The organism is Haloarcula regularis (assembly GCF_029338315.1).
GTDB lineage: Archaea > Halobacteriota > Halobacteria > Halobacteriales > Haloarculaceae > Haloarcula > Haloarcula regularis.
Genome location: NZ_CP119794.1, coordinates 3,083,707 through 3,194,791, shown reverse-complemented (window position 1 = coordinate 3,194,791; position 111,085 = coordinate 3,083,707). Strand labels below are relative to the sequence as shown.

104 protein-coding genes and 12 pseudogenes (2 of these 116 running past the window's edge) are annotated in these 111,085 nt (G+C 68.3%); 55 read left to right on the top strand and 61 right to left on the bottom strand.

Annotated features, from left to right (window positions below):
• Positions 1-1,560, bottom strand: the 5' portion of a protein-coding gene (gene hutU / locus P1N55_RS17225) for a urocanate hydratase (protein ID WP_276276716.1). It extends 183 nt beyond the left edge of the window; 1,560 of the gene's 1,743 nt are visible here — the first part of the coding sequence; the start codon lies at positions 1,558-1,560; its stop codon lies off the left edge, out of view.
• Between the two features lie 82 nt (positions 1,561-1,642).
• On the opposite strand from hutU, the gene P1N55_RS17220 reads away from it, so the two are divergent.
• A complete protein-coding gene (locus tag P1N55_RS17220) occupies positions 1,643-2,287 on the top strand; it encodes a helix-turn-helix domain-containing protein (RefSeq protein ID WP_276276715.1) in 645 nt (214 codons plus the stop codon).
• Here P1N55_RS17220 and P1N55_RS17215 read toward each other — a convergent pair.
• Complete coding sequence (locus tag P1N55_RS17215) at positions 2,282-3,703, bottom strand: YjiH family protein (protein WP_276276714.1); 1,422 nt, start codon at positions 3,701-3,703, stop codon at positions 2,282-2,284. The genes P1N55_RS17220 and P1N55_RS17215 overlap by 6 nt on opposite strands.
• A gap of 141 nt (positions 3,704-3,844) precedes the next feature.
• Here P1N55_RS17215 and P1N55_RS17210 point away from each other — a divergent pair.
• Both P1N55_RS17210 and P1N55_RS17205 read left to right on the top strand, forming a co-directional pair.
• A pseudogene (locus tag P1N55_RS17210) lies at positions 3,845-4,766 on the top strand (sulfide-dependent adenosine diphosphate thiazole synthase).
• Between the two features lie 108 nt (positions 4,767-4,874).
• Positions 4,875-5,396, top strand: a complete 522-nt coding sequence (locus tag P1N55_RS17205; protein ID WP_276276713.1) for an HTH domain-containing protein — start codon at positions 4,875-4,877, stop codon at positions 5,394-5,396.
• Between the two features lie 3 nt (positions 5,397-5,399).
• On the opposite strand, the gene P1N55_RS17200 is transcribed toward P1N55_RS17205, so the two are convergent.
• From P1N55_RS17200 to dcd, 3 genes are all read right to left on the bottom strand, one after another.
• On the bottom strand, positions 5,400-6,050 hold the full coding sequence (locus tag P1N55_RS17200) for a class I SAM-dependent methyltransferase (protein ID WP_276276712.1): 651 nt from the start codon (positions 6,048-6,050) through the stop codon (positions 5,400-5,402).
• Entirely contained in the window at positions 6,047-6,943 is an 897-nt protein-coding gene (locus P1N55_RS17195; protein ID WP_276278758.1) for a thiamine-phosphate synthase family protein, read from the bottom strand. The genes P1N55_RS17200 and P1N55_RS17195 overlap by 4 nt, the downstream gene beginning before the upstream one ends.
• 69 nt (positions 6,944-7,012) lie before the next feature.
• Complete coding sequence (gene dcd, locus P1N55_RS17190) at positions 7,013-7,600, bottom strand: dCTP deaminase (RefSeq protein WP_276276711.1); 588 nt, start codon at positions 7,598-7,600, stop codon at positions 7,013-7,015.
• A 201-nt stretch (positions 7,601-7,801) separates the two neighbouring features.
• Between dcd and P1N55_RS17185 the strand changes: the two genes are divergently transcribed.
• Positions 7,802-8,551 (top strand): BGTF surface domain-containing protein, encoded by a 750-nt coding sequence (locus P1N55_RS17185; protein WP_276276710.1) that lies wholly within the window; start codon positions 7,802-7,804, stop codon positions 8,549-8,551.
• A gap of 18 nt (positions 8,552-8,569) precedes the next feature.
• Here P1N55_RS17185 and P1N55_RS17180 read toward each other — a convergent pair whose 3' ends face one another.
• Positions 8,570-9,271: a Yip1 family protein gene (locus tag P1N55_RS17180; RefSeq protein WP_276276709.1), complete on the bottom strand. Its 702-nt coding sequence runs from the start codon at positions 9,269-9,271 to the stop codon at positions 8,570-8,572.
• A 107-nt stretch (positions 9,272-9,378) separates the two neighbouring features.
• On the opposite strand from P1N55_RS17180, the gene pth2 reads away from it, so the two are divergent.
• The 4 genes from pth2 to P1N55_RS17160 all read left to right on the top strand — a co-directional run bounded on the left by pth2 (position 9,379) and on the right by P1N55_RS17160 (position 11,503).
• On the top strand, positions 9,379-9,717 hold the full coding sequence (gene pth2 / locus P1N55_RS17175; protein WP_276276708.1) for a peptidyl-tRNA hydrolase Pth2: 339 nt from the start codon (positions 9,379-9,381) through the stop codon (positions 9,715-9,717).
• Positions 9,718-9,791: 74 nt separating this feature from the next.
• A complete protein-coding gene (gene psmA, locus P1N55_RS17170) occupies positions 9,792-10,526 on the top strand; it encodes an archaeal proteasome endopeptidase complex subunit alpha (RefSeq protein WP_276276707.1) in 735 nt (244 codons plus the stop codon).
• Positions 10,526-11,218 (top strand): archaeal proteasome endopeptidase complex subunit beta, encoded by a 693-nt coding sequence (gene psmB, locus P1N55_RS17165; protein WP_276276706.1) that lies wholly within the window; start codon positions 10,526-10,528, stop codon positions 11,216-11,218. Before psmA ends, psmB begins: the two co-directional genes overlap by 1 nt.
• Positions 11,219-11,311: 93 nt before the next feature.
• Positions 11,312-11,503, top strand: a complete 192-nt coding sequence (locus P1N55_RS17160) for a SprT family zinc-dependent metalloprotease (protein WP_276276705.1) — start codon at positions 11,312-11,314, stop codon at positions 11,501-11,503.
• A 119-nt stretch (positions 11,504-11,622) separates the two neighbouring features.
• Here the strand turns inward: P1N55_RS17160 and thsA are convergent, their stop codons facing one another.
• Positions 11,623-13,182: a thermosome subunit alpha gene (thsA, locus tag P1N55_RS17155; protein WP_276278757.1), complete on the bottom strand. Its 1,560-nt coding sequence runs from the start codon at positions 13,180-13,182 to the stop codon at positions 11,623-11,625.
• A gap of 197 nt (positions 13,183-13,379) precedes the next feature.
• Here thsA and P1N55_RS17150 point away from each other — a divergent pair, with 197 nt between their 5' ends.
• On the top strand, positions 13,380-14,189 hold the full coding sequence (locus P1N55_RS17150; RefSeq protein ID WP_276276704.1) for an amidohydrolase family protein: 810 nt from the start codon (positions 13,380-13,382) through the stop codon (positions 14,187-14,189).
• Here the strand turns inward: P1N55_RS17150 and P1N55_RS17145 are convergent, their stop codons facing one another.
• Together P1N55_RS17145 and P1N55_RS17140 are read right to left on the bottom strand one after the other, a co-directional pair.
• Positions 14,190-15,095 carry a glycosyltransferase family 2 protein gene (locus tag P1N55_RS17145; protein ID WP_276276703.1) on the bottom strand — a complete coding sequence of 302 codons (906 nt, stop codon included), beginning with the start codon at positions 15,093-15,095 and terminating at the stop codon, positions 14,190-14,192.
• 146 nt (positions 15,096-15,241) lie between these two features.
• Positions 15,242-15,946 (bottom strand): class I SAM-dependent methyltransferase, encoded by a 705-nt coding sequence (locus P1N55_RS17140; RefSeq protein WP_276276702.1) that lies wholly within the window; start codon positions 15,944-15,946, stop codon positions 15,242-15,244.
• A gap of 179 nt (positions 15,947-16,125) precedes the next feature.
• On the opposite strand from P1N55_RS17140, the gene P1N55_RS17135 reads away from it, so the two are divergent.
• Genes P1N55_RS17135 through P1N55_RS17125 form a run of 3 tightly spaced genes read left to right on the top strand, consistent with a single transcriptional unit; the run spans position 16,126 to position 17,998 of the window.
• Positions 16,126-16,395, top strand: a complete 270-nt coding sequence (locus P1N55_RS17135) for a MarR family transcriptional regulator (protein WP_276276701.1) — start codon at positions 16,126-16,128, stop codon at positions 16,393-16,395.
• A 55-nt stretch (positions 16,396-16,450) separates the two neighbouring features.
• Complete coding sequence (locus tag P1N55_RS17130) at positions 16,451-17,227, top strand: MBL fold metallo-hydrolase (RefSeq protein ID WP_276276700.1); 777 nt, start codon at positions 16,451-16,453, stop codon at positions 17,225-17,227.
• 51 nt (positions 17,228-17,278) lie between these two features.
• Positions 17,279-17,998, top strand: a complete 720-nt coding sequence (locus tag P1N55_RS17125) for a YkgJ family cysteine cluster protein (RefSeq protein ID WP_276276699.1) — start codon at positions 17,279-17,281, stop codon at positions 17,996-17,998.
• Positions 17,999-18,066: 68 nt separating this feature from the next.
• On the opposite strand, the gene P1N55_RS17120 is transcribed toward P1N55_RS17125, so the two are convergent.
• Positions 18,067-18,471: a TRAM domain-containing protein gene (locus P1N55_RS17120; protein ID WP_276276698.1), complete on the bottom strand. Its 405-nt coding sequence runs from the start codon at positions 18,469-18,471 to the stop codon at positions 18,067-18,069.
• Positions 18,472-18,688: 217 nt separating this feature from the next.
• On the opposite strand from P1N55_RS17120, the gene P1N55_RS17115 reads away from it, so the two are divergent.
• Positions 18,689-18,931, top strand: coding sequence for a DUF7123 family protein (locus tag P1N55_RS17115; protein WP_276276697.1), 243 nt, complete (start codon positions 18,689-18,691; stop codon positions 18,929-18,931).
• A gap of 119 nt (positions 18,932-19,050) precedes the next feature.
• On the opposite strand, the gene P1N55_RS17110 is transcribed toward P1N55_RS17115, so the two are convergent.
• The 6 genes and pseudogenes from P1N55_RS17110 to P1N55_RS17085 all read right to left on the bottom strand — a co-directional run bounded on the left by P1N55_RS17110 (position 19,051) and on the right by P1N55_RS17085 (position 24,502).
• Positions 19,051-19,656: a winged helix-turn-helix transcriptional regulator gene (locus tag P1N55_RS17110; protein ID WP_276276696.1), complete on the bottom strand. Its 606-nt coding sequence runs from the start codon at positions 19,654-19,656 to the stop codon at positions 19,051-19,053.
• Positions 19,657-19,701: 45 nt separating this feature from the next.
• The gene (locus P1N55_RS17105) at positions 19,702-20,850 is read right to left on the bottom strand and encodes an SPFH domain-containing protein (RefSeq protein ID WP_276276695.1); all 1,149 of its coding nucleotides are present in this window, start codon (positions 20,848-20,850) and stop codon (positions 19,702-19,704) included.
• A gap of 74 nt (positions 20,851-20,924) precedes the next feature.
• Entirely contained in the window at positions 20,925-21,521 is a 597-nt protein-coding gene (locus tag P1N55_RS17100; protein ID WP_276276694.1) for an NfeD family protein, read from the bottom strand.
• A gap of 24 nt (positions 21,522-21,545) precedes the next feature.
• Positions 21,546-21,773: a DUF7312 domain-containing protein gene (locus P1N55_RS17095; RefSeq protein WP_276276693.1), complete on the bottom strand. Its 228-nt coding sequence runs from the start codon at positions 21,771-21,773 to the stop codon at positions 21,546-21,548.
• Between the two features lie 228 nt (positions 21,774-22,001).
• Positions 22,002-24,175: pseudogene (gene metG, locus P1N55_RS17090) on the bottom strand (methionine--tRNA ligase).
• A 132-nt stretch (positions 24,176-24,307) separates the two neighbouring features.
• Positions 24,308-24,502 carry a hypothetical protein gene (locus P1N55_RS17085; protein ID WP_276276692.1) on the bottom strand — a complete coding sequence of 65 codons (195 nt, stop codon included), beginning with the start codon at positions 24,500-24,502 and terminating at the stop codon, positions 24,308-24,310.
• A gap of 223 nt (positions 24,503-24,725) precedes the next feature.
• Between P1N55_RS17085 and P1N55_RS17080 the strand changes: the two genes are divergently transcribed.
• Both P1N55_RS17080 and P1N55_RS17075 read left to right on the top strand, forming a co-directional pair.
• The gene (locus tag P1N55_RS17080; protein ID WP_276276691.1) at positions 24,726-25,400 is read left to right on the top strand and encodes a helix-turn-helix domain-containing protein; all 675 of its coding nucleotides are present in this window, start codon (positions 24,726-24,728) and stop codon (positions 25,398-25,400) included.
• 108 nt (positions 25,401-25,508) lie between these two features.
• The gene (locus tag P1N55_RS17075) at positions 25,509-25,862 is read left to right on the top strand and encodes a hypothetical protein (protein WP_276276690.1); all 354 of its coding nucleotides are present in this window, start codon (positions 25,509-25,511) and stop codon (positions 25,860-25,862) included.
• Between the two features lie 121 nt (positions 25,863-25,983).
• On the opposite strand, the gene P1N55_RS17070 is transcribed toward P1N55_RS17075, so the two are convergent.
• The 3 genes from P1N55_RS17070 to mfnA form a co-directional block, all read right to left on the bottom strand.
• Positions 25,984-26,661, bottom strand: a complete 678-nt coding sequence (locus P1N55_RS17070; RefSeq protein ID WP_276276689.1) for a LiaF transmembrane domain-containing protein — start codon at positions 26,659-26,661, stop codon at positions 25,984-25,986.
• A gap of 66 nt (positions 26,662-26,727) precedes the next feature.
• Positions 26,728-27,285 carry a YqaA family protein gene (locus P1N55_RS17065; protein ID WP_276278756.1) on the bottom strand — a complete coding sequence of 186 codons (558 nt, stop codon included), beginning with the start codon at positions 27,283-27,285 and terminating at the stop codon, positions 26,728-26,730.
• Between the two features lie 246 nt (positions 27,286-27,531).
• Positions 27,532-28,584, bottom strand: a complete 1,053-nt coding sequence (gene mfnA, locus P1N55_RS17060; RefSeq protein ID WP_276276688.1) for a tyrosine decarboxylase MfnA — start codon at positions 28,582-28,584, stop codon at positions 27,532-27,534.
• A gap of 119 nt (positions 28,585-28,703) precedes the next feature.
• On the opposite strand from mfnA, the gene P1N55_RS17055 reads away from it, so the two are divergent.
• Positions 28,704-29,744, top strand: coding sequence for a zinc-binding dehydrogenase (locus tag P1N55_RS17055; protein WP_276276687.1), 1,041 nt, complete (start codon positions 28,704-28,706; stop codon positions 29,742-29,744).
• 3 nt (positions 29,745-29,747) lie between these two features.
• Here the strand turns inward: P1N55_RS17055 and ppsA are convergent, their stop codons facing one another.
• Together ppsA and P1N55_RS17045 are read right to left on the bottom strand one after the other, a co-directional pair.
• Positions 29,748-32,048, bottom strand: coding sequence for a phosphoenolpyruvate synthase (ppsA, locus tag P1N55_RS17050; protein WP_276276686.1), 2,301 nt, complete (start codon positions 32,046-32,048; stop codon positions 29,748-29,750).
• Between the two features lie 86 nt (positions 32,049-32,134).
• Entirely contained in the window at positions 32,135-33,040 is a 906-nt protein-coding gene (locus tag P1N55_RS17045; RefSeq protein WP_276276685.1) for a PhzF family phenazine biosynthesis protein, read from the bottom strand.
• Between the two features lie 109 nt (positions 33,041-33,149).
• Here P1N55_RS17045 and P1N55_RS17040 point away from each other — a divergent pair, with 109 nt between their 5' ends.
• Complete coding sequence (locus tag P1N55_RS17040; RefSeq protein ID WP_276276684.1) at positions 33,150-33,842, top strand: phosphoribosyltransferase; 693 nt, start codon at positions 33,150-33,152, stop codon at positions 33,840-33,842.
• Between the two features lie 53 nt (positions 33,843-33,895).
• Positions 33,896-34,591, top strand: coding sequence for an SDR family NAD(P)-dependent oxidoreductase (locus P1N55_RS17035; RefSeq protein ID WP_276276683.1), 696 nt, complete (start codon positions 33,896-33,898; stop codon positions 34,589-34,591).
• Between the two features lies 1 nt (position 34,592).
• Here the strand turns inward: P1N55_RS17035 and P1N55_RS17030 are convergent, their stop codons facing one another.
• From P1N55_RS17030 to P1N55_RS17000, 7 genes and pseudogenes are all read right to left on the bottom strand, one after another.
• The gene (locus P1N55_RS17030; protein ID WP_276276682.1) at positions 34,593-34,868 is read right to left on the bottom strand and encodes a hypothetical protein; all 276 of its coding nucleotides are present in this window, start codon (positions 34,866-34,868) and stop codon (positions 34,593-34,595) included.
• A gap of 505 nt (positions 34,869-35,373) precedes the next feature.
• Positions 35,374-36,262: pseudogene (locus P1N55_RS17025) on the bottom strand (DMT family transporter).
• A 164-nt stretch (positions 36,263-36,426) separates the two neighbouring features.
• Positions 36,427-37,527: a site-2 protease family protein gene (locus tag P1N55_RS17020; protein ID WP_276276681.1), complete on the bottom strand. Its 1,101-nt coding sequence runs from the start codon at positions 37,525-37,527 to the stop codon at positions 36,427-36,429.
• 64 nt (positions 37,528-37,591) lie between these two features.
• The gene (locus tag P1N55_RS17015) at positions 37,592-38,587 is read right to left on the bottom strand and encodes a segregation and condensation protein A (protein ID WP_276276680.1); all 996 of its coding nucleotides are present in this window, start codon (positions 38,585-38,587) and stop codon (positions 37,592-37,594) included.
• 3 nt (positions 38,588-38,590) lie between these two features.
• On the bottom strand, positions 38,591-42,178 hold the full coding sequence (gene smc, locus P1N55_RS17010) for a chromosome segregation protein SMC (RefSeq protein WP_276276679.1): 3,588 nt from the start codon (positions 42,176-42,178) through the stop codon (positions 38,591-38,593).
• 20 nt (positions 42,179-42,198) lie between these two features.
• A complete protein-coding gene (locus P1N55_RS17005; RefSeq protein ID WP_276276678.1) occupies positions 42,199-42,507 on the bottom strand; it encodes a DUF7518 family protein in 309 nt (102 codons plus the stop codon).
• Positions 42,508-42,626: 119 nt separating this feature from the next.
• Positions 42,627-43,376, bottom strand: coding sequence for a DICT sensory domain-containing protein (locus tag P1N55_RS17000; RefSeq protein WP_276276677.1), 750 nt, complete (start codon positions 43,374-43,376; stop codon positions 42,627-42,629).
• Between the two features lie 122 nt (positions 43,377-43,498).
• Here P1N55_RS17000 and gatB point away from each other — a divergent pair.
• Positions 43,499-45,015 (top strand): annotated as a pseudogene (gatB, locus tag P1N55_RS16995) (Asp-tRNA(Asn)/Glu-tRNA(Gln) amidotransferase subunit GatB).
• Between the two features lie 87 nt (positions 45,016-45,102).
• Here the strand turns inward: gatB and P1N55_RS16990 are convergent.
• Positions 45,103-45,573 (bottom strand): hypothetical protein, encoded by a 471-nt coding sequence (locus P1N55_RS16990; RefSeq protein ID WP_276276676.1) that lies wholly within the window; start codon positions 45,571-45,573, stop codon positions 45,103-45,105.
• A gap of 190 nt (positions 45,574-45,763) precedes the next feature.
• On the opposite strand from P1N55_RS16990, the gene P1N55_RS16985 reads away from it, so the two are divergent.
• The 3 genes and pseudogenes from P1N55_RS16985 to P1N55_RS16975 all read left to right on the top strand — a co-directional run bounded on the left by P1N55_RS16985 (position 45,764) and on the right by P1N55_RS16975 (position 50,064).
• Positions 45,764-47,167, top strand: a complete 1,404-nt coding sequence (locus tag P1N55_RS16985) for an aryl-sulfate sulfotransferase (protein ID WP_276276675.1) — start codon at positions 45,764-45,766, stop codon at positions 47,165-47,167.
• 132 nt (positions 47,168-47,299) lie between these two features.
• A pseudogene (locus tag P1N55_RS16980) lies at positions 47,300-49,781 on the top strand (DNA topoisomerase I).
• A 40-nt stretch (positions 49,782-49,821) separates the two neighbouring features.
• Positions 49,822-50,064 carry a DUF2061 domain-containing protein gene (locus tag P1N55_RS16975; RefSeq protein ID WP_276276674.1) on the top strand — a complete coding sequence of 81 codons (243 nt, stop codon included), beginning with the start codon at positions 49,822-49,824 and terminating at the stop codon, positions 50,062-50,064.
• A gap of 10 nt (positions 50,065-50,074) precedes the next feature.
• Here P1N55_RS16975 and P1N55_RS16970 read toward each other — a convergent pair whose 3' ends face one another.
• Positions 50,075-50,476, bottom strand: coding sequence for a Rieske (2Fe-2S) protein (locus P1N55_RS16970; protein ID WP_276276673.1), 402 nt, complete (start codon positions 50,474-50,476; stop codon positions 50,075-50,077).
• Positions 50,477-50,595: 119 nt separating this feature from the next.
• Between P1N55_RS16970 and P1N55_RS16965 the strand changes: the two genes are divergently transcribed.
• From P1N55_RS16965 to P1N55_RS16950, 4 genes are all read left to right on the top strand, one after another.
• Positions 50,596-51,018, top strand: coding sequence for a nascent polypeptide-associated complex protein (locus P1N55_RS16965; RefSeq protein ID WP_276276672.1), 423 nt, complete (start codon positions 50,596-50,598; stop codon positions 51,016-51,018).
• 1 nt (position 51,019) lies between these two features.
• Complete coding sequence (locus P1N55_RS16960; RefSeq protein ID WP_276276671.1) at positions 51,020-51,742, top strand: methyltransferase domain-containing protein; 723 nt, start codon at positions 51,020-51,022, stop codon at positions 51,740-51,742.
• Between the two features lie 64 nt (positions 51,743-51,806).
• Entirely contained in the window at positions 51,807-52,016 is a 210-nt protein-coding gene (locus P1N55_RS16955) for a hypothetical protein (RefSeq protein WP_276276670.1), read from the top strand.
• A gap of 9 nt (positions 52,017-52,025) precedes the next feature.
• Positions 52,026-52,427: a hypothetical protein gene (locus tag P1N55_RS16950; RefSeq protein WP_276276669.1), complete on the top strand. Its 402-nt coding sequence runs from the start codon at positions 52,026-52,028 to the stop codon at positions 52,425-52,427.
• Here P1N55_RS16950 and P1N55_RS16945 read toward each other — a convergent pair.
• The 3 genes from P1N55_RS16945 to P1N55_RS16935 form a co-directional block, all read right to left on the bottom strand.
• Positions 52,408-53,019: a hypothetical protein gene (locus P1N55_RS16945; RefSeq protein WP_276276668.1), complete on the bottom strand. Its 612-nt coding sequence runs from the start codon at positions 53,017-53,019 to the stop codon at positions 52,408-52,410. The genes P1N55_RS16950 and P1N55_RS16945 overlap by 20 nt on opposite strands.
• A 9-nt stretch (positions 53,020-53,028) precedes the next feature.
• Positions 53,029-53,355: a transcription factor S gene (locus P1N55_RS16940; RefSeq protein ID WP_276276667.1), complete on the bottom strand. Its 327-nt coding sequence runs from the start codon at positions 53,353-53,355 to the stop codon at positions 53,029-53,031.
• A 62-nt stretch (positions 53,356-53,417) separates the two neighbouring features.
• Complete coding sequence (locus P1N55_RS16935) at positions 53,418-54,437, bottom strand: DUF7139 domain-containing protein (RefSeq protein ID WP_276276666.1); 1,020 nt, start codon at positions 54,435-54,437, stop codon at positions 53,418-53,420.
• Positions 54,438-54,549: 112 nt separating this feature from the next.
• Between P1N55_RS16935 and P1N55_RS16930 the strand changes: the two are divergent.
• A pseudogene (locus P1N55_RS16930) lies at positions 54,550-54,836 on the top strand (DUF5789 family protein).
• A gap of 177 nt (positions 54,837-55,013) precedes the next feature.
• On the opposite strand, the gene P1N55_RS16925 reads toward P1N55_RS16930, so the two are convergent.
• Positions 55,014-55,187 carry a hypothetical protein gene (locus P1N55_RS16925; RefSeq protein ID WP_276276665.1) on the bottom strand — a complete coding sequence of 58 codons (174 nt, stop codon included), beginning with the start codon at positions 55,185-55,187 and terminating at the stop codon, positions 55,014-55,016.
• Positions 55,188-55,322: 135 nt separating this feature from the next.
• On the opposite strand from P1N55_RS16925, the gene P1N55_RS16920 reads away from it, so the two are divergent.
• Both P1N55_RS16920 and P1N55_RS16915 read left to right on the top strand, forming a co-directional pair.
• Complete coding sequence (locus P1N55_RS16920) at positions 55,323-56,735, top strand: APC family permease (RefSeq protein ID WP_276276664.1); 1,413 nt, start codon at positions 55,323-55,325, stop codon at positions 56,733-56,735.
• Complete coding sequence (locus P1N55_RS16915) at positions 56,732-57,427, top strand: universal stress protein (protein ID WP_346430042.1); 696 nt, start codon at positions 56,732-56,734, stop codon at positions 57,425-57,427. The genes P1N55_RS16920 and P1N55_RS16915 overlap by 4 nt, the downstream gene beginning before the upstream one ends.
• Before the next feature lie 4 nt (positions 57,428-57,431).
• On the opposite strand, the gene P1N55_RS16910 is transcribed toward P1N55_RS16915, so the two are convergent.
• Positions 57,432-57,614: a hypothetical protein gene (locus P1N55_RS16910; protein ID WP_276276662.1), complete on the bottom strand. Its 183-nt coding sequence runs from the start codon at positions 57,612-57,614 to the stop codon at positions 57,432-57,434.
• 46 nt (positions 57,615-57,660) lie between these two features.
• Positions 57,661-58,949 (bottom strand): annotated as a pseudogene (gene nreA, locus P1N55_RS16905) (DNA repair protein NreA).
• A 105-nt stretch (positions 58,950-59,054) separates the two neighbouring features.
• Between nreA and P1N55_RS16900 the strand changes: the two are divergent.
• The 3 genes from P1N55_RS16900 (at position 59,055) to P1N55_RS16890 (ending at position 60,690) form a co-directional block, all read left to right on the top strand.
• Entirely contained in the window at positions 59,055-59,450 is a 396-nt protein-coding gene (locus tag P1N55_RS16900; RefSeq protein WP_276276661.1) for a hypothetical protein, read from the top strand.
• 96 nt (positions 59,451-59,546) lie between these two features.
• Entirely contained in the window at positions 59,547-60,143 is a 597-nt protein-coding gene (gene rnhA / locus P1N55_RS16895; RefSeq protein WP_276276660.1) for a ribonuclease HI, read from the top strand.
• Positions 60,136-60,690 carry a DUF7108 family protein gene (locus tag P1N55_RS16890; RefSeq protein WP_276276659.1) on the top strand — a complete coding sequence of 185 codons (555 nt, stop codon included), beginning with the start codon at positions 60,136-60,138 and terminating at the stop codon, positions 60,688-60,690. The genes rnhA and P1N55_RS16890 overlap by 8 nt, the downstream gene beginning before the upstream one ends.
• 17 nt (positions 60,691-60,707) lie before the next feature.
• Here P1N55_RS16890 and P1N55_RS16885 read toward each other — a convergent pair whose 3' ends face one another.
• Complete coding sequence (locus P1N55_RS16885) at positions 60,708-61,067, bottom strand: PadR family transcriptional regulator (RefSeq protein WP_276276658.1); 360 nt, start codon at positions 61,065-61,067, stop codon at positions 60,708-60,710.
• A 279-nt stretch (positions 61,068-61,346) separates the two neighbouring features.
• Between P1N55_RS16885 and P1N55_RS16880 the strand changes: the two genes are divergently transcribed.
• The 3 genes from P1N55_RS16880 to P1N55_RS16870 all read left to right on the top strand — a co-directional run bounded on the left by P1N55_RS16880 (position 61,347) and on the right by P1N55_RS16870 (position 63,548).
• Positions 61,347-61,880 (top strand): inorganic diphosphatase, encoded by a 534-nt coding sequence (locus P1N55_RS16880; protein WP_276276657.1) that lies wholly within the window; start codon positions 61,347-61,349, stop codon positions 61,878-61,880.
• Positions 61,881-61,997: 117 nt separating this feature from the next.
• A complete protein-coding gene (locus P1N55_RS16875; protein WP_276276656.1) occupies positions 61,998-62,120 on the top strand; it encodes a hypothetical protein in 123 nt (40 codons plus the stop codon).
• A gap of 81 nt (positions 62,121-62,201) precedes the next feature.
• Entirely contained in the window at positions 62,202-63,548 is a 1,347-nt protein-coding gene (locus tag P1N55_RS16870; RefSeq protein WP_276276655.1) for an alkaline phosphatase family protein, read from the top strand.
• Between the two features lie 35 nt (positions 63,549-63,583).
• Here the strand turns inward: P1N55_RS16870 and P1N55_RS16865 are convergent, their stop codons facing one another.
• Together P1N55_RS16865 and P1N55_RS16860 are read right to left on the bottom strand one after the other, a co-directional pair.
• Positions 63,584-64,657, bottom strand: a complete 1,074-nt coding sequence (locus P1N55_RS16865; RefSeq protein ID WP_276276654.1) for a tubulin/FtsZ family protein — start codon at positions 64,655-64,657, stop codon at positions 63,584-63,586.
• 74 nt (positions 64,658-64,731) lie between these two features.
• Positions 64,732-65,006: pseudogene (locus tag P1N55_RS16860) on the bottom strand (MarR family transcriptional regulator).
• Between the two features lie 132 nt (positions 65,007-65,138).
• Between P1N55_RS16860 and P1N55_RS16855 the strand changes: the two are divergent.
• Positions 65,139-65,669, top strand: a complete 531-nt coding sequence (locus tag P1N55_RS16855) for an SRPBCC family protein (RefSeq protein ID WP_276276653.1) — start codon at positions 65,139-65,141, stop codon at positions 65,667-65,669.
• A 1-nt stretch (position 65,670) separates the two neighbouring features.
• Here P1N55_RS16855 and P1N55_RS16850 read toward each other — a convergent pair.
• Positions 65,671-66,358: pseudogene (locus tag P1N55_RS16850) on the bottom strand (halocyanin domain-containing protein).
• Between the two features lie 148 nt (positions 66,359-66,506).
• On the opposite strand from P1N55_RS16850, the pseudogene P1N55_RS16845 reads away from it, so the two are divergent.
• Together P1N55_RS16845 and P1N55_RS16840 are read left to right on the top strand one after the other, a co-directional pair.
• Positions 66,507-67,297 (top strand): annotated as a pseudogene (locus tag P1N55_RS16845) (aldo/keto reductase).
• A 118-nt stretch (positions 67,298-67,415) separates the two neighbouring features.
• Positions 67,416-68,156, top strand: coding sequence for a hypothetical protein (locus tag P1N55_RS16840; RefSeq protein WP_276276652.1), 741 nt, complete (start codon positions 67,416-67,418; stop codon positions 68,154-68,156).
• Between the two features lie 64 nt (positions 68,157-68,220).
• Here P1N55_RS16840 and P1N55_RS16835 read toward each other — a convergent pair whose 3' ends face one another.
• From P1N55_RS16835 to dnaJ, 3 genes are all read right to left on the bottom strand, one after another.
• Entirely contained in the window at positions 68,221-68,406 is a 186-nt protein-coding gene (locus tag P1N55_RS16835) for a DUF7333 family protein (RefSeq protein ID WP_276276651.1), read from the bottom strand.
• A gap of 162 nt (positions 68,407-68,568) precedes the next feature.
• Positions 68,569-69,318, bottom strand: coding sequence for a hypothetical protein (locus P1N55_RS16830; RefSeq protein WP_276276650.1), 750 nt, complete (start codon positions 69,316-69,318; stop codon positions 68,569-68,571).
• Positions 69,319-69,609: 291 nt separating this feature from the next.
• The gene (gene dnaJ, locus P1N55_RS16825) at positions 69,610-70,764 is read right to left on the bottom strand and encodes a molecular chaperone DnaJ (RefSeq protein ID WP_276276649.1); all 1,155 of its coding nucleotides are present in this window, start codon (positions 70,762-70,764) and stop codon (positions 69,610-69,612) included.
• 153 nt (positions 70,765-70,917) lie between these two features.
• On the opposite strand from dnaJ, the gene P1N55_RS16820 reads away from it, so the two are divergent.
• Both P1N55_RS16820 and P1N55_RS16815 read left to right on the top strand, forming a co-directional pair.
• Positions 70,918-71,436 carry a hypothetical protein gene (locus P1N55_RS16820; RefSeq protein WP_276276648.1) on the top strand — a complete coding sequence of 173 codons (519 nt, stop codon included), beginning with the start codon at positions 70,918-70,920 and terminating at the stop codon, positions 71,434-71,436.
• Positions 71,437-71,478: 42 nt separating this feature from the next.
• Positions 71,479-73,221 carry a Rieske (2Fe-2S) protein gene (locus tag P1N55_RS16815; RefSeq protein WP_276276647.1) on the top strand — a complete coding sequence of 581 codons (1,743 nt, stop codon included), beginning with the start codon at positions 71,479-71,481 and terminating at the stop codon, positions 73,219-73,221.
• A gap of 173 nt (positions 73,222-73,394) precedes the next feature.
• On the opposite strand, the gene P1N55_RS16810 is transcribed toward P1N55_RS16815, so the two are convergent.
• From P1N55_RS16810 to P1N55_RS16800, 3 genes are all read right to left on the bottom strand, one after another.
• Positions 73,395-73,835, bottom strand: a complete 441-nt coding sequence (locus tag P1N55_RS16810; protein ID WP_276276646.1) for a hypothetical protein — start codon at positions 73,833-73,835, stop codon at positions 73,395-73,397.
• A gap of 204 nt (positions 73,836-74,039) precedes the next feature.
• Positions 74,040-74,510, bottom strand: coding sequence for a PUA domain-containing protein (locus P1N55_RS16805; protein ID WP_276276645.1), 471 nt, complete (start codon positions 74,508-74,510; stop codon positions 74,040-74,042).
• A gap of 398 nt (positions 74,511-74,908) precedes the next feature.
• Positions 74,909-75,406, bottom strand: coding sequence for a LabA-like NYN domain-containing protein (locus P1N55_RS16800; protein ID WP_276276644.1), 498 nt, complete (start codon positions 75,404-75,406; stop codon positions 74,909-74,911).
• A gap of 571 nt (positions 75,407-75,977) precedes the next feature.
• Between P1N55_RS16800 and dapA the strand changes: the two genes are divergently transcribed.
• The 5 genes from dapA to P1N55_RS16775 all read left to right on the top strand — a co-directional run bounded on the left by dapA (position 75,978) and on the right by P1N55_RS16775 (position 81,227).
• On the top strand, positions 75,978-76,904 hold the full coding sequence (gene dapA, locus P1N55_RS16795) for a 4-hydroxy-tetrahydrodipicolinate synthase (protein WP_276276643.1): 927 nt from the start codon (positions 75,978-75,980) through the stop codon (positions 76,902-76,904).
• Positions 76,901-77,653 (top strand): 4-hydroxy-tetrahydrodipicolinate reductase, encoded by a 753-nt coding sequence (gene dapB / locus P1N55_RS16790; RefSeq protein WP_276276642.1) that lies wholly within the window; start codon positions 76,901-76,903, stop codon positions 77,651-77,653. The genes dapA and dapB overlap by 4 nt, the downstream gene beginning before the upstream one ends.
• A gap of 146 nt (positions 77,654-77,799) precedes the next feature.
• Positions 77,800-78,639, top strand: a complete 840-nt coding sequence (locus P1N55_RS16785) for a 2,3,4,5-tetrahydropyridine-2,6-dicarboxylate N-succinyltransferase (protein WP_276276641.1) — start codon at positions 77,800-77,802, stop codon at positions 78,637-78,639.
• 219 nt (positions 78,640-78,858) lie between these two features.
• Positions 78,859-80,103 (top strand): diaminopimelate decarboxylase, encoded by a 1,245-nt coding sequence (gene lysA / locus P1N55_RS16780; RefSeq protein WP_276276640.1) that lies wholly within the window; start codon positions 78,859-78,861, stop codon positions 80,101-80,103.
• Positions 80,100-81,227 carry a M20 family metallopeptidase gene (locus P1N55_RS16775; RefSeq protein ID WP_276276639.1) on the top strand — a complete coding sequence of 376 codons (1,128 nt, stop codon included), beginning with the start codon at positions 80,100-80,102 and terminating at the stop codon, positions 81,225-81,227. The genes lysA and P1N55_RS16775 overlap by 4 nt, the downstream gene beginning before the upstream one ends.
• Here the strand turns inward: P1N55_RS16775 and P1N55_RS16770 are convergent.
• Positions 81,224-81,844: a phosphoribosyltransferase gene (locus P1N55_RS16770; RefSeq protein ID WP_276276638.1), complete on the bottom strand. Its 621-nt coding sequence runs from the start codon at positions 81,842-81,844 to the stop codon at positions 81,224-81,226. The two genes, P1N55_RS16775 and P1N55_RS16770, sit on opposite strands and share 4 nt — an antisense overlap.
• A 156-nt stretch (positions 81,845-82,000) precedes the next feature.
• Here P1N55_RS16770 and P1N55_RS16765 point away from each other — a divergent pair, with 156 nt between their 5' ends.
• On the top strand, positions 82,001-83,062 hold the full coding sequence (locus P1N55_RS16765; RefSeq protein WP_276276637.1) for a zinc-dependent alcohol dehydrogenase family protein: 1,062 nt from the start codon (positions 82,001-82,003) through the stop codon (positions 83,060-83,062).
• A gap of 3 nt (positions 83,063-83,065) precedes the next feature.
• Here P1N55_RS16765 and P1N55_RS16760 read toward each other — a convergent pair whose 3' ends face one another.
• Genes P1N55_RS16760 through P1N55_RS16740 form a run of 5 tightly spaced genes read right to left on the bottom strand, consistent with a single transcriptional unit; the run spans position 83,066 to position 87,850 of the window.
• On the bottom strand, positions 83,066-84,343 hold the full coding sequence (locus P1N55_RS16760; RefSeq protein WP_276276636.1) for an MFS transporter: 1,278 nt from the start codon (positions 84,341-84,343) through the stop codon (positions 83,066-83,068).
• Positions 84,344-84,394: 51 nt separating this feature from the next.
• Positions 84,395-85,777, bottom strand: a complete 1,383-nt coding sequence (gene purB / locus P1N55_RS16755; protein WP_276276635.1) for an adenylosuccinate lyase — start codon at positions 85,775-85,777, stop codon at positions 84,395-84,397.
• 37 nt (positions 85,778-85,814) lie between these two features.
• A complete protein-coding gene (locus tag P1N55_RS16750; protein ID WP_276276634.1) occupies positions 85,815-86,816 on the bottom strand; it encodes a PrsW family intramembrane metalloprotease in 1,002 nt (333 codons plus the stop codon).
• Between the two features lie 57 nt (positions 86,817-86,873).
• On the bottom strand, positions 86,874-87,422 hold the full coding sequence (locus P1N55_RS16745; RefSeq protein WP_276276633.1) for a hypothetical protein: 549 nt from the start codon (positions 87,420-87,422) through the stop codon (positions 86,874-86,876).
• 59 nt (positions 87,423-87,481) lie between these two features.
• Entirely contained in the window at positions 87,482-87,850 is a 369-nt protein-coding gene (locus P1N55_RS16740; RefSeq protein ID WP_276276632.1) for a hypothetical protein, read from the bottom strand.
• A gap of 126 nt (positions 87,851-87,976) precedes the next feature.
• Between P1N55_RS16740 and purH the strand changes: the two genes are divergently transcribed.
• The 4 genes and pseudogenes from purH (at position 87,977) to folP (ending at position 93,524) form a co-directional block, all read left to right on the top strand.
• The gene (purH, locus tag P1N55_RS16735) at positions 87,977-89,557 is read left to right on the top strand and encodes a bifunctional phosphoribosylaminoimidazolecarboxamide formyltransferase/IMP cyclohydrolase (protein ID WP_276276631.1); all 1,581 of its coding nucleotides are present in this window, start codon (positions 87,977-87,979) and stop codon (positions 89,555-89,557) included.
• A 337-nt stretch (positions 89,558-89,894) separates the two neighbouring features.
• The gene (locus P1N55_RS16730; RefSeq protein WP_276276630.1) at positions 89,895-90,257 is read left to right on the top strand and encodes a hypothetical protein; all 363 of its coding nucleotides are present in this window, start codon (positions 89,895-89,897) and stop codon (positions 90,255-90,257) included.
• Positions 90,258-90,288: 31 nt separating this feature from the next.
• Complete coding sequence (locus P1N55_RS16725; RefSeq protein ID WP_276276629.1) at positions 90,289-91,047, top strand: hypothetical protein; 759 nt, start codon at positions 90,289-90,291, stop codon at positions 91,045-91,047.
• Between the two features lie 40 nt (positions 91,048-91,087).
• A pseudogene (gene folP, locus P1N55_RS16720) lies at positions 91,088-93,524 on the top strand (dihydropteroate synthase).
• Positions 93,525-93,530: 6 nt separating this feature from the next.
• On the opposite strand, the gene P1N55_RS16715 reads toward folP, so the two are convergent.
• From P1N55_RS16715 to P1N55_RS16700, 4 genes and pseudogenes are all read right to left on the bottom strand, one after another.
• Complete coding sequence (locus tag P1N55_RS16715; protein ID WP_276276628.1) at positions 93,531-95,417, bottom strand: DEAD/DEAH box helicase family protein; 1,887 nt, start codon at positions 95,415-95,417, stop codon at positions 93,531-93,533.
• 165 nt (positions 95,418-95,582) lie between these two features.
• The gene (locus tag P1N55_RS16710; protein ID WP_276276627.1) at positions 95,583-96,635 is read right to left on the bottom strand and encodes an NAD(P)-dependent alcohol dehydrogenase; all 1,053 of its coding nucleotides are present in this window, start codon (positions 96,633-96,635) and stop codon (positions 95,583-95,585) included.
• Positions 96,636-96,678: 43 nt separating this feature from the next.
• Positions 96,679-97,008: a hypothetical protein gene (locus P1N55_RS16705; protein ID WP_276276626.1), complete on the bottom strand. Its 330-nt coding sequence runs from the start codon at positions 97,006-97,008 to the stop codon at positions 96,679-96,681.
• Positions 97,005-98,065 (bottom strand): annotated as a pseudogene (locus P1N55_RS16700) (glycosyltransferase family 4 protein). The gene P1N55_RS16705 and the pseudogene P1N55_RS16700 overlap by 4 nt, the downstream one beginning before the upstream one ends.
• Positions 98,066-98,144: 79 nt before the next feature.
• Between P1N55_RS16700 and P1N55_RS16695 the strand changes: the two are divergent.
• Both P1N55_RS16695 and P1N55_RS16690 read left to right on the top strand, forming a co-directional pair.
• Positions 98,145-99,944 carry a S9 family peptidase gene (locus P1N55_RS16695; RefSeq protein ID WP_276276625.1) on the top strand — a complete coding sequence of 600 codons (1,800 nt, stop codon included), beginning with the start codon at positions 98,145-98,147 and terminating at the stop codon, positions 99,942-99,944.
• Between the two features lie 168 nt (positions 99,945-100,112).
• Positions 100,113-100,604, top strand: a complete 492-nt coding sequence (locus P1N55_RS16690) for an NUDIX hydrolase (RefSeq protein ID WP_276276624.1) — start codon at positions 100,113-100,115, stop codon at positions 100,602-100,604.
• Here the strand turns inward: P1N55_RS16690 and P1N55_RS16685 are convergent.
• The 3 genes from P1N55_RS16685 to gltB form a co-directional block, all read right to left on the bottom strand.
• On the bottom strand, positions 100,597-101,655 hold the full coding sequence (locus P1N55_RS16685) for an NAD(P)-dependent glycerol-1-phosphate dehydrogenase (RefSeq protein ID WP_276276623.1): 1,059 nt from the start codon (positions 101,653-101,655) through the stop codon (positions 100,597-100,599). The two genes, P1N55_RS16690 and P1N55_RS16685, sit on opposite strands and share 8 nt — an antisense overlap.
• A gap of 59 nt (positions 101,656-101,714) precedes the next feature.
• A complete protein-coding gene (locus P1N55_RS16680) occupies positions 101,715-102,701 on the bottom strand; it encodes an NAD-dependent epimerase/dehydratase family protein (RefSeq protein WP_276276622.1) in 987 nt (328 codons plus the stop codon).
• 65 nt (positions 102,702-102,766) lie between these two features.
• Positions 102,767-107,314: a glutamate synthase large subunit gene (gene gltB / locus P1N55_RS16675; RefSeq protein WP_276276621.1), complete on the bottom strand. Its 4,548-nt coding sequence runs from the start codon at positions 107,312-107,314 to the stop codon at positions 102,767-102,769.
• 367 nt (positions 107,315-107,681) lie between these two features.
• Here gltB and P1N55_RS16670 point away from each other — a divergent pair, with 367 nt between their 5' ends.
• Positions 107,682-108,353: a helix-turn-helix domain-containing protein gene (locus tag P1N55_RS16670; protein WP_276276620.1), complete on the top strand. Its 672-nt coding sequence runs from the start codon at positions 107,682-107,684 to the stop codon at positions 108,351-108,353.
• Between the two features lie 95 nt (positions 108,354-108,448).
• Complete coding sequence (locus P1N55_RS16665; protein ID WP_276276619.1) at positions 108,449-108,790, top strand: HalOD1 output domain-containing protein; 342 nt, start codon at positions 108,449-108,451, stop codon at positions 108,788-108,790.
• Here the strand turns inward: P1N55_RS16665 and proS are convergent.
• Together proS and P1N55_RS16655 are read right to left on the bottom strand one after the other, a co-directional pair.
• A complete protein-coding gene (gene proS, locus P1N55_RS16660) occupies positions 108,784-110,238 on the bottom strand; it encodes a proline--tRNA ligase (protein WP_276276618.1) in 1,455 nt (484 codons plus the stop codon). The two genes, P1N55_RS16665 and proS, sit on opposite strands and share 7 nt — an antisense overlap.
• Positions 110,239-110,282: 44 nt before the next feature.
• Positions 110,283-110,993 carry an ATP-grasp domain-containing protein gene (locus tag P1N55_RS16655; protein ID WP_276276617.1) on the bottom strand — a complete coding sequence of 237 codons (711 nt, stop codon included), beginning with the start codon at positions 110,991-110,993 and terminating at the stop codon, positions 110,283-110,285.
• Between the two features lie 78 nt (positions 110,994-111,071).
• On the opposite strand from P1N55_RS16655, the gene P1N55_RS16650 reads away from it, so the two are divergent.
• On the top strand, positions 111,072-111,085 hold the start of the coding sequence (locus P1N55_RS16650; protein ID WP_276276616.1) for a DUF7471 family protein. Its footprint extends 322 nt past the window's final position; the window shows 14 of its 336 coding nt (coding positions 1-14); the start codon lies at positions 111,072-111,074; the stop codon falls past the right edge of the window.

Here is a 111,085-nt window from a genome sequence, read left to right as displayed (position 1 = left end):
GGCGTTCCCGATGCCGACGCCGCCGCCGTCGTGGACGCTGACGATGTCAGCGCCGGCCGCGCAGTTCAGCAGGGCGTTCAGGATGGGCCAGTCGGCGACGGCGTCGGAGCCGTCGCGCATCGCTTCGGTCTCCCGGTTGGGGGAGGCGACGCTCCCGGCGTCTAAGTGGTCGCGGGTGACGACGATGGGCGCCGAAATCTCGCCCTCGGCGACGAGTTCGTTGATTCGCAGCGCGAAGCGGGCGCGCTCAGTGAGGCCGTCCTCCGAGGCGTAGCCCAGCCAGCAGACCCGCGAGGGAAGGCCCTGGAAGGAGACCTGCTCCTGGGCGAGGTCGATCCAGCGGTGCAGGGACTCCTTCTCGGGGAACAGCTCCCGGACGGCGTCGTCGGTCCGGTAGATGTCCTCGGGGTCGCCAGAGAGCGCGGCCCACCGGAACGGGCCCTTGCCCTCGCAGAACAGCGGGCGGATGTACGCGGGGACGAACCCCGGGAAGTCGAAGGCGTCCGCCAGGCCGCGGTGGTCCTGGACCTGGCCGCGGATGTTGTTGCCGTACTCGAAGGCGATGGCGCCGCGGTCCTGCATCTCGAGGATACCCTCGACGTGGCGTGCCATCGTATCCATGCTCTCCTCGACGTAAGTCTCCGGGTCGCGCTCGCGCAGGGCGTCGGCCTCCGCGACGGTGTAGCCCGACGGGTAGTACCCCTCGAGTTCGTCGTGCGCGCTCGTCTGGTCGGTGACGACGTCGGGGACGAAGTCGCGTTCGAGCATCGCCTCGAGCATGTCGGCGGCGTTCACGTGGACGCCGACGCTGTAGGCCTCGCCGGCCTCGGCGGCCGCCCGTGCGCGTTCGATGGCCTCGTCTAAGTCGTCGGTCTTCTCCTGGCAGTAGCCGGTCTCGATGCGGCGGTCGATGCGGTCCTCGTCGACCTCCGCCGCGATGCAGACCCCGTGGTTCATCGTCACCGCGAGCGGCTGGGCGCCGCCCATCCCGCCGAGGCCACCGGTGACGACAATCTTCCCTCGCAGGCCATCGTTATCTGGGTAGTGTTCGCGCGCCAGCGCGGCCAGGGTCTCGTATGTCCCCTGGATGATGCCTTGGGTGCCGATGTAGGCCCACGACCCGGCAGTCATCTGGCCGTACATGATGAGTCCCTTCGCCTCGAGCTCGTGGAAGTGCTCCCAGTTGTCCCACTTGCCGACGAGGTTCGAGTTCGCGATGAGAACTCGGGGAGCCATCTCGTGAGTCTCGAAACGGCCCACGGGCTTGCCGCTCTGGACCAGCAGCGTCTCGGTGTCGCCCAGTTCGCGGAGTTCGGCCATGATAGCGTCGTAGGCGTCCCACGAGCGGGCCGCGCGGCCGGTGCCACCGTAGACGACGAGGTCCTCGGGCCGCTCGCCGACCTCGGGGTCGAGGTTGTTGTTCAGCATCCGGAGGGCGGCCTCCTGTCGCCAGCCCTCGCACTCGATGTCCGTGCCGGTCGGTGCGCCCTGGTAGTCGTACCACTGCTCGGAGGGGGTACCGACACCGCTGTCCGTGTCGGTCGACGGTTGCTGTGCCATACCGTAACATACGGCGTCGAATCGGATAGCAGATACTCTCCGTTCGGACATACTTTTAAATGCGGTGTGTGAATCCGTGCCCATGTACGAGGCCGTCTTCCGCATCTACGGCGACGGTGCCTACGAGCAGGCGACGGACGGCACCGGAACCATCGTCGAACTGTGGTGTAACGACCACAGCGACCTGCTCCACGTCAGCGGCCGCGACGTCGAGGACGTCATCGAGGAGGTCCGGCGGACCGTCGGTATCGGAGATCGACTGGAAAGCGGTGACGAGCAGGTGCTGGTCACCGAGGACTGTCTGAAGTCGCACTTAGACGACAACGTCGAGGGCTATCTGGCAGCGGAGGGGTGTCTGCTCGTCCCGCCGCTGAAGTACGCCGAGGGCGGGAAACTGGTCCGCGTGCTCGCGCTGACCGCGGACTCGCTGGCGGGGGTCTACCGGGCGCTGGCGGCGGACTTCGACGTCACCGTCGAGACGAAGCGCGAGGTCAGCTCGGTGACCCCCGATGCCCCGCTGCTGACGGTCGACGCCGTGTTGCCGGACCTCTCGGCCCGCCAGCGTGAGGTGTTCCTCACCGCCTACGACCACGGCTACTACGAGTTGCCACGGGAGACGACGACGGCGGCTGTCGCGGAGCGCGTGGGCGTGGAGCGCCGAACGGCGGAGGACCACTTGCGGCGGGCGGAGAAGAAGCTGGCCGACGCACTGGTCGAGTACCTATAGGAGGCCCAGCGCGGCGACGGCGTGGGTGATGCCGGCGATGAGCGGGACGAGGATGATCGTCCGCATCACGAACAGCGCGACGAGGTCGCGGAAACGGACCGGCACGTCGCTGAACATGTCCATGATCATCGGGCCGACGCTGGAAAAGAAGATGAGCTGTGACACCGAGAGGACGGCGATGAAGAACTTGGCCTTCGTCGCCGTCTCGGTGACCAGGAGGACCGGGACGTACATCTCGGTGATGCCGACGATGGTCGCCGGCGCGACGGTCTCGGCGTTGGGGATGCCGAGCGCGGCGATGATCGGCGTCAGCGGACGACCGAGGATGTCGAAGACGGGCGTGTTCGCGGAGAGGAGCGTCGCGGCCAGGCCGACCGCGAGGATGGTCCCCAGGATGAGGCTGGTGAGTTTCAGGCCGTCGACGAAGCCGCGTTTCGCGGCCTGGGCGAACGTCTCGCCCTCCTTTGCCTTCCCGACCGCCTCGCTGACGGCGAGCCGGACGTAGTCGGTGACGCCCCCGGAGAAGGCGACCTCGGGGTCGGGTTCGGCGATGTACTCGTCGGGCGTCGTCGAGATGGGCGGGAGGCGGACGAGGATCACGCCGGTGACGACGACACAGAGGAAGTACGCGCCGAAGATCAGCGGGAACTTCGGCAGCATCTCGAGGGTGGCGGCGACGACGCCGACGAACCCGATCGAGACCGTCGAGAAACACGTCGCGATGGTGAACACGTCGCGCTTGTGGTAGCCGCCCGCCTCGAAGACGTTGCGAGTGACATAGAGGCCGACGCTGTACGAGCCGACCCAGGAGGCGAGGCTGTCGAGGGCGGCCCGGCCGGGCACTCTGAACAGCGGTTTCATCACCGGTCGGGCGAGCGTCCCGACGAACTCCAGGCCGCCGAGTTCGACGAAGATGGTGATGAAGATGGCGCCGATAGGGATGATGACGCCGACGCTGTACACCAGCGTCCCCCACATCAGCCCGCCGGTCCCCGGCGTGTGGAGCCAGCCGGGACCGAGTTTGAAGAACATCACCGGCGCGAGCACGAGGCCGGCCACGCGCAGCGCCCAGAAGACCGTCGACGTCTCGAAGTACGAGAGGTCGTAGCCCGCCGCCTCCCCGTCGTTGAGCATCGCGGCCGTCGTCAGTACCCCGCCGGCGACGATGATGGCCAGCGAGTAGACGCCGACCGCGTCCGGGAACGTCTCGGTGACGGTGCTGACCACGATGTCGAAGGGCACCGTCACCTCCCCCTGGTAGGGAACCGGCAGGAGGAAGAAGACGCCGCCGATGAGGAAGGCGACGACGAACTTCAGGACGGGGCGCGGGTCGGTCTCGTGGAGGTCTACCTCCTCGATGCTCCTGGCAGTCGGTTCCGTGTCGACTGTGTACGTGGTTCCTGTCTCGGTAGACATTACCACACACTACTCGGATTCGACCGATAGTCCTGAAACCACCGAGTGGCATGGGTTTTAAGTGAAATTTCGTGCTCCCGGAGTATCCAGGTCCCAGTCACCAGAACGCCTTTGTACCACCCAGTGATATTATCACGTGGTATGCGTCAGTTCGACAAGTTCAGCGACGTGGACGAAGCGGACGTCACGCACGCGATCGGCCAGGAGTGGAGCGAGGAGTTCCTCGAGTTCTCCGACACGCAGGTCGTCGTCGTCGGCGGGGGGCCGTCCGGGTTGATGGCGGCGAAAGAACTCGCCGAGCGCGGCGTCGAGACGATGGTCGTCGAGAAGAACAACTACCTCGGCGGCGGGTTCTGGCTCGGCGGCTTCCTGATGAACAAGGTGACCGTGCGGGACCCGGCCCAGGAGGTCCTCATTGACCTCGACGTCGACTACGAGCCGGCCCGCGACACCGAGGGACTATACCTCGCGGACGGCCCCCAGGCCTGTTCGGGCCTCATCAAAGCGGCCTGTGACGCGGGCGAAGATACAGAACATGACGGAGTTTACCGACGTCGTCGTCCGCGAGAACCACCGCGTCGGCGGCGTCGTGATGAACTGGACGCCGGTCCACGCGCTGCCCCGCGAGATCACCTGCGTCGACCCCATCGCCGTCGAGTCGGAGCTGGTCGTCGACGCCACCGGACACGACGCGATGGCGGTGAAGAAACTCGACGAGCGAGGGGTCCTCGAGGGGATCGACGTCGAGGCCGGTGACGCGGGGATGGACCAGACCGACGCCGACACCTACGGCGCGCCCGGTCACGACTCGCCCGGCCACGACTCGATGTGGGTCAGCGAGAGCGAGGACGCCGTCGTCGAGGAGACCGGCCTCGTCCACGAGGGGTTGATAGCGACGGGAATGGCGACGGCGACGACCCATGGCCTCCCGCGGATGGGTCCCACCTTCGGCGCGATGCTCGTCTCGGGAAAGAAGGCCGCACAGGTCGCCCTCGACGAACTGGGTGTCGACGCCGACCGGGTCGAACTCTCACAGACGACGCCGGCCCCGGCCGACGACTGACTGGCGACCCCAGTTTTCCGCCATATTAGTCCTCGTACCAGCACTAATACCACAATTACCCAAACGATTAACTACTAGTATAAGATATATGTGTACGATTGACAACCGATGTCGAACGAAACAACCCGAAGTGAAACACCCGTCGAGGTCGACGGACGCGCGAACGACCTGGAGGTCGCGCTCTGGACGCGTCGGCCGGTGTGTGGCCCCCGGACGACCGTCATCGACCGCCTGAGCGGCCTGCGTTCGGCCGGTGTGCTCGCGGACTTCACGGTGACGACCTGGCCCGAGGAGATCGTCGTCGGTGGGCGGAACCGGCAGAGCGAACTGCTGGAGACCATCGAGGTCTTCGAGGAGTGGGCCGAGGACCACCAGCTGAGCCTCCGGCCGCCCTTCGAGACGCGGACCGCCTCGCTCCTAGTGGGCGGGAGCGAGACGGTGCTGACGACCCCGATGATGCTGGCCGCCGCCTACGAGGACGGCGACATCGTCGGCATCTACCCATGCACCGACGGGTCACGGACGTGGACGATTCCTGACCTCCTGGACGCGCTCGAAGCGCCCGGCGACGGGGCCGAGGCGCTGGCGACGTCGGCCGCCCTCCCGCCCACTGAGTCGGGAACGAGCTGAGGCCTACGGGACCCGGCCGGAGACCAGCCCCAGGAACCCCCCGGCTAACGTATCATAGCGGCGGGCCACCGTCCGCTGGGTGAGTCGCTCGCGGGCGCGGGCGACGCGCTGTTCGAAGGCGCTGGCGTGTGACTGCCGCGAGAGCCGCGTCCCCGGCGCGGAGAGGCGGACGAATCCCTCGAAGGCGACGTTCAGCGGCGCCGCGAGAGCGCGGTCGCTGCGCTGGAAGTTCAGTAGCGCGACGCGGCCCCCGGGTCGCACGCAGTCACACCAGGCGTCGACGGCCGCTGCCGGATCGGCAAAGATACCCGCGACGAACGTCGAGAGGACGGCGTCGGCACCCGCGATGGGGGGCCGGGCGGCGTCGGCCTGGACGTAGTCGACGCGGCCGTCCACCCGGTCGGGGTGGCGCCGCGCGCGCAGGAGCATCTCGCGAGTCAGGTCAAGCCCCACGACGTGGCCCTCCGGGCCGACGCGCCGGCGGAGGGCGGGCACGTTCGCACCGGACCCACATCCCATCTCGACGACGGTGTCGCCCGTCTCGAGGTCGAGCGCGTCGGCGGCCCGCTCGCGCCAGTCGCCGACGAGCGGCGCGCTCGCCAGTCGATCGTAGACGGACGCCCAGCGCCCGTAGAACGCCCGGGCGTCGGTCACAGGAGGTCCCGCGCCCACGCGGCGACGGTCGGGGCGTCCGCACCGAGCAGGTAGACGACGGGTTCGATGCCCATTCCACCAGTCTGGTAGAGCACGTCCGCGTCCGGGTGCTCCGCCAGCGCCCCTGCGACGGCTGTCTCCAGGTCGGCCTCGGCGTCGAACTCGACGGCCTCGTGGCCCGCCGCTTCCAGCGCCGCGACGACGTCCGGGTTGTACCTGACGTTGAGCGCGGCGCGGGCGTCGCTGTCGGCCCCACGGGCGGCCAGTACCACCGTCGCGACGTGTTCGCTCACCCCGAACTCGGGGTCGGCGGGGATCGTCGCGCGCCCCTTCACGTCCAGAATCCGGCCCGGGACCGCCGCCACGTCGTCGATACCGTCCCCGCCGGGCAGCACCTCGACGAGGTTCGACCCCACGGCCGGGATGAGCGAGGCGAACCCGCTGGCGTTCTCCAGCGCCGAGAGGCCCCGCCGGACCGACGAGAGCGTCCGCTCGGCGGCGCGCAGTTCCGAGTCCGGGTCGTGGACGGCAAAGCCCGTGTCGTACGCGGCCAGTTCCGGCACCGCCTCCTCGTGGAGCGTCGCGAGCAGGCCGCCCTGTTCGAGTTCGCGGATGAACACCTCCGTCTCGACGAGCGCCTGGACGGGCGTCATCTCGCCGCTCGCGAGGCCGTCGGCCAGTCGCTCGACCAGGTCGGCCAGGCCACGGTGATCCAGCAGCGCCGGGTTCCGCTCGACGTCGCCGTGGACGTACTTCGAGACGGCGCTCTGACTGATGCCCAGCAGGTCCGCCACCTCAGACTGTGTCAGCCCGCGCTCCCGGAGCGCGTCGGCCAACAGCGATCGGAACGTCGGGAGGAAGTCGTCGACGACGATCTCCTCGATGAAGCGCATGCTACTGGTCCCCACCGAACACACTCGTTCGCAGCCGAGACTCGAACAGGCAGCCGCGGGCGCCGGATCTCATTGGTCGCCTCCGAACTCCCTGTCGCCCTGTATCTTGCTCGCCTGTGGTCCCCGCTGGCCCTGGTACTTCGAGCCGCGTTCCTCCCCGTACGGGCGGTCTGCGGGGGTCTTCAGTTCCGTGAAGGTCAGCTGGGAGATGCGCATGCCGGGCGTGAGCGCGACCGGTGCGGTCCCGAGGTTCGAGAGTTCGAGCGTGATCTGGCCCTCGTAGCCGGGGTCACAGAGACCGGCAGTCGCGTGGACGACGATGGCGAGGCGGCCCAGCGACGACCGCCCTTCGACGTGGGCGATGAGGTCGTCGGGGATCTCGACGCGCTCGTGGGTCGTCCCCAGCACGAAGTCGCCGGGGTGGAGGATGTACTCCCCGCCCTCTTCTATCTCCGTCTCCTCGACGTACTCGCCGACCTCGGACTCGGAGTTCGGGTGGATACACGGGATGTTCGCGTGCTGGAACTCGAGGAACTGGCTGCCGAGCCGGAGGTCGATGCTCGCGGGCTGGATCTGGATATCCGGGTCGTCGAGCGGTTCGACGACCAGGTCGCCCGCCTCCAGGCGGCGGAGGATGTCGGCGTCCGAGAGTATCATTACCCGAGGTAGCGCCAGGCGGTACCTAAACCTCCCGCCTCGGCGTGGCCCTACCGGTTGCTTCAACTCGGCTTTGAGCCACGAGGAAGGTTATGTCCGACACGCGTCAGTTCCACCGTGTATGCAGTTCAGCCGCCCAGCCACTCCAGCGGACGACCAGTCGTATCGGACAACAGACCACAGACACCGGGAGGTGCGTCGATGAACAGTCACCGGGTCGCCGTCGTCGCGGGCCTGGGGCTCGTGGCGCTGGTCCTCGCCGGCGCCGCCGTCGGCGTCCCCCTTGTCACCGGCGACGAGGTCCACTCCGGCCAGCCAGCGCCGGCCGCGGCCCCGAACGAGACGGCGATCCAGCCGGGCGCCGAGTCCCTCGTCCTCCGGGCCACCGCGAACGAGACCGTCCGTGGCACGACCGGGGTCGCGGCGGGGACCGACCTGACGGTCCGGCTCAAGAGCACCGACAGCGCCTCGCCGTTCCTCTACACGGAGTCGGCGACCGTCCGCGAGAACGGGACCTTCGCGGCGAGCTTCGACCTCCGCGGCGTCGAGGAGAACGCCACTGCCACCGTCGTCGTCCGGAACGACACCGGCGCCCTGGCGAACCGCACCGCCCGGATAGACGCCTCGGTCAGCGCGGAATCGACCCCCGAGCCTACGCCGGCACCGGGGACCCACATCGTACACGAGGGCGACCGGCTCACCGTCGACGCGGCCGCCGACCAGACGATTCGTGGGACGACCGACGTCGGGGCCGGCAGCGAACTGACGGTCCGGGTGCGCAGCACCGACTCGGCCAACCCCTTCCTGCGACAGGAACCCGCCGTCGTCCAGGACGACGGGTCCTTCTCCGTGACGATGGACTTCGCGTCGGTCGAGGAGAACGCTACCTTCCAGGTCAGCGTCCGTCACAACGGGACGGCGCTCACCGAGGTGCCGGGCGAGGTCGCCTGAGCGTCGCCCTGTCGGGGGCTACAACAACACCACCGGGAGCGTCGCGACGATGACGGCCAGCGCGATGGCCCCGATGCGGTGGAGTCGATGGGCGACCCGGAGTCCGCCCGCCCAGACGTACGCCTGCCAGGCCGCGCCCGCGACTTGCACGAGCAGGAGCGTCAGTCCCTGCAGACCGGTCTGTATCGGCCGGAACGCGGCGGCCACCCGGTCCGGGTCGGCGACGGTGAGGTCGGTCTGCACGGCGAAGACGACGAGCAGGGCCCCGCCCACGACGACGGCGACGAACGTCGGCAGCAGTCCCCAGGCGGTAACCTCCACCGTCGCCCCGAATCCCGCGCTCCCCCGTGCGAGTTTCGCGCCGAAATAGAGGACGACCGCCAGGAGGAGCGCCCCGGCCACGAGGCCCACAAACAGCAGCGGCAGCGCGTCGACGGCGTTCCCCCAGACGAGCGCGCCGACGTCGACGGTGACCTCGGCGGGTTCGCGACAGGCCGCCGGCGGGGACTCGTCCGAGCAGACCGACGCTGCCGGCCGGTCGGGGTTCGGGACGGTCGTCGTCCCCTCGACAGCCCGCGTCAGTGCAAAGAGGACCACGGCGGCCACGGCGGTGGTAGCCACGGCGAACCCAAGCATCACGAGGCCGCCGGTCACGCCGTTGAGGTCGTCGCGCCGCCCCTCGAAGAACTCGGCGGGGCGAACCAGCAGTGTACGGAGCATCGGGTCTGTTCTCGGTGGGTCCACACCGACACCGTATGTACCCTGTGGTACGTGCAACCGGGTCGGTGCTCCGACGGTGCCTTAAGCGCGGCCGTCTATGAGCGGGTATGAAGCAGGCCATCGTCGCACGGGCCGACATCGGCATGGGCGAGGGGAAACTCGCCGCCCAGGTCGCACACGCGTCCCTGTCGGCCTACGAGGACACCGGACGGCAGGCCCGCACCGCCTGGAAGGGCGAGGGCCAGAAGAAGGTCGTCCTCAAGGCGACGAGCGAGTCCGAGCTGTTCGAACTCGCCGACCGCGCGGAGCGCGAGGGCCTGCCCCATGCGATAGTCAGGGATGCGGGCCACACCCAGCTGGAACCCGGTACCGTGACGGCACTCGCCGTCGGCCCGGCCGAGGACGACCTCGTCGACCGGGTCACCGGCGACCTCTCGCTGTACTGACGGCGAGAATTGCCAGCGTGGGGTGGCTTATATAACTGAAGCCCTAACCTCGGGTGAAACACAGAGTACACACAATGCAAGGAAACGAACAACAGGCCTACGACCGCGGGATAACCATCTTCTCCCCGGACGGCCGCCTCTACCAGGTCGAGTACGCCCGTGAAGCCGTCAAGCGTGGCACACCGAGCGTCGGCATCCGGACGGCCGACGGTGTGGTACTGGCGGCGGACCGGCACGCCCGCTCGCCACTCATCGAGCGCGACAGCATCGAGAAGATCCACGAGATAGACGACCACGTCGGCGTCGCCAGCGCCGGTCACGTCGCCGACGCCCGACAGCTCATCGACGTGGCCCGACGCCAGGCCCAGGTCAACCGCCTGCGCTACGACGAACCCGCCTCCGTCGAGGCGCTCACGAAGGAAGTCACCGACTACATCCAGCAGTACACCCAGACTGGCGGCGCACGCCCGTTCGGGGTCGCCCTGCTGGTCGGCGGCATCGAGGACGGCGAACCCCGCCTCTTCGAGACGGATCCCTCGGGGACGCCCTACGAGTGGCAGGCCGTCGCCATCGGCGGGTCGCGCGAGGACATCCAGCGGTTCCTCGAGGACGAGTACGCGGAGGGCCTGGACCTCGAGGGCGGCATCGAGCTCGCGCTCCGGGCGCTGGCCTCCATCAACGACGACGGCCTCGACCCGACGGGCGTCGATATCGCGACCATCGACGTCGAGAGCGAGCAGTTCAGCACGCTCCCCGAGGCCGAGGTTTCGGACCGTCTTGCCGAGTTCGAGCTCGGAGGTGAGGAGTGATGTACGACCCCGAGAACCGCCTGACCGACGCCTACGAGCCCGAGGTCGGGTCCATCCCGGCCGACGAGGGGACCGAGGACGACGAGGCCGTCGTCAAGACGGGGACGACCACCGTCGGTATCAGCACCGAGGCGGGCGTCGTCGTCGCGACGGACCGACGCGCCTCGCTGGGCGGGCGCTTCGTCTCGAACAAGCAGGTCACCAAGGTCGAGCAGATCCACCCGACGGCGGCGATGACCCTCGTCGGCAGCGTCGGCGGCGCACAGTCGTTCATCCGCTCGATGCGCGCCGAGGCGAACCTCTATGAGGTCCGCCGGGACGAGACGATGTCGATCCACGGTCTGGCGACCCTGGCCGGGAACTTCGCTCGTGGCGGCCCGTACTTCGCCATCAATCCCATCATCGGCGGCGTCGACGAGGAGGGCAGCCACGTCTACAGCATCGACCCCGCCGGCGGCGTCCTGCAGGACGACTACACTGTCACCGGCTCCGGGACGATGGTGGCCACGGGGACCATCGAGGGCGAGTACGACCCCGAGATGAGCATCGAGGACGCCCGCGCGCTCGCCATCCGTGCAGTCACCGCGGCCGCAGAGCGCGACACCGGGTCGGGCAACGGCGTCGTCGTCGCCGAGATCACCGCCGACGGCGTCGACATCGACGCCTTCGGCGACTACGCGTCGGCCGCCTGACGCGTCCGGCGCGACGGTACCGGTTCACAGCCGCTTACGTCCGTTTTTGTACCATTCGATACCTTGATAGTCTTGTCACTCGTATTATGTGTCATGCTCAGCCTGAAGAGTTACATCGGTGGGGCCTTCGGACGGCACGAGGATGTGCCGGAGGACGTGGAGGTGCCGCTGTCGGTGCCGAAAGCGCGACTGTACGAGTGTGCTGATTGCGGGACCGTCTTCATCGAGTCGACCCGCGTGCGCTGCTCGAAGTGTCGGACCGGGACGCTGTCGGTCGTCGAGTAACCGGACGGGATCCGGGTCGGCCGCCGACCCGGGTACGACTGTGTGGAGCGTGTTTTCGCGGCGAAAGAAGGGAGAGAGTGCCGGGTGTACGACGGACGGGTCGGGTGCGAGGAGCCGTCTTACGACGACGAGATGACGTCGTCGATGCGGACGATCATCGTCGCCGCCTCGGTGGCGGATTCGATGGCCTCGTGCTTGACGGCGGCGGGGTCGAGGATGCCGTACTCGACGGGGTCGCCGATGATGCCGGTCTGGCCTTCGCTGATGATGCCGGCGATGCCCTCGCTCTCGTGGCGGGCGCGCAGGTCGACGAGCGCGTCGATGGCGTCCAGGCCGGTGTTCTCGGCGAGCGTGCGGGGCAGCACGTCGATGGCGTCGGCGAACGCGTCGACGGCGAGCTGCTTGCGGCCCTCGATGGACGCCGCCTCGGAGCGGATGTGGTCCGCGATGGCGATCTCGGTCGCGCCGGCACCGGGGACGACGCCGCCGGCGTCCAGCGCGGCGACGGTGACCCCGAGGGCGTCCTCGAGCGCTCGCTCGATCTCGTCGACGACGTGGTCGGTCGAGCCGCGGGCGAAGATGGTGACGGCCTCGGCGGTCGCCCCGCCCGTGATGACCGTCGACTCCTCGTCACCGTGCTTCCGGACCTCGACGCTGTCGGCGTGGCCAAGGACGTCCTCGGAGAGGTCGTCGATGGAGCCGATGCGCTTGGCGCCGGTCGCGTTGACGACCTTCTTTGTCTGTTTCATCGGGAGACCCTCTTCGACGAGGACGCCCGCCTTCGCGAGGCTGGAGGCGACGCGGTCGGAGACGTCCTCGGTCGTGAAGACGACGTCGACGCCGGCGTCGACGATGGCCTGGGCGTAGCCCTGCAGTTCCTCTTCCTCGGCGTCCAGCGCGGCGGTGAGATCCTCGACGCTGGAGACGTTGTACTCGGCGTCGATGTTGCTCTCGCGGACGTCGAGCTCGAAGTCGAGGACGGCGATAGAGGCGTCCTCGACGGACCGGGGCATGTTGTCGTGGGCGGGCGTCTCGTCGATGATGACGCCCTCGACGAGTTCGGTGGCCGATGAGGCCGCGCCCGTCTGGGTGTGGATCTCGATGTTGTCGCGGTTGACGCCGTCCTCGGTCTTCGCGTGGCTGACGGCCTCGACGACGACTTCGGCGAGGCGGTGGGCCTCGACGTCGCCGGTGCCCTTGCCGGTCATGGCGGACTCGGCGACCTCGACGAGCCGCTCGTCGTCCAGGTCGGCGTCGAGGACGACCTCGTCGATGGCATCGTTTGCCAGCTGGGCCGCCGTGTGGTACCCCTCGACGATGGTCGTCGGGTGGACGTCGTCGTCCAGCAGGTCCTCGGCCTTCGCGAGCAGCTGGCCCGCGAGCACGGACGCCGTCGTCGTGCCGTCGCCGACCTCGTCTTCCTGGGTCTCGGCGACCTCGACGATCATCTGCGCGGCGGGGTGCTCGATGTCCATCTCCCCGAGGATCGTCGCGCCGTCGTTCGTGATGACGACGTCGCCGCTGTCGGAGACCAGCATCTTGTCCATGCCGCGGGGACCGAGGGTGGTCCGTACCGACTCGCTCACGGCCTTGCCGGCCGAGATGTTCGACGACTGTGCGTCCTTCCCGTGTGTACGCTGGGCGTCCTCACTGAGGATGAAAAGAGGCTGGCCGCCCATGCGTCGCTGGCCAGATGACATGTGTGTGTAACCTCACCTAAATCATCGTAAGCGGTTCTATATAAACCTTTCCGAACGGCCGAGCCCGGAACCCCCCGCCGTCTGTCAGATGAGTGCGGGGACGGGCCGCTCCGTGCCGCCCACAACGGCCGGGCGTCCGATGAATTAATACAGCGAAGGGTCCACAGTCGGGTAGAATGCTGGAGCTGGAGCACGACTTCCGGGTGGTCGACGTCCACGCCCGTCTCGAACCCGACGAGGAACGACGGCCCCGCGACGGGGTGGGGGACCCCGAGCAACTCGAGCGGGAGATGCACCAGGCGGGGGTCGTCAGGGCCGTCGTCTACCCGGGGCCGCGCGACGGCTCGTACCTGAAGGCCAACAACGGGGTCGCCAGGATGACCGTCGGCCGGCCGATGGTCGCGTTCGCGCGCATCAACGGGGTTCGCGGTCTCGACACCGGGCCGGGGACGACGCTGCGGAACCTCACGAGCCGCCGCGACGAGTCACACACCTCGCCGGCCGACGTCGAACAGTACGCCTACGACGACCGCTTCTTTGGGTTCAAGCTCGACCCGGCAACGGACGGCCTCCCGGACGAGGAGGTACTGGACGAACTCGCGTCGGTGTCTCTCCCCGTCCTCGTCCACGGCGGCGAGTCGTTCCCTCCGTCCCGGGTCGCCGAGACGCTGCTGGGCTACGACTTCCCCGTCATCCTCGCGCACTTCGGCGGCCACCCGCTCCGACGCGACCTGATGGACGACGCCATCGACCTGCTCGACACCCACGACCAGCTGTACCTCGACACGAGCGCCGTCCGTTACCGTGGCCAGCTCGAGCGAGCGGTGCTCGAACACCCCGACCGCGTCCTCTTCGGGAGCGGCGCCCCGGCGGTCCACCCGAACGTGGCAGTGATGGAGATTCTCACCCTGGACGTGCCAGAGGACGCGATGACGAAGGTGTTCTCGAACAATCCCGGGCGCGTCGTCGACGAGCTCGCGCCCTGACTACCGCCAGTCGTAGACCGCGACGGCCCGGTCGGCCCGCTTCGACCGCCCGTTGGGGTTGCGGCGAGTGGACCGGTCCCGGACCCGGGCGGTGACCCCGTCCTGGCCGCCGGTCTTGATGCCCTCGACGACGTCCCGGCCGTTCGCGAACCACTCCGAGGGGACCGTGTCGCCGCGAGCGACATCTTTCAGCGCCTCGACGGCGTCGCGGACCGCGTGACTCGTAATCCGACGAGCGACGGTCGGCCGGACGCCGTAGTTTTTCAGCAACCGGTACGACAGCGAGCGGTACTTCCACCGCCAGTCCGTCTCCGTGACGCCCCCGTCGGCCTCGAACTCGCGGCTGACGCTCATGTCGGTGTCCCACGTGACGTCGTACCCGGTGCCGGCCAGGCGGTGGGCGAAGTCCCGGGCCCCGCCGACGTCTAAGTACTCGTCGAACCCGTCGAGCGCCGCGAGGACGTCGGCCTCGATGGCGACGTTGCCGGGGTTGAAGTACGTCACCTCGCGACCCGCGATGGTCCGTGACTCCTTTGTCTCGGTGGTCATCCCGGCGCGCAACTGGTGGTGTGTCGGCCCGGTCAGGACGTGACAGCCGTCGGCGAAAGCGTCGCGGATCGCCCCGAGCCAGCCGTCCTCGACGGACAGTCCCTGGTTGACCATCGCGACGACGTCGCCCGTCGCCCGGTCGATGCCCGCGTTGCGGGCGACGGTGACCGATCGGTCCGCGATCTCGACCAGAACGGAGACGTCGTCCCGGTCCCGGACCATTCCGGTCGTGCCGTCGGCGGAGGGGCCGTTGACGACGACGACCTCCGCTGTGGGCACGTGCTCGGCGAGTGCGTCCAGACACCCGGCCAGCTCCTCGCGGCCGTTGAGCGTCGGGACCACTACCGAGAGTTCCATACCTCCGGCTACGTTTCCGGAAGCGCATAAAACTCGCGGGCCGGCACGAGGCGGTGTTTAGGTACGAGAGGATAGCCGCAAACAGCCAGAAAGCCCCGGCTGGCCGTTCACGACCGTACTCTCGTACCTAACCACTGCCGGCACGGCTAGACGTGGGTGTTCCAGTAGGAGACCGACGCGAGCGCCTCGCCGACCGGCGTCTCGCCGAGAGCGGTGTCGAGCGAGCGCAGCGAGGCGGCCAGTTCGTTCGGTATCTTCCGGTAGAATCCGTAGGGGAGGATCCAGTCGTGGTCCTCGCCGACCAGTTCCAGGCCCGCGCCGTCGAGGAGGCGGTCGACTTCCCAGCGCGAGTAGAGCCGCGACCCCATCGGGAGCGCCCAGTTGTAGATAGAGCGCGTCGAGAACCGGTTGAACGTGTCGAAGACCACCTGCTCTTTGGCCACCCGGCGCATCTCCGCGAGGAACGCCGCGGGGGTGTCCGCGAGGTGGAAAAAGCGCATCGCAATGACGGTGTCGAAGTGGTCGTCGGGGAACGGGAGGCGGGCGGCGTCGCCGCGCATGAACTCGACGTGGTCGTCGACGTCGGCGGCCCGTGCCTTCTCGCGGCCCTGCTGGAGCATCGGTCCCGAGATGTCCAGCCCGGTGATGTCGGCGCCGCGTTCGGCGAGCATGACGGTGAACCGTCCGGTCCCACAGGCGACCTCGAGGACGCTCTTGTCCTCGACGGGACTGATGGCCTCCAGCACGGCCTCTTTCTCCCGGCGGTCGATGAGACGGCCGCCCCGGGAGAACCGCTTGGCCTCGTACTCTTCGGCCACGGTGTCGGCCTGGTACCACTCCTGCCCTTTCACGCTTCGACTGTGGCTGCCCGGGGGATAAAACGATACTGGAATCCACGCTCCCCACCCACCGCCCTCGAACGACCGGTCCGTCGCAGAATATAAGGAGACATTATACACATCAAGGTATTCGTATTGTATGGTCATACATATAGCCAACTTTTACCAGTACCGTTGGAGTATCACCGAATATGAGCACTACCGTCGAAGATGCGCCGACCACGCCGTTCGCCGAAGCGGACTTCCGGGACCGCCTGCGCGAGCTCCCGCCGAGCGCGAAACTCGTCGCGAAAGTACTGGAGGACGAGGCCCCGCTGTCACAGGGGCAGCTGGCCGAGGCCTCCCTGCTCCCGGACCGGACCGTCCGATACGCGCTGAACCGCCTGCAGGACGCGGGCCTGGTGGACTCGCGGTACAGTTTCACCGACGCCCGCAAGCAGGTGTACTACCTGACTGCCTGAACGGTCCGTCAACAGACCGCCCCGTTCTTCCCCCTCGACCGCCTGCGTCTATCCGATGGACGTGACGAGAGTCGACCTGCCAGTGTCTACGCGGGCACCGACCGGGCAGACCGCCGCGTACGTGCTCGGGGGCAGCGACGCGGTGCTCGTCGATCCTGCGGCACGCACCGACACCCTCGACGAGACGCTCGCCGACCGATCCGTCGCGCACGTCGCCGTCACCCACCACCACCCGGACCACGTCGCCGCCGTCACCCACTACGCCGACGCCCACGACACCACCGTCTGGGCCAGGCGGGGCCGGACCGCCGCCTTCGAGCGAGCGACCGGCGCGACGCCCGACCGGACGTTCACCGGCGCCACCGCGATGCCGACCGGCGATGGGCCCGTACAGGTGCTCGAGACGCCCGGACACGCACCCGAACACGTCGCCTTCGCGGCCGGCGACACCGTCGTGAGCGGGGACCTGGCCGTCGCTGAGGGGAGCGTCGCCGTGGGAGCGCCCGAGGGCGACCTGCGGGCGTACCTGACCTCGTTGCGCCGCCTTCACGCGCTCGCTCCGGACCGACTGGCACCCAGTCACGGCCCGCCGGTCGACGCGCCACGGGCGACCTGCCGTCGCCTCGTCGCCCACCGACTCGACCGGGAACGACGCGTCCGGGCGGCCGTCGAGTCGGGGGCCGAGACGCCCGACGAGATACTCGCGGCGGCCTACGACAAGGACCTCTCGGGCGTCCGTGCCCTCGCCCGCGCGACGGTGGTCGCCCACCTCGAGAAACTCGCCGTCGAGGGCGACCTGGCGTGGGACGGGGAGCGGGCGACGCCCGCCTGAGACCGCCGCCGCGGTCGGGCCCCTTTTGTCCGTCCCGACGGTAGAGAGGGTGTGGAATCGCTCGAAGCGGAACTCGAACAGGCCCGGAACCTGGAGGTGGCGGCGCTGGCCGACGCCATCGAGGCCATCGGGTTCGAGTGTACGCGCTGTGGGGCCTGTTGCAAGGCCGGCGAGACGGCCTGTGGCGAGGACGGCGACGACGCGCCGGAGCCACACACCGCCACGGTGTTCCCCGACGAGATCCGGGACCTGCAGGCCGCCGGCGACTACGACTTCCGCGACGTCGCACGGCCGATGCCCTACGGCCTGCACGAGGGCGCCGACGGTCCCGAGGGCGAGACGTTCGAGTGGGCGCTCCAGACCGACGACTGCGGGGACTGCACCTTCTACGCCGAGGACGACGCGGGCGTGGGAGCGTGTACGGTCCATGCGGACCGCCCACTCATCTGCAAGACGTATCCGTTCAGCGTGGCGCTCGGTGGGACCAGTCAGCCGATGGGCGAAGCCGTCGACAGCGTCTCCCTGGACCCAGAGGCGGCCGGCGACGAGGCGGTGAGGCTCGACGCCCACGAGTGCGAGGGCCTGGGCCGGGACATCGACAGGGACCACGCCGAGGAGCTGGCGGGTGCGCTCAAGGAGCGCGCCGTCCGGGAACTCGAGGAGGCCATCGGCGTCCGCGACAACTACGCCCCGGCGAACCCGGAGGGCGAGGTCGTCGTCCACGACTCCGAAGGCGCCAAACGGCCCGACGGGACTGCCTACGAGGAGTAACCGCGGGACGGAGCGTGGCGGTCGCTCCGGGGCCGAGGTCCATAAACGTCGAGAACGGGAGAATCCGACTAGACGCCGTCGTCGATGATTTCGCCGACCGCGAAGTTCGATTTGACTTCCGTCACCTCGATCTTCACGCGCTCGCCGATGTCGGCGCCGGGGACGATGATGACGTAGCCGCGCTCGACGCGGGCGATGCCGTCACCCTGCTTCCCGATGTCCTCGATCTCGACGTAGCGTGTCTCGCCGGGTTCGACCGGCGGCTGGGGCTGGTCCGGCGGCGTCTCGGACGCGCCGTCCTCGTCGCCAGCCTCGGCCCCTGCCTCGGCCGAGATGAGCGCGACGCGGTACGTCCCGCCGGCCTCGACGGACCCGGTCTCGATCTCGCGGCGCGGTACCTCGACGACGTAGCGGTCACCCTCGTCGGTGACGTCAGCACTGAACAGACACAGGAGTTGATCCGAGATTTCCATACGTGATAGACCTCTGTTCGCCGTAATGTGTGGCCAGTATAAAAGAACTGCCGACGCCCGACAGGCGCGTGTTAACCGCCTGTACCAACCCGGGGTGGAAACGACCCCTGGCGGCCCGCCCGGAGCGGAACGTAACCGGAAAACCGCACGAGGGCGCGGCGTTAACCGTTCGTACCAAATCCGCTAAAGGGGATTCGTGTGTAGCAAGAGGTGTACAATGAGCGCGACAGCACAGGCGGCGGACACGCGACTCTCGGAGAAACAGCGCCGAATCCTCGAGTACCTGCGGACCCACGCCGGCGAGCAGACGTACTTCAAGTCACGGCTCATCGGCGAGGAACTCGGCCTGTCGGCCAAAGAAGTCGGGACGAACATGTCCGCCATCGCCGAGGGCGAGCACGGCCTCGACGTCGAGAAGTGGGGCTACTCCTCCTCGACGACGTGGATGGTCGAGGCCTGACTCGCGAGCGGTCACGTCGGTCGCCCCGTCACCTGGGCCTACCTGCCGTTCCCTGTTCTCACACGCCGTTGCACTGCCAGCCGCTCACGATTTTGTCGCCGGATGACGGTGCCCGTTCGCTACGGGTCGTAGCGGACGAGCGACCCCGCCTCGCTCGCGAGGGCCGCGGCGTCGTCGCCGAAGGAGTCGGCGTACCGGACCAGGAGCAGCAGAATCGTCTCCGGTTCGGTGACGGCGTAGCCGTCGTCCCGCGAGAGCAGGCCGGCGGCCTCGAGTTCGCCGGCGTAGTTGCTGATGGTGGGCCGGGAGACGCCCAGGTCGCTCGCCAGTTCCGAAGCCGTCGCGTCCGGGTCGCGAAGGAGTGCCACGAGCATCCCGCGGGGCGTCGCCCGGCGGAGGTAGCCAAGCGTTACCTGCTCGGTCTCGGAGAACTGGCCGGCCGGGAAGTACCGGCGGTAGTCGCCGTCCTTGCGCGAGGCGACGACGCCGTCGTTCTCCAGGCGGTGGAGGTGGTGCTGGGCCTCGCCGGTTCCCAGTCTGAGGTCGTCGCGGAGTTTCGAGAAGTGGGTGCCGGGGTGGGCGGAGACGTAGCCGGCGATGGCGTCGGGCGCGTCGCTGTCGCTCCCGCTGTCACCGAACCGGGCAAACGGGCTCGCGGCGCCCAGCGCCGCGAACCGGCGAAGCGTCGCTCGCTTCTCTTCGTCTACCTCACCCTCCCGGACCATCTACTCTAGATACGGTGAGTCAGGGTATAAAGACGTTCGGTCCAGTTAGTTACCAGCGTCCGAACCGTCGCCCGACTCGTCGATCTCGGCGTCCATCTCCTCGATGACCTCGTCGGCGCTGTCGACGCCGGCGTCCTCGCCGTGTTTGATCTTCTGGGCCTCCTGTTCCATCGCCTCGACGTCGACCTCGGCCTCCTGGTCGATCTGCCCGAGGATCTCCTCGATGTCGTCCAGCCCCAGCATCTCGCGGGTCTCCTCGTCGAAGTCGAGGGCGTCGAGCACGTGGCCGTTCTGCTTGACGTCGCTGCCCGAGAGGTGCTTGCCGTAGCGGCCCACGAGCGAGGTGAGCTCCTGGGGGAGGATGAACGTCGTGGACTCGCCCTGGCCGATCTCGGCGAGGGTCTCCATGCCCTTGTCGATGACGGCGCGTTCGCCCATCGACTCGGCGGATTTCGCACGCAGCACGGTCGAGATCGCGTCACCCTGGGCTTCCAGGATCTGGCTCTGCTTCTCACCCTGGGCGCGGATGATGTTGGACTGCTTGTCACCCTCGGCGGTCTCGATGGCGGAGCGCCGCTCACCCTGGGCTTCGAGAATCATGGCACGGCGTTTCCGCTCGGCGGAGGTCTGTTGCTCCATCGCCTGCTGGACGTCCTTCGAGGGGTTGACCTCGCGGACTTCCACACTCTCGACGCGGACGCCCCACTCGTCGGTGGGTTCGTCCAGTTCCTTGCGGATGCGGGCGTTGATCTCCTGGCGCTTGTTGAGCGTGTCGTCCAGTTCCATGTCGCCCAGGACGGCACGGAGGGTGGTCTGGGCGAGGTTCGAGACGGCGCGCTCGTAGTTGTCGACCTCGAGGAAGGCCTTCTTGGGGTCCATCACCTTGATGTAGACGACGGCGTCGGCGGTGACCGGCGAGTTGTCGCGGGTGATGGCTTCCTGTCGCGGGACGTCGAGCGTCTGGGTCCGCATGTCGAAGCGGGTGACGTCCGAGACGAAGGGGTAGATGAAGTGGATCCCCTGGTCGAGGATGCCACGGTACGTCCCGAGGACGGTGTAGGCCCCCTTCTGGTACGGGCGGATGATGACGACGCTGGAGTACACCAGCGCGATGGCCATGATGAGGAGGACGACGGTGACGAATCCGAGGAGCCCTCCTACGAGCGATTGCAGCGGTACTAACGCGGGGAACATTACGCTAGAGACTCGGACTCGCCGAAAGAAAAACCTTGGGTACCCGTGACAGGAATCTACGATTCGGAACCGCGTCAGGCGGTCTCGGACTCGAACTCCGAGTCGTCTTCGGTCGATCGGGACCGATCACGTTCCAGCGCCCGGTCGATGTCGTCGGTCCCTTCGACCGACTCGACCTCGAGTACGTTGCCGCCGCCGGGGTCGACGACCATCACCTCGGTGCCGACCTCGATGACGCCCTCGACACACCGGGCCTGGTAGTAGGGGTTGAAGCCGCCGTCTTCCAGTTTGACCTCGCCCTCGCTCTTGGTCACGCGCTCGGTGACGGTGCCAAACTGGCCGCGCAGGGAACTCGAGGAGAGGGTCTGGCCCCGCTCGCCGCCGGCGAAGTCGAGTTTCCGGTAGGCCCACAGCGTGGCGCCCGTCGAGAGCAGGACGACGGCCGCGAGGATGAGGGGTGCGAAGATGCCCAGGCCTGCGGGAATGAAGAGCCCGACCAGGCCCGCGGTCAGCAGCGCGACGCCGAGGACGAAGAAGTGCGTCCCCGGGGCGAACGCCTCCGCGACGATGAGCCCCGACCCGGCCAGGAACAGCAACAGGGAGAGCGAGAGACTGAACAGTGATTCTGCCTGGAGAGGGACGAGGGGGACGACGGACAGCGGGTCGACCATACCTACTGTAGTGTCGGCACGGGATTAAGTGTCCGGGTTGGTCCGGGTGAAAAACCCGTAGAGAAGCGCGGTACCGGCGACGACGCCGGCCGTGAGCGCCCCCAGCGTCTCCGGGGTGTACATCGACGCCCCGACGAACATCCGGCCGACGGCGAGGGCGGCGACGTAGACGCCCAGCGCGACGAAGACGACGTTCTCGAGGCGGGGCCGACCGGGGGTCACCTCCAGGTCCGGCGCGAACGACCCGGCCACGGCCCTCGTCGTCCTCGGCCTCCTGGACCATCTGGTCCGGCACGGCGTCGACCAGCCGCTCGGTGTCGATCGACCCGTTGCCCTGCTCGGGCCCGCCGGCTGCCTCCTCGCCGGCGGCCTGGCGGTCCTCGCGCTGGGCGACGTCGCGGTCCTCTTCTGACTGTCGCCACCCGCCGTCGTCTGCCATGTTCCCGGATACGTGACGAGGCTACAAAAGGTCTCGTGACCCTACCGGACGCGCGTCCCCAGCGGCGCGTCCTCGTGAGTGGTCAGCAGGTCGGCCGCCTCGCCGGCGGCGAGCACCATCCCGTTGGACTCGACGCCGAACAGTTCGGCTTTCTCCATGTTGGCCAGCAGGATAACGCGCGTCCCGGGCAAGTCCTCGTGGTCGTGGAGCTGGCGCAGGCCGGCGACGACCTGGCGGACCTCGTGGCCGATGTCGACCTCCAGTCTGAGGAGTTTGTCCGCTCCCTCGACCGGCTCTGCGGTGAGAATCTCGCCGACGCGCATGTCGACGCCCTCGAAGTCGTCGAAGCTGATGCGCTCCTCGACGAGCGGGTCGAGGTCGGCCGCGGCCTCGTCGGCGTCGCCCTCGTCGGTTTCGTCCGACTCGTCCTCGCTGGCGGCCGAGACTCGAGATGCCAGTTCCTCGTTCAGGGCCTCGACGTGGTCGTCCTCGACCTGCGCGAACAGTTCCTCGGGTTCGCCGAACGCGGCCGGCGGCGCCTCGAGCGCGGTGTCGAGGGGCACGTCGGCGACGGAGCCCTCCTCGTTCAGCTGGCCCCAGAGCCGTTCGGCCTTCCCCGGCAGGACCGGTTGCATGACGACGGCGACGGCCTTGGTCAGCTGGACGCAGTCGCGGATGACCTGCGCGGCCCGGTCGGGGTCCTCGCCGACGAGGTTCCAGGGCTCGTTGCGCTGGATGTACTCGTTGCCGTAGTTCGAGAGGTCGATGGCCACCTCGGCCAGCGAGCGGACGTCGTAGTCACGGACGGCGGCCTCGAACTCGTCGAGCGACTGTTCGATGCGCTCGCGGACGTCGTCACTGACGTCGGCCTCGGGCGTCCCGTCGTAGTTGCGCTCGGCAAAGAGCAGCGAGCGGTAGATGAAGTTCCCGACGTTGCCGACGAGTTCGCCGTTGACCCGCTCCTGGAAGCGGTCCCAGGAGAAATCCACGTCGGATTCGAGCCCGGCGCCGGTGGTGATGTAGTACCGGAACAGGTCGGGGTGGAAGCCGGCGTCGAGGTACTCGTCGGCCCACACCGCGCGGTTGCGAGAGGTCGAGAGGGCCTTACCGTCGATGCCGACGAAGCCAGTGGCGAGAATCGCCCGCGGTTCGTTGAAGCCCGCGCCCCGCAACATCGCCGGCCAGAAGACGGCGTGGTGCTGGATGATGTCGCGGCCGATGACGTGGATTATCTCGCCGCTCCCGTCGGTCCACTCGTCGTCCCACGCGGTGCCGTGGTGCTCCTCGCCCTCGACCAGCCAGACGTCTTCCCAGTCGTACTCGTCGGCGCCGACGCGCTCGGAGTACTGCTTCGTCGAGGAGACGTACTCGATGGGGGCGTCGACCCAGACGTAGAGCACGAGGTCCTCGCCGTCGGCGTCGGCGGTTTCACCGCCTCCGTTTCGTTGCTCCTCCGGAGCAACGCTATCCTCACCGGGGTAGTCGATCCCCCAATCCATGTCGCGGGTGATACAGAGGTCCTGGAGTTCCCCTTCGATCCACTCGCGAGGCTGGTTCTGGGCGTTGTCCGTGCCTTCGAGTCGGTCGAGGAAGTCCTGGAGGTACTCCTGGAAGTCCGCGAGGCGGAGGAACTTGTGCTCGCGGGTGCGGTACTCCGCGGGGTTGCCCGTGATGGTGCTGACGGGGTCCTCGATTTCGCCGGGTTCGAGGTGGCGCTGACAGCCCTCGTCACACTCGTCGCCGCGGGCGAGTCGCCGCAGTAGGGACAGGTGCCCTCGACGAATCGGTCGGGGAGGGGCTGGTCCTCCTGGGTGTCCCAGGCGACCTCGATCTCCTTCTCGTGGACGTGGCCGTTGTCGATCCAGGAGCGGACGAACCGCTGGGTCATCTCCGTGTTCGTCTCGTCGTCGGTGTGGCCGTAGTTGTCGAACTCGACGTTGAACTGCGGGAACGTCTCGGCGTAGGTCTCGTGGTACTGGAGCGCGAACTCGGCGGGTTCGACGCCCTCCTCGGCGGCGTTGACGGCGACCGGCGTCCCGTGCATGTCCGACCCGCAGACGAAGGCAGTCTGCTGGCCGATGCGGCGCAGGGCACGCGAGAGAGCGTCCCCGTCGACGTAGGTTCGGAGGTGGCCGACGTGCAGGTCGCCGTTGGCGTACGGCAGCCCGCAGGTCACCACCGCCGGCTCCTCGGTCGGGAACTCGTCGTGGCTCATACCATGACGTGTGCCACCCGTCGAACAAAAGGAGGGCGGTTTGCCCCCGTCAGAGTGAGTCCTGTGACTGTGTCCCGGGACGACCGCTCGTCGTCGTGCGGTCGATACCGGAACGACTCACAGTGGTCACTATCAGTCGTCGTCGAAGTCCTTGTCGAGCTCGATGATCTCGACTTCCCAGTCGTGCGTCGACCCGCGGGTCTGGAACTCCCACGAACCGCGGACGTCGACGTCGTTCTTGATGGCTTTCTCGACTACCGCTGCGAGTACGGCTTCGAAATCTGCCGCGGTGCTGAGTTCGACGTCGCCTAATCGGTCGCGTGTCATGGTTGGTCTGTGCCGAGGTCCTCATCCGAAGATGGGCGTCACACCGACCTTACACACGCCGACAAGGTCTGTTATCCGCGGAGGGTATTCGGTCTGTCACTCCCTACATCTGCAAGACAGATAGGCCTGCCGTTTACCATGGTACACCAGGTTGCAAATTCAAGCATGGTACACCAAGCCGCCCATATTTACACCCGTCGGGCCCGAATTCAGTACGAAGGAAATGAGCGTCATCGCGCAAGTACGTATTCCTGCCTCCTCGTTCGAACTGGGGCGCGTCCTCGAGATGCAGGGTGAAACTACCATCGAACTCGAAACCCTGGTTCCACTCGGTGAGCGGGCCGTCCCGTTCTTTACCGTCTTCGAGGAGTCGCGAGAGGCGTTCGAAGAGAACGTGCGCGACCATCCCTCGGTCCAGAGCATCAAGATCGTCACCAAACACGACGACAGGACGTTGTACGCGCTCAAGTGGACGGTGTCCCGTGACCTGTTATTCGAGGGACTGAAAAAGAGCCGGGCGCAGTTGCTGCGCGGCACTGGAATGGCGTCCACCTGGGAGTTCGAACTCAGATTCCGCGACCACGAAGGGCTCAGCGAGTTTCAGGAGTACTGTTCGGACGCTCACATCCCCCTCGAGGTGGGACGGATATACAATCCCACCAGGCCCGGTAGCGGGCCGTGGTACGGGCTCACGCCCACACAGCGCAACACGCTGAAGACTGCCGTCGAGGGCGGGTACTACTCGATTCCGCGGAAGATGTCGACACAGGACCTCGCAGACACCTTCGACATCTCCGACCAGGCGGTCACCGAACGCCTCCGGCGTGCCATCGTGACGCTCGTCGACAACACGCTCGTCGCAGCGATGGACGACGACGAGTTCGAGCCAGTCGACTAAGTGCTCGGGCCGTCGTGGAATGACATGGTGGTGCGCAGGTGACATAGGACGTGAATACCCTTGTGGACCAAGGTGAACGAGTATATTCGAAAAAGAACAAAGATACCTATGGATTTGGGGGACGCTTTCGACCGCGCTTTGGAGGCAATCGGTCACGAACATCGCCGACAGTTGCTCCTCGCGTTACTCGACGACCCGGAACCGGGCAGCGATACCCCCCTGAAGGCCGAGAGCGTCCTCGGCGGGACAGGTTCGCCGTCTGACGAACAATCTATGCAGGTGCTGCTGGCGCACGTGCACCTCCCGAAACTCGAATCGATGGGCTACATCGAGAGAGGGACCGAGCGAGACGCGATTCACAGAGGGCCGAACTGGGACGAAGTCGAACCGCTGCTCGTTTTGCTTCGTGACCACGGTGACACCCTCCCCAGCAACTGGGTCAGCCGCCGTGCATCGGACTGAGGCCGGTATCAAGCGGGACCGGAACAGTTCTGACTCCGGACCGCCGCGGTGACCTCGCTGCACGAAGATGATGCCAATCGTCGACTGATCTTCGGACGGCGAACGAACGTTCGTGGGTGGCTCAATCCAGCAGTTCCACGGCACCGAAGGCGACGAATCCCGTGAGCACGAGATCGACGTCCTCGTGGGACTCGTCGGCTCGCGGCCGGCTATCCTCGGTCGCGCCGAACAGCGGCAGGACGTCGATACGGACGTTCCACTCGCGCGGGACGCGGATCTCGGCACCCCCAAAGATGGTCGTGGCACTGACGTGGGCCGGCGGGTCGGCGATGGTCGCGTCCCGCAGGTCGAGTTCGACCCCGCCGAAGATGGCGGTCAGGTCGGCGTTGCGGAACGATTGGGATGTGACGCGGCGCTCGGCCCCGCCGAAGAACGCAAAGAGATTCGTGGCGTCGCTGGAGGCGGCCCGCGCCCGGGCCCGGTACTGCCCGAGGACGAGCGAGACGCCGAAAAGGATGACCAGCAGCGGCCAGAACTGCAGGACGTCGCCCGCGGCGAGCACGTCCAGCGCGACCAGTTGCCACGCGAGCGCGACCAGGACGACCAACAGCGGGCCGACGATGTTCCGGAGGCCACTCGATATCAGAGCGTAGAGCCCCAGAAGGATGAACAGCGACGGGACGAAGCGGAAGAGACTCCCGACGTCGAACAGTCCCGTCGACCGGGCGAGTAGTGCGAGTCCGATGAGGACGATGATACCACCGAGGAGGGTCTGGGCGGTGAGGCGGCGCGTTGCCATGGGCGAGAGTACTCAATCATATTACATAACGTTGCGCCCGCGGGCAGAACCCCCCGCCGCCGTCGCTTACAGCAACGCCAGCGTCCCGCTCGCCAGCCCGATGGTCACGAGCAGGCGGCCGGCGCTGCCCGCCCACGTCGCGGCGCCGAACTTGACGTAGTCCTCCTCTAACACCGTGAAAGCGTAGATGGACAGCGTGTCGGGGAAGAAGGGGACACAGAGGGCCAGCGCCAGGCCGACGTAGCCGAACTTCTTGGCCAGCTGGACGGTCTGGCGCTCGGACCACTCGATGACGTCGAACCGCGAGTTCTTGATGCGACGGACGAGCGGGCCGTACTCCTTTGCCTCCTGGCCGATGTGGAAGGCCACGAGGCTCCCCATCGCCTTGCCCGTCGCGCTGGCGATGATTATCATGGCGAGGTTGCCCGTCGTCGAGAGGCCGAGACGGAGCGTCTCGGCGGGGACGAGGACGACTTCGCTCGGCAGCGGCAGGATGAACGCGATGAGGAAGGAGTACACCGCGATGATGGCCAGCCCGGTCGGCCCCGTGGCGGTACAGACGGCCTCCTCAAGCAACGAGAGGCCCCCGCCGTGAGTCGTACACTCCCCGAGGAAGGCGAACATCGGAACGACCGAGCCAATCACGTCCACACCCCCCCTTGCAACCAGTGGGTTCTAAATCTTGGTATGTGCTCTCAGGAGACCGCTATATCGTTGACAGGTTCGCCCGGTCCACGGCCCAGGTGCCTCAGTACCAGTCCAGATCCGCGACCGACCACCTTTTGCTGCCTCGGGTGCGCTCCGCGCACCGCTCGTTGCAAAACCTGGGGGAAAACCGCCATCTCGCTTCGCTCGAGGCCGTGAACCGGCTCAATACCAGTCCAGATCCGCGACGAACGACCGCAGCATCGACCGGGTGACGTGGGGCATGCAGACGACGCGCATCTCGCCCGAACCCGTCTTCGAGACGCGCCAGCCCCGGTCGCGGAGTTCGTCGGTCATCGGCACCGAGAGGTCCGCCGCGACCAGCGGGAGTTCCGGGCCGACGACGTCGTGGCCCCGTGCGTCGAGCTGTTCGGCCAGCCACTCGGCGTTGGCCATCGAGCGCTCGTACTGCTCGCGGTACCCGTCGGGCCACAGCGCCTCCATCGCGGCGACGGCCGAGGCCACGCCGGCCCCGGACCGGGTCCCCGTCAGGGTCAGCTGGTCGGTCGACTCCAGATACGGCGTCTCGACGGCGAGGTCGTCGAGCAGGGAGCGCGAGCGCGCCAGCAGGCCGCCGGCCGGTACGACGGCCTGGCCCACCTTGTGCGGGTCGATGGTCATCGTGTCGACGTCGGCGTGCCCGAAGTGCCACGCGTGGTCGGTGAAGGGGAGGTAGAAGCCACCCCAGGCCGCGTCGATGTGACAGAGCGCGCCGGCGTCGGCCGCGAGGTCCGCGATCGCGGGGATGGGGTCCACGAAGCCGTACTCCGTCGAGCCGGCGACGCCGACGACACAGACGGTGTCCTCGTCGGCCAGCCGTTCCATGGCGTCCACGTCGACGCGGTGGTCACGGGCCGGTGCGGTGCGCAACTCGACGCCGAGCACGTCGGCGGCCTTCGTGAACGAGAAGTGGGCGTGGACCGGCGCGACCACGTTCGGGTCGTCGGTGTCGGCCCGGTTGCGGGCGAGTCGCAGTGCCTGGATGTTTGCCTCCGTCCCGCCGGAGGCGATGTAGCCAGCGGGGTCGTCGAGTCCGGCGAGCTCGCCCAGGTAGTCGACGGCCTCCCGCTCCTGGTCGGCGATGGTCTCGTAGGTGCCCGGGTCGCCGGGGTTGGTCGCGAGAAAGCGCTTGGCCGCCTCGTAGGCCGCAGGATGGGGGACGGTGCACATCGACGAGAGCACCCGGTCGAAATCCTGTGGCTCGGCCCGCTGGAGCATGCTGTCGGCAGTGACGGGGGGAACTGGTTTATCGGTTTTGTTCGACACCCTGCTGGTCGGACTGCTGCCGTGTCGCCGCCACACGAGGTTAAGTAGCACCCACGGCCATCATGCAAACGATGCAGGCAGTTCAGTTCGACACGCACGGCGACCGAGACGTGCTCACCTACGACGAGTTCCCGGACCCGGAGTGTGGCCGCGACGAGGTGCTCGTGGACGTGAAGGCGGCCTCGCTGAACCACCTCGACGTCCACACCCGGCGGGGGTTGCCGGGCGTCGACCTCGACATGCCCCACATCCCGGGCAGCGACGGCGCGGGCGTCGTCACGGCGGTCGGCGAGGACGTCACGCGGTTCGAAGAGGGTGACCGGGTCGCGCTACTGGCGGGCAAGAGCGGCGGCGACGACGAGTTCAGCCGGAAGGGCGACCCGACGCTGGCCCCCGACTTTCACATCATCGGCGAGCACGTCCGCGGCGTCCACAGCGAGCAGGCCGCGATTCCCGAGGCCAACCTCGCGCCGGTCCCCGAGGGCGTCGACTGGGAGACGGCCGCGGCCGCCCCGCTCGTGTTCATGACCGCGTGGCGGATGCTCCGGGACCGTGGCGACCTCAAGGTCGGCGAATCAGTGCTCGTCCTCGGGGCGTCGGGCGGCGTCGGCCACGCCGCCGTCCAGGTCGCCGCAGAGACCGGCTCGGAGGTGTTCGCGACGGCCAGCACCGACGAGAAGCTGGCCTACGCCGAGGAACTGGGCGCCGACCACACCATCAACTACGCCGAGGACGACTTCGCCGGCGAGATTCGGGACCTGACGGACTACCGCGGCGTCGACATGGTCGTCGACCACATCGGGGCCGACACCTGGCGCGACTCGCTGAAGAGTCTGGTGAAGGGCGGGCGAGTCGTCACCTGCGGCGCGACGACCGGCGGCCGACCGGAGACGGACCTCAACCGCATCTTCTGGAACCAGCTGCAGGTCATCGGCTCGACGATGGCCACGCCTGGACAGGCCGAGGAGGCTCTGGAACTCGTGTGGGACGGCACGTTCGAGCCGCGCATCCGCGAGACGCTGCCGATGAGCGAGATCCAGGAGGCCCACCGGCTCATCGAGGAGCGCGAGGGGTTCGGCAAGGTGGTCGTCGTCCCGGACAGCGAACTCTGAGGGTCAGCGGACCGATTCGAGCAGGAGGCGCTGTTCGACGCGCTTGACCTCGTGCTGGACGTCCCGGACCGCGTCGATGTTCGCCGAGATGGAGGTGACCCCCTCGTCGACGAGGAACTGGACCATCCGCGGCTTCGAGGCCGCCTGCCCGCAGATGCTCGTCGCGACGTCGTACTCCCGGCAGGTGCCGATGACCTTGCCGATGAGGTCCAGCACGGCGGGGTGGAGTTCGTCGAAGCGGTCGGCCACGTTGTTGTTGTTCCGGTCGACCGCCAGCGTGTACTGGGTGAGGTCGTTGGTCCCGAAGGAGACGAAGTCCAGGCCCGCCTCGCACAGCTGCTCGATGCCCAGTGCGCTGGCGGGGGTCTCTATCATCACGCCCCAGTCGCGTTTCTCGGGGTCGACGCCGACCTCCTCCATCAGCGCCTTCGCGCGCAGGACGTCCTCGGCGTCGGTCACCAGCGGGAGCATCAGCTCGACGTTGTCGTAGCCCAGGTCGTAGAGGCGCTCGAACGCTCGCAGTTCGAGTCTGAACTCGTCTGGCCGGTCGAGCGAGCGCCGGATGCCTCGGTAGCCCAGCATCGGGTTGTGCTCGCTGGGTTCGTCCTCGCCACCCTGGAGCTGGCGGAACTCGTCGGAGGGGGCGTCGAGCGTCCGGACCCGGACCGGCCGGGGGTAGAACGCTTCCGCGACGCTCCGGACGCCGTCGACGATCTCGTCGACGTAGGCGCGCTCGCCGTGGTCCTCGACGTATCGCGCGGGCGTCTTGTTCGTCGAGAGGATCATGTGCTCGATTCGGAGCAGGCCCACGCCGTCGGCGCCCGTCGCGGCCGCCCGTTCGGCCGCCTCCGGGATGGAGACGTTGACCTTCACCTCCGTGCCCGTCATCGGCTTGACTGGCGAGTGGGGCTCGACGCTCGGGACGTCCTCCTCCTCGGCGTCCTCGGAGATGTCCGTCCCCTGTTCGACGGTGCCCATATCGCCGTCGAGCGTGACCCGCTGGCCGTCGCGCAGGCGGTCGGTCGCGTCGTCGGTGCCGACGACCGCCGGTACGCCGAGTTCCCGCGAGACGATCGCCGCGTGGCTCGTCATCCCGCCCTGGTCGGTGACGAGGCCGGCCGCGCGCTTCATCGCCGGCACCATGTCCGGGGTGGTCATCTCGGTGACGATGATGTCGCCTTCCTCGACCTTGTCTAAGTTGTCGAGCTTGTCGACGATCTTGACGGTGCCGGTCACCCGCCCGGGGCTGGACCCGAGCCCGGAGAGGCGGACGTCGTCGCTCGGTGCCTGCATCGATCCACCGTCTGCGGCGCCGGCGCCCTCCGTCGGTTCGGCCCGCTCGGCACTGGCCGTCGGGGCGCTCGTGCCCTCGTCGATGGTCGTGATGGGGCGGGACTGCAGGAGGTACACCTCGTCCTCGAAGATGGCCCACTCGACGTCCTGTGGCGTGTCGTAGTGGGCCTCGACGCGCTCGCCGACCTCGACGAGGCGGTGTATCTCCTCGTCCGAGAGCACGCGCTCCTCGCGTTTCTCCTCGGGGACGGAGCGCTCGATGGTCTCGCCGTCGTCACCGCGAACGCACATCACCCGCTTGTCGGCGACGGTCACCTCCTCGATCTCGCCGGTGGTCCGGTCGACGACGTAGTTGTCGGGCGAGACGGCCCCCGAGACGACGGCCTCGCCGAGGCCCCAGGCGGCCTCGAGGATTGCCTTGGGCGCGCCCGTCGAGGGGTGGCTGGTGAACATGACGCCCGACTTCTCGGCGTCGACCATCTGCTGGACGACGACGGCGATGTTGACCACGTCGTGGTCGAAGCCGTTCTCCTTGCGGTAGTAGATCGCCCGCTGGGTGAAAAGCGAGGCCCAGCACTCCTTGACCCGCCGGAGCAGGTCCGCCCGCGAGACGTTGAGGTAGGTGTCCTGTTGCCCGGCGAACGAGGCGTCAGGCAGGTCCTCGGCCGTCGCCGAGGAGCGGACGGCGACGTCGGCGTCGCCCATCTCGTCGTAGGCCGCGAGCAGGTCCTCGCGGACCTCCGGGGGCAGGTCCGTCTCGAGGATCAGTTCCTGGGCACGCTCTGCCGCCTCCGCCAGCGCGTGCGAATCGTCGGTGTCGACGTCGACCGCCTCGAACAGCGGTTCGTCGATGCCGGTTGCTTCGATGAACGACCGATACGTGTCGGCAGTGACGACGAACGCCGACGGGACCGGGAGCCCCGCCGCGGTCAGTTCTCCGAGGGACGCCGCCTTGCCACCGACCGTCTCGAGGTCGTCGGCACCGATGTCGTCGAGCCACAATGTAGGCATTGACTCGTCTGGAAGATCACGAACATGAACTATGGGTCTTCCGGTCACGGCATCCGAGGCCGGTGGTTTACTCGGGGGCGAACAAATCAGACCTCGATGATGTCGTCGTCCGCGTCCGCCTCCGGGACCGCCAGCGATCCGTCGAGCGTCGTCACGGCCCGCCCGCCGATCCACACCTCGTGCCCGTCGGTGTCCACCTTCACGGTGCCAGGGCGGTCGAGGAAGTGCCCCTGCTCGACGACGACCTGGTCGACGGTGTCGTCGAGGGCGCCCTGCCGGCGGACGTGGGCCGCGCAGGCCCCCGCGGCCGTCCCGGTCACCGGGTCCTCGTCGACGCCGACAAGCGGCGCGAACGCCCGGCCGTGCAGGGTCGCCTCGCCACCGATCGTGTCGAACGTGAACGCGTACAGCCCCAGCGCGCCGACGTCCTCACAGAGCGCGGCGATGGCGTTGCGATCGGGATCGGCCCCGCTCAGGTGCTCGAAGTAGTTTACCGGCACCAGGAGCCACGGGAACCCTGTGTCGCCGACGGCGAGTGGCATGTCCGCGCCGACGTCCCGCAGCGTCGCGTCGTCGACGCCGAGCGCGTCGGCCACGGCGTCCAGCGGATAGTCGACGAGTTCGACGTCGGCCGTGCCCTGGTCGGTCCAGACCGTCCCGTCGAGCTTGCACTCGACGTCGAAGGTCCCCCGCTCGGTCGCCATCGTGTACTCGCCGGCCTCGAGCGCCCCGCGCTCGAACAGCGCGGCGTGAGCGGCGACCGTCGCGTGCCCGCAGTTGTCCACCTCCTGTTCGGGCGTGAAAAAGCGGAGGCGCCGGTCGGCGGCCTCGCTCGGCAGGACGAACGCCGTCTCGCTGGCGCCGAGTTCGTTCGCGATGGCCTGCAGCTGGTCGTCGGCCAATCCGTCGGCGTCCGGGACCACCCCGGCGGGGTTGCCCGCCATGGGTTCGTCAGCGAACGCGTCGACGAGCAGCGCCTGTCGCGTCTCCATGGCCTCCCGTTCGACCACGCCCGGGTTAGTTCTGCTGGTGGCCGCGGCCACCCGGGCGGTCCAGGGACGTTCTGAAACCGTTAAGGTCCCACGCGGACCGACTTCCCCCATGGGCGAGTTACCGGACGAGTTCCCGTGTACCATCACCAACTGGGAGTACATCTACGGCCTCTGTCGCGACGTGGCCGACGACGTCAAGGCCGCCGAGTTCGACCCCGACGTCGTCGTCGCGCTGGCCCGCGGCGGCTGGTTCGGGGGCCGCTGTCTGTGTGACTTCCTCGGCCTGGACGACCTGGCGAGCCTGAAGATCGAGCACTACGTCGGGACGGCCCAGACCGGCGAGGAAGCCGAAGTTCGGTATCCCCTCGCCGACGGCGCCGTCGCCGACAAGGACGTGCTCATCGTCGACGACATCGCCGACACGGGCAAGTCCATCGAGACGGCCGCGGAGACGGTCCGCGAGCGCGACCCGAACAGTGTCAGGACGGCGACGCTGCAGCTGCTCGACACCAGCGAGCACGAACCGGACTTCGTCGGGGAGTACTTAGAGGAGTGGACCTGGGTCGTCTACCCGTGGAACTTCGTCGAGGACATGTGCGAACTCCTCGCCGGCGTCATGGAGAAAAGCGACGCGACGGTCCACGACGAGGACGGCGTCCGGGAGTTGCTCCGGTCGTACCACGACGTCAGCCACACCGAACTGGAGATCGCCCAGCCCGGCCGCCTGGGGGAGGTCCTGACCGAGATGGAGCGACGTGACATCGTCACCGCGACCGGGGACGGCTGGCGACTGCGCGAGTGAGGGCTGGGCTACCCGCCCCGTAGTTTCTTGCGGGCGGCGCGCGTTGTCGGGCCATGCCCAGGACTGCCGTCGTCGCCGGCGTCGGCCCCGGTCTCGGCGCATCGCTCGCCCGCCGCTTCGTCGACGAGGGGTGTCGGGTCGCCCTGCTCGCCCGTTCGGAACAGTTCGTCTCGACGCTCGCCGCCGACCTCGGGGGCGACGCGCTGGCCGTGCCCACCGACATCAGCGACCCGGGCGCCGTCGCGGTCGCCTTCGAACACGTCCGCGAGCGGTTCGGGCCGGTCGACGTCCTGGTGAACAACGCCAGCGGTGCGGCCTGGGCTGGAATCCGAGACATCGACCACGACGCGTTCGCGGACGCGCTGGCCGTCGGCGTCGAGGGCGCGCTCTACTGCTCGCAGGAGGCCGTCGAGGACATGCTCGCCGACGACGGCGGGACGATCATCTTCACCGGCGCCACGTCGGCCGTGCGGGGGCGCGACGGCGCGGTCGGATTCAGCGCCGCGAAGTTCGGCGCCCGCGGGCTGGCCGAGTCGATGGCGCGCGAACTCGGGCCCGAGGGCGTCCACGTCGCCCACGTCGTCATCGACGGACAGATACGCCCCGCGGACCCCGAGGAGCGAGGGCGAGCCGACGAGACGTACCTCGACCCCGACGCAATCGCGGCGTCGTACTGGGACCTCGTCGAACAGGACCGCTCGGCCTGGACGCCGGAACTCGACCTCCGTCCACACGTCGAGGAGTTCTGACTCAGTCGACCGGCCCCTCCACCAGGCGGTCCTCGTGGAGTTCGATCCACTCGCGCAGAGGGGCCCGGATGCCGTCGACGGTGACCGTGACGCTGCCGTTCAGCCCCCACCTGGCCGTCGGCGCGTCCTCGCCGAACCGGAGGGGCACCGCCACCTCGAGGTCCTCGAGTTCCAGTTCGAAGGACTCGTCCCGGTCGACCGTCTCGTCGAGCAATCGCTCGATTGCGAGACGAACCTCCTCGGCGTCAGGTTCGAGCAGGGGCGCGTGGTTGCTCATAGCCGCCGGTACGTCGGCCACGTACGTCGTTGTTTCCCCTGTTTAGGACAGCAGTGTGTACTTCAGCAGCAATCGGTTCAGAGAGCCAGAAAGCCCCGGCTGTCATCGGGCGCGAAGCGCCCGATTGCCCACGAGACCTTCGGTCTCGCCCTGGCTGAACTCGGGGGTGGTTCGAGAGACCGGCGGTCTCTCGTCATCTGCTCACGGGCCGTTGGCCCGTTCGCAGGGTCGTGGGACTCAGTGAGTCCCACGCTCATCACGAAAATCTTCGATTTTCGAACGACAGCGAGCCGCGGGTCGCGTGGGACCGACGGTCCCACGTCTTGATGAGCGGGCCTTGCGCGGCGCTACGCGCCGCGAAGTCGAGGCGGCGAAGCCGCCTCGCTGCCTGCGAACCAAAGCCGATAGCGCGGGGGCTTTCTGGCTGGTTACGGCTATCGTCTCGTAACTAGCACTGCCGGCTGGACGGTGCGAAGCCATCGAACGGCCGGGACACACCCGCTGACTATTCCGCCCTGTTCACGAGAAAGACGCCCACCACGAGTAGCGCACCCCCACCGACCACACTGAGTCCGGTTCGCTCGTCCAGGAGGACGGCTCCGAGGGCGACGCCGACGACCGGCTGGGCGAAGAAGTACACCGCGACCGTGCTGGCGTCGGCGTACTCCATGCCCTTGTACCAGCAGTACCAGGCCGCCGCGGTGCTCAGGAGGCCGAGATAGAGCACGGCGCCGACGACGGGGAGCGTCATCGAGACGGCGCTGAGGGCGTCCGGGCGGACGTACAGTTCGACCGGGACCAGCGCACCGAACAGCGGCACCGACAGGACGGTGGCGTAGGTGGCCGTCTCGAGTGCGGAGTACCGTTCGATGAGCGGTTTCGCGTACACGGAGAACGCGGCGAAACTGAACGCCGAGAACAGGAGGAGGCCGCCACCGATACCGCTTCCGCTCGCCAGCGCACGCAGGTCGTACTGGCCCAGGAGGACGACGAGCGTGCCGACACAGGCGAGTCCGATACCGGCGAGCTTCCCGCCGGTGAGGCGCTCCCCGAGCGCGGCCACACCGAGTCCGACCATGAACACGGGCGTCAGGATGGTGAGCAGCGACCCCTGGCTCGCGTTCGTCAGGTCCGTGCCGACGAACTGGGTCGCGAGCGCCGCCGTGAGCCAGACCGCGAGCGCGGCGAACCGCCGCCACTCCGCCCGGGAGAACGACCGGGTCGGCGTCGTCAGCCAAACGACCAGATAGAGCACGCCCGCACCGAGTGCGACGCGGAGGAAGGCGAGCGTGAGCGGCGGGATCTCGCTGAACCCACTTGCTGACGACGTACATGCCGCCCCACACGACCGCCGCGAGAAGCGGCGCGGTCGCCAGGATCCGTTCGCGGTCCATCAACCGACTGTCTGTCCACGGGGATTAAGACCTCGTGGATTCGTCACCGGACGGGGTCTGTCTTTCAGACAGGGGCCCCGGGTCACCGAGGGAGCTCGAGCGCGTCGACAGCGGCCCCAGAGCGAATCCCCTCGGCCGGCTGAGCGTCGTCGGCCCCGTCGCCGTCAGCCCAACACCAGCGGGATTGGGACGAAACAGAGCGCGCCGAGCACGAGCGTCAGCAGGCCCACGGCCTTGCGTCTACCCCCGAGCGGCGACTCGTCGACGGGCGTCACCGTCCCGGCCTGGCTGAACACCAGCGTCAGGAAGCCCCAGAACGCCCACAGCGCCGCCGCACGGCCGCCCTCGAAGACGTAGAGGTAGCCGGCCAGGCCGAACAGCGCCAGGGGGACGGCCCGCTGGACGAGGCGCATCCGGTCGCCGACCAGCGCACGGGTGACGTGTGCGCCGTCGAGCTGCCCGACCGGGAGCAGGTTCAGGAAGGTCACGAAGGCGCCGACCCACCCGCCGATGACGACCGGGTTCGGCAGCAACGCCGGGTCGGTGTAGGTGAGTTGCTCGCCCATGAGCGCCGCGACGCCCTGGAGCAGGAGGGGGTAGCCGAGTTCGACGCGGGCGGCGATGCCGCTCGTGACCTCGACCGGCGGGAGCGTGACGCCGATCGCCGTGACGACCACCGTCGCCACCAGGCCGGCCAGCGGGCCAGCGACGCCGATGTCGAACAGGGCCCGGCGCGAGGGCATGTTGTCGCGCATCCGGATGACCGCCCCGAGCGTCCCCAGGAGGTTCGGAAGCGGGATGAAGTACGGGAGGCTCGCCTGCACCTCGTGGCGGCGTGACAGCGCGTAGTGGCCGAACTCGTGGACGGCCAGCACGCCCAGGACGGACGCCGCGAAGGGCCAGGCGGCCACCAGTGCGGTCGGGTCCTCGGTTACCGAAAGGCCGTACCACCGCGTCCCGGCCCACAGCGTCGAGAGGAGCGTCACCAGCGCCAGCGTGACGTTGACCCACGGGACCCCGTCGACGCCCAGCGACCGCTCGGTTGCGACCAGGACGTACTCGCCAGTCTCGCGGCGCAGCGAGACCCGATACCCCCGTTTGCGGAACCACGGCGCGACCCGCTGGACGACCTGTTCGGCCTCCGCCAGCGGTTCGCCGTAGTAGCGCACGCCGTCGCTGGGGGAGGTGTCCACCTCGTAGACGACGAACGTATCTGCCAGTCGCTCGGGGTCGGGGAGGCCCGCCGGCGACGACTGCTCTGCCATTAGGTTCCGTTAGGGCCGGAGCGGTTTAGACCTGTTTCCGCCGTGTGGCACCCCCAAACCGGGGTCAGTCCGCGATGGCCTCGCCCGATCCCGTCGCCGCGCTCGGGTCCTGGATCCAGAGGTCGCCGAAGAGATCGTCCTGTTCAAGGCGGACGCGGCCGCGATGCGCCAGAAAGAGCAGTCCGAGGAACGTCTCGACCCGGGACCCGCCGGCGGTCTCGATCTCGCGGTAGAGCACCTCGGTGCGCCCCTTGTCGTACTGTTCGCGAACGGCCGCGAACACGTCGTCGATGATGTCGTCGATGTGCTCGGCGTGGGCGGTGCCGGTGACGTCTTCCGCCGTCGGTTCGTCGTCGAGACGCATGTCGTCGGCCCCGCGGTAGTCCAGTTCCTGTGTCCCCCGGGCAAAGCCCTTGGGCGATCCCGAGGTGTCGTACTCGCGGGACTCCTTCCACCACGAGTCCCGTTCGGCGTCCCGGAGGTCGCGGACGAGCTCGTCCAGCGTCTGGGGCATCCCGCGGGCACGGCGGCGTTCGAGGCGCCGGTCCATCTCCGACTCCAGCGCGGCGAAGGGGTCGGGCTCTTCGATAGGCGTGCCCTCGGTCATCGCCTGTTCCCACGGCTCGGCGGGCTCGTCCTCCGGTTCGTCCTCGCCGAGCATGGCGTCGCTCTTCATGCGGACGAGCACCGACGCGTAGAACAGCGCCCGCCCGCCGGTCCGCAGGTCGCCCTCGTCGATGCGTTCGAGGAACTTGTCGGTGACCCGGACGACGTCGATGTCCCACGGGTCTATCTCGCCGTCGTCGGCGAGCTGGACGAGCACCTCGACCGGTTCGACGTCGTCCTCGTCACCGTCCGGCTGCTCGGCGTGCCCGTTCGTCCTGGAGTCCACGTCGTCGCCGGACTCGTCGTCGCCGAACAGCGAGTCGGCTGAGGAGGACTCGCCCGGCGGCTCGCGGTCGCGCGTGTCGTTGCCCTCCCCGCTCGACGTATTCGAGCGGCGTGGCCGCTCACGGTCGTCGTGCCCGGTGATGTCGAGGGGGATGTCGTCGTCAGTCATAGGTCAATCGTCCGCGGGCACCTCCTCGTCCTCCGGCCCGTCGCCGGAGAGGTCGATCCCGGTCACGGCGCTCACGTTGTCGCCCTGCATCATCACGCCGATGGCGCGCTCGGAGCGCTCCAGCAGGGCCGAACGGTGCGAGACGACGACGAACTGGGCGTCGCTGGCGAGTTCGTCGACCAGTTCGCCGACGAGGTCGGCGTTCTTCGCGTCGAGGAAGGCGTCGACCTCGTCTAACGCGTAGAACGGCGCGGGGTTGTGGCGCTGGATGGCGAAGATGAACGCCAGCGCGGTCAGTGACTTCTCGCCGCCGGACATCGCCGCGAGGCGCTGGATGGGCTTGTCGCCCGGCTGGGCCTTCATCGTCAGTCCGCCCTCGAAGGGGTCCTCCTCGTCTTCGAGGTGGAGGTGACCCGTGCCGTTCGAGAGGCGCTCGAAGATGTCCTGGAACTGCTCGTTGATGGCGTCGAACGACTCCATGAACGTCTCCTTCTTGCGGGCCTCGTAGGTCTCGATGCGGTCGCGGATGCCCTCGGCCTCCTCGACCAGCGTCTCCTTCTTGTCTTCCAGGTCGTCGAGGTCGTCGGCCACGCGATCGTACTCCTCGATGGCGCGCATGTTGACCGGTTCCAAGGCCTCCATCTCGCCGGCGAGGCGCTCGATCTCGGACTCGACGGTGTCGTGGTCGGGGACGTCCTCGGGGTCGTAGTCGCCGACCTGGGCTTCGAGCTCGTCGATCTCCCACTCGAGGCGGTCCTCGGTCTCGCGTTCGTCCTCGAGGTCGCGCTCGACCTCGGTGACGGCGGCCTGTTGCTCGTCGCGGGCCGCCTTGGCGTCCTGGAGGACCGACTTCAGGTCCTCGCGTTCGGACTTCAGGTCGGCGAGTTCGTCCTCGAGGGCCGCGACCTCGGCCTCTTTCTCGGCCTTTTCAGCCTGTTTCTCCTCGACCTTCGCCTCGAGGTCGACGATGCGCTCCTCGTGTTCGGCCTTGCGGTTCTGGGCGGCCTCGATGTCGTCGTGGAGATCCTCGACGGCGTCCTCGGCGTACTGTCTCTCCAGTTGCAGTTCGTTGAGCTCGGCGTCCCGGTCGTCCAGTCGGTCCTCCAGGGCGTCGATCTCGTCTTTGATCGTCTCGCGTTCGTCGGTCAGCGCGGGCAGCTCCGAGTCGGCGACCTCCGCTTCGAGGTCGTCGATGTCGGCCTGGAGCGTCGCAATCTCGTCGTTCTTGGCCTCGATGTCGGCCTCCAGCTCGTCCATCTCCTCGGCGACGGCCTCGCGCTGGCCCGCGATCTCCTCGAGATCGGCCTCGAGTTGCTCGATGCGCTCGCGGGTCTCTGCGACCTCGCGTTCGGTCTGTTCGATGCTGTTCTGGATGTCCCGGACCTGCTCGGTCGCGTCGGTCTCGCGGTCGCGGGCGTCGTCGAGGCGCTCCTCGACGTCCCGGAGGTCAGCGCGCACGTCGGCACGCTCGTCCTCGAGTTCGGTGATGCGCTGGGCGACGCGTTCGAGCTTGCCGGCCCCGCCCGAGAACGAGAAGCGCGTCCCCGAGGAGGAGCCCCCGGTCATCGCGCCGCTCTTCTCGACGAGGTCGCCGTCCAGCGTCACCATCCGGTAGTCGCCCATCAGCTCGCGGGCGGTGTCCATGTCGTCGACGATGACGGTGTCGCCCAAGACATAAGAGAAGATGCCCTGGTACTCGGGATCGAAGTCCACGAGGTTGTACGCGAAGTCGACGACGCCGTCGGCGCTGGGCAGGGACGGCAGGCTCCGCGGTTGCATCTGCGTGATGGGCAGGAAGGTCGCCCGCCCCGCGTTGCGCGATTTCAGGTACTCGATGCAGGACTGGCCGACGCCGTCGTCGTCGACGACGACATGGGCGAGTCGGCCGCCGGCCGCCGTCTCACAGGCGGTGGCGTACTCGGGGTCGACGCCGCCCAGCTGGCCCACCGTCCCGTGGACGCCCGCTCGGTCGGCGTTCAGGATGGCCGTCACCGCGCGGCCGTAGGAAGAGTCGCCGTCCTGGCCGGCCTTGGCCTCGAGTTCGGCGTACTCCTGCTGTTTCGCGCTGATCTCGTCCTCGAGGTCGTCTACGTCCGACTGCAGTTCCCGTTTCTCGGCGCGCAGGTCGTCGACCACCTCGCCGATGGTCGCTTTGTTCTTCTCTGCCTTCTCGAGTTCCGTCTCGAGATCCGCGATTTCGGCTTCGAGGTCCGGAATCTCGGCCTCCAGGTCTTCGATGGCGTCCCGCTTCTCGTCTTCCTCGTTCGAGCGGCGACGGGCCTCGTCCAGCAGGCGGTCTTGCTCGCGCTGGAGGTCGTTGCGCTCGCTTTTGAGCGTCTCTAAGCGCTCGCGCTTGTCCTCGAGCTCGTCTTTGACCTCCTCGAACTCCTCACCGACGGCGTCGATGCGCGACTGGACGTCCGCGAGCTCGCTCTCCTTGTCTGCGATGTCGGCCTTGACGTTGGATTTTGCGACCTTGGTCTCGCGGATGTCGCTCTCCAGGTCGTCGACCGTCTCCTGCTTGCGGTCGATCTTGACGAAGGCCTGGCGGCGCTCGTTCTCGGCGTCCTCGACAGCCGACTCGGCGGTCTCGATCTTGTCCTCGAGCCGCGAGATGTCGCCCTTGATCTCCTCGATCTCCCGTTTTATCGCGAGCTGTTCGTCCTCGCCCTTGCGCTCGATCTCGTTGTTGAGCTCGTGGAGTTCGTCCTCCAGGCGGATGACCTTCCCCTGGCGCTCGTCGAGTTCGGCCTGGAGCTCGGCGAGCTCCGACTCGAGGGCCTCGATGTCGTCGGTGACCGACTCGAGTTCCTCGCGCTTGTCCTCGAGTTCGGCGGCCTTCCGGTAGCCCTCGTACTCCTCTTTCTCCTCGCGCAGCGACTGGTACTCCAGGGCCGTCTCGCGCTCGTCCTCGAGCTGGTCGAGTCGGTCCTGTTTCTCCTCGATGCGCAGTTCGGCCTCGTCGATGCGGTCCTGGACCACCTCGAGTTCCTCGAAGGCGTCGGCCTTCTTCTGGTCGAACTGGGCGACCCCGGCGATCTCGTCGATGATCTCGCGGCGCGCGCCCGAGGTCATGTTGATTATCTCGGTGACGTCGCCCTGCATGACGACGTTGTACCCCTCCGGGGTGACCCCGGCCTGGGCCAGCAGGTCCTGGATGTCCCCGAGGTTGACCGAGCGGCCGTTGATGTAGTAGTAGGAGTAGTAGTTGTCCTCGGTCTCCTTGACCCGTCGCTTGATGGCGATCTCGTCGACGTCCCCGATGTCCTCCGTGCCGGCGGCGTTGACCACCTGCGCACGCTCCAGCGTCCGGTCGTCGTTGGCGAGGATGACCTCGACGCTGGCCTGGCGCTCGCCGCTGTACTCGGCGTCCTCGTCGGCGTGGCCGGGGTTGTAGATGAGGTCGGTCAGCTTCTCGGCGCGGATGCCCGACGTGCGGGCCAGGCCGAGCGCGAAGAGGACGGCGTCGATGATGTTGGACTTGCCCGAGCCGTTCGGGCCGCTGATGGTGGTGAAATCCTCGTAGAAGGGGATTCGGGTCTTGCGACCGAAGCTCTTGAAGTTGTCAAGGACGAGCTCTTTGATATGCATACGGTGGGCGGACCGTCTCCCTACGCGACGATGATGTCCGACTCCGAGTCCTCCGTAGACTCGGACTCTGCGTCGGCCTCGACGTCGCCGTCGGACCCGGCCGCGACTCCCTCCCTGTTGTCTGCCTCGTCGGTGCCCTCCGTGTTAGGTGTATCGGCCCGCTGGTGGCTCACCGTGCCGTCGTCGCCGAACCCGAGGTCCTCGTCGACGGCGCTTTCCAGTTCGCGGAGTCGGACCTTACACTCGACGAGTTCGTCTGTGAGCCCCTCGACGGACGCTTCCAGTTCCTTGACGTGCGCTTCGAGTTCCTCGACACGGTTGCCGCACATATGAGAACACCAACCGGTCCGGCCACTTATACCTACGTCAGACATTGACATATCTGTTGACAGGTCGGGCGCGCCACACAGGTGCCGGTTCGGCTCGAATCGGTCACGCGCCGGACCAGTCACGAACGGTACGTGTTCTCGACGTACGCGGTGACTGCATCGGTCATCTCGCAGTCGAAAGTCCAGCACCCGCGCCACTCGTTGTCGCCCGTCTCTTCGGCCACCAGCGCCGCCTTGGCCGGGTCCGGGCACCCGGTGTGGACGACGAACCAGGAGCGGCGGAGTTCCTCGGTCGGCGACGTGTAGACCGCGACGTCATCGCTCACCGAGGGGTCGCTGTCCGGGACGCCGTAGACCTGGACGTCGACGTCGCGTTCGACGAGTCGCTCGTAGACCCGGCGTGTCCCCCGTTCGTCGTCGATGCGGGAGAGGTACTGAAATCCCGCGTGGAGTGTTCCGTCGCCGTGCTGGAGCGCCAGCGACTCGATGTGGCGGGACATCTGGATGAGCAGCATCTTCTGTTTGCCCGAGACGGAGAAGGTCGTCTCCTCGAGGTTCGCGAGCACCTCCGGCGTCTCGACCTCGTCGACAGGGCGCGTCCCGGTGGTGTAGAGGTCGGAGTTGACCATCAGGACGCTTCTGGCGATGTCTTCGAGCGACGACGTACCGAGTTCCGCGCCGCTCTCGTCTTCTAGCGTGACCGTGTCCGCCACCACCCCGTCGTCGCTGGACCTCTCACGCACGTCGACCGCCGGTGTGTCGACCATCCGCCGGAGCATCCGCACCAGCGGGGCGGGTTCGGTCTCGTTGTACACGGTCAGCGTCTTCCCCCCGGCGCTGACCGCGTCGATGAACCGTGCGATTGTCACACAGTATCATAACGGGTCGCGGACATTAGGGTTTACTCTCGATCCTGTACCGCCGAGGACGCCCTCACGGGCCGGCGGTCGGGGTCGTTAGCCTTTAGCCACCGGACGCCGAACGGCGGGTAATGACTGCAAAAGCCGCCGAGTCCGGCGAACTCGCGGCCGTCATCGGGCTGGAGGTCCACGTCCAGCTCGAGACGGACACGAAGATCTTCTGTGGCTGTTCGACCGACGTCGCCGACGACGAGCCAAACACCCACACCTGTCCGGTGTGTCTCGGCCTGCCGGGTGCGCTCCCGGTGGTCAACGAGGGAGCCGTCGAGGCCGCCGTGAAGGTCGGCAAGGCCATCGACGCCGACATCCCCGAGGAGACCGACTTCCACCGGAAGAACTACTACTACCCCGACCTGCCCAAGAACTTCCAGATCACGCAGTACGACGCGCCCATCTGCCAGGACGGGACGTTGGAGTTCGGCGTCGAGGGCGAGCGCCGCTCGGTCGCCATCCGCCGAGCCCACTTAGAGGAGGACCCCGGCTCGATCAAGCACGTCCGCGAGGGCACCGGCCCGCTGGAGTCCCGAACCTGCTCCATCGACCGAGCCGACTACACGCTCGTCGACTACAACCGCGCCGGGACGCCCCTGATGGAGGTCGTCACCGAACCCGACTTCCGCGCCCCCAAAGAGGTCCGCTCGTTCCTCGAGAAGCCGAGGAAGTACTGGAGTACCTGGGTGTCTTCGACGCCACCCGCGACGGCAGCCTGCGCATCGACGCCAACCTCTCGATGGTCGATGCGAGCGAGGTGGGCGACGACGGTGCCATCGACGAAGCCGTGCTGGAGGACGCCAACCGCACCGAGGTCAAGAACATCTCCAGCCACAAGGGCGCCGAGCAGGCGCTGGCCTTCGAGGCCTCGCGCCAGCGGAAACTCATCGAGTCCGGCCGCGCCGTCGAACAGGAGACGCGCCACTTCAACGAGACCCACGGCAACACCGTCTCGATGCGCTCGAAGGAGGAGGAGAAGGACTACCGCTACTTCCGCGAGGCCGACCTGCCGCCGCTCCGGGTCAGCCACTGGAAGGAGGAGCTGTCGATTCCGGAACTCCCGACGGCCCGCCGCGAGCGCTTCGTCGCGGAGTACGGCCTCAGCGAGGAGGCCGCCTCGAAACTCACCTCGACGAAGCAGGTCGCGGACTTCTTCGAAGACGTCGCCGAGCAGTTCGACGCCGACCTCGCGGCCACCTGGGTCGCCGACAACCTGCTTGGCGAACTCAACTACCGCGACATGCAGATCACGGACGTCTCGGACCGCTTCGACGAGGTGACCCGCCTGGTCGAACTCGTGGCGACGGACGAGATTACCGCGAAGAACGCCCGCGAGACAGTCCTGCGGGAGATGCTCGACGAGGGCGAGGACCCCGACACCGTCGTCGAGCGGGAGGGGCTGGGCAAGACCTCCGGCGACGCGGTCCAGCAGGCCGTCGCGGAGGCCATCGAAGAGAACCCCGACGCCGTGCAGGACTACTACGACGGCGAGGGCGGCGCCATCAACTTCCTCGTCGGCCAGGTGATGCAAAAGACCGGGGGCAGCGCGGACCCCGGCGAAGTGAACGGATTGTTGCGCGAGGAGCTGGACGAGTAGCGTCCGACGCGCGCTGTTGCCGGTCCCGGGACCAGGTGAGGCGAGGGGACGACGGGACGAATCGGGGAGCGCGAATGCGACCCCGCGCTAACTGTCGGCGCCCTCGCCCGCGTCGGCCCGGGACCGGTCCCCCTCGGGGATGATGGCCGGATCCCGCCACAGGAGCGTGACGAAGATGGCGATGGCCGACAGCTCGATGATCTTGACGATGCCCTCGACGGGCTCGACGACGAAGTGGTCGAGGACGAGCGCGACGGTGCTCTGGTCGTGGTGGTGGCCCCCGCCACCGGTCGACGGGGCGCTGAAGCCGTCGACGAGGAAGGCACCGTGCCCGGTGGTGTGCCAGAACACCCAGGCGACGACGGAGGCCAGCAGGACGACGGTGCCGGCGATGTAGGCGTCACGCAGCCCGACGACCCTCCGCGTGACGAGGTACGGGCCCGCGAACAGCAGCGCCGCCATCGCGACGAAGAGGAACGGGCGCGGGTCCGGCGGCAGCCCCCGCCCCGTGAGACTCTCCAGGGCCTGCAGGTAGATGATGCTGCGCGGAGGCCCCACCAGAGGTGGAAGGCCGCCGTCGCGAAGACGAGCGTGGCGGCGGCGCCACGGAGGACGCGAGCGGTCCGGGAGTCCATATCGACGCTCTGGTCGGCAGCGTCATGAGCGCATCGGAAGTGCCCGCGGCAGACACGCCCGCCCCTCGGAACGACTCGAAGGGATTAATCCGTCCCGCCCCGCAGGCAGGAGTGTGCTCCCGAGCATCAGGTCGCGCCGCTGGGCCGTCCGCGGCGTCGTCGCCCTCCTCGTCCTGTCGCTGTTGACCCCGATGCTGGTCAGTGCAGCGACACACGATCCGTCGGACGCACAGACACTGCAACGTGGCACGCTGACAAGCCCCGCGAACGGGACGACGGTGGTCAGCGCACAGGGCTACACCTTCCAGGGGAACACCAACCGAAAGAAGCCCGCCCGCCTCGTCGCGGTGGACGAACGCGGCCGCCTGGAGTGGACCCACCAGAACCCCGAGGGGACCAACGGCTGGTTCTTCGACGTCGACCCGCTGCCCAACGGGAACCTGCTCGTGGTCTCGCCCCGCGAGGGCAAGACGCTCGTCTACGAGTACGACCCCGAGACCCAGGAGCGGGTGTGGAAGCGGCTACTCCCCTACAAGGACACCCACGACGTCGACATGCTGAACGACACCGCCATGGTGATCTCACACATGCGAGCGTGGGAGGAGTCCAACGAGACGTCGATGGACGAGATCGTCGTCTACAACCTCACGACCGACGAGGTGACGTGGTCGTGGGAGTACCGGAACCACTTCCCGCCCTCGACCGACGGCGGGATGGACGAGGACTGGACCCACAGCAACGACGTCGACGTCGTCGGCGACGACCACTTCCTGGTCTCGCCGCGCAACTTCGACCAGGTGCTGCTCATCGACCGGACGACAGGGGAGATCGACATGCGCCTCGGCGAGGACGGGAACCACAGCATCCTCAACGAGCAGCACAACCCCGACTTCTTCCGCGGCGAGGACGGGACGCCGACGATGCTGGTCGCCGACAGCGGCAACAACCGCGTCGTCGAGTACGCCTACACGAACGGGACCTGGACCCGGACCTGGTCCGTCGGGTCGAACACGCTGAACTGGCCCCGTGACGCCGACCGACTCCCGAACGGGAACACGCTCATCACGGACACGCTGAACCACCGCGTCATGGAGGTCACACCCACCGGCGAGGTGGTCTGGGAGTACTACGTGACCTGGGGCCCCTACGACGCCGAGCGCGTCGCCCACGGCGGCGGGTCCAACGGGCCGACCATCCGCGAGCAGAACGCCACCGGCACCTACGACATCACGGGCAGCGCCAACCTCTCGGCCGGCGGCGAGCAGAACGTCTCGGTCGGGACGTTCATCGAGGCCACGTTCGCCGGGACGCCGCTGGCCGGCGTCGCGAGCGAGGTGAGCACCGTCTGGGGCCACTACGCGCCGTGGCTCCGGCCGGTGTGGATGACCGGGTGGGCGCTGTTCTACGGCCTGCTGGCGGCCGCCCTGGCGCTCGCCTGGCTGCTGACGGAGGTGGGCTTGTTCGGCTATCGATACCTCAAGGCCCGTTCGGACGGCGCGCCGGAACCGGCGGACTAGACCTCTCGCGGGCGCGGGCCCGCAGCCGCCCGCAATCGCACGCACACCCGCGCTATCGGTCGATTCTCCCCGAAAGTCTTTAGACTCTCTCGCGGCGTATCGACCGCTAATGACAGCACAAGGTGGTGGGCCGTGGAGCTGATTATCACCGAGAAGGACAACGCCGCGCGCCGAATCGCGGAGATTCTCTCGGAGGGCAGCGCCTCGACCGAGCGACGCAACGGCGTGAACGTCTACCGCTGGGGCGACAAGCGGGTCGTCGGGCTCTCGGGCCACGTCGTCGGTGTGGACTTCCCACCCGAGTACAGCGACTGGCGCGACGTCGAGCCAAAGGAGCTCATCTACGCCGACGTCACGAAGGAACCGACCCAGGAGAACATCGTCACGACGCTCCAGCAGCTGGCCCGCCGGGCCGACGAGGCCGTCATCGCGACCGACTACGACCGCGAGGGTGAGCTCATCGGCAAGGAGGCCTACGAGCTCATCCGCGCCGAGACGGACATCCCCATCTCGCGGGTCCGCTTTTCCTCGATCACCGACCGGGAGGTCACCGAGGCCTTCGCAGACCCCGACGACGTGGACTTCGACCTGGCGGCGGCCGGCGAGGCCCGCCAGATCATCGACCTGGTGTGGGGCGCGGCGCTGACGCGCTTTCTCTCGCTGTCGGCGCGCCAGCTGGGCAACGACTTCATCTCGGTCGGCCGGGTGCAGTCGCCGACGCTGAAACTCATCGTCGACCGGGAGCGCGAGATACAGGCCTTCGAACCCGAGGCCTACTGGGAGCTGTTCGCCGACCTCGCGAAGAACGGGTCCAGTTTCGAGGCCCAGTACTTCTACGACGACGACGGCACCGAGGCCGAACGCGTCTGGGACGAGAGCGAGGCCGACGCTGCCTTCGCCGACCTGACGAGCGTCGACGCCGCCACCGTCACGAGCGTCCGTCGGCGAACCCGCGAGGACAGTCCGCCGACGCCGTTCAAGACCACCGCGTTCATCTCGGCGGCCAGCTCGCTGGGCTACTCGGCCCAGCGCGCGATGTCCATCGCCGAGGACCTCTACACCGCCGGCTACATCACCTACCCCCGGACCGACAACACGGTCTACCCGGAGGACCTGGAAGAGGACGCGCTACTCGACGCGTTCGTCGGGTCGCCGACGTTCGGCGAGGACGCCGAGTCGCTGCTCGAACAGGACGAGCTAGTGGCGACCGAGGGCGACGAGGAGACGACCGACCACCCGCCGATCCACCCGACCGGCGAGCTCCCCGCACGCAGCGAACTGTCGGACGCCGAGTGGGAGATATTCGAGCTCGTCGTCCGCCGGTTTCGCCACGGTCGCGGAGGCCGCCACCTGGGAGCACCTGCGCGTCGTCGCCGACGCCGCCGGCCGCTCGCTGAAGGCCAACGGCAAGCGCCTGGTCGAGCCCGGCTACCACGCCGTCTACCCCTACTCCAGTGCCAGCGAGAACCACGTCCCCGACGTCGAGGAGGGCGAGGAACTGGCCATCACCGAAGTCAGACTGGAGGACAAGGAGACCCAGCCACCCCGCAGATACGGCCAGTCGCGGCTCATCGAGACCATGGAGGGGCTTGGGGTAGGAACGAAGTCGACGAGACACAATACTATCGAGAAATTGTACGATAGAGGCTACATCGAGGGCGATCCGCCCCGCCCGACGAAACTCGCGATGGCCGTCGTCGAGGCCGCCGAGGAGTTCGCCAAGCACGTCACCAGCGAGGAGATGACCGCCCAGCTCGAGCGGGACATGACCGCCATCGCCGAGGGCGAGGCCACCTTAGACGAGGTGACCGACGAGTCCCGCGAGATGTTAGCGAAGGTCTTCGAGGAACTCGAGGACTCGCGCGAGGATATCGGGGAGTACCTCCAGGAGTCGCTGAAGGCCGACAAGACGCTCGGCCCGTGCCCGGAGTGTGGCGAGGACATGCTCGTCCGGCGCTCGCGCCAGGGCTCGTATTTCGTCGGCTGTGACGGCTTCCCCGAGTGTCGCAACACCCTGCCGCTGCCCTCCACCGGCAGCCCGCAGGTGTTAGACGAGGTCTGTGCGGACCACGACATGAAACACGTCAAGATGCTCGCCGGCCGTGACACCTTCGTCCACGGCTGTCCCCGCTGCGAGGCCGAGAAGGCCGAGGCCAGCGAGGACGAGATCATCGGGCCGTGTCCCGACTGCCACGAGCCCGACGGCGGCGAGCTCGCCATCAAGCACCTCCGTTCGGGGTCACGGCTCGTCGGGTGTACGCGCTACCCCGACTGTGACTACTCGCTGCCCCTGCCGCGCAACGGCGACATCGAGGTGACCGACGAGTACTGCGAGGAGCACGACCTGCCAGAACTCGTCGTCGACCCCGACAGCGACGACCCCTGGGAGCTGGGCTGTCCCATCTGTAACTACGAGGAGTACCGGGCCCGCAACGCCGTCGAGGACCTGGAGGACCTGAACGGCATCGGGAGCGCGACGGCCGAGAAGCTCGAGGCCGCCGGTATCGACTCGCTCGACGCCCTGCGGGAGGCCGACCCGGACCGCGTCGCCGCGGCGGTCCAGGGCGTGACCGCCGGCAAGGTCCGCGACTGGCAAGAACAGCTCGAGGCCTGAGCGCGACAACACCTACAACGACGGGCGACCAACCGTCCACATGGGCTCGCTGACCCAGCGCCTCCCCCGACCGGCCTACCAGGACCGGTCTCGCGCCCTCGTGAAGACGGTGCTCTACCGACTGCTGATGCTCGTCGTGACCGTCACCGTCGCGCTCGCTGTGACCGGGGACCCGGTGGCGGCGCTGAACATCGGAGTCGCCGCCAACCTCGTGAAGACGGTGACCTACTACGGCTACGAGCGCCTGTGGGACCGCATCGAGTGGGGCCTGGTCGCCGAGTGAGTGGCCCGCCTCACAGCGACAGGTGCGACGTCGAGTCCGGCCCCTCGTCGTCGTCGATGCCGCCCGCGTGTCGGAACGCGTAGTCGTCGTCGGTCAGGACGACCGTCCCCCGGTTCGTCGAGATATCGACCGCCGGCAGGGTGGTGCCGGCGGCCTCGCCGTTGTCGCAGTGGCCGTCGCAGGCGTCGAACAGCGAGCCGTGCTTCGGACAGACCAGCTGCCCGTTACGCATCGGCACCCCGCGACCGGTGTCGAAGCGCTGGGCCTCGTGTGTACAGCGGTTGACCCACGCTTCGACCCCGTCACCGCAGGGGACCAGTACCACCTCTTCGAGCGCGCCGTAGGCGTCCTCGGCCGTGAACAGCCACGACCCCCGCTCGTGAACCGTCTCGACGCTCACGAGTTCGTCCATACCGGGGCCTGGGCCGCCACCGTGGAATGGATACCGGTCGTGGGTCGTGGCGCCCCGCTGGCGGCGACGAGAACCGGTGGGTCGTGAGACTTTTCCCCTCGCACTGCGGATTCGGTGGTATGTTCGGCGGAGGCGGCGGGATGGACCCGCGCAAGCTACAGCAGATGATGGAACAGATGGGCATCGATATGGAGGATATCGACGCCGAGGAAGTGATTATCCGGACCCCCGAGGAGGAACTGGTCTTCACCGACGCGGAGGTCCAGCTGATGGCCGCCCAGGGGCAAAAGACCTACCAGGTCGTCGGCGAACCCGAGTCCCGGCCTCGGGACGGCACGAGCGGTGCGGCCGACGAGACCGAGAGCGAGGGGACTGCCGACGAGGCCGACGAGGCAGAGACAGAGTCGTCCGGCCCGGTCACCATCTCCGAGGGCGACATCGAACTGGTGGCGATGCGCGCCGGCGTCGACGAGGCGACCGCCCGGCAGGCGCTCGAGGACAACGACGGCGACCTCGCCGACGCCGTCGACCAGCTGGAGTAACGTGGCCTACCTCTTCGTCCACGAGGACCGCGAGTACCTGCTGGAACCCGGCGAGCGCTTCGAGTCCGACCTCGGCATCCTCGAGGTCCCCGAAGACGTCGCGGCCGGCGACGTCGTCGAGACGCATCTCGGGACGAGTTTCACCGTCCGCCGACTCCGCGGGCCGGACCTCTTTACCCACCTCGAACGGACCGGCGCGCCGATGATGCCCCGGGACGTCGGCCTCGTGGTCGGCAAGACCGGCGTCGCCGCGGGTGACCGGGTGCTCGACGCCGGGACCGGGACCGGCATCCTCAGCGCCTACATGGGCCGGCTGGGTGCGGACGTGGTGACCTACGAGCGCGACCCCGAGTTCGCCGCGGTGGCCCGCGAGAACATGGCGGTCGCCGACGCCGCCGATGCCGTCGAGGTGCGGACCGGTGACGTGACCGACGACCTGGACGAACTGTCCGGGTTCGACGTCCTCACCCTCGACACCGAGGACGCGCCGACCGTCGTCGAACGGACGCCGACGCTGCTGGACCGGGGTGGGTCGCTCGCAGTGTACTCGCCGTTCGTCGAGAACACGCGGGCGGTAGTCGAGGCGGCCAGAGCGGTGGGGCTCGAGGGCATCGAGACGCTCGACACCGTCCAGCGTGAGATGGACTTCGACGAGCGCGGGTCCCGCCCCTCGACGGCCGGGGTCGGCCACACCGGCTACCTCACGTTCGCCCGCCGGCCGTAACCGCCGTGCAGGAGTGGCGCGGGAGGCATACTTTCAAACGTCAGCGAACCGTATGGACGCCCGTATGAGCGACCCAGACGTGCCCGAGGAGACACAGACCTGGCCAGAGCTCGCGATCAGCCTCTACGACCGCCTGACCGGGCGCAACGCCGAGATAACGTACGAGTTCGAGGACATGGAGGTCGACGTCCCGAGCAAGACGGGGGACGACCCGGAGTACGCCCACTGGCGCGTCGACGGGACGCTCACGGTCAAGACACGCGAGCGGGAGTGAGTGGCGACAGTGACGGCGGCGCGCACGACCGACGAACCGATAACGACGGTGGCGGAACTGCTGGACCGCCTCGAACGGCGGCCGGACCTGTCCGTCGAGGCCGACCTCGAGGTGACGATAGACGGGACGACGGTCACGGTGCGTGGCTACGAGGACCTGGTGGCCGTCGACTGTCCGTCGCTCCCGAGCGCCGTCGACCTGGTCCGCCGGCACCGGTCGGAGTCGATGGACGCCGCCGCCGGCCTGGCCTCGACCGGCCTGACCGCCGAGGTGCGCGTCCGCGGCGTCCCGCTGGCCCGCCTCGGCGACGGAGCGACGCCGAGCGGGCTGGCAGGGATGCTCGGTCTCGGACCGGTCGAACTCGTCCCCGAGGGGCTCTTGCTGGCCGCGGTCACTCGACGGCGCGGATGAGCGAGAGCAGGTCGTCGCGGTACTCTCTGGCGGTCCGACAGAGCACGTCCGGCGGGTCCGCGAGGCCCAGCACGTCAGCGACCGGGTCGTCGGGATAGGCGCCCGCGGCGATGCGGAATCCATCGCCGTGCCAGACGCCGACCCAGCCCGTGACCGACAGCGTCTCGCCGACCTCCTCGAGGTCGACCGACGCCGAGTACGACCGGAGTCGCGCCCGGTCACCCGAGTCGACGCGGATCCGCTCGCGCCGCCCCCGGTCGACGTTGCTGAACCCGCGGTCACGCAGCTGGTCGGCGAACGCCGAGACGGCCTCGGAGCGGACCGTCGGCAACACCATCGGCGCGCCGATGCCCGGGGCGAGCGGTGGCTGGAACGTCAGTCGCGTCGCGAAGAAGAAGCGCCACTGCTGGTCGACGCCGACCGCCTCGCGGGCCGCCGCCCGCGTCCGGTCGTCGTCGTAGAGCCTGGTCGCGCCGACGACCCTCGCCGTCGGCATCTCGAAGACTGTCTCGACGGTCTCGTCGACGAGCGTCCACCCGCCCGCAGAGAGGCGGTCGGTCGGGAGCACCGGGAACGCGACGTCGTCAGACACGCTCTGGCCTCAGTGGTCGTCCTCTCGCCACTTGTGCTCGCACTCGGTGCAGGTGAAAAAGCGCGTCTCTGACTCGTCGGCCGCGCGGATCTGCTTCATCTCGTAGAAGGCCCGGTCGTTGCCACACTCCGGACACCGCGCGTTCGTCGTCGGCCCCATGTCGGCGGCGTCGACCTCCGAGGTGTCGACGACCTCCGAGGCCTCCTGGCCCTGCGTGGTGACGGCCGTCCGCTTCTCCGTCTCGGCATCACGCGGTTTCTCGTAGCCACAGCTGCCACAGACCCAGGTGTCGCCCTCTGTCTTCATCATCGAACCGCAGTCGTCGCAGAACTCCATTGGTGTCCCCCTGTATGCTCGGCGGGCGTGTTAAACGCCCGGGTTCGGAGTCGGGGGTGGTCTCAGTCGTTTCGAACCCACGCCGAACAGGGGTCCATGTCGTCCATGACCTCCTCGTGGTAGGTGCAGTAGGGCTGGATGTCGTCGCCCTCCATCACGTACTGGAAGTGCCGGCAGTTGCCACAGTACGTGTCCGGTTCGCCCCGGTGGACGGCGGTCTCGGTGATGGGGTCGTGGCCCGTCTCGGTCGTCGTCCCGCCGTCGGTGGAGGGAGAGGCCTCGGGGCCGGCGTTGGCGATGCGAGGGTCCAGCGAGTGTTCGGAGGGACCCATCGTCGACACGCCGCCGTCGGACGGGGACGACGTGTCGGTGGTCGACTGAGGGGACCGGCCGGCGTTGTGCGGTCGCTCGGGAGACTGGGACGACGACTGCTGTGCCGCCGGGTCGGACTGGGACCCGCCGTCGCGGACCGCGCCCGAGTCGACTCCAGGCCGGTTGGTCTGGGTCTCGACGGTGCCGTCGGGGTCCTGGCCGAAGAAGCCGATGCCGCCCAGGCCGGGAATCGAGCGTGCCTCCTCGACCAGTCTGATGGTCCCCGCCTCGGTGACCTCCATGTGTGCGGTGCCGCCGGGGTCGTTGCGCGTCTTGAACGTCGCGAGGGCGACGAACAGACACCAGAACGTCGTCACGACGCCGGCGAAGTAGACGAAGCCGGCGAGCGAGGCCAGCAGCGGCGCGCCCTCGAGCCAGCTGTACGGGTAGAGGTGCTGGAACAGGGCGACGCCGAAGACGGCCACGCCCAGGCCGAGGCCGGCCGTCGCCCGGGTCTGTCGCCCCGCAGGCAGGACGACGAACACGCCCAGGACCACCGCCGGGAGCCCCAGCCCAGCGACGATACCGGCGATTTCGCGCGCGGCGTACCCGTCCAGTCCCAGTGCCGACCCCAGCCCCGTCGTGGCGAGAGCGATGGCCCCGACGAGGCCGGCCGCCCCCGCGACGAACAGGGCCGTCCCGGCGACCTGGCGCCGGCGCGACGCGATGCGTCCGACGTCCCCCTCGTAGACGTCTGTCAAACTGGTCATGGCGAGCTGTACCACAGCCACCGACAAAACTACCCGTCAGACAGACGCAAGACGGGCGTACGGCCGGCACGTTTCCGAAAGCACTAATCGGGCCCGCGGGTACAGTCGGGGTATGAGCGACGACGAGAGCGAGGAAGAGGAGGCGCCGGCGGTCGAACTCGGCGAGGGGCCCGACGTCGAGGGCGCGCCGCTCGCGCGCGTCTCGGCGCGACTCACCTGGGGCATCGAACACAGCACTATCGTCGAGCGCGAGGGCGAGACGACCATCCGGACGCCCGACGGCCCCGGGAACTGGCCGACGTCCTCGAGGACGTCGACGTCCCGTACTTCGCGGACCGCAACGAGTTCGAGAACGCAGTTCGGGACGTCATCGGCACCGGGCCGGTCCCGACCGAGTGAAACGGTCCCCTGGGGCGGTCCCCTCCGTCGACGCACGTAGCCGAGCCACGGCACGACACTGATTGTGAGCGGGCCGAAGGGCCGACGACGCGTGACACGGCCGGTCGAGTCGGTGTCAGGAGAGGAAGGGTGCCGGGAGCGAACTCCCGGTGACCGCTCACTGGGAGGCGACGGCGCTCACCGCATGTTCTCGAGCGCACAGACCGTATCGGAGATCAGCCACTCGGTCTCGGGGTCGTCGCCCTCGATGCTCAGGGCACAGAAGTCGTCGCGGCCGTCGTCGACGGAGATGCGGAACGCGCGGCTGGAGAGTGGTTCGGCGGGTCCGGGCCCACGCCTGTCGGAGGTCATACGTTCCCCTCACGGATTGGCACCGATAAACGAGTCGATTCGGCCCCGGACGGGCACGAGACCTGCTAACACGGCCGTCTCGAGCCCCGGTAATCGACGGACAACTATACGTTCGAGCCCCGTCCAGGCTCGTGTATGGCCACCGAGGAGGCCGGACAGAACATCCGCGGCGAGACCCCCGACGTGGAACCGACCGTCGAGACGGACGAGGCGACCATCACCGACGACGCCGAGCTCGAGCGGACCATCGGGCTCACCGGCGGTCTCGCCATCGGCATCGGGACGATGATCGGGGCGGGAATCTTCGTCTTCCCGGGCCTCGCGGCCGGGGCGGCCGGACCAGCCGCCGCCGGGTCGTTCGCCATCGGCGGCGTCGTCGCGCTCCTGGTCGCGCTCCCGGCCGCAGAGCTGGCGACGGCGATGCCAAAGAGCGGCGGCGGGTACTACTTCATCTCCCGCGGCCTGGGGACGCTCCCCGGCACCGTCGTCGGCCTCTCGCTGTGGTTCGGCCTCGTCTTCGCGACGGCGTTTTACCTCGTCGGCTTCGGCTTCTACGCCGTCGACGCGCTCTCGCTCGCGGGCGTCCCCGTCGGCCGGGGCCTGGTCATCCCTCTGGCCCTCCTCCTCGGCGCCGGGTTCACGGCCCTCAACGTCACCGGCACCGAGAACGCGGCGAAGCTCCAGAACGGCGTGGTGGCGCTCTTGCTCTCCATCCTCGTGGTCTTCCTCGGCTTCGGCGTGCTCGACGCGCTGGGCATTGTGGGCGAGCCCACGGCACCGACGGCGCTTGCCCCGCGGGGGTACTTCCCGATACTGACGACGGCCGCGCTCGTGTTCACGTCGTACCTCGGGTTCGCCCAGGTGGCGACGGTGGCCGGGGAGATGAAACGGCCCGCACGCACCCTCCCGCTGGCGATGATCGGGTCGGTGCTCGTCGTGACCGTGCTCTACGTCGCGACCATCTTCGTCGCGACGAGTGCGTTCGGGTGGGAGCGTCTCGCCAGGGAGGGCGAGACGGCGATGGTCGCCGTCGGCCGCGACCTGCTGGGCCAGGCCGGCGCACTGGCGATTCTCGTCGGCGGCTTGCTTGCGACGATGTCGAGCGCCAACGCCTCCATCCTGAGCACCTCGCGGTCGATATACGCCGTCTCGAAGGACGCCATCCTCCCGGCCTGGGCGAGTCGCATCAACCTCCAGTACGGGACGCCACACGTCGCGCTGGGGCTGGCCGGCGGGCCGATTCTCCTCCTGACCGCGACGGGACGCGTACAGGTGCTGGCCGAGGTCGCCTCCTTCCTCCATCTGGTGATGTACGGGCTCCTGTGCGTGGCGCTGCTCGCACTGCGCCGCGACGAACCCGAGTGGTACGACCCGGATTTCCGGACGCCCGGCTACCCGGCCGTGCCGATCCTGGGAGCCCTGGCGAGTTTCGCGCTCATCGGGTTCATGGCGCGCCTCTCGAAGGTCGTCGGCCTCGCGATCATGCTCGCGACCGCGGGGTGGTACTACTATTACGCTCGCGACGTGAGGTTACGGGGGGTCCTCTGATGCGCGTCCTCGTTCCACTGGCGATACTCGAGGGCGAGTCCGTCTCGCCCGGCCTGATCGACCTGCTGGGCACGATGGACGTCACCGTGCTCGGCTACCAGCGCCTGCCAGAACAGACCCCGCCCGACCAGGCCCGCGCCCAGTTCGAGGAGCGCGCGACCAGCGCGCTCGAGGACGTCGCCGAGGAGTTCCGTGCGGCCGGCGGCGCCGCGGACCACCGCCTGGTGTTCACGCCGGACCGCCGCCAGTCGATCGAGCGGGTCGGGGCCGACGTCGGCGCGACGGCGTACGCCGTCAACGGCGCGACGGGGACCGTCGAGCGCCTGCTCGTCCCGCTGTCGGGTGACGTGGCAGTCGATCGAATCCTCGAGTTCGTCGCGGCACTGGTCGGCGACCGCGACATCGGCGTCACGCTGCTGGTCGTCGGTGACGACACGGCGACCTCGGAACGACTCGAGGACGCGGCCGCCCAGCTCGAGGCCGCGGGCGTCGACGTGGCCACCGAGCGCGGGACGGGCAATCCCTTCGACGCGCTGGTCGAGAGCGTCCCGGGCCACGACGCTATCGTCATGGGTCAGCGCGCCCCGTCGCTCGCCTCGCTCGTCTGGGGCGAGGAGGCCGATCGGGTGGCAGCGGCCTCTGTCGGGCCGGTGCTCGTCGTTCGTCGGGACGACGAGGCAGACACCGGATGACCGACTAGCGGTCCGTCGCCTCCGCGTCGCCGTCTCGCGTCGCTTCCTCGCGCCCGCGGCGCTTGCCGACGACGTACGCACCGGCGGCGAGCAAGAGCGGGAGCGGGATCAGGAACAGCCCGAGAATCAGGACGACAATGAGGAGTTCGGGGCCGCCAGGCAGTCCGGGGAACAGGAGGGCGAGCATACCCAACCTCTATCGCAACAGTGTAAAATTTTTGTCCCGTCTCGTCTCAGAAGTCCGACAGTGTCGACTGGAGGCCCGCGACGAGGTTGGACTTGCGGCGCAGCGCTCCCATCGGCACCGGCAACTGGTCGGCGACGGCCGAGACCGTCTCCGCGAACGTCTGGCCGACCCCCGGTTCGCCCTCGAACGCGTTGCGGACGCCCTCGCGGACCTGCCAGACGCCGACGGGCGCCCAGTAGTCGTCGGTCACCTCCCGCAGGACGAGACACTTCGCCTGGCGGCCCCGCTCCTGGAGGTGTTCGAGCACGCCCAGTCGGGCGGCGTAGTAGGCCCCCGCAGTCTCCTCGACGTACCCGGTACGGCCCTCGTACCCCTCGTGAGCGCTGGCCAGATAGTAGTCCGCGCCCGAGTTCGGGTTCCAGACGCTCTCGGGGCCTTCATCTCGACGAGCTCGAACTCCCAGCGCCCCGGCGAGAGCAGCACCCAGTAGCGGTTGCCCATGTACTCGTTGTACCACACCTCGGGCTTGTCGATGGTGTCGCTGTTGTGGACGGTCCCCCGCAGGTACTGGCCGACGGTGTCGTCGACGGCCGTGATTGACCACCGGGTCGGCACGAGCGATCGTTCGTGGGCCTGGCCCAGCGCGCCCGCCGAGAGGATGGTGTTGATGTCGTAGACGTCGAAGCCCCGCCGGTAGAGGTACGTCATCGCGCCCTCGGCCCGCCAGTCGTCGTCCGAGAGCGTCTTCTCCACCGGACGGGGAACGTGGGGGTTCTCGGTGAGGTCGGCGCGCTTCGCGCGGGCACGCGGCCCCGTCGGCGTCGAGACGTCGTCGAAGGCCACGTCGAGGTCCGGTTTCCCGTCGAGACCCACCTCGACACCGACGGCGTGGTCGGCGATGGCCACCTCGCGCTGGACGCCGACGAAGCCCGTCCAGACGTCGTGGACGCCCGACTGCCCGCGACCGCCGCCCGTGCGCACCGCGTCGACGGACGTGGGCTTCGCCGAGTTGACCATCCCGGTGCGGCGCTGGAGGACGTCCTCGATGCCCAGCCCCTGCTGGTACCACTCGCCGCTGGTCGCGAAGTCGTCGGCGGCGGCCCCGGTGTCCACGGGCGAGAGCAGTCCCGTCGAGACGTTCGGGTAGCCCGACCGGCCGACGAATATCTCGGGGGCCGTCGAGCCCACGAGCGTGTCGCCCTGGAGGGCCTGCTCGAACTGGCGCTCGACGTCCTCGAGGTGGTCCGTGATGGCGTAGGACTTCTCGGCGGCGAGGCGCCGCCGCTCGGCGGCCTCGTCGCGTTCGAACCCCTCGATGAACTCGTCGAGTTGCATCTACTTCCAGTTGCCCCCAGTCGGGCATCAATGTGTCCCCCAGCGACCGAAAGAGTATGAACAACTATTAGGCGGGCGCCGGAAGTAACGGGTAGTGAGACTGACATGGTAGACGCACTCAAGTGGCTCGGACTCGCGGGAACGATACTCAGCGCCGTCATCATCGTCCTCTCGGGCGTGTTCTCGATACCGTACACCCAGGCGCTCATCAACCTGCTCGTGGGGGAGTTCGTGGTCATCGCGGTGGCACACTCCACGTACCGCATCTCGTCGGGCAAGCAGGCGAGTTCGATGGCGGCGGGGCTGGCGATCGGCGGCGGCATCGTGCTGGCAGCGACGCCGTACCTGTTCGCGCGCTTCGACCCGTACCTGACCATCCAGCTGGTCTGTAGCCTGGTCGTCGTCGCGACGGGCGTCGGCGTCTTCGCCGACCGCGTCCTCGGCGGGGAGGAGGGGCGCCAGACCGGTGCCCAGCGCATCGCGGGCCGCTCGAGCAGCTGAGCGCGACGGGTCCTTTTTTTACTCATCGCGCCGTCAGCGCCTGCCGTCCCCGGCGGACCACAACGGCTTTGCCCGCCCGTCGGCCACCCTCGGACGATGCCGGTCATCGAGTGCGACCCGACTGCCGCCCGAGAGCGTCTGGAAGCCGACGGCGTCCCCGTCGAGTCGGGGAACACGCCCCACGAACGCTGGCGCGCCACGCACGCGGGCGCCACCGCCGTCGCCTACGACGGGAAGGTCGTCGTCCAGGGTGGCGACACCGCGCGCCTCGAAGCACTGTTGCGCGACGACGGCGGCGGCCGCGTCCACGTCTACTTCGACGGTGCCTCTCGCGGGAACCCCGGTCCGGCCGCCGTCGGCTACGTCCTCGTCGACGACAGCGGCATCGTCGCGGAGGGCGGCGAGACCATCGGCCGGGCGACCAACAACCAGGCCGAGTACGCCGCGCTCGTGCGGGCGCTGGAGGTCGCCACCGAGTACGGGTTCGACGAGGTCCGCGTCCGGGGCGACTCGGAGCTCATCGTCAAACAGGTCCGGGGCGAGTGGAACACGAACGACCCGGACCTGCGCGAACAGCGGGTCCGCGTCCGGGAGCTCCTGCTGGACTTCGACGACTGGCACATCGAGCACGTTCCGCGAGAGATAAACGACCGCGCGGACCAACTAGCCAACGACGCACTCGACGATGACTGACCTGCCACCAGAGGTACTGGAGGAAGCGGAACGGCTCACCCGACTCGCGCGCGAGGCCGTCGACGACGCGGCGGCGACGGCGTACGTCGACGAGCGGGACGCCCTGCTGGACAGCTACGGCTTCGCCGCGCGCGTCAGAGACGACGACACCGGCGACGTGCTGGTCTGTCACCCACAGGAGTGGGTGGACGACGGCGTCATCCGTCCCGAGCGAGTCGATGACGTCGACCGCGGCGTCGAGGTCCAGCTCAGCGGGCCCGGTGACCCGGAGGAGTGGGACGCCGTCGAGGAGCGCAACCGCGCGGTGGCCGCGGCCGTCGAGAAGGACCACGGCCCGGTCCACGGGGCCACCGCGTCGGCGCTGGCGGACTTCATGGGCAACCACTACGCCAAGCCTATCGCCGAGGCCACGCCCGACGAACTGGCGGAGTTCAAGACGGAGTACTTCCCGCGCAACGCCTGGCCGAGCGACGAGCAGCGGGCGCTGCTGGAGGAGTCTGTTCGGTTGACCGTCGAAAAATCTGGGAATCGAGTACTCGAGTCGTAACGCCGAGTAAACGGCGATTACTTCTGGCTCTCGACCAGGTTCTCGAGCATACCGGCGCGGTCGCCGTCCGTGACGAACTTCGAGAACTCCCAGCCAAGCTGGTCGAGGACCGCTTCCTTGCCGTCCTCCGTCAGTGCGTACTGGTTCGTGCGCTTGTCGAGTTCGCTCTTTTCGACCAGTCCCATCTCGACTAAGTCGTCGAGGTTCGGGTACAGGCGACCGTGGTTGACCTCGTCGTCGTAATACGACTCGAGCTCGCGTTTGATAGCGAGGCCGTACCGTGGCTCTTCGGCCAGGATGATGAGGATGTTCTGCTGGAAGGCCGTGAGGTCCTTCGCGATGCCGGGGCTTGTGTCGAGTGATTGTGCCTCTGACATAGTTAGTACGATGTCACCACAGTACTTAACACTTGTTAACTTCAGCCTAAGAGACAGGACAAATCAGGGGACTGCGGTCCTGTAACGGGGTATCGGCCGGTGTCTGAAGGGTCTCAATTACCACCGACCCATCCGGCGTCGATGCCGGTGTGTGTCGGGCCGTAGCCGCTGACTACTCCGTGCGTGAATATCTCGATAGCACCTAGAAATACCTTCCGGTCGTCCAGACCGAGAGACATTACGAAAGGACTTTTTGACGCCCCGGTCCACTCCGAGACGATGACGAACCTCTGGGAAGACCTGGAAACCGGACCGAACCCGCCCGAAGAGATCTACGCCGTCGTGGAGTGTCTCAAGGGCGAGCGCAACAAGTACGAGTACGAGAAGGACATCCCCGGCGTCGTCCTGGACCGGGTGCTCCACTCGAACGTCCACTACCCCTCGGACTACGGGTTCATCCCGCAGTCGTACTACGACGACGAGGACCCCTTCGACGTGCTGGTCCTCGTCGAGGATCAGACGTTCCCCGGCTGTGTCATCGAGGCCCGCCCGGTCGCCCTGATGAAGATGGATGACGACGGCGAGCAGGACGACAAGGTCATCGCCGTCCCGACCGAGGACCCGCGATACGACCACGTCGAGGACCTCGAGGACATCCCACAGCAGACGCTCGACGAGATAGACGAGTTCTTCTCGACCTACAAGAACCTAGAGGAGGGCAAGGAAGTCGAGACGCTGGGCTGGGAGGACAAGCAGGCCGCGATGGACGCCATCGAACACGCCCAGGACCTCTACGACGAGCACTTCAACTGAGCCGGCGGTTCGGTCGGCCTTCTCGACGGTATATCCGTGGGTAATGACGGCAGGAGTTGCCGATGCGTTATGAGCATGGGTAATTATTTGACCGTTCGACCGGTACGTTCTGACACGATGGCGACCCACCAGACCGACCCGACGCTCGAACACCAGCCGGGCGTGAAGGACCGCGAGGAGCCTCAGATCCCCGGAATCGCACACCTGACCGTCGTCCCGGCGAACGCCGAGGACGCCTGAGCGACGCCGGCGTCGATTGCCGTCAGGTTGGACCCGGTTGCGAAAAGAAGTTTCTTGTCCCTGACCGCTATACCGGGTCACATGGGACTATTCGACCGATTGAAAGGAGACAGCGGCCCCCGCGTGGCCTTCTTCGGTATCGACGGCGTGCCGTACAGCCTCATCGACGAACACCCGGACGTGTTCCCGAACCTCGCCGAGCTCGCCGCCGACGGGAGCGCCGGCCCCATCGACAGCATCGTCCCCCCGGAGTCCAGCGCCTGCTGGCCGGCGCTGACGACCGGCGTCAACCCCGGTGAAACGGGCGTCTACGGCTTCCAGGATCGTGAGGTCGGCTCCTACGACACCTACGTCCCGATGGGGCGTGACGTCCAGGCGACCCGGCTCTGGGACCGCGTCGCCGAGGACGGCCGCGACGCCACCGTGATGAACGTCCCCGTCACCTTCCCGCCCCAGCGCAACGTCCAGCGGATGGTCTCCGGGTTCCTCTCGCCGGGCGTCGACAAGGCCGCCTACCCCGACGATCTCCGCGAGACCCTCGAGTCGAACGGCTACCGCATCGACGTCAACGCCAAACTGGGCCACAGCGACGACAAGAGCGAGTTCGTCGAGGACGCCCACGAGACCCTGGACAAGCGCTTCGAGACGTTCAAGCAGTACGTCGAGGCCGACGACTGGGACCTCTTTTTCGGCGTCTTCATGACCACCGACCGGGTCAACCACTTCCTGTTCAAGGACTACGAGCGCGACGGCGAGAACCAGGAAGCGTTCTTCGAGTTCTACCGCACAGTCGACGACTACCTCGGTCGCCTGCGCGACCTGCTGCCCGACGACGTGACCATGGTGGTCGCCTCCGACCACGGGTTCACGTCGCTCGACTACGAGGTTCACTTCAACGAGTGGCTCGAACAGGAGGGCTGGCTCGAGTACGCGGACGACGAGCACAGCGAACTCGGCGACATCGCCGACGACACGAAGGCCTACTCGCTCATCCCCGGCCGCTTCTACATCAACCTCGAGGGGCGCGAACCCCGCGGGAGCGTCCCCGAGTCCGAGTACGAGTCCGTTCGGTCGGACTTGAAAGAGCAACTCGAGGCCCTCGAGGGCCCGGACGGCAAGAAGGTGGCCGACCGCGTCGTCACCCGCGAGCAGGCGTTCCGCGGCGACCACGACGACATCGCGCCGGACCTCGTGGTCATCCCGAACCACGGCTTCGACCTGAAGGCCGGCTTCAAGGGCTCCGAGGACGTCTTCGGCGTCGGCCCCCGCAACGGGATGCACAGCTTCGACAACGCGTCGCTGCTGGTTGACGACCCCGAGGTCCGCATCGAGGACGCCGACCTCTTCGACATCGCCCCGACCATCCTCGACCTGCTCGACCACGACTACGACCGGACGTCGTTCGACGGCAGCAGCCTGGTCCAGTAAGGTCGCCACGCGCGGTTTTCAGACGCGCCCGCGTCTCACAGCAGGTTGTCCAGGTCCTCGTTGTCGAACTCCGCCGGGTCGACTTGCTTGCCCTGGGACGTCGCGGCCTCCCGCGCACGGTCCAGGAACTCGTCGATACGGGGCGATCGCTCGACGCCCGAGAGCACCACGAGTGCCGCGATCTTCGAGGAGGCCAGCGGGAAGTCCCCGCCGCGGACCTCCATGCTCCCCGTCTCGTCTTCGACCCAGCGCCGGGCCCGCTCGACCCCCTTCCGCGAGAGGCGCTCGGGGTCGCCGGCGACGACCAGCAGCGCCTTCTCGGCCTCGACGGCGTTTGGCAGACTCATGCTCGAGAGCAGCGCCTTCCGGGTGACGCTCGTGATGACGTTGACGTTCTCCGCGGGGTCCTCGCTTGCCGTCGCGCTGGCGTAGCCCAGCGAGGCGATGCCGCCCCCGCGGAGCGTGTTGATGATCTCCGAGGAGTCGACGACGCTCTCGCCGACCCCCTCGACGGCCTCGCCGCTCGCGAGCAGGAGGCCGACCCGCTGGGAGATCGCGTCGTTGATGCGCTCGTAGCCCGCCGCGACGCTGTCGCCGCTGCCGCGCCAGGCGTCGTTGTCCACGAGGAGGAGGGAGTCGGCCTCGCGGACGCTGGTCTTCAGCGACCGGCCGGCGTTGGCCTGGTAGATGCCGCCCTCGTCCCGGCCGGGGAGGACGCCGAGGACGTAGACGGGGATATCGTAGATGCGTTTGAGCTCGCGCGTGAGCATCGGCGCGCCGCCGGATCCGGTGCCGCCACCGAGGCCGGCGACGACCACGACGGCCTCGGCTTCGGAGGTAAGCCGACCGTCCAGGTCGTCGAGCACCTCGGCGGCGTTCTCTTGCATCACCTGTGCGCCCAGTTCGTTGTCGCCGCCGACCCCGTGGCCCTTGACCCGGTCCTGGCCGATGAGGGTCGTGTCGATGTCGAGATTCTGGAGGTCCGCGCGGGCGGTGTTGACCGCCAGCGCTCCCCGTACTGCCTCGAATCCCATCTCGTAGTCGAACTCAGCGATCGACTGGGTTATCTTGCCCCCAGCCTGGCCGACACCAATCAGGACGACTTTCATATCAAACGTCTTGGCAGGCCGACTAATCAACGTTACCCAACGCGAAGATCAACGAGTGGCCCGGGCCCGTGAACTCACTCGATGCGCAGCGAGTAGATGCGCTTGCGCGCGTCGGCGAAGGAAAGCGGGAGTCGACGACGTCGGCGTCTTCGAGTCGGTTCAGTGCGTAGCGGACCGTCCGCGGCGGCAGCAGCGTCTCGTCTGCGAGCTGGCTCTGGGTCAGCGTGTCGTTGTACTCCAGCACCTTGGCGACGAGCTTCGCACTCGGCGGGAGGTCCCTGACCGCGTCCCACCCCGTGGGCTCGGTGTCTCCGTCTGCCTCGGCGTGCTGGATGTCGGAAGCACTCATGCTACTATCCCGTATCGGATACAGCATAATAATATTGTCTGTTCCAGATTATGCATAGAGTGAATCTTCCGGCAATTACCGCGCCGCCGGGTCGCCCGAAAGTTTACGACGCGAACCCACCGCCTAGGGGACGTGGACGAGATCGAGGTCAGTACCGTGGTGCACGTCCCCCCGGAGCGACTGTACGAGTTCCTCCTCGACTTCCCGGGCTATGCCCGTTACTCTGAGTACATCGACCAGGTGCGACAGGACGGCGACGGCGCGCCGGGGACCCGCTACGACCTCGTGTTCTCGTGGTGGAAACTCACCTACACCGCCCGGTCCGAGGTGACGGCGGTCGACCCGCCACACAGCATCGACTGGAAACTCGTCAAGGACATCGACGCCGAGGGTCACTGGATAGTCGACCCGGCCCCGGAGGAAGCACCCGCAGACGCCGACGCGGCCTCGCGCGTCGTGCTCCGCATCGCGTTCGACCCCGACTCGGCCTCGAAAGACGCCGTCGACCTGCCACGACTGGTCTCGCTGGATTGGGTCATCCGGAAGGTGGTCCCGCTGATTCGACGCGAGGCAGAGCACATCGTCGAACGCGTCGTCGCGGACCTCGAGGGCGAACGCCGGGCGGTCGATCTCGAGATACGGAGCGGCGGCGAGGCGGTCTGACCTACTCCTCGCCGGGTGTCTCGTAGTCGCCGCCGTAGCGGATGAAGAAGTAGGCGAGCCCCAGCGTCGCCACCATCACGAACGACGTCGCGACGCCGAGGGTCTTCGCGCTGCTTGGCACCTGCGGGGACCCGCCGCCACCGCCGCCGCCACCGCCACCGTCGCTGCTCTGGGTCGGGTAGTCCGTCCCGACGACGATGGCGGCTTTCATCCCCAGTCCCTCGTGGGGGACACAAACGTAGGGGTAGATGCCGTCCTCCTCGAAGGTGTACTCGTAGTTGACGCCGGCGTTCGAGACGGGGTCGCCGGAGTCGAGCGGGCCCTCGCCGTCCGAGACGACGTTGTGGCCGCCGCCCTCGCCGGTCCACTCGAACAGGACCGTCGCGCCGTTGTCGACGTGTACCGCGGGCGGGTCGAAGGCGAACGCGCCGCCGTTGCCCTGCGCACCGACCGAGACGGTCACCTCGCTTTGACCGGTGGCGTCGACGGTCGTGCCGTCGAAGTTGCCTACCTGGTCGAGGAAGCCGCTGTAGTCCGGCGGACCGCTGCTCCCCCCCGCCACCGCCACCGTCACCGTCGGTCCCGTTTTCCTGTGCCGCCGCCGTTCCTGTCGCGGCCGAGGCAGCCGTGGCCCCCGCGGCCGTCCGCAGGAAGGCCCGACGAGATACGTCCACACTACCGTCTGTCATACCCGACCGTTGTGGGGGCCGGGTTCTCAATATGTCGGTTTCCACCGGCGGGGTGACCGCCGGTCCACAACCCATTTCCGGGGGACGCTCCTGGCATCTCGGGATGACACCTGCAGCCAATCCCGACGACGTCCCCCGGGCCGACGGCATGCCGATGCTCGGCCTCGGAACCTGGCAGAACGACGATCACGACCAGTGCGCCGAGAGCGTCCGGACCGCGCTCGAGCGCGGCTACCGGCACGTAGATACCGCACAGGCCTACGGGAACGAGGCCGCCGTCGGCGAGGGCCTCGCAGCGGCCGACGTCGACCGCGAAGACGTCTTCCTCGCGACGAAGGTCTGGAACTCGAACCTCGCCCACGACGACGTGCTCGAGTCGACCGAGGCGAGCCTCTCGAAGCTCGGCGTCGACGCCGTGGACCTGCTGTACGTCCACTGGCCCGCGGGCGCGTACGACCCCGAAGGGACGCTCTCGGCCTTCGACGAGTGTACGAACAGGGCAAGATCCGCAACGTCGGCGTCTCGAACTTCGAGCCCCACCACGTCGAGACGGCAGTAGAGACGCTCGAGGCCCCGCTCTTTGCCAACCAGGTCGAGATGCATCCCTTCCTGCAGCAAGCGGAGCTGCGCGACCACGCCAGCGAACACGACTACGAACTGGTCGCCTACTCGCCGCTCGCACGCGGTGGCGTGTTCGACGACGACGTCCTCTCGGCCATCGCCGACGACCACGGCGTCAGCGAAGCGCAGGTCAGCCTCGCCTGGCTGCGCGAGTCTGGCGTCACCGCCATCCCGAAGGCGACCGGCGAGGCCCACATCCGCGACAACCTGGCGAGTCTGGACCTCGAACTCTCCGACGACGAGGTGGCACGCATCGACGCCATCGAGCACACGGAGCGCCGCGTCGATCCCGGTTTCGGTCCCGACAGCTGGGCCTGACTCGTGGCAGACACAGCGTCGGCCGCCCGGTAGCGTCTGCCGCCCGTCAGATTGTTTCGCCGCGTGCGGCCCGTACCGAGCCTCAAACTTTTAAACGGGGTAGGTCGAACCCTGGAGTATGTCTACCGGGAACCAGGGGATCGTCGGCGCGATGCGCTTCGACCTCCGTCGGTTACACGAGACGTGGATGGAACTGATCTATCCACGGCAGCGCGGCGCACGGGATACGGTCCTGGGAACGTGGACGCCCGACAGCCAGGTCGGGATGCTCCTCTACCAGGCCTGGGCCGCGCTGGGGATGCCCGTCATCGCGATCATCTACCCCCTGGTCCTGTTTGGGACCATCGTCCGCTTCCAGACGCGGCGCATCGGCAGCACGGCGACGCGACTGGGCCTCGTCGGCGTCGTGGTGCTCTCGCTGCTCGTCTGGGGTGGGCTGGCCGCGCTGGCCCGGTTCGAACTGGACCTCATCGCCGGCGGATTCACCGCCATCGCCATCGCCGGCGGCGTCGCGACGCTCTCGGCCGCGCTGGCCGTCGGCTTCCGGAGCATCGGCGGCCGCGGGACGACGGTACTGCTGGCCTTCCCGCTGGCGATGACAGCCATCTTCCTGCCGCCGGTGGTCGCGGCGCTGTTCTCGAAAGCCGTCGCTCAGGTCGTCCTGCCCGGGAGTGACGCGCTGGCACGCTACATCCTCTTCGACCTGCTTGACTCGAACCGCATCGCCCAGTTCTTCGTCCGGAACTTCGAGCGCGAGGGGGCCGCCTACGTCCTGATGTGGCTCGGCTTCTCGTTCCCGGTCGGCTGGCTGCTGGGTCTGCTGGTGACGCTCGCCAACGTCGTCCGCCCGACCGAGTGACGGCAGCGCCGCTCGGCCGTTTTGAGACGTTGACGAAGCGACTCCCGGCGACCGACCCGGGCCGCTACGGACTGGCGCGGAACTCGCCGTGTTTCATCCCGAAGAAGAACGCGACGACCGAGAAGACGATCATCGAGGGGAGGACCATCATGAACACCGTCGAGGGGGTCATCATGGCTGTGAGCGCGACCGTCGCGACGGCCACGATCACGACGAGGGGCACCACCGAGCGCGTGAAGTCGTACTCCATACCCGGTGTTGCGACCGAACGGACAAAACCGTTAAGAAACCGGACCGGCCGGGGAGCCAACCGACGAGCGGCGGCGCGGAACCGGGGTGACGAGTGCCACACCGAACTGGCGCCTCCGGCCCCCTCTCCCGACGCACATCCGTCAGTGCCCCGTGTCGCGTCTCACACCGAGACGTCGGCCGGCCGGACCACCGTCGGCTCGGGCACGTCGTCGTCCGGCGCGACCGCGAGGTCCGCGGGCCCGTCGCCGCCGAGCAGCACCGTCGCCCCCTCGTGCATCGGCGCGAGCAGGCCGGCGACCAGCCCCCCGGCCGTCGTGACCGGCGCGCGCAGCGCCACCGTCGTCTCGCCGTCGATTCCGTGGTCGGCGACGATACGTTCGGCCGCCGTCAGCAGGTCGCCGTGGGTGTAGGTCCGGTCGCCCGCCAGCGCGTCGTCGTCGGGTCCCACCTCGCCCGGCGGCTGGAGCGGGTTCTCGCTCCAGAGTTCCCGCTCGAACTGCGCGACCGTCGGATCGTCGCTGGGCCCGCCGTAGGCCAGCGCCTTCGTTCCCGGCGCCAGTTCGTACCGGTCGAGCCAGTTCGCCGGCGCGACCAGCGCCTTCGTATCGACGGCCCCGGGCGGGTCCATATCCACCACCGCACCGTCCAGCGTCGCGGCGAGAAAGGCCAGCAGCGCGTCGGGACTGTCGCGGAGATAGCCCGGCTCGTCCGTGTCGGTCGGGTTCTTCGGCCCGGCGACGACGGCCACCCGCATCCCGTGGCGAACCCCGTAGTGCCGCAGGAGATTGCCCGCCTTCCAGACGTTCGTACAGAAGTCCCGGTAGCTGAACGGCGTCGAGCGCTCCGGCGCGGTAAAGAGGACGCCCTCGCGCTCGCGGCCCGCGGCGACGAGGTCCTGCAACGTGTGCATAGGTGAAGGTTGAGACGGGGCCGTCAAAAGCGCGACGAGTGGCTAGGAAACTGTTCAAACGATACTGCAGGTGTGAACAACCAGAAAGCCCCCGACCGCTCGCGGCCGCCGAGCGACATATTCTCGCTCGCTGCGCTCACTCGAATAGGGGTCGCTCAGGCGACCATGTGAACGCGAGCGGTCGGCCCCTTTCAGTCCCGCCCGTCGGCTGATGATCAACCGATTACGGGTCGGGGCTTTCTGGTCCACAAAACCACACACAGAAGCCGCGTCGACGGCTTCGATCCGAGCTTACAGGGAGTTCTTGAGCTTCTCGAAGAAGCCCTCCTCGACGTCGACCTCCTCGCCGCCGGCCTCGGCGAACTTCTCGAGAGCCTCCTTCTGCTCTTTGTTCAGGTCATCGGGCGTGACGACCTGGACCTGGACGTAGAGGTCGCCGTTGCCGCGGCGACGGAGGCGTGGCATCCCCTTGCCCTGGAGGCGGAACACCTCCCCGCTCTGGGTGCCGCTGGGGACGTCGACCTCAACCTCGCCGTCGATGGTCGGGACGGTGATGGTGTCGCCGAAGACCGCCTGCGGGAACGAGATGGCGTGCTGGTGGGACAGGTCGTCGCCGTCGCGCTCGAAGTCCGGGTGGTCGCGGACGGTCACCTCGATGAGCAGGTCACCGTTGGGGCCGCCGCGTTCGCCGGGCGCGCCCTCGCGCTCCATCCGGAGGGTCTGCCCGTCGTCGATGCCGGCCGGAATCTCGACCTCCAGCGTGGCCTCGTTCCGGACGATGCCGTCGCCGCCACAGGTCCCACAGGCCTCCTCGTAGAGTTCGCCCTCGCCCTCGCAACGCCGGCAGGTCGCAGTCTGCTGGACCCGGCCCATCGGCGTCTGCTGGACGCGGGTGGTCTGGCCCTGCCCGTTACACTCCGGACAGGTCTGTGAGTCGGTCCCCGGTGGGTGGCCGGCGCCGTCACACTCCCCGCAGGTCTCGGGTCGGGTGACCGTGAGCTGCTTGCTCGCGCCGTGGTAGGCCTCTTCGAGGTCGATCTCCATGCGGGTCTGGAGGTCCTGGCCCTGGCGGGGTCGATTGCCACCGCGGCCACGGCCGCCCCCGCCGCCGAAGAACTGGTCGAAGATGTCCTGCATGTCGAAGCCGCCGGCCCCGCCGAAGGGGTCGCCGCCCATGCCACCGGCGCCCGCGCCGCCGCCACCGACGCCGCCGCGTTTCTGGGCCTGCTCGAAGCGCTCGTGGCCCACCTGGTCGTACATCTGGCGCTTCTCCTCGTCGGTGAGGACCTCTTTGGCCTTCTTGGCCTTCTTGAACTTCTCCTCGGCGTTCGGGTCGTCGCTGACGTCCGGGTGGAACTCCCGGGCTTTCTCCCGGTAGGCCTCCTTGATCTCGTCTTCGGAGGCGTCGCGGGAGACACCCAGTATCTCGTAGAAGTCCTGGCTCATTCGTTGTGGGCAGATACCGTATTGAGATACTTGAATAGAACGGCTCTCGGCCGAGAAGCAGGTGCCGGCCCGCGACGGCGGTGCCGTCCCTCGAATGGAGCCGGCGGACGCAGGGCGGGGGACTTATCTGCGCCCCGACAGACAGTCCGCCTAATGAGTCCGGCGGGACCGATCGACGCGCGCGCGGCGCTGACGCTCGAGCGACTGGCAGTCTGGGGGCTGGCGGTGCTCGCGCTGGTCGCCCTGGCCGGCCTGGTCGTCGGCCCGGGGGCCGACCTGCGGACCGACGCACCCGACGTCGTCGAGGGCGAGTTCGACGCCCAGGCCGGAGCAGTCACGCTCACGCACGCCGGCGGCGACCGGCTCACCGGGACTGCGACGGACCGGATCGCGGTCGCCGTCACCGACACCGACCGGAACGCGACGACCACGGTAATCTGGGCGAACGAGTCGACCCTGCCGGTCGGGGAGGGCGCACAGTTCGTCGTCGACGACCCGCGCGTCGACAGCGACGGCGACGGCGACTTCCACGACGGCGATGCCACCGTCGGTTTCCACCTCGAGGCCGGCGACACCGTCGCCGTCGTCTGGACCGGGCGCCTGATCGGCGCCCCCGAGACGCGGACCGAAATGCTTGCGACGGTGACGCTCGTCACCGGCACGAGCGCGTGACCCCGGCGGAAAGTCCTTGTGAGTCCGTGACGAACCCCAGGCATGTCGACAGACCAACTGGTTCCCGTCACGGACCTCGCAACACTGGAGCGCGAGGGGCACGACGTCGCCGACGCCGGCGGCCACACCGTCGCCCTCTTTCACCACGAAGGGCAGGTGTACGCCGTCGACAACCGCTGTCCGCACATGGGCTTTCCCCTCGCGAAGGGCACCGTCGAGGACGGCCTGCTGACCTGCCACTGGCACCACGCGCGCTTCGAACTGGCCTGCGGGGACACGCTGGACCCGTGGGCCGACGACGTCCAGACGTTCCCCGTCGAGGTCCGCGACGGGACCGTCTACGTCGACCCCGACCCCGAGCCCGACGTCCCGCCGGAGACCCACTGGCGCAACCGCCTCGTCGATTCGATGCAGGAGAACCTCGACCTCGTGGCCGCGAAAGCAGTCATCAACCTGGATGCCCTGGGCGAGGGCTTTTCGACGCCGGTCGAGAAGGCCGTCGAGTTCGGCACGACCTACCGCGAGGCCGGCTGGTCCTCGGGCCTGACCATCCTCGGCGCGATGGCGAACCTCTACGACGACGTCGACCACGACGAGAAACTCCGGGCGATGTACGTCGGCGTCAGCGAGGTCGCGAGCGACTGTGCCGGGGAACCGCCGCGATTCCCGCAGTACGAGCTGGGCAACGCCGACCTCTCGAAGGCCCGCCTGAAGGCCTGGTTCCGCGACACCTGCGAGGTCCGGGACAGCGACGGCGCCGAGCGCTGCATCAGGACCGCCGCAGCCGTCCTCCCGCCCGAGGACCTCGTCGAGATACTGCTCGCCGCCGGGACGGACCACCTCTACATGGACACCAGCCATACCCTCGATTTCGTCAACAAGGCCGTCGAGACGCTGGACCACGTCGGCTGGGACCACGCGCCCGACGTCGCTGCGTCGCTGGTCGACGGGTTCACCGACGCCGTCCGCAGCGAGGAGCGCTCGCAGTGGCGCCAGCCGATCGACGTCGCGGCCCTGTGTTTCGAGGCCCAGGACGCGCTCCCGGACCTCGTGGCAGCCGGCGAGGGCAGGGAGTGGGACCGTCCCGAGGACTTCGTCGAGACGCTGCTGGCGGACGACCCCCACACCGTCGTCGACGCCCTGCGGGAGGCGATTCGGGAGGGGGCGACCGCCGAGGAGCTGTCGCGAGCCGTCGCGCTCGCGGCGACCCGCCGCGTCGCCCAGTTCGCCACCAGCAACGAGTTCTCCGACTGGAACACGGTCCACCATACGTTCTCGTATGCCAACGCCGCCCACGCGCTCGCGAGCCGGACCGACGCCCTCGAGGCCTACCGCCCCTGTTTCGACGGCGCGATGTCGGTGTACCTCGACCGCTTTCTCAACATGCCAGCCGCGCCAGTTCCCGACCCCGGCGACTCGGACCGCGACCCCGCGACCGTCCGCGAGGACCTGCTGAGGACGTTCGACGAGCAGGGCCGCGTGAACGAGGCCGGGCGACTGGTGGGCGAACACTTCGACGCGGACGGCGACGTGGCCGCCCTGAAGCGGACGCTCGGTGAGGGGTTACTGCGGGAGGACGCGGGCTTCCACACCCTCCAGAACGTCGAGGCGGCCTTCCGGCAGCACGACTATGCCGAGACCGACGCCGAGCGACGACTCCCGCTGATCGCGACGGCGCGCTACATGGCCGCGCACTTCCCGACGCGCCGCGAGCGAGAACAGACGTTCACCATCGCCCACCGGCTGTTCCGCGGCGAGCGGATTCACGGGGCGGAAGCGGCCTGAGGCCCAAAAGCGGGGCAATCGAACCCGAGAGATGAGTCCGCGCGGAGCAGGCTGTCCATCCGTCGGTCGAGACGGTACAGTATCGGTCGAGTGCGGCACAGCTCACGCCACCCCTCGACTGCGAACGGCGAAGTCGCGACCGAGGGCCGGCCGCGAGTACCGTGGTCCAGTTGCTACTCCTCTATCAGGATCATGATCCGCTCAGTGTCGATTTCGGCGATCAGGTTCGACCCCATCCGGACGTCGTAGGATTCGATATCGAAGGGCTGGCTGACCTCGGGTCCGCCGGTGACGCTGACGGTGAGTTCGTAGTCGCCGGTCTCGGCGATGCCCGTATCGAGTTCGGGTCGCTCGTCGGGGCCGACGGTACTAGTGGTCTCGAAGATTCGCGTCCCACCTCGCCGTACCGTCACAGCCACGTCGAGCGTCTCGTCGGTTCCGTTGCTGAGAACCACGGCGATGGGGTCGTCGGGGTCCGGCGTGACTTCTCCCGGCGTCTCGGTCAGTGGGTCGTCCGGTGTCGTCGGCGTGTCTGTCTCCGTCGGTTCGTCGGCCGGTGTTCGCGTTTCGGTCGATGTCTCGGTGGTTTCGTCGTCAGTCGCCGTCCCTGACACTTGGGGAGCTCCCGGTGCGGTACAGCCAGCGAGCGACGCGGCGGAGAGGGCGAGGGCGGATAGGACCTGGCGGCGGCGCATAACGGCGCTACCGGCGGCCCCAGTAAATGTCTTCTGTGGCGCACATACTGCCGGCTGTACGTTCGTACCAGTTCTCGGCACCGCGGCGTGCCGAGTATTTTCTAACGGTTACAGCCGGCAGTATCAGGCGTCGTCGGCACCCTGGCGTACCTTCACGGCCATGCCCGTCTCGAAGTCGCGCATGCCGTGGCCGGGCAGTTCTGCACGACCGACGGCGAGGAGGTGGCCGTCGGCGTGGACGACCAGCGCCTCGTCGCCGGGCCGGATGTCGGGATCCGCATCCTGGACGAACTTCGCGAAGGTGTTGCGGCCCTCGCGGACGAACGGTTCGCTCTCGTCGCCGACGACGACGTGGTGGCGGGGAACGTCGAACCCATCGAGGAGGCGGCGCCCGCCGACGAACCCGAGAGTGTAGCGGCCGTCAGTGCCGTAGGTGGCCAGCCGGCCGTCGTCGGCCAGGATCTGTCGGGGGCGGCCGGAACTGGTGTGGGTCACCTCGATGGCGTCGGGGGCCGGAAAGAGCGTCGCGCCCGCGCCGCGGCCGAACTGGTAGTCGGCGGCGCGGCGGAGGCTCCGGAACTCGCGGTCGGTCATCGTCCGTCCTCGACGCCCCGGCGACAACCGACTTTCGGTCCGCGGGCGCGAGGGGACCACGTACGTAAAACGTCATTATTTTTTGTGCAGTGTGAGGCTGTCTATCGTACTTCAGTCGGGTGGTTTTGGGGAATTTTATACCGGATGACGTCCAAGTGGCCACTACAATGGCAACAGACAAGCGAAAGTACTCCTGGGCGGTGTCCTGCTGGCGGCCAGTACGGCGCTCATCCTGGGGACCGGCCCTCTCGACGTCTCGGTACCGCTGTTCGGTGCCACCATCGCCGCGCTCGGCCTGGCGGCGGGTGCACTGCTCGTCGGCACCTCGGAAGAGGGACGCCCGGTCTGAACGTCGGCCCACCACGTTCTGCCGCTCGAACCGACACGACCAGTCGATCCTACAGCAGGAACCGGTCGGGGTCGTCGCTCATGTCGACGAAGCCGTCGACGGCCTCGATCAGGTCCTCGGAGGACGACTCCGCGAAGCCCATCGCCTCGGCGCGACAGCCCTCGTGGCGCAGGTAGCGACAGAGGCGGGCAAAGTCGCCGTCGCCGGTACAGAGGACGACGGCGTCGTTGTGTTTCGCCAGCGTGACGGCGTCGAGGCTCATCCCCACGTCCCAGTCGGCCTTCTTCGACCCGTCCTGGAACGTCTTGATGTCCTTGATGCGGGTCTCGAAGCCGATGTCGACGAGCGCCTCGAAGAAAGACTCTTCCTCGGGCGAGTCGGCACGGATGACGTAGGCGATGGCCCGGGACAGTTCGCGGCCGCTGACGGCCTCTTCCAGAAGTGCTGCGTAGTCGATGTTGCGCGTATAGAGACTCCGGGCGGTGTGATAGAGATTCTGCGCGTCGGCCAGCACGGCGACGCGCTGTCCCGGATGCGTGACGGTCATAGACCCGGATTACGCCGCCGGAAAGATAGGTTTTCGGACTCGACACCGCCGCCGTACCACTCGGGATCGACGTCCGGCCGGGGGCTCTCGTCGGGCGTCTCGGCCGCGATTGCTATCGGTGCGGCGTCGCCCTCGACTGGGGGAGGGATTCGTCGCGAAGAACATCGACGGCTGGGCCAGTTCCGTCGGCTCGAGCGGGTCCGGGCCGTCGTCCCCCGGCGACACGGTCGACGCCGACGGGGGGACCGAGTCCGACGACTGGACACGGTAACGAGACACGAGAGCGACTCACTTGCCGACAGTATCGCAAGAGAAGCGCCGAGCGCTCCGGCGGCGCGACCGACCGGACGCGGAGCAGAACTATTAACACCGTCTGGGTAGACAGGTTCTCGTATGCGACGACGCCTCCCCGTATCGGTCGCTGGGACCGCCGCCGGCGAGCGCGTCGTCTCCCCGCCGAAACGCAAACGGCTGTTCTAGCGGCTCGCGGCGGGCGTGGCGCCCGTCCCGGGTCGATTTCTCGAGGACAGACCGGACGACATATCCCACAGCGACACGACACAACTCAGCAATGACCGACATCGACTTCCACGGCGTGTTCCCCGCGATGTGCACGCCGTTCCACGACGACGAGGACCGCAGCATCGACTTCGAGACACTCCAGCGAGACGCCCAGCGGCTCGAGGAGGCGGGCGTCGACGGACTCGTGCCCGCGGGCTCGACCGGCGAGTCGGCGACGATGACCCACGACGAGCACATCGAGGTCGTCGAGGCCGTCATCGACGCCGTCGACGACGTGCCCGTCATCGCCGGCACCGGCTCGAACAACACCCGCGAGGCGCTCTCGCTGTCCCGCCGGGCCGCCGACGCCGGTGCGGACGCGCTCTTGCTCATCTCCCCGTACTACAACAAGCCCGAACAGCAGGGGTTCGTCGACCACTACACGACAATCGCCGACGCGGTGGACGTCCCGCAGATCGTCTACAACGTCCCCTCACGGACCGGCCAGAACATCGAGCCGGACACGGCCGTCGAACTGGCTCAGCATCCGAACATCCAGGCGTACAAGGCCGCCAGCGGCGACATGACCCAGATATCCGAAATCATCGAGCGCACGCGCGACGAGGACTTCGCAGTGCTCTCGGGCGACGACGGCATGACCCTCCCGATGCTCTCGGTCGGCGGCACGGGCTGTATCTCCGTGGCCGCGAACATCGAGCCCGAGCGCACCTGTGCGATGGTCGGCGCGGCGCTCGCCGGCGACTTCGAGCGCGCCCGTTCGCTCCACCACGAACTGGGGCCGCTGTTCCGCGCGATGTTCATCGAGACAAACCCCATCCCGGTCAAGGAGGCCATGCGCATCCGGGGCTATGGCCCGGCACACCTGCGCTCGCCGCTGACGCGACTCTCGGACGAACACCTCGACCACCTGCGTGACGTGCTCGCGTTGCTGGAGACCGAGGACCTCGAGGACGAGTACGCGGAGATAGAGCGATGACGCGGGTCGCAGTCAACGGCGCGGTCGGCCGGATGGGACAGACGGTCATCGACACCGCGGCCGAGCGCGAGGACCTCGAGGTGGTCGTCGGGTTCGACGTCGAGGTCGGCGAGTACGCGGGCGTGCCCATCGTCGCCGACGACGTGGCAGCAACACTCGCCGAGCACGACGTCGACGTGGTCGTCGACTTCTCGATTCCCGAATCGACGCTTCCGCTGGCCGAAGCCTGTGCGGACGCCGGCGTCGCGCTCGTCGTCGGCACCACCGGCTTCGAGGAAGCGGAGATGGCCCAGCTCAAGGACGTCAGCGAGCAGGTCGCCGTGCTGAAGGCGACGAACTTCTCGCGGGGCATCCAGGTCCTCCAGCGCACCGTCCGCGAGGCGGTGCGCGCGCTGGACGACTACGACCTCGAACTGATGGAGACTCACCACAACGGGAAAGTCGACGCGCCCTCCGGGACCGCGAACACCATCCTCGACGTGGTTCAGGAGGAGCGCGACGTCGAACCCGTCTACGGCCGCGAGGGCCACGCCCCGCGCGAGGCCGACGAGATCGGCGTCTTCGCCCGCCGCGCCGGCGACATCCGCGGCGAGCACGAGCTCATCCTGGCGGGCAACGACGAGGTGCTCTCGCTGTCCCACCGCGCCGAGGACCGGGCCGTCTTCGCCGCCGGGGCGCTGGACGCCGCGGTGTGGGTCTCCGGGCGCGAGGCCGACTGGTACCGCTTCGGCGAAGTCGTCGACTCGTGAGGTAGCCACGTCGGTTTCACACCAGCTGCGGCCGTGACCTGATTCTCCGGCGGTCCGCGAGTACCCCACCACCGAGTGGGGGGTTCAGGAACGCCGTTCGGAATCCCCGATTGCTATACCCCCGGAGCAGGTACCCCCAGACACCAATGCTCGGACAAGACCTCGAACGGAACATCGGGGACCTGTGGACGGCCTACGAAGGTGGCGCGACCGTCGAGGACGTAGAACCGCCGCAACTGGACACGCTTGACAGCTTTCTCACGGCGCTGGAGAACGGCGAGATCCGCGCCGCCGAGAAGGTCGACGGCGAGTGGCAGGTCAACGAGTGGGTCAAGCGGGGCATCCTGCTGAACTTCGCGTTCCGGCGGACCTACGAGCGCCAGTACGGCGGCGTCACCTACCACGACGTCCTGCCCCTGCGGGACACCGAGGATCTCGGCGAGCGCGGCACCCGGAACACGCCCGACGGGACGACCATCCGCCGGGGGGCCTACCTCGGCGAGGACTGCATCATGATGTCGCCATCGTTCGTCAACATCGGCGCGCACGTCGGCGACGGGACGCTCGTCGACTCCTGTGACACGGTGGGGTCCTGTGCCCAGATCGGCGAGAACGTCAAGCTCGGCGCGAACACGCTCATCGGCGGCGTCCTCGAACCGGTCGAGAGCGCACCTGTCATCGTCGAGGACGACGTCTCGCTGGGCGCCGGCTGTCGGGTCACCTCGGGCTTTGTCGTCGGCGAGGGGAGTATCGTCGGCGAGAACACGCTGCTGACGCCACGCATCCCCGTCTACGACCTCGTCGAGGAGGAGGTACTCTACGGCGAACTGCCGCCGGAGCGCCGGGCCTTCCAGCGGTTCGTCGACTCCTCGGTCGGCGAACACGACCTGATTCCGGGCGGGGCCTACAAGCCCGCCGTCGTCGCCACCGACGTCGAGGAGGAGACGCTGGAGGCGACCGAGCGGGAAGACGCGCTTCGGGACTAGCGAGGGGTGAGCGAAGCGAACCCCTCGAAGCGAAACGGCGAGCGCAAGGAGCCGTAGAGCAACCGCGCGAGGCGCGAACGCAATCAACTGTTCCCGGAAACGCGAGCGCTGAGCGGAGCGACCAGAGGTGCGAACGAGGGGACCAACGGCGGCGAAACGCACGGGCACCCCGCTCCGAGAGCGCAACCCTTGTTACCCGCCGTCTCCGTGGTTGTGCCAATGAGCTACGCCTCGCCACCGGTCCGTCGTCTGTCGGACTGGGGCCACCGACGCCTCGAGCGACTCGCCGCCGAGCACGGGACACCGCTGTACGTGCTGGACCTCGACCGCGTCGCCGAGAACTACGAGCGGTTCTCGGCGGCGTTCCCCGACGCCCACGTGATGTACGCCGCGAAAGCCCACACGGGCCAGGCGGTGCTCTCGAAACTGCTCGAGACCGGCGCGGACATCGAGTGTGCCGCCTGGGGGGAACTCCAGCGGGCCATCGACGCCGGCGCGCCACCGGGCACGCTCCAGTATACCGCGGTCAACCCGCCGGACCACGACCTCGACTACGCGACGGACCTCGCCGCGGCCCACCCGGGGCTGACCATCACCGGCGGTGCGCGCGACACGTTCGACCGCCTCGAAGAGCGGGGCTACGACGGGCGCGTGGCCATCCGGGTCAACCCCGGCATCGGCACCGGCCACCACGAGAAGGTCGCGACCGGCAAGGACGCGAAGTTCGGCATCCCCTACGAGCAGGTCCCGGAGGTCGCAGCCGACGTCGCCGAGCGGTTCGACCTCGTGGGCCTGCACGCCCACGCCGGCAGCGGCGTCCTCCACGACGACTTAGACGACCACTGCCGGGCCATCGCGAAGGTCGCGGACATGGGTCGCACTGTCATCGACGGGGTGGGCGACCTGGAGTTCGTTGACTTCGGCGGTGGCTTCGGGGTCCCCTACCGCGAGGACGAGGAACCGCTGGACATGGCGGTCGTCGGCGAGAAGGTCCGCGAGGCGGTCGGTGACCTCGAGGCCCAGATCAAACTCGAACCGGGCCGCTACGTCGTCGCCGACGCCGAGTGCATCCTCACCGAGGTCAACACGGTCAAGGAGACGCCAGAGACGACTGTCGTCGGCGTGGACGCCTCACTCGCGACGCTCATCCGCCCGGCGATGTTCGGCTCGTACCATCCCATCCGCAATATATCCGCGCCCGACCGCGAGGCTGAACCGGTCTCCGTCGGCGGGCCCTGCTGTACGAGCGCCGACGTCTTCTGTACCGACCGCCCCATCGCCCGGCCCGAGCGGACGGATCTGCTTGCCATCGGGAACGCCGGCGCGTACGGGTACGAACTGGCCAACCAGTTCCACTCCCAGCCCCGGCCAGCGGAGGTCGCCATCGAGGGCGGCGAGACCCGCGTCGTGCGAGAGCGCGAGACGCTCGACGACGTGACTCGCGTGGAGCGTGCCCGGCGATGACGTTCGACCTCGAGACGTTCCACCGCGAGGCCGTCGACATCCCCTCCCACGAGGGCGTCGGCGAGATGCGCGAGTACCTCCTGGAGACACTCGAGGCAGAGGGCATGGAGGCCACCGTCGACGACCTGGGGAACGTCCGGGCGACGCGGGGCGAGGGTGACGGCACGCACCTCCTGTTGAACACGCACATCGACACCGTGCCGCCCCACCTGCCCTACGAGCGGCGTAGCGAACCACCGGGACTGGACGAGCGTGTCGACGGCAGTGGCGACGAGGGGGCTGGCGACGTCGCCTGTGGCCGCGGAGCCTGCGACGCGAAGGGGCCGCTCGCGGCGCTGCTGGACGCCTTCCTCACCGTCTCGCCGGACGACGGGCGCGTGACGCTGGCCGTCTCCATCGACGAGGAGACCACCCAGACCGGCGGCGCACACCTCGCCGACGACATCGACGCCGACGCCGCCATCGTCGGCGAGCCGACCGGGCTCGACGTCTGTACCGCCGCGCGCGGGCAGTTCGAGGGCACGGTGACCATCCGCGGCGAGAGTGCCCACGCCGCGGACCCAGCCAGCGGGATGAACGCCATCCGGGCGGCCGCACCCGTCCTGCAGGCGATGGAGACCTACACCGAGGAACACGGCCCCGACGAGCACGAGACGCTCGGCCGGGCGACGCTCACCCCGTCGATGATCGAGGGCGGCGAGGCGACCAACCAGGTGCCCGCCGAGTGTGTCATCACCTTCGACCGGCGATCGGTTCCACCAGAGACCAGCGGCGAGTTCTGTGCCGACTTAGAGACCCACCTCGCGCAGTGGCTTCCGGGACCGATGGGGCTCTCGGTTGACCTCGTCCGGCCCGACACGCCGTTCCCGGAGGCGTTCGCGACCGACGAGGACGCCGCCGTGGTGACCACGCTCCAGCGTGCCAGTGGCGGGGCGGTTCGGCCGTTCGGCGCGGCGACCGAAGCCTCGTACTTCGCGCAAAGCGCCCCGACGGTCGTGTTCGGACCGGGCGACCTGACCGACGACGTCGGTGCCGTCGCCCACTCCGAGCGTGAGTACGTCGGGCTCTCTGAGGTCAGGGCGGCCGCGCGCGCGGTGCGTGAGACGCTCGAACGACTCGTCTAGGCGAGATACGTCATGGCATCTTCGTCGCTGACCTGCGAGAAGTCACGGTAGAACTGCCCGACGGCACCGAAGGAGGCTGGCTCCTCGAGCGAGACGACCTCGTCGACGGACCGGCCGATGTCGGTGACGGTATCTGGCGAGCCGACGGGGACGGCGACGACGACGGCGAGCGCGCCGGCCGCCTTGACCCGCTCGATGCAGGCCCGCATCGTCGCGCCGGTGGCCAGGCCGTCGTCGACGACCACCACGCGCTTGCCGGCCACGTCCAGCGGCGGCCGGTCGCCGCGGTACCGGTCGAACTTCTCGCGGGCGGCCGCCCACTCGCGCTCGGTCGCCGACTCGAGGTACGCTTCAGACAGGCCAAGCGAGCCGATTATCGACTCGTTGCGCCAGCGGGTTCCGTCGTCGGCGACGGCCGCCACCGCGAGTTCGGGGTTGTTCGGCGCGCCGACCTTCTTGGCGACGACGACGTCGAGCGGGACCCCCAGCGCGTCGGCGACGGGCCGGCCGACCGGGAGGCCGCCGCGCGGGATCGCCAGCACGACGTCCGCCTCGACGCCCCGCTCGCGGAGTTCGGCCGCCAGCCGCTCGCCGGCGTCCGTGCGGTCGTGGAACATATGTAGAAATATCAACCAAATCGGCCTAACCCTTTGGGTCGATCGGGTGGCAGAGCGCTGGCAACTCCCGCCGTGGAGAGCGGGTTGCCCGTGGAACCATCCTCGAGCGGCGTCACGCGGGCATACTATTATTCGCTCGGGCGCCCAGGACCGGGTATGCGCGCAGTTGTCTTCACCGGCCACGGGGAACCGCTGGAAGTCAGGACGGTCGACCCGCCGACACCGGACCCCGAGGGCGTCGTCGTCGAACTGGAAGCGTGTGGCATCTGCCGGAGCGACTGGCACGCCTGGCAGGGAGACCCCGTCTGGGCGGAGCGGGGCCTGGCCCCCGGGCACGTGCTGGGACACGAACCCGCGGGCATCGTCCGCGCGGTCGGCGGCGAGGTCGAGCGCGTCCGCGAAGGCGACCACGTGACGGTCCCGTTCAACCTCGCCGACGGCACCTGTCACCAGTGCCGGAAGGGCCACGCAAACCTCTGTGAGAACGGCCTCGCACTGGGTCTGGCGCCGGAGGTCCCGGGTGCCTTCGCGGAGCAGCTCCACATCCCGGACGCCGACGTCAACGTCGTCCAGTTGCCCGACAGCGTCTCCTCGGTGGACATGGCCGGCCTGGGCTGTCGGTTCATGACGGCCTTCCACGGGCTCGTCCACCAGGCCGACGTCGACGCCGGCGACTGGGTGGCCGTCCACGGCTGTGGCGGGGTCGGGCTCTCGGCGGTCCACATCGCGGCGGCGCTGGGCGCGAACGTGGTCGCGGTCGACCTCTTTTCGGAGAAGCTGGAGTTCGCCGAGCGACTCGGGGCCAGGGCGACGGTCGACGCCGATGCAACAGACGACGTGCCCGGCGAGATACGCGACATCACCGACGGGGGCGCACACGTGTCGGTGGACGCACTGGGCATCGCGGCGACCTGCCAGAACTCAGTCAACTGCCTGCGGACGCGGGGCCAGCACGTCCAGATCGGGCTGACGACCAGTAGCGAGGGCGGACAGGTTGCGCTCCCCACTGACCGCATCGTCGGCAAGGAGCTGTCGGTCGTCGGCGCCATCGGCATGTCGCCGGCCCGCTACGACGAGCTGTTCCGCTTCATCGAGGGCGGGCGCATCGACCCGGCGAAGATCGTCTCCGAGACGGTCTCGCTCGAGGAGACGCCCGAGAAACTCGCGGCGATGACCGACTACGACACGCTGGGGATTCCCGTCATCGACGAGTTCTGATCCTCAGACGTCCAGCGTCTCCTCGACCTGCGAGTAGGTCAGGGCAAGCGCGAGGACCGCCAGGCCAGCCCCGACGGTGAAGGGCGTGCTGAACCCGCCGAGATTAAAGAGCAGCCCCGAGGCCAGCGGGCCGGCGGCGACGCCCAGGCCGAAGGCCATCGTCAGCACCGAGAGAGTCGTCCCCGACCCGCGCTCGCCCGCGAGGTCGCCGGCCAGCGCCAGCGACGGCGCGAAGACGAGCGCCACGCCGATGCCCTGGACGAACCGGGCCAAAAGCATCAGCCACGGGTCGGTGACGACACCCTGGACGAACACCGACGGGACGAGGACGACGAACCCGGCGACGACGAACGGGCGACGGCCGAACCGGTCGCTGGCCCGGCCGATGGGTACCTGGAAGACGACGTTGGCGATGACGACGGCGGCGAACTGGACGCTGAACATGAACGTCGACTCGTCTAGGCGCATCCGGATGGGACCTTCCAGCGTGGCAAAGAGGGCGATGGTCGTCGCCATCAGGAAGGTCCCGACGCCGAGGACGAACACCGAGTCCAGCCCCCGGCCGTTCGGGTCGCGGACAGCGATAGAGAGGTTCTTGCTCGCGGCGTTGGCGGCCGCGGGGGGGTCGGCGATGAGCAGGAAGACCAGCGTGAAGCTCACCAGCGCGCCCAGGACGGCAACGCCGAACGCCGCGGTGAACCCCGAGACGGTCGATCCGAACAGCGTGTACGTGACGACGTCCCGAGCAGCGAGTCCGCCCGTGATGACCACGCCGGCGATGATGGGCCCGAATCCGAACCCGACGAGCCGGAAGGTGTTGAACACGCCGAAGTTCCCGCCGCGCTCGGCGTCGCTGGCCGCGTAGTCGTTGACCAGCGCCACCGTCGCGGGGATGGTGAACGCGGCGCCGACACCCTGGAGCGCCCGGGCGACCAGGACGCTCCAGTAACTCGTGAGGAAGGGGTACGCCGCGCTCCCGACCGCGAAGATCGCGAGCCCGACGAGCACGAAGACGCGACGGCGACCGGTCCGGTCGGACAACCGGCCGGTGAACGGCTGGCCGAAGCTGTTCAGCAGGCCAAACAGCGAGAGGACGAGGCCGATGAGCGTCTCCGTCTGGAGGACGAATCCGAAGACGCTCGCGCCCGCGATGCCGGCCAGCGATATCTGGCCGCTGGCGATGTACAGCGGGAGGACGATGATGAGAAAGGAGTTCCCGAGCGCGTCGGCCATCCGGGCGAACGCCAGCGTCAGGATGCGACTATCGGTGCCGAGGACCATCGGGTTGTCGTGGCTACGGACGACCGCGTGGTGACTCTTTCCGTTCGCCGGTCAGACGTCGTCGGCCAGGTCCCGCGCGATGCCAGTGTAGCCCGACGGGGTCAGCGCCTCGAGTTCGGCGCGCACCCCCTCGTCGACGTCGAGGTCCGCGATCATCGCCTCGAAGTCGGCCATCGTCACCTCGCGGCCGCGCGTGGCCGTCTTGACCTGCTCGTAGGCGTCGTCGTGGCCCTCGCGCCGGAGGATGGTCTGGACCGCCTCGCCGATGATCTCGGGCGTGTCGTTCAACTCCTCGAGCATCACCTGCTCGTTGGGGACGACCTTCGCCAGGCCGTGCTGGCACTTGCGGTAGCCGATGAGACAGTGGGCGAAGGCCGCGCCGATGTTGCGCTTGACCGTCGAGTCCGAGAGGTCACGCTGGAGGCGCGAGCTCGTGACGTAGTCCCCGAGGAAGGTCAAATCGGCGTTGGCCTTCGAGAGGTTCCCCTCGCTGTTCTCGAAGTCTATCGGGTTGACCTTGTGGGGCATCGTCGACGAGCCCGTCTCGCCCTCGACGGCCTCCTGGCCCAGGTAGCGGTCGGAGACGTACAGCCACATGTCCAGATCCATGTCCAGCAGGACGTTGTTGGCTCCCCGGAGCGCGTCGAACACCACCGCGAGGTCGTCACAGGGGTTGACCTGCGTGGTCAGTGGTTCGTGGTCGAGGCCGAGACCGGCGACGAACTCGCGGGAGAAGGCCGGCCAGTCCACGTCGGGGTAGGCGGCGTGGTGGGCGGCGTAGGTGCCCGACGCGCCGGCGAGTTTCCCCGCGAGGCCGTCGACCGCGCGCTCGATCCGGCCGATGGCCTGCCCGAGGCGGGAGGCGTAGACGGCCATCTCCTTGCCGAAGGTCGTCGGCGTCGCGGGCTGGCCGTGCGTGCGGGCGAGCATCGGCACGTCCGCGTAGTCGTGGGCCATCTCGACCAGCGAATCGCGGATCTCGCGCAGTTCGGGGACCAGGACGTCCTCGGCGGCGGGCTTGACCAGCAGGCGGTGCGCGAGGTTGTTCACGTCCTCGCTGGTGAGGCCGAAGTGGATCCAGTGGTCGGCGTCCAGCCCCTCCGGCATGCCCAGGCGGACGAAGTACTCGATGGCCTTCACGTCGTGGTTCGTGGCGGCGTACTCGCCGTACCCCTCGGTCTCGAGTCGCTTGACGACGCTCGCGTCCTCGTCGTCGAACTCCTCGTAGAGCGAACGAAGCGTCGCACGCTGGTCGTCGTCGATAGAAAGCGGCGTCGCCGCCAGGTCGGCAAGCGCGATCAGATACTCGACTTCGACCTGCACGCGGGCGCGCATGAGCGCTCGCTCGCTGGCGTACGGGACGAGCGGGTCGGTGTAGCGGGCGTACCGCCCGTCGAGCGGCGACACGGCGGCGAGTGGCCCTCTCTCGGTCATGCCCGAGAGTGCACGGGAAGTCCGAAAAAGCGTGTCGTTACGCGTCCGCCGACTCCGAACCCGACGGGTCTCCCTCGCTGTGGTGACCACTCGCCGGCGTCTGGTGGTAGAGGCGCTTGTACCGCGAGAGCTTCCTGTAGACGAAGTAGCCGACGACGGCGTCGAAGGCGACGACGAACCCGACGAAGGTGACCAGGTTCCACGGGACGAGTTGCGGGAGGTACGTGACAGACGTGTTGTAGACGGCGTGGACGACCGCGGCGATGAGAATCCCCTTCACGACGATGGGGCCCTTGTGCTCGGGGTTGAACTTCGCCAGGCCAAGGTAGTAGCCGGCGATAGCGGAGTAGAGCACGTGGCCCGGGCCGACGAACGCCCGGCTCGTCGCCGTCTGGACGGCCGCGAAGAGCGGTTCCGCGCCCTCGATCGACGTGGCCTGTGAGTACCCCTGCACGATGTACAGCGCGTTTTCGATAGTCGCGAAACCGAGCCCCGCCACGGCTCCGTAGACCACGCCGTCGACGACGGACTCGATGGCGCCGAAGGCGCCGACCCGGGCGCCGAGCCACTTCACCGTCTCCTCGATGGGGCCGACGACGACGAAGAAGAACACGGCCATCCCGACGACCGGAATCAACTGGAACAGCGGCTGGAGGACGGTGTTGACCAGCGCGGCGAAGCTCGCAAACAGGATGGCCAGCACGAACACGACGGCCATCGTCTCGACGGGTTCGCGTATCGTCGGGTCGCCGTACCAGAGGTAGCCGACGATGGCCAGCGCCGGGACGACCGAGAGCGCCGCCAGGATGCCAAGCGACGGTTGCCGGAGGACGAGCAGCCCGGCGAAGGCCAGTTGCGCGACGAACAGGACCAGGCCCAGCGCGATGAGGAGCCAGCGACGCGAGGCGTGCAACAGGCCGTGGAGCGAGACGGAGACCCGGTCGAGCCCGGTTCGGGGGTCCCACTCCGCGACGTCGTAGAGGTCGGTCGAACCGGACAGTGCCGCCGCCACGGGGTCGTCTGTATCGTCTGATGACACGTCAGACACGTCGCGTGGGAGACACGTTAGCGTTGTGGATCCACCTGCGAGCCGCGCCTACGAGAGCCAGCCGTAGTCGACCGCCGACTCGCCGAAGCGGCCGTCGGGTGGGTCGTACCGGTAGAGGTCCTGGCCGAGGGCGACCCACGCCAGGCCGTAGAGGGCCGCCGTCCCGGGCTGGACGCTGAACCCCAGGAAGACCACGGTTCCGGCGGCGAGCAACACGCCGAGCCACGGGGGCTGGATGCGCGTTCGCACGAGGCCGACGGCGGCCAGGAGCGACCCGGCGACCAGCGCGAGGACACCCAGCGCGACGAAGACAGTCCCGCCGCCGGTGACGATCCGCAGCGCCTGGCCGGCGGCAAAGAGGATACCCCCGAGCGCGCCGAGCCAGGTCCCGCCGACCCCGGGCCGTTTCATTCGCGCCCCGTAGAACGTCTCGACCGCGTAGTGGCCGGCGACGACGCCGAGCGTCGAGACGACGACGGCGGCCCGGACCAGGTCCGTCTCGGCTCCGGTCAGTCCCAGCACGAGGGCCCACCCGACCCAGACGAGTCCCCCGACCGCGGCGACGGCGCCAGCCCACTGACACCGGAGTTTCGACATACTCGCCGTTCGTCGGTCCGGCTACAAATGCACGTCGACACGCGAACGCCGGCGATCGCTCACAGCACGGTCAGGAGTCCGGTCACGCACAGCGCCGTCCCCAGACCGACGAGCGTCCATGACACCCGTCGGGTCGGCCACGCCGCGTCGGCGTCGCGGTACTCGTGGCGACAGAGCGCTCCCGCCCCGGCGGTGACGAGGCCGACCCCCGGGCCGGCGGCCCAGCCGACGCCCAGGGTCAGCGTCAGGATCCACCCGCCGACGAGCAACGCTGGGGCGACCAGCAGCTGGGCCCACGGCGTCAGGTCCCAGTCGTCGAGCAGGACGGCAAACAGCGTTGGGTGATACCAGGTGCCACCACCGAGGAGGAGGACGAAGCCCGAGATGCCGAGCCCGATCGCCAGTTCGCTGCGCGTCTCGCCGAGCACGAGCGGGGGGTACACCGGTTCCGGAGAAAACGCTTCGGGGTGGGCCCGGACCACTCGATTGTGTGTCGCGAGCCTCGTCGAGCGGTCGTTTCGCAACTACTTTGCACAGTCCGCGCCCACTCGCATATGAAACTCGCCGGCATGGCCAGCAACCGCGGCCGGAACCTCATGAACATCGCGGACCGGGCCCCGGGCGGGGCCGAGTTCGCGGTCGTACTGACGAACGACGCCGACGCGCCCGTCCTCGACGCGGCGGCAGAGCGCGGCATCCCCACCGAAGTCGTCGAACGCGACGAGGGCGAGGCCCGCGAGGCCCACGAGGAGCGCGTGCTGGACGCCCTCGCGGAGTACGACTTCGACCTCGTAACGCTGGACGGGTACATGCGCGTCCTGAGCGAGACGTTCCTCGACGAGGCGCCGACGACGCTCAACGTCCATCCCTCGCTCCTGCCGAACTTCCCCGGCATGGACGCCCACGAGCAGGTGCTCGAGGCGGGCGTGAAGGTCACCGGCTGTACGGTCCACGTCGTCGACGAGACGGTCGACGGCGGCCCCATCGTCACCCAGGAACCCATCCCTGTCGTCGAGGGCGACGACGTCGACGACCTGAAAGAGCGCGTCCTCTACCAGGGCGAGTTCACCGCCTACCCCCGCGTCGTCAAGTGGTTCGCCGAGGACCGCGTCGAGGTCGACTACGAGGACACGTCCGTCTCGGTCGAGGGCGACGTCGGCGGGAACTTCCCCGCGCGCCGCCTGGTCTCGGACGACCGCGCCGCGGACCTGCGCTACGGGGAGAACCCTCACCAGGACGCCGCGCTGTACGCCGACACCACGGTGTCGGAAGCAAGCGTCGTCCACGCCGACCAGCTCAACGAGGGCGCGAAGGCGCTGTCGTACAACAACTACAACGACGCCGACGGCGCGCTGAACCTCATCAAGGAGTTCGAGGAGCCGGCCGCAGCGGTCATCAAGCACACGAACCCGGCGGGCTGTGCGACCGCCGATTCGCTCGCCGACGCCTACGCGAAGGCGCTGTCGACGGACCCGATGAGCGCCTTCGGCGGCATCGTCGCGCTCAACCGCACCTGTGACGCCGATACCGCCGAGCAGATCATCGACTCGTTCAAGGAGGTCGTCGTCGCGCCTGGCTACACCGACGCCGCGCTGGACGTCCTCTTCGAGAAGGAGAACCTGCGCGTGCTGGAGGTCACCGACAACTTCGAGGTCACCGACACCATCACCGAGAAACCCCTCGTCGGCGGTCGGTTGGTCCAGGAGCGCGACACCCAGCACCTCACCGCCGACGACCTGGAGGTCGTCACCGAGCGCGAGCCGACCGACGAGCAAATCGAGTCGATGCTCTTTGCCTGGCACACGCTCAAGCACGTCAAGTCCAACGGCATCCTCTTCGCGAAGGGGACCGAGACGGTCGGCATCGGCATGGGGCAGGTCTCCCGGGTCGACGCCGTCCGCCTGGCCGCGATGAAGGCCGACGAGCACGCCGAGGGAAAGGACGCCGAAGGCGCCGTGATGGCCTCCGACGCGTTCTTCCCGTTCCCGGACGGCATCGAGGAGGCCGCGAAGGCCGGCATCGAGGCGGTCATCCAGCCCGGCGGGTCCAAGAACGACGAGAGCGTCATCGAGGCCGCCGACGAGCACGACATGGCCATGGTGTTCACCGGCCAGCGGTCGTTCCGCCACGACTGAGCGACCGTCGACTCCGGCCGAGTCGGTCCCGACCGGAGAGTATGTGCTTTTGCAGCAACCGGTTTGAGGGCTAGAACGCCCCGGCTGGCTGTTCACGACCTCGATCTCTTGGCTAAACACTACCCCCACCCGTGCCAAACGCATTTGCCTGTCCTGGCCGTATCTACGCGCGTGTCCCGGGTCGCCGACAACCGCCCTCCTGCTGTTCGCCGGGGTCGTCCTGACCACCGCCGGAGCCGTCGGCCTCGGCCTCGTCGGGGCAATAGCCACGCTGTCGACGCTGCTGACGGGCGGCCCGATACTGGCGCCGGTCGCGCTCGCCGTCCTCGGGCCGCTCGTGCTGTTCGGGCTCTCGCTCGTGCTCGCGGTGGCACTCGCGGTGGAACTGCGCCGCCGCGCGCCGCTCCCGACCCACCAGGGCGTAGCCGACGCCATCCGTCGACTCGAGCGCATCCTCCCGCCGCTGTCGAGGCTGGGCCTCGCGGACCGCTTCGAACCGCCCGAACCGACGCCCGAGGAGCGCCGGGCGGAGCTGGTCCAGGGCTACGTGGACGGCGACCTCTCGGAGGCCGACCTGGAACGGGAACTCGAGTCGGTCCTCGAGGGAGCAGGCGACGAGGGAGGCCCGTCGACCATCGCCGAGACGACCAAGCGGCCCGGCAGGGAGTCCGAACCGCTGACCGAGCGCGAGCGGGGGTAGCTTCACGTCCCGGCGGGCCGTTAGAACACGTATGAGAGACTATACGTTCATCAGGGTCGAGGCGAACGTCGGCCCCGCCGCCCGCGTGCTCCGGAAGGTCCCGGGTGTCGCAGTTGGCGACGAGTCCGCTGCGCCGGCCGAGGGAGACGGGTTCGGCGCCCCGAGAGCGGGGCCGGGGGAGACGCCACCGCCGAGCGACGCTGTCGTTGACGTGAGTGCCGGTGCCGACGACGATTCGGAGGGCGGCCTGATGGACCGCCTGCCGCCGGCCGTCCGCGAGTACGGCCTGCTCCTCGTCGGCGTCCTGTTCCTGCTCGTCGGCATCGCGAGCGCCGCGCTGTGGTGGCTCCGCCGCCGGGGCGCAGACGAGGACTCGGAGGCCGAGCCACCGACGGTCGACAGCTTCGACGAACCGGTCGACGAGTGGCGCCCCGACAGCGACGAGGACACGGGGATGGGGGATACCGGCGACGTCGCGACCAGCCAGGAGAGTGAGTCGACCGACGAGCCGGAGTCGGGGGACCCGACCGACACGGCCGAGCCGACGCTGCTCGACGAGGAAGCGGCGACTATGGAGGCGTCGGCCGGCGAGCTGGATTCGGGGCCGGCCGTCGACTCGCCAGCAGTAGTGACCGAGGAGGCCGAGAGTGACGCCGAGCGCGAGTCGGCGGACTCGACCAGCAGGACGGCCGGGTCGGTCGACGTTGCGCCGCTGCTGGGGATGGGCTTTCTCGCCGTCGCGGCGGCCGTCGTGAAGTGGAGCCAACGCGACACCGCCGGTGAGCGGTAGGTCCGACAGGCTAAAGCGCGCGGCTCCGATTTGTGCGTGCATGGAGTTCCACGAGGCCGCGAACTTCCTCCTCGAGTTGCGCCGGTTCCCGTCCGGGACCGGCACCGACGCCACGCGGGACCTGCTGTCCGAACTCGGCGACCCCCACGAGAACCTGCGGTGTGTCCAGGTCGCCGGGTCCAACGGGAAGGGCTCGACCGTCCGGATGGTCGAGCGCACGCTCCGGGAGGCGGGCCTGGACGTCGGCCGGTACACCTCGCCACACCTGGACGACGTCCGCGAGCGTGTCACGGTCAACGGCCGGAAGCTGTCGAAGGCGGCCCTCGTCGAGTTCGTCACAGCCGTTCGCCCATCTCACCGCGCAGGGCGCGACCAGCGACTCGCCGACGTTCTTCGAGACGCTGACGGCGCTCGCGCTCTGGGAGTTCGACCGCCAGGACGTCGACGTGGCGGTCCTGGAAGTCGGCATCGGCGGCAAGCACGACGCCACCAGCGTCGTCGACCCCGTCGCCAGCGCGGTCACCTCCGTGACGCTCGAACACACGGACATCCTCGGCGACACCGTCGCGGAGATCGCCCGCGACAAGGCCCACGTCGCGCCCGACGACGAACCGCTGGTGACCGGCGCCACGGGGTCGGCACTCGAAGCGGTCCGGGCCGTCGCCGGCGAGGTACTGACTGTCGGCGAGGCGGCCGAGACGGACGTGACGGTGACCTACCGCGGCCGCGAGGGCCTCGAGGCCGCCGTCACGCTCGACGGGCCGGACTGGCACGTCGAGACCCGCCTCCCGCTGCTGGGTGAACACCAGGCCCAGAACGCGGGGGTCGCGGCGGCGCTGTGCCGGCAGGTGGCCGACGTCGCCGAGGCCGACCTGGCGCGAGGACTGCGCAACGCCCACTGGCCGGGTCGCTTCGAGGTGATGGACGAGTCGCCCCTGACCGTCCTCGACGGAGCGCACAACCCCGGCGGCGTCGCGCGGGTCGTCGAGACGCTCGACGAGTTCGCGTACGACGACCTCCACGTGGTGCTGGGCGCGATGGTCGACAAGGACCACACCGGCATCGCCGCGGGGCTCGCCGACGCCGACCACGTCGTCGCCTGCAAGCCCAACGTCGACCGGGCGGAGTCGACGTCGGTCGTCGCCCGCGCCGTCGAGGACGTGACCGACGCCACCGTCGAGACGCGCTCCGACGTCGCGGGCGCGGTCGGTATCGCGCTGGCGGCCGCGAGCGCGGACGACGCCGTCCTCGTCACCGGGTCGCTCTACGCCGTCCGCGAGGCCCGCACGCGCTGGTCGCGGGCGATGGTCCCAAAGCAGGTCGACTCCATCCCCGAGGCCCGCGAGACCATCGAGGCTGCCGACGTCACCGACGCCGGTGCCTGGCGAATGCGCGGGAAGGCCGTCCACCGCGTCCTGCGCACCCGGGTCCAGGTACGGCAGGCCCAGTACCTCAAGGAGGAACTGCTCTCGCTGGGCGGGGAGTGTGCCATCTCCGGCCTGAACAACCAGGACGAGGAGAAGGTGGACGTGGTGCTGATGGCGACGATGGCCCAGTTCAAGCGCCTGACCGACAAGCTGGAGGGGCAACCGTACGGCCTGGCGACGTTCGGCGAGGAACTGCGCGACGCGCTGGGCATCCAGCGGTCGCCCCCGGAGCGGACGTACCCGTGGGACGACGGCACCGCCGTCATGGGCATCCTGAACGTCACCCCCGACTCCTTCCACGACGGCGGCGAGTACGACAACGTCGCGGACGCCGTCGAACGGGCCGAAGCGATGGTCGAGGCGGACGTCGACATCCTCGACGTCGGGGGCGAGTCCACCCGGCCCGGTGCCGACCCGGTTCCCGCCGAGGAGGAACGTGAGCGGGTCGTGCCCGTCATCGAGGCGCTGGCCGACGCCGACGTGGCCATCTCCATCGACACCCGGAAGGCCAGCGTCGCCCGCGCGGCACTCGACGCCGGCGCGGACGTCCTCAACGACGTCTCGGGCCTGGAGGACCCCGAGATGCGACTCGTCGCCGCCGAGTACGACGTCCCCGTGGTCGTGATGCACTCCATCGACACGCCGGTCGACCCCGACACGGACGTCGAGTACGACGACGTCGTCGAGGACTGCATCGACCAGCTGACAGAGCGCGTCTTGCTGGCGGAGAAGGCGGGGCTGGACCGCGAGCGGATCATCGTCGACCCGGGGCTGGGCTTCGGGAAGTCACCCACCGAGGACTTCGAGTTGCTGGACCGGCTCGACGAGTTCCGGGCGCTTGGCTGTCCGGTGCTGGTCGGCCACTCCCACAAGTCGATGTTCGGCCTCGTCGGCCGGGGACCGGACGAGCGCACGTCGGCGACCGTGGCGGCCACTGCCCTGGCCGCCGAACGCGGCGCGGACATCGTGCGCGTCCACGACGTGCCCGAGAACGTCGCCGCCGTGGACGTCGTCCACGCGGCGAGCGACCCGACGCGGTTCGAGGAGTGAACCCAGTTACTCGGCGTCGGCTGGCGACTCGACGGCCTCGCTCTCCGTCTCGGTGACCTGGATGCCCTTCGAGGCGAGGTGGCGCATCTGCCGCCGGACGAAGTCTTCCTCGGTCGTCCCGCGCGTGGCCAGCAGAATCATCCGCGCCTCGCCCGCCGGTCGCATGGTCCGGCCGGCGCGCTGGGCCCCCTGACGGCGCGATCCGCCCAGCCCCGAGGCGACGACGGCGAGTTCGGCGTCGGGGAGGTCGATGCCCTCGTCGCCGACCCGCGAGACCACCAGCGTGTCGCGCTCACCCCGGCGGAACTCGCCGAAGAGCCGCTCGCGCTCGACGTGGGGCATCTCGCCGCTGATGAAGGGGACGTCCAGCGCCTCGCTGAGTGCCCGGCCCTGGTCTAAGTACTCGACGAACACCAGCGCCTTCGCCGCGGGGTGTTCGGCGAGCGTGTAGCGGACCTCCGCGAGCTTCCCGGAGTTCGACGCGGCGGCCTGGCGGCGGTCGTGGCCCGACGTGGCCGCGTACTCGGTCCGCTCGTCCTCGGTCCCCCAGGGGACGAGGCGAATCTCGACCTCCGGTTCCGCGACGTAGCCCTCGTCGAACAGCTTTCCCCAGTCGGTCCCGATGGGTGGGCCCACGAGCGTGAATATCTCCTCCTCGTCGTCGCTCTCTCTGGTGGGCGTCGCGGTGAGGCCGAGTCGGTGTTTGGTCTGGAGGTCGGCGCTGCGCCGGTGAATCGGACTCGGGACGTGGTGAACCTCGTCGTATACGATGAGGCCCCAGCGGCGCTGGTCGAACAGTTTCCGGTGACGGTCCATCCCCGCGGTCCGATAGGTGGCGATGGTCACCGGCCGGATGGACTTCTCGCCGCCGTGGTACTCGCCGATGTCGGCGTCAGTAAGCGAGGTGTGGCGGACCAGTTCGTCGTGCCACTGCGTGGCCAGTTCGCGCGAGGGAACGAGTATCAGCGTCTCGCCGCCGACGGCCGCCATCGCACCCATCGCGGCGACGGTCTTGCCCGACCCGGGCGGGCCGACGAACACGCCCGAGCCCTGGTCGACGAACCGCTCGACCCAGTCCTGCTGGTAGTCGCGCAGTCGAAGCAGGAGGTCCAGGTCCAGGGCGTCGCCGGTCTCCAGGTCGCGCTCGTCGCGGACCGGATAGCCGGCCTCGTAGAGGACCCGCTTGATCTCGGCGGTGCTGTCCTCGTTGACCCACGACTCCGAGTCCGAGATTGGTGCACGGAGGTGGTCCTCGTCGAGTTTCTGCCGGGCGACGTTGCCCATCAGGTCGTCGTTCGCCGCCGCGAGGACGACGTAGCCGTCCTCGTGGGTATAGAGGCGGAACTTCCGGGCCCGTTCCCACTGGCCCGTCACCCACTCCTCTAAGTGGGGCGAGCGCTCGCCCAGCACGTCACGCATCGTCGACAGCAGCGCGTCCAGCGAGTCGTGGGGCGCGGCCCAGATGTCCTCCTCACGAATCTCGTATATCGACCCTCCGGACCGGTTGCTGTCCTGCAACCGCGCGAACTGCGAGAGCTGCGCGCGGGTGAACTGTTCGGGGTGTTCGACGACGATCTCCCGGCGGTCCGGGAAGAGGACGACCCGCTCGCGCTTGGTCACCTCGGCGACGTCGGTGGGGTACCAGACCGACGCCACCTCGGAGACGTCGTGGCGCTGTATCTGGCCGTCCGCTTCGAGTGCCACCAGCGCCTCCCGGGCCTCGTCGGGCGTGAGGTCGGTCTTTCGCGAGAGTTCGGTCGCCGTGAGGTGGGGTCGGCCCACGGCGTCGAACGCGTCGTAGACCGCATCGAGTTCGACGGCCGGGCCGTCGTCTGTCCCGGCGGCATCGGCGTCCCCCAGGTCGTCACCGTCGGCTGCCTCGTCGTCTGTCACTGGTCACGGTAGCGGTCGGACGGTCAAACGGGTTTCGTCTACGTCCCGCCGGCCGCTACCCGGTAGCCAACGGACGGACGTGCCACGCGAACGGACACGACGCCCCGCCTCGACGGGCAGCGCGAAGCGAGTGCCCTCGGGCCCACTCCCGCCACGATTTTGCGGTTACTCGAAGTCGATGAGCGGTTTGACGATGTTTTCCTCCTTGGTCTCCATGAGGCGGAACGCCTCGTCGGTCTCCTCGAAGGGGAACTCGTGGGAGGTCATGTGCGTCGGGTCGACGCGGCCGGTCTCCAGCAGGCGCAGGAGGCGCCGGAGACGCAGTCGGCCACCCGGACAGAGCCCCGTCGTGATCGTCTTCTCGGCCATGCCGACGCCCCACTCCTCGCGGGGGATGTTCACGTACTCGCCCTCGCCGTGGTAGCCGACGTTCGAGATGGTCCCGCCGGGTTTCGTCGCCTTCACGCACTGCTCGATCGTCTCGCTGCGCCCCAGCGCTTCGATGGCCGAATCGACCCCCTCACCGTCCGTCAGGTCCATGATCTGTTCGATCGGGTCACCTTCCTCGAAGTCGACGATGTCGTCGGCGCCGTACTCCCGGGCGAGTTCCTGTCTGTTCGGGACCGTCTCGACGGCGATGATGCGCCCGGCGCCCTGCAGCGCGGCACCCTTCGTGGCCATGAGTCCGACGGGGCCCTGCGCGAAGACCGCGACGGTCCCGCCGACCGGGATGTCGGCGTTCTCCGCGCCCATGAACCCGGTACTCATCATGTCGGTCACGTAGGCCGCCTCCTCGTCGGTCACCGACTCGGGGATGTGTGCCAGATTCGCGTCCGCCTCGTTTACGTGAACGTACTCCGCGAAGACGCCATCTTTGACGTTGGCGAACTTCCAGCCCCCCAGCGCCTGGTTCGACTGCGAGGAGTGTCCGTCCTGTGCGGCGGCCGAGCCCCAGTCGGGCGTGATCGCGCCGACGACCACTCTGTCTCCCGGTTCGAAGTCCTCGACGGCCGCGCCGACCGTGTCGACGATGCCGACGACCTCGTGTCCGAGCGTGAGGTTCTCGCGTTCGCCGATCGCGCCGTGGACCGTGTGTACGTCGGACGTACAGACGAGGCCCTTCGTCGGGCGAAGAATCGCGTCTGTCGGTCCCGCTTCCGGTCGTTCCTTCTCCGCGAATCCGACTTCACCGAGCTGTGTCATGACGAAGGCTTGCATCGAGATACCACCGGTGAAGTGTAGATTAGATAATAATATAAACCTACGCCCCGGACTCGCCCAGCGCCCGGCGGCGCTCCTCGAGGTACGCGACGACGCCGAAGACGTTGACCACGGGAACCGCCGCCGCGTGGACCCACGTCAGGTCCGGGTCGTCCGGGCGCCGGCGGACGTCCAGGTAGACGCCGACCGGGATGAGAAGTTCCACGAGGACGAACGCGAACGCGGCGAGGCGCAGCGAGAACGGGTACGTCGCAGCGAACGTCGTTCGCCCGGTGAGACTCAGGCCCAGCAAGACCAGGAGCAAAGACAGGCCCACGAGTTCGGGGACGACGAGCGCGAGCACCACCCGCCTGTCCTCGCCGTCCGTCATCGGAAAAACCCGTATTCCTCGATAAGGCGGTCGAACAGCGCCTCGTACTCGTCGCGCACCGCGTCGTGGTCGAAGTCGGCCCACGACTCCTCTACGTGCTTGCGCTCGAAGTCGGCCGACGCGACGATGCGGTCGGCGATCTCCTGGGGTTGGTGACCCGGAAGGCCCGGTCGCGCTGTTCGATGAGCTCGTGGGCGCTGGACTCGGCCTGGTACTCGACGATGCCCAGACAGCCACAGGCCATCGCCCACAGCAGTTCGGTGGCGAAGTACTCCCGGAAGGCCGTCTGAACGAAGACGTGGGCGCCCTTGTAGATGGAGACCCGCCGCTCGCGGTCGCAGGCCCCGACGAACTCGACCCGGTCGTCGATGCGCAGGTCCGCTGCCTCCTGCTCGTAGGTCTCGCGCTCGGGACCGTCCCCGATGATCGTGGCCGACCAGTCCTTCTGTCGGAGTTCGGCCAGGCCGAGAAAGAGCGCGTTGACGTTCGCGCTTTCGTCTAACGGGTGGGCGTAGACGACGTCTACCTCCTCGGCGGGGTCGGCCTCGCGCACGAGGTCCATGTCGATGCTCTCGGGCAGGACGGAGGTCTGTTCGTCGGGTGCGCCCCGCTCGCGGAGGGTCGTCCGGACCAGTTCTGAGGGCGTGACGAGACGGTCCGGCGTCCGCAGCGCCGCCCGAGTCGTCCGTCCCGCTGGCACGGACTCGTCGCCGAACCAGTCGACGACCAGCGGCGCGCGGGCCAGTGACCCCCCGGCACTGGCGGCCAGCACGACGGCGGGTGGCTCCGGTATCGCGTAGACGACGTCGGGGCGAAACCGGGCCAGCAGGACCGGGAGGCGCGTACAGAACGAGGGGACCGTCGGCGAGACGGTGACCGCCCGGTAGGTCACCGACTCGGGGGCAAACTGGCTGCCGTGGCCGTCCCACCACTGCGAGCAGAACACCGAGACGTCGTGGCCCGCCGCCGCGAGGTGGGACGCGACCCGTTCGACCCGCTCGCGGCCGGCCGTCTCCCGGTAGTGACTCGTCTCCATGGCGACGACCGCGACACGCATACTGGCGGGGACGACACCGGCCGGCAAAGCCACCCGTTCGCCACAAACTGTTTTGGCGGTGCCCCGCCTTCGGGGTGGCGTGTACGAGTACGACCTCGAACGCTACCTGAACGTACGGAGCGCCTACGGCGCGTCTATCTCCGCCGACGGAACGCTCTCGTTCCTGCTGGACACGACCGGCGTGGGCCAGGTCTGGACTCTCGGGGAACCACGCGGGTGGCCCGAGCAGCGGACCTTCTTCGACGAACCGGTCAGTTTCGTCGACTACGCACCCCAGCGCGACGAACTCGTCTTCGGGATGGACGAGGGGGGCAACGAGCGCGCCCAGCTGTACCGCCTGGACGGCGAGAACCGCCTCACGAACCTCACCGCCCACCCCGACGCGAAACACCGCTGGGGCGGGTGGCGACACGACGGCGAGGCGTTCGCGTTCGCCTCGAACCGCCGGAACGAGGCCGTCTTCGACATCTACGTCCAGCGCCGCGACGTGACCGGCACCGACGCCGAGCTGATACACGAGGGCGACGGGTGGCTCACTGTCGGCGGGTGGTCGCCCGACGACAGCCACCTCGTCGTCAGCGAGGCCCACTCCAGTTTCGACCAGGACCTCTACGTGCTGGACGTCGAGCGTGGCGACCTGACACACCTCACCCCCCACGAGGGGACCGTCCGCTACCTCAGCGCCTCGTGGGGGCCCGACGGCGAGAGCCTCTATCTCGTCACCGACCAGGACAGCGACCTGCTGTATCTCGCCCGCCTGGACCTGGACGGGACGCTCGAACCGGTCCGCGAGGACCCACAGTGGAACATCGACGGGGTCGCGCTGGACCAGTCGACGGGGCGCATCGCCTTCTCGCGCAACGTGGACGGCTACAACGAGCTGACCGTCGGCGAGCTCGCTGGACCGACGACCGTCGACCCCTTCCCGACGCCGGACCTGCCGGGCGGCCTGGCCGGCGGCGTCGCGTGGGGGCCCGACGCCGAGCGGTTCGCGGTCAGCGTCACGGGCCGGACGGTGAACACGAACCTCTACGTGGTCGAGACGGAGACGGGCGACGCCGAGCGCTGGACGGCCGCCTCGACGGCCGGCATCCCTCGCGAGACGTTCGTCGAACCCGAGGTGATCCGCTTCGAGTCATTCGACGGCCGGGAGATCCCCGCGCTGTTCTCGCTCCCCCGGGACGCAGGCGAGGACGGCGACACGCCGGTCATCGTCGACATCCACGGCGGCCCCGAGAGCCAGCGTCGGCCCTCCTTCGCGGGGCTGACCCAGTACTTCCTCTCGCGGGGCTACGCCGTCTTCGAGCCCAACGTCCGCGGATCGACCGGCTACGGGAAGGCCTACACCCACTTAGACGACGTCGAAAAACGGATGGACGCGGTGCGGGACCTCCGGGCCGGCGTCGACTGGCTCCACGCCCACCCGGCGGTCGACGAGGACCGCGTCGTCGCGATGGGCGGGTCCTACGGCGGGTTCATGGTGCTCGCCGCGCTCACCGAGTACCCGGACCTCTGGGCGGCCGGCGTCGACGTCGTCGGCATCGCGAACTTCGTCACCTTCCTGGAGAACACGGGCGAGTGGCGCCGCGAGCTCCGCGAGGCCGAGTACGGATCGCTCGAGGACGACCGCGAGTTCCTCGAGTCCATCTCCCCGCTCAACAACGCCGACCGCATCACTGCGCCGCTGTTCGTCCTCCACGGGGCCAACGACCCCCGCGTGCCGGTCGGGGAGGCCGAGCAGATCGCCGCCGAGGTCGAGTCCCACGGCGTCCCGGTCGAGAGACTCATCTTCGAGAACGAGGGACACGGCATCAGCAAGCGCGAGAACCGCATCGAGGCCTATTCGCGCGTCGTCGAGTTCCTTGACGAACACGTCTGAACGAGCGAGGCGGACCGGGAATATATAAGGGCGTCCTGCGGGCCCCAGGGAAAACCGGACGACGGCGCCCCATCGAGTTCACCGACGGGCTGCAGTCTATCGATTCCGCCCAGTAACAGGGATGAAAATAATGAACGACTTTATACACGATCCCTTCGAGGTGGCGGTATGGTCAGCGACGGGGAGACCCGGGAGGACGTCCAGGACCGGCTGGAACGCCTGGAGCAGGTCTACGGGGCAGTCACGGTGAACCAGACCACCTACGAGGTCGACGACGAACGGTACCGGCGGGTCGCGACCGGGAGCGGACGGGAGGGGGCCGAAGTCCACGTGGTCGTCCGCAACGAGGCCGACGACGTGCTGGTCCGCGAGGGCGAGCGCGGCTGGACGGTGCCCCGCGGACAGATCGCGGGGGAGGAGACGCCCGAGGCTGCGGCCAAGCGCATCGTCCGGGAGAACGTGGGCGTCAACTGCGTCATCGAAGACATCGACAGCGCTATCATCACCGGGTACTGCAACAGCGACGACCCGTCCGCGGAGACGGTCTACCAGCTGGTCATCGTCTTCGCGGCGGACGTCGACGAACCGCCGTCCACGGAGACCGACCAGGTCCGCTGGGACGCCGAACCGTCCGTGGCCGGCGTCGAGTCGGTCAGATGACGCCCGTCACCGTCGCCGCCTCGAGCGCCGCGTCCTCACTCATCCCGTCGCCCAGGATGGTGTAGCGGTCGCGGATCTCGTGGGCGGTCGTCAGCGCCTCGATGACCGTCTCGCCGTCGATGCCGAGTCCCTCGGCAGTGGTGGGCGCACCGATGGCCGCGAGCGCGTCGCGGACGTCCCGCCAGCGACCCTGGGGCCCGGTGTGGAGGTACTCGGTCATGACGGCGCCGACGCCGACCTGGTGGCCGTGCAGCGCCGACCCCGGCGCGAGGCGGTCGAGTTGGTGAGAAAAGAGGTGCTCGGCGCCGCTCGCGGGACGGGAGGACCCCGCGATGGACATCGCCACGCCCGAGGAGACAAGCGCCTTCACGACGATCCAGGCCGACTCCTCTAACCCCTGCTTGATGGAGTCGGCGCTCTCGACGAGCATCTCGGCGGTCATCTGGGCGAGCGCGCCGGCGTACTCCGAGTAGGGGACGTTCTTCAGCCGGTGGGCCAGCTCGTAGTCCCGGACGGCAGTGAAGTTCGAGATGATGTCCGCACAGCCCGCGGTGGTGAGTCGCCACGGTGCCTTCGAGAGAATCTGGGTGTCGGCGACCACGGCCAGGGGCGGTTCGGCCGCGACGCTGTGGCGGGTGTCCCCCTCCGGGACCGACCCGCGACCGGAGACGATGCCGTCGTGGCTGGCCGCGGTCGGGACCGAGACGAATCCGAGGCCCAGGTCGTCGGCCGCCATCTTCGTGATGTCGATGGCCTTCCCGCCGCCGACGCCGAGCAGGAACCCGGCGTCGACGTCCTCGGCGTGGCTGATGACCTCCTGCACGGCGGCGAAGCTGGCCTCCTCGATGACCACCTCGGCGGGGTCGTAGCCCGCCTCGGCGAACTGCCGGACGACCCGTTCGCCGGCCACCTCGTAGGGCGTGGGCGACGAGACGACCAGCGGTTTGCCGCTGAGGTGGAGTTCCGTGACGGCGTCGATGGTCTGGTCGAGGACGCCGTGACCCACCACGACGTTGCGCGGCAGGCGAATCCAGGTGGTCTTGTCGAACATACACGCCTCTCGTCTCCCGGGGTACAAATTGGTTTGTCCTGCGGCTACCGGGCACGCACTCACTCGAGCAGTGCGTCAAGCACCGCCCGCTCGGCCTCGCGGTCGGGGCCGTACTCCCGGCCGGTCCGGCCGTTCTCGCGGTGCTCTGTGACGGTCCGCTCGAGGGCCGTCCCGTGGTCGGTCGAGGACCACCCGAGCGACAGGAGCTTCGCGACCGAGAGCAGGTGCGGCGGGTCGCGGTAGACGGGGAAGTCCTCGGGTTCCAGCCCGGCGGTCGCGAGGTCCCGCGTGCTCGCACCGACCGTCTCGACGCTCGTCTCGCAGGCATCGGCGAGCAGGTCGACCCAGCCGCCCAGCGTCGGGGCGTGCCCGTCGCCGACGTTGTAGGCCTCACCGGCGGTCCCCGACTCTGCGACGACCCGCAGCGCGCTCGCGACGTCCTCGACGTAGGCCATCTGCCAGAGGCTCAGGCCGTCGGCGGGGACGACGACGCGGTCGAACGACTCCACGCGGTCGACCCAGTAGGCGAAGCGCTCGGTGTAGTCGTGGGGCCCGTAGACGACGGTCGGCCGGACGCTCATCGCCCGGACGCCGTCGGCCGCGGCCCGGAACACCTCACGGTCCCCCTCGGCCTTCCGCGGGCCGTAGGTCGCACGACTGTCGGTCGTGGCCTGGTCGTCGTCACAGGGTTCCAGTTCGGTGTCGCCCTCCCGCTTGGGGACTCGCTCCTTCCCGTAGGCGGCGCCGCTGGAGACGTAGACGTAGGCGTCGACGTCGGCGAAGACGTCTGTCGCGACCCGCACGTCCTCGGGGAAGTACGCCACGCAGTCGACGACGACGTCGGGGTCGACTCGCTCCCGGGCGGTCTCGAGTGTCCCGCGCTCGCGACGGTCGCCCGCGACGTGGTCGACGCCCGGGTCGTCGGCGAAGGGGTTCTCGTGGCGCCCCCGGTTCAGGATGGTCACGTCGTAGTCAGCGTCCAGGAACTCCGTGACGGTGTGACGACCGATGAACCGGGTGCCGCCGATGACGAGGGCACGCTCCATACCGGCGTCTCGGACGGGAGCGACAAAACGGGTCGGGTCGCGGTGGGCCGGTCCGCGTCGACTGGTCAGTCGTCCGTCGACGCGGCGAACTCCGCCTCGGTGGCCTCGGCGACCTTCGAGGCGGCCTTGGGCGGTTCGTTGCGGACGTCATCGCGCTCGCGGTCGGCGATGACCTCGGCGTAGGCGTCGGGCATCACCTTCGTGAAGTTCTCCAGTTCGGCGTCCCAGTCCTCGAGCATGTCGGCCGCCAGCTCGGAGTCAGTGTAGGCCGCGTGGTTCTCGACGAGCCGGGTGATCATCTGGCGATCCTTGGGTTCGAGAGTGTCATCGAGCGAGGCCATGCCGTCGTTGAACCGCCCTTCGAACGTGCCGTCGGGGTCGTAGACGTAGGCGACGCCGCCGGACATCCCGGCCGCGAAGTTCTTGCCCGTCTCGCCCAGGACGACGATGGCGCCGCCGGTCATGTACTCACAGCCGTGGTCGCCGACGCCCTCGACGACGCCCTTGACGCCGGAGTTACGGACGGCGAAGCGCTCGCCGGCCATCCCGTTGACGTAGACCTCGCCCTGGGTCGCGCCGTAGAGCGCGACGTTGCCGATGACGATGTTCTCGCTGGGGTCGTACGGGGCGTCTTTGGGCGTCTTCAAGAGGAGTTTCCCGCCCGAGAGGCCCTTGCCGACGTAGTCGTTGGCGGTGCCGGTGAGGTCCATCGTCACGCCGTCGGTGAGGAACGCGCCGAAGGACTGGCCCGCCGTCCCGTGGAAGTCGACGTGGATGGTGTCGTCGGGCAGGCCGTGCTGGCCGTACTGCCGGCTGATGCGGTTCGAGAGGGTCGCGCCGACCGCGCGGTCGACGCTGGATATCTCGGCGTCGATGACGACCGGTTCCTCGTGCTCCATTGCCGGTCGGGCGGCCTCGAGCAGGTCCCAGTCGAGTTGCTCGTCGACGTCGTGGTCCTGTTCCTGTTGCTTGTAGCGGCCGTCGTTGTCGGCCGGTTCGGCGATGACCGCCGAGAGGTCCAGCTTCTTGGCCTTTGGCTGGGTGACGTCGTCGCGCTGCTGGAGGACGTCGACCCGACCGATCATGTCGGCGACCGTCTCGAAGCCGAGTTCGGCCATGATCTCGCGCAGCTCCTGGGCGACGAACGTCATGTAGTTGATGACGTGCTGGGGTTCGCCCGGGAAGCGGCTGCGGAGGTTCTCGTTCTGGGTGGCGACGCCGACCGGACAGGTGTTCTCGTGGCACTGCCGGGCCATCACACAGCCGGAGGTGACCATCGACGCGGTCCCGAAGATATAGCCCTCGGCGCCAAAGAGCGCGGCGACGGCCACGTCGCGGCCGGTCTTCATGCCGCCGTCGGTGGTGATCTTGATGCGCGAGCGCAGGCCGGTCGCGCGCAGCATCTGGTTGGCCTCGGCGACGCCGAGCTCCCAGGGGAGGCCCGCGTTCTTAATCGAGGTCTTTGGCGAGGCGCCGGTCCCGCCGTCGTGGCCCGAGATGTGGACCACGTCGGCGTTGGCCTTCGCGACGCCGGCCGCGATGGTGCCGATGCCGTCCTCGGCGACCAGCTTGACGTTGATGTCTGCCTCCGGGTTCGAGGCCTTGAGGTCGTGGATGAGCTGTTTCAGGTCCTCGATGGAGTAGATGTCGTGCAGCGGCGGCGGCGAAATGAGCCCGACGCCCGGCGTCGCGTAGCGGACGTGGGCGATCATCTCGTTGACCTTCTTGCCGGGGAGGTGGCCGCCCTCGCCAGGCTTGGAGCCCTGGGCCATCTTGATCTGGAGCTCGTCGGCCGCCGCGAGGTAGTCGGAGGTGACGCCGAAGCGGCCCGACGCCACCTGCTTGGTCGTACACTCCTTCTCGGTGCCGAAGCGCTCGGGCGGTTCTCCGCCCTCGCCGGTGTTGGCGTTGGCGCCCAGGCGGTTCATCGCGATGGCGTTGTTCTCGTGCATCTCCGGCGAGAGCGAGCCCAGCGACATCGCCGCCGTCTCGAAGCGTTCGACGATGTCCTCGACGGGCTCGACGTCCTCGATGGGGATGGACTCGCGGTCCGAGTCGAGTTCGAGCAACCCGCGAAGGGTCTGGAGCTGCTCGTTCTGGTCGTTGACCAGCTCGGCGAACTCCTTGTAGATGTCGTAGTCGCCCATGCGGACGGCCTGCTGGATCTTGCCGACCGTGTTGGGGTTCCACTGGTGGTGGATGCCGTTCGAGCGGAACTCGTACTCGCCCTGGCGGGGCATCTCGGGTTCCTCTTCGCTCCAGGCGACCTCGTGGCGCTGGAGGAGGTCCTCCTCGATATCCTCGATGCCGATGCCCTCCGTCCGGCAGGTCGTGCCCTCGAAGTACTCGGCGATGAAATCGGAGGAGAGGCCGACGGCCTCGAAGATCTGGGCGCCCTGGTAGGACTCGACGGTGGAGATGCCCATCTTGGCCATCGTCTTCAGCAGGCCGTCCTCGACGGCCGTGATGTAGGCGTCGATGGCGTCGGGCAGGTCCGCACCGTCGGGCCCGGCGACCAGGTCCTCGATGGTCTGGTAGGAGAGGTAGGGGTTGACCGCGCCGGCACCGTAGCCGATGAGCGTCGCGAAGTGGTGGACTGCACGCGGGTCCGCGGACTCGACCACGAGGCCGACGTGGTTTCGCAGGCCGTTGCGGACGAGGTGGTGGTGAATGCCCCCGACCGCGAGCAGCGACGGGATGGGCACGCGCTCGTCGCCGGCCGCGCGGTCCGAGAGCACGACGATGTCGTGTTCCGTCGCCGCCTCGTCGGCCTCCGCTCGTGCCCGTTCGACGGCCTCGCGCAGGTCGGCGCCCTTCTCGTAGGTGATGTCGACGACTGCCGTCGACATGCCGTTAGCGTCGATGTCCTTGATCGCGTCCAGCTCCTCGTCGGTGAGGATGGGCGAATCGAGCACCAGCTGTCGCGCGTGGGCCTGACTCTCGTCGAGCAGGTTGCGCTGGTGGCCCAGTCGGGACTCCAGCGAGGTCACGAGCTCCTCGCGGATGTAGTCCAGCGGCGGGTTCGTGACCTGCGCGAACAGCTGCTTGAAGTAGGTAAAGAGCGGCCGGTTGAACTGCGAGAGCACCGACAGCGGCGTGTCGTCGCCCATCGAGCCGACGGGGTCTTTCCCCTTCTCGGCCATCGGCTCCAGCAGGTGGTCCACCTCGTCGTAGGTGTAGCCGTACATCGCCTGGTAGCTGCGCAGGCGGTCGACCGAGTGCTGGGGGGTGTTGTCCTTTCGGTCGGTGATGTCGGAGATGTCGACCTGTTCCTGGGCGACCCACTCGCCGTACTTCTCGTCGGCGATGTCCTCGAAGACCTCCGCGTCGGGGATGACCCGTCCCTCCTCGGGGTCGGCGAGGAAACACTGGCCGGGCTGGAGTCGACCGCGTTCGGTGATCTCGCTGGCGTCGTGGTCCAGCGCGCCGGCCTCGGAGGACATCACGAGCGTGTTGTCCTCGAGGATGTCGTATCGGCACGGGCGCAGCCCGTTGCGGTCCAGCACGGCACCGATCCGCTCCCCGTCCGTCGCCGCGACGAGCGCGGGGCCGTCCCACGGTTCGACCAGCGAGGCGTGGTAGTCGTAGAAGTCCCGGCGGTCGCCTGTGACGTCGTTCATGTCGCCGCGCCACGCCTCGGGGATGAGCATCCGCAGCGCGTGGGGCAGGTCGCGGCCGCCCTGAAGCAGGAGTTCGAGCGCGTTGTCGACGCTCGCGGTGTCGGACTGCTCGGGGTCGTCGATGATTGGTTTGACCTTCTCCAGGTCGCTCCCGAACTGGTCGCTCGCGATGTCTGTCTCGCGGGCGCGCATCCAGTTGATGTTGCCCTGGATGGTGTTGAACTCGCCGTTGTGGATGATACGGCGGTAGGGATGGGCGAGGTGCCACGCGCCCAGCGTGTTCGTCGAGAAGCGTGCGTGGACCATCGCGAAGGACGACTGCATCCGCTCGTCGTTCAGTTCCGGATAGTACTCGGGGAGTTGCTCGGCCAGCAGCAGGCCCTTGTAGACGACGACGTCGGTGGCCAGCGAGACGACGTAGAACCGCTCGTGGCCGTCGGGCTGTGTCGCTTCGACCGTATTCTCGAGGACGCGACGGCCGACGTAGAGTCGGTTCTCGAACTCGTCGCCGGTCGCCCCGGTCGCCGACGTGACGAAACACTGGGCGACGGTGGGTTCCGAGTCAAGCGCGGTCTGTCCCAGGTCGGAGTTGTCGGTCGGAACCGTCCGCCAGGCGACGACCTCGAGGCCCTCGCCGGCGAGCTCCGTCTCGACCAGATCGCGCAGGTCCGCGGCGGCGTCCTCGTCCTGGGGCAGAAAGAGCGTGCCGACGGCGTACTCGCCCTGTTCTGGCAGGTCCGCGTCGATCTCGTCGACAAAAAAGTCGTGCGGCATCTGCAGCATGATACCGGCACCGTCACCGGTGTTCTTCTCCGCCCCCGTGGTCCCGCGGTGTTCCAAGTTCTCGAGGAGTTCGAGCCCGTCCGATACTACCCAGTGGTCGCTCTGGCCGTCGAGGTCCATTACCACCCCGACACCGCAGTTCGACCGCGTGTCCGTGGGGTCTGCAAGCCCGGCCTCGCCTGCAGACTCGCCAGTATGTCGCTCAACCATGTGAACGATTCTTACGACTACTGGTACAAGAGCGTGTCCCTCTAAGGCTAAGGGCCTGTTAATGCCACACTAGGAGATATAAGGAATATTGAGAGATATACAATGTCTATGATGATCGTTCGTGAAGAGTGGCCGCGGCGTGGAAACAGTCCGTCGTGGGAATCGTACCGGTTGCGCAGGTAACACGAAATCGCCACACGTCTGCCGGTTGTATGACCGGAGTCTGACGCCGATTTATATACCACCCTGTCCGATGCACTCACGGGGGCACGGAGAAACGTCACACGCTCCCTCCCCAAAGCTTTTCGAGCCGTTCGATACCCCCGCAGTCACAACGACTAACACAGACACGGCACAGGGACGACACATGCTCGGCGACCGAACGACCGTCGCACGGTTCAGTCTTCCAGCGAAGGCGTTCCCGCTCGGTGCGGTGTTCGAGAAGTGGCCCGACGCACGTATCGAACTCGACCGGTTCGTGCCGAGTGCCGGGTCGACGATGCCGTACTTTTGGGTCCACGACGCCGACGCGGCGTCGATCACCTCGCTGCTTGCGGAGCGACCGGAGTTCGAGTCGGTCGCGGTGGCCGACGACCTCGGCGACAGGGCGCTGTTCAGGGCCGAGTGGAGTCCCCAGTCGCTCGGACTGTTCCACTCCATCCTGGAGTCGGACGTCACGATAATCACGGGCATCGGGACGACCGACGGCTGGTCGTTCGAACTCCGGGGGAACGGGCGGGCGACGATCGCCGGGTTCATGCAACGCTGTCACGAGTACGACGTCCCCGCCTCGTTGATCCGGGTCGGCGACGTCTCCAAGGAGCCGACCAGTACCGGCGGAGCCCTGACCGAACATCAGGAAGAAGCGCTCCTGCTGGCGTTCTCCGAGGGATACTACGAGGAGCCACGACAGACGGACCTGCAGTCGCTCGCCGCGACCATTGGCATCACGCGCCAGGCGTTCTCCTCTCGCCTCAGGCGGGGCTACAAGAACTTCATCGCGGCCACGCTCGTCGAGGGTACCGAGAACAGTATATAAACAGGTTACACAGGTAAGAGCGGCGCTGAACACACCCAGCGGCGTAGAGTAGTCCGACGATGAAACGATTTACAACCGAGGGAACGACGGAAGCGTTGTACGAAGTCTCCGAGGGACAGGCACTCAGCGACGGCGTGGTCAGGGCCGTCGCCGCCGTCACTGGACTCCGTCCGGCCGTTCCGATGGACGGTGAGGTCGAGATGGACTCGATCATGGACCCGCTTGCGACCGCAGTCGACCCCGACGCACTCGATACGCTCTTCGACCCAACTGACGACGAAACGACCGCGAGCATCACGTTCAGGTATCAGAGCCACACCGTGACGGTCGACAACACCGGTACTGTCCGTGTGATACTCGAGGAGACCGACGCCGGGCCGCGGACCCGAACCCGGGTTCCCACACCCGGGGGGTGGCGCGAAACGGCCGGTCAGTAACTCTTCGCGAAGTACGCCGTCTCTTCTGCGGCCTCGCCACAGATGGCACACTCGTCGTGGACCGGCTCCTCGTCGCGGTCCAGCGGGACCATGACGATCTCGGCGGCGATGGCCTCCTTGATGGGGTCCTCGCACGCTTCGTCGCCACACCAGCCGGCCTTCACGTAGCCGCCGTGCTGGCCGATAGTGCCCAGGATCTCCTCGCGCGAGTCGGCCTCGCGGATCTCCCCTTCGAGCGTCTCTTCGGCGCTGGCGTACAGTTTGGCGTGGACCGTATCGAGGTGCTCGGCGACGGCGTCGGCGATGCCCTCGCGGTCGACCGTCGCGGTCTCGCCGTCGGGGCGGTGGACCAGCGTGGCCTCCCCGTCCTCGACCTCGTGGGGTCCGATCTCGACGCGTAGCGGAATCCCGTTGAGCTCGTGTTCGTTGTACTTGAAGCCGGGGTTGCGGTGTTCGCGGTCGTCCAGTTCGACCCGGACACCGGCCTCCTCGAGTTCCGCCGCGAGGTCGGCCGAATAGTCCAGAATCTCGTCTTTGGTGTCCTCCTGCCAGATGGGGACGACGACGACCTGCGTCTCGGCGAGTGCGGGCGGAAGCACCAGCCCCTGGTCGTCCGAGTGGGTCATGATGAGCGCGCCCATCGCCCGCCAGGAGAGACCCCAGGACGTGGTGTGGGCCGTCTTCTCGTCCTCGTCCTCGTCGACGTAGGTGAGGTCGAACGCCTCGGCGAAGGAGGTCCCAAGGTAGTGGGAGGTCGCACCCTGAACGGTCTTGCCGTCGGGCATCAGCGCCTCGACGGTCGTCGTCGTGTGCGCGCCGGGGAACTTGTCGTGCGGGGGCTTTCGCCCCTCCATGACCGGCATCGCCAGCACGTCCTCGTAGAGCCGGCGGTACTGGTCGAGGCGGGTCATCGTCTCGTCCCACGCGCCCTCCTCGTCGGCGTGGGCGGTGTGGCCCTCCTGCCAGAGGAACTCCTTGGTGCGGAAGAACGGCTTCGTCTCGGTGGCCTCCCACCGGACGACCGAACACCACTGGTTCAGGCGGAGCGGGAGGTCACGGTGCGAGCGGGTCCACTTGGCCATGAACGGGGCGATAATGGACTCGCTCGTCGGGCGGACCGCCAGTCGCTCCTCGAGTTCCTCGTGGCCGCCGTGGGTGACCCACGCCACCTCGGGGTCGAACCCCTCGACGATGTCTTTCTCCCGTTCGAGGTACGACTCCGGGATGAAAAGGGGGAAGTAGGCGTTCGTGACGCCGGTGTCCTTGAACCAGCCGTCGAGGTGGTCCTTGAGTCGTTCCCAGATGGCGTACCCGCGTGGCCGCGTGACGATGAACCCGCCCATGGGGGCATAATCCGCCAGGCCGGCCTTCTGGACGACCTCGGCGTACCACTCGCCGGGTGAATGCTCCTTGCTCTCCGTGATGCCGAGTTCCTGCTCGCCGCTCATTGTCGGAGTCGTGGCCGGTGCCGGTAATAAACTCCCCGTTCGCGTCACGCACCGATGGTCGTCAGCGACGCGACGGCGTCGGCGATGTGCTGGTCCATCCGAGTCCCGACGAACGTCGGCGCTGGGTCGACGTCCACGGCGTAGGCGTCACCGGCCTGGACGAAATCGACCGCGAGAGCCCGGGCGCCGAACCGGCTCAGGAGTTCGCGGACCCGCGTCGCCGGTCCCACCTCGACGTCGGTGCTGGCGAGCAGGTCCTCGAGCCCCGAGAGCTCCGAGCGCACGGTCACAGCCCGGACGTGTGTCTCCCGGCCGTCGTCGACCGCGTAGTACCGGTGGGTGACTGGATCGGCGTCGAGCCGCCGCTGGTAGAATGTCTCGGCACCGGCGTCCCACCGGTAGCACCCTCGCTCGAGGAACGCGTCGGGGCGTGCCGGCGGGTCCGTCCGCACCTCGGGGACCGGACAGCCGACGGCCGCCAGCGCCTCGAGCGCGACCAAGCGCGAGGCCAGAGCCGTCGTCGGGACGAACCCGTTCCAGGTCTCGACGCCCACCCGGTCCGCGTACCGCAGTACCTCGAACGCCGCCCGGCCGAGGGTCGCCCCGACCAGCGCGTCGAGGGCGTCGACGTCCTCGCGTGCCACCGGGTCCGTGGGGTCCAGGAACCGGATCTCGAACCCGCGCGCCGAGAGGCGCTCGGCGACGGGCCAGAACGTTGGGTGGGCCGGTCCACAGAGGAACCCGATGCGGTCCATACCCCGGCGTCGCAGGGCGAGGTGAAAAAAGTCCGCCAGAACCGAACGAGTGAGGTGCATCGAGCCCCGAATGCCGGTATGGTTCGGCCCCT

What these genes read in the sequence shown, in the direction of transcription:
- P1N55_RS16670 (WP_276276620.1), top strand. Translation starts at nt 107,682, where the DNA reads ATGCTCGGCGACCGAACGACCGTCGCACGGTTCAGTCTTCCAGCGAAG.
- rnhA (WP_276276660.1), top strand. Translation starts at nt 59,547, where the DNA reads ATGCCGGTCATCGAGTGCGACCCGACTGCCGCCCGAGAGCGTCTGGAA.
- P1N55_RS16970 (WP_276276673.1), bottom strand. Translation starts at nt 50,476, where the DNA reads ATGGACGAACTCGTGAGCGTCGAGACGGTTCACGAGCGGGGGTCGTGG.
- dcd (WP_276276711.1), bottom strand. Translation starts at nt 7,600, where the DNA reads ATGATACTCTCGGACGCCGACATCCTCCGCCGCCTGGAGGCGGGCGAC.
- purB (WP_276276635.1), bottom strand. Translation starts at nt 85,777, where the DNA reads ATGACCGAGAGAGGGCCACTCGCCGCCGTGTCGCCGCTCGACGGGCGG.
- P1N55_RS17080 (WP_276276691.1), top strand. Translation starts at nt 24,726, where the DNA reads ATGAGCGTCATCGCGCAAGTACGTATTCCTGCCTCCTCGTTCGAACTG.
- P1N55_RS16885 (WP_276276658.1), bottom strand. Translation starts at nt 61,067, where the DNA reads ATGTCAGAGGCACAATCACTCGACACAAGCCCCGGCATCGCGAAGGAC.
- P1N55_RS17130 (WP_276276700.1), top strand. Translation starts at nt 16,451, where the DNA reads ATGGACGTGACGAGAGTCGACCTGCCAGTGTCTACGCGGGCACCGACC.
- psmB (WP_276276706.1), top strand. Translation starts at nt 10,526, where the DNA reads ATGTACGACCCCGAGAACCGCCTGACCGACGCCTACGAGCCCGAGGTC.
- P1N55_RS16880 (WP_276276657.1), top strand. Translation starts at nt 61,347, where the DNA reads ATGACGAACCTCTGGGAAGACCTGGAAACCGGACCGAACCCGCCCGAA.
- P1N55_RS17135 (WP_276276701.1), top strand. Translation starts at nt 16,126, where the DNA reads ATGAGCACTACCGTCGAAGATGCGCCGACCACGCCGTTCGCCGAAGCG.
- P1N55_RS16705 (WP_276276626.1), bottom strand. Translation starts at nt 97,008, where the DNA reads ATGACGGACGGCGAGGACAGGCGGGTGGTGCTCGCGCTCGTCGTCCCC.
- P1N55_RS16840 (WP_276276652.1), top strand. Translation starts at nt 67,416, where the DNA reads ATGTCTACCGGGAACCAGGGGATCGTCGGCGCGATGCGCTTCGACCTC.
- P1N55_RS17045 (WP_276276685.1), bottom strand. Translation starts at nt 33,040, where the DNA reads ATGGAGACGCGACAGGCGCTGCTCGTCGACGCGTTCGCTGACGAACCC.
- P1N55_RS17205 (WP_276276713.1), top strand. Translation starts at nt 4,875, where the DNA reads ATGTCGAACGAAACAACCCGAAGTGAAACACCCGTCGAGGTCGACGGA.
- P1N55_RS17085 (WP_276276692.1), bottom strand. Translation starts at nt 24,502, where the DNA reads ATGACACGCGACCGATTAGGCGACGTCGAACTCAGCACCGCGGCAGAT.
- P1N55_RS17075 (WP_276276690.1), top strand. Translation starts at nt 25,509, where the DNA reads ATGGATTTGGGGGACGCTTTCGACCGCGCTTTGGAGGCAATCGGTCAC.
- dnaJ (WP_276276649.1), bottom strand. Translation starts at nt 70,764, where the DNA reads ATGAGCCAGGACTTCTACGAGATACTGGGTGTCTCCCGCGACGCCTCC.
- lysA (WP_276276640.1), top strand. Translation starts at nt 78,859, where the DNA reads ATGAGCTACGCCTCGCCACCGGTCCGTCGTCTGTCGGACTGGGGCCAC.
- ppsA (WP_276276686.1), bottom strand. Translation starts at nt 32,048, where the DNA reads ATGCCTACATTGTGGCTCGACGACATCGGTGCCGACGACCTCGAGACG.
- P1N55_RS16685 (WP_276276623.1), bottom strand. Translation starts at nt 101,655, where the DNA reads ATGTTCGACAAGACCACCTGGATTCGCCTGCCGCGCAACGTCGTGGTG.
- P1N55_RS17145 (WP_276276703.1), bottom strand. Translation starts at nt 15,095, where the DNA reads ATGGAACTCTCGGTAGTGGTCCCGACGCTCAACGGCCGCGAGGAGCTG.
- P1N55_RS16765 (WP_276276637.1), top strand. Translation starts at nt 82,001, where the DNA reads ATGCGCGCAGTTGTCTTCACCGGCCACGGGGAACCGCTGGAAGTCAGG.
- P1N55_RS17015 (WP_276276680.1), bottom strand. Translation starts at nt 38,587, where the DNA reads ATGACTGACGACGACATCCCCCTCGACATCACCGGGCACGACGACCGT.
- P1N55_RS16760 (WP_276276636.1), bottom strand. Translation starts at nt 84,343, where the DNA reads ATGGTCCTCGGCACCGATAGTCGCATCCTGACGCTGGCGTTCGCCCGG.
- P1N55_RS17220 (WP_276276715.1), top strand. Translation starts at nt 1,643, where the DNA reads ATGTACGAGGCCGTCTTCCGCATCTACGGCGACGGTGCCTACGAGCAG.
- P1N55_RS17110 (WP_276276696.1), bottom strand. Translation starts at nt 19,656, where the DNA reads ATGGTCCGGGAGGGTGAGGTAGACGAAGAGAAGCGAGCGACGCTTCGC.
- P1N55_RS17020 (WP_276276681.1), bottom strand. Translation starts at nt 37,527, where the DNA reads ATGGCAGAGCAGTCGTCGCCGGCGGGCCTCCCCGACCCCGAGCGACTG.
- dapA (WP_276276643.1), top strand. Translation starts at nt 75,978, where the DNA reads ATGACCGACATCGACTTCCACGGCGTGTTCCCCGCGATGTGCACGCCG.
- P1N55_RS17180 (WP_276276709.1), bottom strand. Translation starts at nt 9,271, where the DNA reads ATGCTCCGTACACTGCTGGTTCGCCCCGCCGAGTTCTTCGAGGGGCGG.
- P1N55_RS17100 (WP_276276694.1), bottom strand. Translation starts at nt 21,521, where the DNA reads ATGGTCGACCCGCTGTCCGTCGTCCCCCTCGTCCCTCTCCAGGCAGAA.
- P1N55_RS16775 (WP_276276639.1), top strand. Translation starts at nt 80,100, where the DNA reads ATGACGTTCGACCTCGAGACGTTCCACCGCGAGGCCGTCGACATCCCC.
- P1N55_RS16955 (WP_276276670.1), top strand. Translation starts at nt 51,807, where the DNA reads ATGAGCGACCCAGACGTGCCCGAGGAGACACAGACCTGGCCAGAGCTC.
- purH (WP_276276631.1), top strand. Translation starts at nt 87,977, where the DNA reads ATGAAACTCGCCGGCATGGCCAGCAACCGCGGCCGGAACCTCATGAAC.
- P1N55_RS16940 (WP_276276667.1), bottom strand. Translation starts at nt 53,355, where the DNA reads ATGGAGTTCTGCGACGACTGCGGTTCGATGATGAAGACAGAGGGCGAC.
- P1N55_RS17065 (WP_276278756.1), bottom strand. Translation starts at nt 27,285, where the DNA reads ATGTTCGCCTTCCTCGGGGAGTGTACGACTCACGGCGGGGGCCTCTCG.
- gltB (WP_276276621.1), bottom strand. Translation starts at nt 107,314, where the DNA reads ATGGTTGAGCGACATACTGGCGAGTCTGCAGGCGAGGCCGGGCTTGCA.
- psmA (WP_276276707.1), top strand. Translation starts at nt 9,792, where the DNA reads ATGCAAGGAAACGAACAACAGGCCTACGACCGCGGGATAACCATCTTC.
- P1N55_RS16875 (WP_276276656.1), top strand. Translation starts at nt 61,998, where the DNA reads ATGGCGACCCACCAGACCGACCCGACGCTCGAACACCAGCCGGGCGTG.
- P1N55_RS16835 (WP_276276651.1), bottom strand. Translation starts at nt 68,406, where the DNA reads ATGGAGTACGACTTCACGCGCTCGGTGGTGCCCCTCGTCGTGATCGTG.
- P1N55_RS16910 (WP_276276662.1), bottom strand. Translation starts at nt 57,614, where the DNA reads ATGCTCGCCCTCCTGTTCCCCGGACTGCCTGGCGGCCCCGAACTCCTC.
- P1N55_RS16680 (WP_276276622.1), bottom strand. Translation starts at nt 102,701, where the DNA reads ATGGAGCGTGCCCTCGTCATCGGCGGCACCCGGTTCATCGGTCGTCAC.
- P1N55_RS17215 (WP_276276714.1), bottom strand. Translation starts at nt 3,703, where the DNA reads ATGTCTACCGAGACAGGAACCACGTACACAGTCGACACGGAACCGACT.
- P1N55_RS16805 (WP_276276645.1), bottom strand. Translation starts at nt 74,510, where the DNA reads ATGACCGACCGCGAGTTCCGGAGCCTCCGCCGCGCCGCCGACTACCAG.
- pth2 (WP_276276708.1), top strand. Translation starts at nt 9,379, where the DNA reads ATGAAGCAGGCCATCGTCGCACGGGCCGACATCGGCATGGGCGAGGGG.
- P1N55_RS17185 (WP_276276710.1), top strand. Translation starts at nt 7,802, where the DNA reads ATGAACAGTCACCGGGTCGCCGTCGTCGCGGGCCTGGGGCTCGTGGCG.
- P1N55_RS16870 (WP_276276655.1), top strand. Translation starts at nt 62,202, where the DNA reads ATGGGACTATTCGACCGATTGAAAGGAGACAGCGGCCCCCGCGTGGCC.
- P1N55_RS17195 (WP_276278758.1), bottom strand. Translation starts at nt 6,943, where the DNA reads ATGCGCTTCATCGAGGAGATCGTCGTCGACGACTTCCTCCCGACGTTC.
- mfnA (WP_276276688.1), bottom strand. Translation starts at nt 28,584, where the DNA reads ATGCTCCAGCGGGCCGAGCCACAGGATTTCGACCGGGTGCTCTCGTCG.
- P1N55_RS16770 (WP_276276638.1), bottom strand. Translation starts at nt 81,844, where the DNA reads ATGTTCCACGACCGCACGGACGCCGGCGAGCGGCTGGCGGCCGAACTC.
- P1N55_RS16815 (WP_276276647.1), top strand. Translation starts at nt 71,479, where the DNA reads ATGTCGACAGACCAACTGGTTCCCGTCACGGACCTCGCAACACTGGAG.
- P1N55_RS17005 (WP_276276678.1), bottom strand. Translation starts at nt 42,507, where the DNA reads ATGTGCGGCAACCGTGTCGAGGAACTCGAAGCGCACGTCAAGGAACTG.
- P1N55_RS17120 (WP_276276698.1), bottom strand. Translation starts at nt 18,471, where the DNA reads ATGGAAATCTCGGATCAACTCCTGTGTCTGTTCAGTGCTGACGTCACC.
- P1N55_RS16935 (WP_276276666.1), bottom strand. Translation starts at nt 54,437, where the DNA reads ATGACCAGTTTGACAGACGTCTACGAGGGGGACGTCGGACGCATCGCG.
- P1N55_RS16865 (WP_276276654.1), bottom strand. Translation starts at nt 64,657, where the DNA reads ATGAAAGTCGTCCTGATTGGTGTCGGCCAGGCTGGGGGCAAGATAACC.
- P1N55_RS17070 (WP_276276689.1), bottom strand. Translation starts at nt 26,661, where the DNA reads ATGGCAACGCGCCGCCTCACCGCCCAGACCCTCCTCGGTGGTATCATC.
- P1N55_RS17160 (WP_276276705.1), top strand. Translation starts at nt 11,312, where the DNA reads ATGCTCAGCCTGAAGAGTTACATCGGTGGGGCCTTCGGACGGCACGAG.
- smc (WP_276276679.1), bottom strand. Translation starts at nt 42,178, where the DNA reads ATGCATATCAAAGAGCTCGTCCTTGACAACTTCAAGAGCTTCGGTCGC.
- P1N55_RS16820 (WP_276276648.1), top strand. Translation starts at nt 70,918, where the DNA reads ATGAGTCCGGCGGGACCGATCGACGCGCGCGCGGCGCTGACGCTCGAG.
- P1N55_RS17035 (WP_276276683.1), top strand. Translation starts at nt 33,896, where the DNA reads ATGCCCAGGACTGCCGTCGTCGCCGGCGTCGGCCCCGGTCTCGGCGCA.
- proS (WP_276276618.1), bottom strand. Translation starts at nt 110,238, where the DNA reads ATGAGCGGCGAGCAGGAACTCGGCATCACGGAGAGCAAGGAGCATTCA.
- P1N55_RS16655 (WP_276276617.1), bottom strand. Translation starts at nt 110,993, where the DNA reads ATGGACCGCATCGGGTTCCTCTGTGGACCGGCCCACCCAACGTTCTGG.
- P1N55_RS16830 (WP_276276650.1), bottom strand. Translation starts at nt 69,318, where the DNA reads ATGCACACGTTGCAGGACCTCGTCGCCGCGGGCCGCGAGCGCGAGGGC.
- P1N55_RS17150 (WP_276276704.1), top strand. Translation starts at nt 13,380, where the DNA reads ATGCTGGAGCTGGAGCACGACTTCCGGGTGGTCGACGTCCACGCCCGT.
- P1N55_RS17115 (WP_276276697.1), top strand. Translation starts at nt 18,689, where the DNA reads ATGAGCGCGACAGCACAGGCGGCGGACACGCGACTCTCGGAGAAACAG.
- P1N55_RS16690 (WP_276276624.1), top strand. Translation starts at nt 100,113, where the DNA reads ATGGTCAGCGACGGGGAGACCCGGGAGGACGTCCAGGACCGGCTGGAA.
- P1N55_RS17040 (WP_276276684.1), top strand. Translation starts at nt 33,150, where the DNA reads ATGGGCGAGTTACCGGACGAGTTCCCGTGTACCATCACCAACTGGGAG.
- P1N55_RS16710 (WP_276276627.1), bottom strand. Translation starts at nt 96,635, where the DNA reads ATGCAAGCCTTCGTCATGACACAGCTCGGTGAAGTCGGATTCGCGGAG.
- dapB (WP_276276642.1), top strand. Translation starts at nt 76,901, where the DNA reads ATGACGCGGGTCGCAGTCAACGGCGCGGTCGGCCGGATGGGACAGACG.
- P1N55_RS16785 (WP_276276641.1), top strand. Translation starts at nt 77,800, where the DNA reads ATGCTCGGACAAGACCTCGAACGGAACATCGGGGACCTGTGGACGGCC.
- P1N55_RS16975 (WP_276276674.1), top strand. Translation starts at nt 49,822, where the DNA reads ATGGGCTCGCTGACCCAGCGCCTCCCCCGACCGGCCTACCAGGACCGG.
- P1N55_RS16800 (WP_276276644.1), bottom strand. Translation starts at nt 75,406, where the DNA reads ATGACCGTCACGCATCCGGGACAGCGCGTCGCCGTGCTGGCCGACGCG.
- P1N55_RS16925 (WP_276276665.1), bottom strand. Translation starts at nt 55,187, where the DNA reads ATGACCTCCGACAGGCGTGGGCCCGGACCCGCCGAACCACTCTCCAGC.
- P1N55_RS16900 (WP_276276661.1), top strand. Translation starts at nt 59,055, where the DNA reads ATGGTAGACGCACTCAAGTGGCTCGGACTCGCGGGAACGATACTCAGC.
- P1N55_RS17030 (WP_276276682.1), bottom strand. Translation starts at nt 34,868, where the DNA reads ATGAGCAACCACGCGCCCCTGCTCGAACCTGACGCCGAGGAGGTTCGT.
- P1N55_RS16965 (WP_276276672.1), top strand. Translation starts at nt 50,596, where the DNA reads ATGTTCGGCGGAGGCGGCGGGATGGACCCGCGCAAGCTACAGCAGATG.
- P1N55_RS16920 (WP_276276664.1), top strand. Translation starts at nt 55,323, where the DNA reads ATGGCCACCGAGGAGGCCGGACAGAACATCCGCGGCGAGACCCCCGAC.
- thsA (WP_276278757.1), bottom strand. Translation starts at nt 13,182, where the DNA reads ATGGGCGGCCAGCCTCTTTTCATCCTCAGTGAGGACGCCCAGCGTACA.
- P1N55_RS16745 (WP_276276633.1), bottom strand. Translation starts at nt 87,422, where the DNA reads ATGTCGAAACTCCGGTGTCAGTGGGCTGGCGCCGTCGCCGCGGTCGGG.
- P1N55_RS16890 (WP_276276659.1), top strand. Translation starts at nt 60,136, where the DNA reads ATGACTGACCTGCCACCAGAGGTACTGGAGGAAGCGGAACGGCTCACC.
- P1N55_RS17055 (WP_276276687.1), top strand. Translation starts at nt 28,704, where the DNA reads ATGCAGGCAGTTCAGTTCGACACGCACGGCGACCGAGACGTGCTCACC.
- P1N55_RS17105 (WP_276276695.1), bottom strand. Translation starts at nt 20,850, where the DNA reads ATGTTCCCCGCGTTAGTACCGCTGCAATCGCTCGTAGGAGGGCTCCTC.
- P1N55_RS16725 (WP_276276629.1), top strand. Translation starts at nt 90,289, where the DNA reads ATGAGAGACTATACGTTCATCAGGGTCGAGGCGAACGTCGGCCCCGCC.